Consider the following 114,965-nt stretch of genomic DNA (forward strand, 5'->3'; position numbering starts at 1 on the left):
CCAGGTCGAGGCTGGAGGTACACACCACCGCTTTCAGCGAGCCCTTCTTGAGCCCCAGTTCCACCCAGTCGCGCACTTCCTTGTCCAGCGAGCCGTGGTGCAGCGCGATCAGGCCGGCCCAGTCCGGCCGCGCTTCCAGCATGTTCTGGTACCACAGCTCGGCCTGCGAGCGGGTGTTGCAGAACACCAGCGTGGTGGCGTGCCGCTCGATCTCGCCGATCACCGGTCCGAGCATCTGGATGCCCAGGTGGCCGGCCCACGGAAAGCGCGATGGATTGGCCGGGATCAGCGTATCGATGACGATTTCCTTGCGCAGGCTGCCTTCGACGATCGTGCCGGCGGGTACGCCACTGCGGCCTGGCCCCAGCAGGACTTCCTGCGCCCGCTGCAGGTTGCCCAGCGTGGCGGACAGGCCCCACACCACCAGGCCGGGATTCCAGTGGCGCAGCCGCGCCAGCGCCAGTTGCGCCTGCACGCCCCGCTTGTTGCCCATCAGTTCGTGCCACTCGTCGACGATCACCATGTCCAGCATGGAAAACTGCTCTTGCGCGTCGGCCTTCGACAACATCAGCGACAGGCTTTCCGGCGTCGTCACCAGCGCCTCGGGCAAGCGCCTGGCCTGCCGCGCCCGGGCCGCCGACGATGTGTCGCCGGTGCGGGCATCGATGGTCCAGCCCGGCACCAGGTCGGCCGCCGAGTCGGTCAGGGCCCGCAGCGTGTCGGCCGCCAGCGCGCGCATCGGTGTCAGCCACAGCACGCGCAAGCCGGCCGCCTTTCTCTTGTCCTTCCGCGATGCCGCCGCCATCGCCCGCAGCAGCGCGGCGAACCATACGGCGTAGGTCTTGCCCGAGCCGGTGGTGGCATGCAGCATGCCCGATTCTCCGGCCAGCGCCGCTTCCCACACGGCGCGCTGGAACGGGAAGACCGTCCAGCCGCGCGCGGCGAACCAGTCGTCGACCGCCGTCATGCGCCGGACGCCCCCGCCAGCAAGCCTTTCAGCATGTCGAGCGTATCGGCTTCCTCCACGGCCTTGTCGTCGCGCCGGCGCAGGATGCGCGGGAAGCGCACGGCGATGCCGGACTTGTGCCGGGGCGAGGCCTGGATGCCTTCGAAGCCGATTTCGAACACCATGGTCGGCCGCACGCTGCGCACCGGACCGAAGCGCTCGACCGTGGTGCGGCGCACGGCGTTGTCCACCTGCGCGATCTCGGCATCGGTCAGGCCCGAATAGGCCTTGGCGAACGGCACCAGGTGGCGGCCGCCGTTGCCGTCGCTGTCCCATACGGCAAACGTGTAGTCGGTGTACAGCGAGGCGCGGCGGCCGTGGCCGGCCTGGGCGTAGATCAGCACCGCATCCACGCTGTAGGGATCGATCTTCCACTTCCACCACGTGCCCACGTCCTTGGTGCGGCCCACGCCGTATTGCGCATCCTTCGCTTTCAGCATCATGCCCTCCACGCCGCGCATGCGCGATTCCTCGCGGATGGTGGCCAGCGCTTCCCAGCTGTCGGCCTCGACCAGCGGCGAGATGCGCAGCTGCGGCGAAGCCACGTCCGCCACGAGCTGTTCGAGCAGGGTGCGGCGCTCGCATTGCGGCAGCTTGCGCAGGTCCACGCCGTCGCGTTCCAGCAGGTCGTAGGCCACCAGCACGGCCGGGTACTCGGCCAGGAACTTGGCCGACAGCGCCTTGCGGCCGATGCGCTTTTGCAGGTCGGCGAACGGTGCCGGCGCATCCGCTTCGCCTTCGCCGCCGCGCCAGACGAGGATTTCGCCGTCGACCACGGTGCCATCCGGCAGCGGGAGCGACGCCAGTTCGGGAAAGCGCTCGGTGATCAGGTCTTCGCCGCGCGACCATACCCAGCTGCCATCGCGGCGCACCACCTGGGCGCGCATGCCGTCGTACTTCCACTCGACTTGCCAGCGCTCCAGCTCGCCAAGCGTGGCGGGGTCCGCGTTGAGCTGGTGCGCCAGGAAGAACGGATAGGGCTGGCCGCCGCGCTGCGCATGTTCGTCCGGCGATTCCTGCGCGATCAGTTGCAGGAATCCCTTAGCCGTGGGGCTGACGCTGCCATCCGTCCAGCCCATCAGCCGCTGCGCGATCAGCTTGGCGTCCACGGCGGCGATGCCGGACAGCGCCCGCGTCACCAGCAGCCTGGACACGCCGACGCGGAAGCCGCCGCCGATCAGCTTCACCAGCAGGAAGCGCTCGCGTGTCTCCAGTTCGTCCCAGTACTGGAACAGCGCGGCGCGGATGGTTTCCGGCGCGGCGCCCCGCAGCGGCGCGATGCGCTGTTCGATCCACTCGGCCAGCCCCACGTCGCTGCGGTGCTTCGGTTCGGGGAGGATGTGCGCGATGGTTTCGGCCAGGTCGCCCACGGCGTTGTAGCACTCGTCGAACAGCCATTCGTCGAGCATCGCGTACTCCGTGGCATATTGCCGCAGCAGCTTCACGGGGATCGCCTGGCGCGGCTTGCCGCCGGCCAGGAAATACACGGCCCACGCGGCGTTTTCCGGTGCCGCGCTGCTGAAATACGCCTTCAGGGCCTCGAGCTTGCGGTTGGTGGCGGTGGTCTCGTCGAGCTCCGCGTAGAGGCCCGCGAATTCACGCATCGCCTTCCTCCTCGCCGCCCGCCGGGCGGTCGCCGGTGCCTGCCGCGCGGGCGGCCTCGGCCTTTTCGGGGGAGACCCAGCGTTTCGCATCCGGGTGCGGTTCCGGCGCGCCGGGCGCGTCTCCTTCCGCCGCGGCGGCTTCCTCGGCTTCGTCGTCGCCGTATTCCGTATCGAAGCCCTTGGCGTCGTAGCCGTTCTGGCACAGCCAGCGCACCATGATCGGGATCGACCCGTGCGTGACGACGACGCGTTCGGCGCCGGTGCCCTTGATGGCCGCCATCAGCCCCGGCCAATCCGCATGGTCGGACAGCACGAAGCCCCGGTCGACGCCGCGCCGCCGCCGCGCGCCGCGCAACAGCATCCAGCCACTGGCGAACGCATCGGAGAAATCGCCGAAGCGGCGCACCCATGGCGAGCCGCCCGCCGAGGGCGGTGCGATGATGATGGCGCTTTTCAGGTCGGCCTTGTCCACCTCGCTGACCATCCGGGTCGGCGGCAGCGCCACGCCGGCTGCCCGGTACACCCGGTTCAGCGGCTCGACGGCGCCATGGCAGACGATCGGCCCGATGCTGGGGTCGAGGCCGGACAGGATGCGCTGCGCCTTGCCGAAGGCATAGCTCAGCATCAGGCTGGCGCGGCCCTGTTCGGCGTTGCGGCGCCACCAGGCATTCATGTCGTCGAAGGTTTGCTGTTGCGGTTCCCAGCGGTAGATCGGCAAGCCGAAGGTGGATTCGGTGATGAAGGTATGGCAGCGCACCGGTTCGAACGGCGCGCAGGTCGCGTCGGCCTCGACCTTGTAGTCGCCGGAAGCCACCCACACTTCGCCGCCGCACTCCATGCGCACCTGCGCGGAACCCAGCACGTGCCCGGCCGGATGCAGCGAGATGCGCACGCCGTTGTGTTCGACGGTGTCGCCATACTCGAGCCCCTGCACGGTGATGTCGCCAAGGCGCGACTTCAGGATGCCGACACCGGGCGCGGCCGCCAGGTAGTGGCCGTGCCCCACGCGCGCGTGGTCGCCATGGCCATGCGTGATGACGGCGCGATCGACGGGCCGCCACGGATCGATGTAGAAATCTCCCGGCACGCAGTACAAGCCTTCCCTGCGCACCACGACCATGTCCCCGGCCATATGCATTCCTCCTTCAGGCCATTCTAGCCAGCCGGAGGCGGGTGCTCTGTCCGCCAGCGCACAAAGTCCGGCGGGCAAGGGTTTGGCTGGATACGTGGGCAGGTCAACAGCGGGTCAGCCCCGCTGGTCAGCGTTCTGTGTACCCCTCGCCGCTCACGCGGGTTGCACGAACTCCGCCATGAAGGTCTTGGTCGTGTTCTCGGGGAACTCGATGGTGATCTGGTCGCCGGCCACGGACAGCACGGTGCCGATGTCGAATTTCGGTACCTTGACCTGGCTGCCGACGGCGAACACGGGCAGCTGCGGCACCATCGGCCCGGGAACGTCCTCGAACAGCGGATCCTCATCCTCGACCGGCTGCACGGCCGGTGGCGATACGCAATTGTCGCAGCAGCCGCAGCCCCAGGAGCCGGGGGTACGCGCACCCGCCGCCGCGGCCAGGAGCCTGGAAGAAGACTTGGCCGATGCGCCCTCCGCCCCGCTCTCCGCCACGCTGGCCGAATCGTCGCCGAAGTAATCGAGCAGCAGCTTCCAGCGGCAATAGCCGCTCTGCGCATAGGCGACCATCTGTTCGAGCGCCTGCTGGTCGCGCTCCTGCTTTTCCTCGTAGATGGCGGCCAGTTGCGCGAAATCGGCGGCCTTCGCGTCACGGGTCGTCAGCAGCCAGTCGAGCTTGCGGTTTTGCCGCAGCAGCTTGCCATCCTTGAGCAATTTCAGGCAGACCTTCAACTGGCTGTCCGGAACATGCGCCACGGCCTCGCAGATCACGGCCGCCTGGCATGGCACGCGCGCCGCGGCGGCTTCGTACACGTCGCGCAGTTCCTGCGCCGTCGGGTAATGCTTGACGAGGAAGAATTGCTGCAGGCGCTTGTCGTCCTGGAAGTACAGCAGCGTGCAGTCGGCCGGTTCGCCATCGCGGCCGGCGCGGCCCGATTCCTGGTAATACGCTTCCAGGTTGGCCGGCACCTGCAGGTGGATCACGAAGCGCGTATCGCTCTTGTCGATGCCCATGCCGAAGGCGTTGGTGGCCACCATCACGCGCCGCTCGCCGGCCATGAACAGGTCCTGGTTTTCCTTGCGCTCCCTGGCGGGCAGCCGGCCGTGGTACAGCGCCACGCTTTCGCCGGCTTCTTCCAGCGCCGCGTGCATTTCCTCGGCGGCCTTCACGGTGGCCGCGTAGACGATGCCCACGCCGGCCGTCTCGCGCACGAGACGCAGCGCCTGCGCGGTTTTCTCGGCCGGATTGGTGACCTGGATCACCCGGTAGCGCAGGTTCGGCCGGTACACGCCCGTGTTGATCACGTTCATGCGGCGCGCGCCGAGCTGCTGCGAGATGTCCTTGATGACATCCTCGGTCGCGGTGGCCGTCAGCGCCAGCACGGGCGGCTGGCCCAGCGCGCGCAGCGCGGCGCCGATCTCCAGGTAGGCCGGGCGGAAATCGTGGCCCCATTGGGAGATGCAGTGGGCTTCGTCCACCACCATCAGCGAGATATGGGTTTCCTGCAGCACGGCCAGGAACTCGGGCGTGGCCAGCCGCTCGGGGGTACAGAAGACAATGCGGCTGAGGTTGTTGCGTATGCTGTCCAGCGCTTCGACTTCTTCCTGGCGCGACAGGCTGCTGTTCAGCTGGGCCGCGCCGATGCCGATCTCCTCGAGCTTTTCCAGCTGGTCCTTCATCAGCGAGATCAGCGGCGATACCACCACCGTGGTGCCCTTGAAGATCGAGGCGGGAATCTGGTAGCACAGGGACTTGCCGCCGCCGGTCGGCATGATGGCAAGCGTGTCGCGCCCTTCCAGCACGCTGTCGATGACGCGCTGCTGCCCGGCGCGCAGGTGATCGACGCCGAACACGTTGTGGAGCAGGTTGCGGATGCGCCGGGTCAGCGCCGCCCCTGCCCGTTGTGCGCCGCGCAGTTCGCCGGCGCTCAGGTTTCTGGTAACCATGTGGATGTGCGCCCGAGGCGCCCGTGGACTATCGTAATCAGTACGATAGGAGGCTTACGGTCCAGCCGCCATAGGACGCCGCCTACTCTGCATGTAGGAGTGCCCACTTGGCCAATTTCAGCTATTGCCGAGCAGCGCGTACAGCACCATGCCCAGCCCCACCATGGACACCAGCCACACCAGCGAACGCACCATCGGCACGCCGAACGCATACAGCGGCAGGTAGACGACGCGGCCGCCGAAATACAGCCAGCAGCCCCACCAGGTGAGCGTGCCTTGCACGCCGGCGAGGTGGGCGGCCAGCACGGCGCCGATGAACAGCGGCAGGGTTTCAAACAGGTTCAGCTTGGCGCGCTCGAGCCGCGCCGTGATCTTGCCCGGCGGCGGCGCCTCGCCGTCGCGCGCGCCGGTATTGAATTCCGGGCCCGTTTCACGAGAACGCAGCGTGGAGTGCAGCAGGATCTGTACGATCGCCAACACCAGGGTCCAGCCCAGCAATGCCAGTTCGGTCGTCATGTCGCTCCTTTCAGCCGGGGCGCGGAACGTTGTCCAGCGCCGCCTGCAGGTCCATCAAGTCGTAGGGTTTGCGCAGGCACGCGGCGGCGAATTCCAGGTGGTCCAGCGCTTCCTTGCCATAGCCGGTCGAGAAGATGATGCGCACCGGCTTTTCCTTCGCCACCTTGCGCGCCAGGTCGATGCCGGACATGCCGGGCAGGCTCACGTCGGTAAAGAGCACGTCGAATTCCTGGCTTTCCATCAGCTGCCAGGCCGACTCGCCATCGCCCACGCCGGACACCGTATGCCCCAGCATCCCCACCAGTTCGCACACCATCTGCAGCGAATCCTGGTTATCCTCCACCACCAGCACGCGCAGCGACGAATGGTGCAGATGCGCTTGCGCATGCTGCGGCTGCGGTTCCAGCAGGTGATGGCTGGCCGACTGCTGCCGCTCGCGCGCCTGGATCTGGTGCATGCGGTTGTTCAGCACATGGCGCAGCTTGCGCGCCAGGTCTTCGCGGCGGTAAGGCTTGCTCAGCAGTTCAAGCCCCGCGTCCAGCCGCCCGCCGTGCACGATGGCATCCTGCGGATACCCGGACGTGAACAGCACCGCCAGGTTCGGCAGCACCTGCTGGGCGATGCGCGCCAGCTCCGGGCTGCGCAGCGGGCCTGGCATCACCACGTCGGTAAACAGCAGGTCGACATGCTCGCCCGATTCGATGATGCGCAGCGCCTGTTCGCCGTTCTCGGCCGCCAGCACACGGTAGCCCAGCGCGGACAGCATGTCCAGCACCACGGTGCGCACGCCTTCGTCGTCTTCCACCGCCAGGATGGTTTCCGTGCCGCCCATGATCGAGCCATCGGCCGCGCCATCCTGCGCGGCCGGTTCGGCGCTCTCGGCCAGCATCGTGCGCGGCAGGTAGATCTTCACGCTGGTGCCCTGCCCCGGCTCGCTGTAGATGCGGATGTGGCCGCGGCTCTGCTTGACGAAGCCGTACGCCATCGACAGCCCCAGGCCGGTGCCCTCGCCTTCCGGCTTGGTGGTGAAGAATGGTTCGAAGGCGCGCTGCAGCACCTCGGGCGTCATGCCGCAGCCGGTATCGGTCACCGACAGCATCACGTACTGTCCGGCCGGCACGTCGGCCAGCTGGCTCACGTAATGCTCGTCGAGCACCGCGTTGCCCAGTTCGATCGTCAGGCGCCCGGCGCCCTGCATCGCATCGCGCGCATTGATCGCCAGGTTCAGGACCACGTTCTCGATCTGGCCGGGGTCGACCAGGGTATTCCACAGGCCGCTGCCGACCACCGTGACCAGGTCGACCGCCTCGCCCAGTGCGCGGCGCAGCAGCTCGTCCATGTTCGAGACCAGGCGGCCCAGGTCGGTGACGACGGGCTGCAGCGGCTGCCGGCGGGCGAACGCCAGCAACTGCGACGACAGCTTGGCGCCCCGCTCCACGGCGGCAATCGCCATGTCCAGCCGCCGGCGCACCGCCTCGTCGCCGCCGACCTGCTGGGCCAGCAGGTGCAGGTTGCCGGAAATGATCTGCAGCACGTTGTTGAAGTCGTGCGCCACGCCGCCGGTCAGCTGGCCCACCGCTTCCATCTTCTGCGCCTGGCGCAGCGCTTCCTCGGCCTTGTCGCGTTCGGCGATTTCACGGCTCACGCGCTGTTCCAGCGTATCGTTCAAGTCGCGCAGCGCCACCTCGATGCGGCGGCGCTCGGTGATGTCGGTCTTCACGGCGATCAGGGCCACCGGCTGGCCGGCCTCGTCGTCCAGCCGGCTCATGCTGCTGGCGATCCACACCCATTCGCCATCCGGCCGCGCATAGCGCTTCTCGAACGTGAACGGAACCCCGGTTTCCTTCAGCCGCGCCACCTGGGCGCGGTTTTCCGCCAGGTCGTCCGGATGGATCAGGTCTTCCATGTGCAGGCCCAGCAAGCCTTCCTCGGCGCGGCCCAGCATGTGGCATAGCGCGCCGTTGACGCGCGTGTAGCGCCCTTCCAGCGACAGTTCGGACAAGCCGACCGAGGCTTGCCCGAAGATCGCCGCCAGCCGGTCCTGGCTGGTGCGCAGCTGCTGCTCGATCCGCTTGCGCCCGGTGATGTCGAAGGCCACGCCCATGTAGCGGCGCTGCGCCGGCGTGGCGCCTTCGACCACTTCCCCCTGCCGGGCCAGCCAGCGCACTTCGCCGGTATCCGGGCGGCGGATGCGGTATTCGGTGTAGGCCAGAGGATTCGGGTCGCGGTCCAGCCGGTGCGGCCCCACGCGGTCGCGGTCGCGCGGATCGACCAGCGAGACCAGCAGCTGCTCGGTCACCTCGACATCCGGCCCCAGGCCCCACACGCGCCGGTATTCGGGCGAGACCACCAGCTTGCCGCTGGCGGGGAACCATTCGAAACTGCCGATGCCGCCGGCCTGCTGGGCCATGCGCAGCCGCTCCTCGGTGAGGATGTGTTCGGTGACGTCGACGCCTTCGACGAACACGCCTGTCACCGCGCCACCGGGCGCGCGCAGCGGCTGGTAGACGAAATCGAGGTAGCGCGGCTCGAGCAGGCCGTCGTCGCCCAGCAGGTCGATCTTCAGCTGGCGCCCCACGTAGGGTTCGCCGCTGGCATAGACCCGGTCGAGCAGGTCGACGATGCCCTGGCCGCGCACTTCCGGCAGTGCCTCGCCGACCGGCTTGCCAATGATGTCGCGCCCGCCCACCAGGCGCTGGTAGGGCCGGTTGGCCAGCTCGAACACGTGATCCGGCCCGCGCAGCACGGCCATGAAGCCGGGCGCCTGCTCGAACAGCTCGCGCAGCAGGCCGGTTTCCTCGCGCAGGCGGCGGTTCTGCTGGTCCAGCTGCGCGCGGTCCTGCTCGCGCGCCCGTTCCGCCTGCACCCGCTGCGTCACGTCGACCACCGTGCACAGCACGCCGCCCACCGTACCGCAGGTATCGTGGACGGGTGTGTAGAACAGGTCGAACCAGACGTCTTCCGGCACGCCGTTGCGCATCAGCGTCAGCAGCTTGCCGCTGTGTTGCTGGGTTTCGCCGCGCAGGCCCGCTTCCAGGATCGCCCGGTTCCAGTCCCAGATCTCCGGCCACGTTTCCGGCACCGTGCCGCCCAGCGCCGCGGGGTGGCGCGCGCCGGCGATCTCGATGTAGCCGTCGTTGTAGACCATCACGTGCCGCGGGCCCCACATCAGCACCATCGCGATCGGCGAGTTGAGGAGGATGTCGACGGTGGTGCGCAAGGCCGGGGACCACCCGGCGAGCGGGCCCAGCGCGGTGCCGGCCCAGTCAAACGCGCGTACCAGGTCGCCCATGGTGCCGCCGCCGCGCGGCTGGTAGCCGGGCGCGGGCGCCATCGCCACGCTGCCCGCGCTCATGCGGCGGCCCGCGCGGCCGCGCGCGGCAGCGTCACCGTGACCACGGTGGTGCCCATTGCTTCGTCCGAAGCGATGTCGATCTCGCCGCCATGCGCGTGCACGAAGGTGCTGGCGGTATACAGTCCCAGGCCGAGGCCCTGGCCAGCCTTGCGCGCGCCGTCGCGGTGCTGGTAGGGCTCGAAGATCCCGGCCAGCCGGGCGGCCGGGATCACGCCGCGGTTGCCGATCGTCAGGCGGAGCCGCTCCGGCGCCGTGCCGTCCACGTTCACCAGCACCGCGTGCTCCGGTTCGCCGTGCTGCAGCGCATTGCCCACCAGGTTGGCGATCACCTGGGCGAAGATGCCGGCATCGACCTGCGCCGCCGGATCGCCGCGCACTTCGACCTGCACGCGCGGCGCCTTGTCCGGCACCGCGAATTCCTCGGCGATCGCGCGGCACAGCTCTGCCACGTCGCGGCTGGCCTTCTTCAGCTGCATGTCACCGGAACGGATACGGGCCAGGTCGAGCAGCTGGTCGACCATCTGCGCCATCCGCTTCGCACTGCCGCCGATGCGCTGCGCGGTGACGGCCACTTTCGGGTGGTCCGTCATCATCGGCAGCAGCATGGCGCCGTTCATCACCACCGACAGCGGCGTGCGCAGGTCGTGCCCCAGCACGGCCATGAACATCTCGTTCATGTGCAGCGCGCGCTGCAGTTCGTCGAGCTGCTGGGACAGCTGCTTGCGCTGCTGGTACAGCTCGACGAACACATTGACCTTGCTGAGCAGGGCCTGCGCATCGATCGGCTTGAACATGAAGTCGACGGCGCCCGCCTCGTAGCCGCGGAAGCGGTAGTTGGTCTCGCGCGACGCGGCTGTCAGGAAGATCAGGGGAATGGCCCGGGTGCGTTCGCTGCCGCGCATCAGCTCGGCCAGCTCGAAGCCATCCATGCCGGGCATCTGCACGTCGACCAGCGCCAGCGCCACCTCGTGCACCAGCAGCAGTTCCAGCGCCTCGGCGCCGGATGCGGCCTTCAGCAGCGCGAGGCCGGGCCGCGCGAGCAGCGCCTCGAGGGCGATCAGGTTTTGCGGAATGTCGTCGACGACAAGGATGTTGATCGGTGCGGTCACTGCGGTGCGGTCATGTAGGGTCTGGGTCGGGCCGGAGTGCGGCATTCAATAGCCATAATGCTACAACGTTTGCCAAAATGACAGCGCATAGTTGAAACGACAACATCGGCGGACCGGCGGCCCGCCCCCCGGCGGCGGCGGGCCCGAACGGGTAAAATGCGCTCTTTGCCAGACAGGATCGCACGATGACTTTCTCCCTCTCCGACACCGCCTACCGTACCGACAGCCGCGAAGCCAAGGAAACCATGTACGCCGACCTGCGCTCGCAGCTGACCGGCCTGCTGCACGGCGAGACGGACTGGATCGCCAATACCGCCAATTTCAGCTCGCTCGTATTCAATACCATGCCGGACCTGAACTGGGCTGGCTTCTACTTCCTGCCGACGCCGGACGAACTTGTGCTGGGCCCGTTCCAGGGCAAGCCGGCGTGCATCCGCATCAAGCGCGGCCGCGGTGTGTGCGGCAGCACCGTCGAGAAAGGCGAGTCGATCGTGGTGGCGGACGTGCATGCGTTCCCGGGCCACATCGCCTGTGACGCCGCTTCCCGCTCGGAGCTGGTGGTGCCGGTCTTCGTCGGCGGCCAGGTCGCCGGGGTGTTCGACCTGGACAGCCCGCTGCCCAACCGTTTCGATGATGTCGATGCGCGCGGCATCGAGTCGCTGGTGAAGATCCTGGAACAGACGCGCGCCTGATGCGGTACGCCCGCCGCGGTTAGTCGACGCCCCTGTCCGGGCCGGTCGGGTTGCCGGCACGAATTGGCTAAGGGAGTTGACTACAGGAGTCGACTACGCGGCTAGCCTACACGAGCAGGGCCGCGCTCATCGACTTGGCCTGCTCGGCCGCCTCGTCCAGCAGCACGGCGATCTGCGGATGCTGTTCCAGGTAGCCGGACAGCGCCGCGGTGCGCGCCAGCACGTGGTCCTGCGCTTGCGGCAGCGGCGACGGCACCGGGCACAGGTAGCGCGCCACCAGCAGCGTATCGCGCAAGCCTTCCGGCGGAATGCCCACCGCGCCGCCGCGCAGCGACACAATGGCCAGCGCCACCGGTTCGGGCACCTGCAGCTTCTTCATGATTTCGCGGGCGATGATTTCCTGCGCCGCCCCCATCCATTCTTCCGGATCGTCCAGCAGGCCGGGAATCACATCGGCCCGGCCGAGCAGGTAGAAACCGCCCACCTCGTGCATGATGCCAGCGAACAGCGCGGTGTCCGGCTCCACGCGGGTGATCCGCCCGGCGATCACATACGCCAGCGCGGCGACATGCGCCGTATACTTCCATAACTGCTCGGCCCGCATTCGCAGCTGCGGATCGCGGATGCGGGCACCGAACTGGCGCACCACCATGGCCGCCGTGAGCGAATACAGGTTACGGTAACCCAGCCGCATCACCGCCGTGCGCACGCCCGTCGCCAGCGCCGCGCCGTTCGAGCGGAACACGGCCGAATTGGCCAGCGCCACCGCGCGCGCAGCCAGGATCGGCTCGGCCAGCAGCTTGCGGATCACGTCCTCGTCGTGACAATCCGGGTCAGCCAGCGTCATCTGCAGCGACAGGGCGGCATTGACGCTGGTGGGGAACACCAGTTCGCCACGCTGGGCTTCGGCGACGATCTGCGCGAAATCTTTGAGCTTTTCCATGACTGAACTATACCTGTTCCAGCCCCGGCACGGTGCGCACACTCTATCCACTCGGCAATATTTTGTGCTCTACGGATCAGTTCAGCGCCGTCGGGCCCACTTCCTCAGGCCAGCTTCGTCAGCTTCGCGATCTCGATGCTGGCCACGCCGCCGATCGCGGCCGCCAGCGTCTTGAAATGCGGCGTTGCCTCGTGTTCCTTGTGCGCCGCATCGCTGGTCCACTCTTCCAGCATCACGAACCGGTTCGGCGCGGCATTGTCGACGTGCAACTCATAACGGCGGCAATCCGCTTCCGCGCGGCTGGGCGGCACGACCTGCTCGAGCGCGCTGCGCACGGCGGCTTCGTGGCCCGCATGGGCGGTGATGGTGGCGACGACGATCAGGGCTTGGGTCACGTTCTGTCCTTTCTGGATGGGGGAAAGGCGTAGTGTAAGTGGGAACGGCTGATCGTGCAGGTGGCCAGGGCAGTGCTCAGCGGTGCGAACCTCCTGGCGTTCGTGCCGGAGCAATGACAATCCAAATTGAGCCTTAGCAGACACACCTATTTCGGAACGGACAACAATTCCAGTCCCACATCCACGATAGGCGAACGACATGGCACTCGATTCAGATCTTCAGATTGACGGCGTCAAAGGAGAACCCGTCGGGTCCAGGCACCCTGGATCGAGATCACGACTGCGCACTGGGATGAGAATGAAAAGGTCGATTGCCCTTCTTGCTTTCAGTACCAGTTTCGCACTTGCCTTAACCCCGCCCCTGGAGGCATGGCGGGCACTCGACGTTCGCTACACAATTTTCTCCGGTGAGACCTTGAGCGATCGCGACGCGCCAACCGCGACGGACCGGAAGCTCGCAATCCTCGTCGACGGCCCTGCTGCTAAGGAAATTTTCGACTCCATCGGGCCAGACATGCCGTCGAGCTGCAGTCAAAACAAAGGTGACCGGGACCGTCAGAAGCAAGGTGTGCAGTGCAATTACACAGCGCGGAGGGCGGCGAAGGGGTATCAATGCTGGATTGGGCTCGACCTTCGGACGGGCGAGAGCACTCCGACCGCTAGCTGTTGATGGCAATTGGCTCGACAAGGCGGAGCGCACCCGCCCTCTGCCGATTCGTTCAAGATTTCCACGGTTAGCCGCTCTGTCTACGCAGTCCCAACACTTAAGTTATGAGGAAGTCTAATTTTGTTGATCATCCATAAACTCGCTGTTATGTGTTGTCGCAACAATAAGGATCGTCTTAAGTTAACGGAGGCTCAACCTGGCAAGCGATGCGTATTTGCAGATTGAAGGCATTAAAGGCGAATCGGCCGACAGTACCCATCAAGGCTGGATCGAAATCACCACCGCTCATTGGGGCGTAACGCAACCAAGAGCCAGCACCTTGTCCACAGCAGGCGGCCACACAACAGGGACTGCGAATATCGGACCCTCTCCTTTTCGAAGTTCGTGGACCTTGCTTCGCCAAGCTTGATGCAGCACTGTTCCATGGGCAAGACAATAGCCAGGGCAAAATTCGAGTTCATGCGGGCTGACAGCGAGGGTCAGCGTGTTAAATATTATCAAGTCGAATTGGAGAACATACTCATTACCAATATGGATCAGCTAATGCGTGACGGCGATGTCGTACACGACGAGATCGGTAACGCTTCGCAAAGGTCAAGTGGACCTACACTCAGCAAAAAATTGGCGGTGGCGCAGGCGGATCCAGTGCAGGCGGCTGGGACTTGTGTGCCAAGAAATGCGTTTAGTTAGGAGGCCCATCATGCAACGCGGAGTTCCAATTCAACCTAAAGATTCACGCGGATACTTCATGCTGCCTCAAGCGCCAGAAGATGCCGGGTATTACGTGTATGGAAATCTGCATCACGTACCGGGGACCGGCCACTTGGCACAATACGCACACCCCAACTTACTCACGCTAATTTTCCAAATCGAACGAGAATGGCAGGCGATTTGCGACCGAAAATTTGGTATCGGCAATATAAGCATTGATGGGGGAAAAGCGTATGACAAGCACAGGTCGCACAAGAAGGGAATCGAGATGGATTGCCGACCAGTCCGCAAGGATAAGTTGACAGGCCCGGCCGCACGGGTGTCTCATAAAGATGACCCCGTCTATGACCAGGAAGCCACCATTTGCTTGATTCGACTCTTTGTGGAGCACCCCTGGATCAAGATCGTTTTCTTCAACGATGAAAAAGTGCAGGAAGCGCTAGGCGCTCGAGTTAAAACACTCAAAGGCCACAACGATCACTTCCATGCCGAATTATGGGGAAATTTCGCATGATAATCTTGCGTATTGCATTGTTTGCCGCTGCTCTGACGCTGCCTTTAACAGCCCACACCGCAGAAGGGAAGGCTACGGCCTGGAGTGCAAAACCGCGACCGCTCAGGGGCGACTACCAAGTTTATGGAGGTACTTTATCGGAGATGCTGCCACCGACGCATAGAGACAGAAAGATAGCAATGATGTTCAAGGGCCCGCTTGCGAAAGAATTATTCGAGCAGATCGGGCCAGATGAAAAAGCGTCATGTAGCGATGCTGCTGATTATCGTGAAAGGAACAGAGGTGATCTCTCCTGCACCTATACAAAAGAAGATGGACATGCCTGCTATTTTGGAATCGATGTGATATCTGGGAAAGCTATTATCGGCTCAATCTGCTGAGCCGCATTGAATCCGCTGGTCGGCCTGAGGGAAAGCTCAGCAGCAGATCGGAAATGTGCTCGGCGCTGGCAGTGGCAGCCGGCGCCGGTTACTGCGAGTCGATTACGCATTGATGGTTCCTTCTTCAATCTTAGTACTCCACGCCAACTGTTTCTCTGTCTGAATCTGCGAACAGTATGAAAGATTGCGCACACTCATCTTTATGGGAACAGCCGTTTGCGCTGACAGCCGATACACGGTTGTAATCATGGCTAGCACCGCAAGCTGATACGCACTCTATCGGGACCAATCCCGGCTGATCGCGATGCCTATTCAGTCAGATCAAAAGATTTTCACCGTGATCGATAGGCAAACACCAAGGGAACGTTCGACTCGATCGACTCGGATACACCGTCGAGTTGTAGTCAAGAATACCGCGACCGCCAACAATCGAGAGTCCAGCGCTCTAGCACGGCTCGAAGAACAGCGAAGGGTATGAATGCTGTAGTGGGCTCGATCTTCGGGCTGACAAAAGCATCCCGACAGTTAGCTCTTCATGGCAGCTGACTAGACCTGGCAGTTGGGGCCAGCAGCCCGCCAAATTCTTTTCGGTCTCGCACGCCGAGCCGCCTCGCTTGATCGCTGGCGATGTGCTACGCCAGCAAGCACATCACTTCGCTCGCCGGGCCGTACTCAGCGCGTATAAACGCAATTTTGCAGGATCATGTACTTGGCAACTCTGCCAACCCTAGCACTTAAACCGGGTAAAATGCACGCCCGACCGCAGCGCTTCTCAGCCGTACCGAACACATGAACGTCCCCGCAGAAATCAACGCCGCCGCCGTCAAGAACGGCCCCGCTGAAAAAGTCACGCCGATGATGCAGCAATACCTGCGCATCAAGGGCGAACACCCGACGATGCTGGTGTTCTACCGCATGGGCGACTTCTATGAACTGTTCCATGAGGATGCCGAGAAGGCGTCGCGCATCCTCGGCATCACGCTGACGGCGCGCGGCCATGCGAATGGCGTGCCGATCAAGATGGCCGGCGTGCCGTTCCATTCGCTGGACGGCTACCTGGCCAAGCTGGTGAAGCTGGGCGAGTCGTGCGCCATCTGCGAGCAGATCGGCGATCCGGCCACCAGCAAGGGCCCGGTGGAACGCAAGGTGGTGCGCATCGTTACCCCCGGCACGCTGACCGATTCGGACCTGCTGCCGGAAAAGTCGGAACGCCCGCTGCTGGCGCTGTCGATGCTGAACCAGCGCAAGAGCGTCACCTGCGGCCTGGCCTGGCTGTCGCTCGCCTCGGGCAACCTGAAGCTGATGGAGTTTTCCGGCGATGCGCGCGCAGTCAACGGCCGCCTGCAGCAGGAACTGGAGCGCATCGCGCCGGCCGAGATCCTGCGTGCCGATGGCGGCGACCTGTTCGACGCGATCACCATCTGCCATGTGAACGGCGTGCCTGAATGGCACTTCGACGTGGTGCACGGCCACAAGGCGTTGCTGGACCAGCTGGGCGTGGCCACGCTGACCGGCTTCGGCGCGGACGGCATGGGCCCCGCGTTCGGCGCCGCCGGTGCGCTGTTGCGCTATGCCCAGGCAACCCAGGGCCGCGGCCTGCAGCACGTGAAGAACCTGTCGTGCGAGACCGAGTCCGAGTTCATCGGGCTGGACGCGGCCACCCGGCGCAACCTGGAACTGACGGAAACCATCCGCGGCCAGGAAGCCCCCACGCTGTTCTCGCTGCTGGACGGCTGCCGCACCGCGATGGGCTCGCGGCTGCTGCGCCACTGGCTGCACCACCCGCGGCGCGACCAGGCCGTGGCACGCGGCCGCCATGACGCGATCGCCGCGCTGATGCAGGACGACGCCACCGGTTCGCTGGGCTTCCACCTGCAGCAGGTGCCGGACATCGAGCGCATCACCACGCGTATCGCCCTGCTGACGGCACGGCCGCGCGACCTGGCGGCGCTGCGCGACGGGCTGCAGCAACTGCCCAAGCTGCAAAAGTCGCTGGCCCGGGTGGCCGGCCCCGAGAGCGAAGCGGCGCTGCTGCGCTGCATCCACGAGCAGCTGGCCACGCCGGAAAGCTGCGTCGACCTGCTGGTCAGGGCGGTGATGCCGGAGCCGGCCACGATGGTGCGCGACGGCGGCGTGATCGCGCGCGGCTTCGATGCCGAGCTCGACGAACTGCGCGGCCTGTCGGAGAACGCCGGCCAGTTCCTGGTCGACCTGGAAGCGCGCGAACGGGCCCGCACCGGCATCGCCAACCTGCGCGTCGAGTACAACCGCGTGCATGGCTTCTACATCGAAGTCACCAACGGCCAGGCCGACAAGGTGCCGGAAGACTACCGCCGCCGCCAGACGCTGAAGAACTGCGAACGCTACATCACGCCGGAACTGAAGGCCTTCGAGGACAAGGCCTTGTCCGCGCAGGACCGCGCGCTGGCGCGTGAAAAAGTGCTGTACGACGTGCTGCTGGCCGACCTGGCGCCGCATATCGGCTGCCTGCAGAAGATCGCCCAGGGCATCGCCCAGCTGGACACGCTGACCGCGCTGGCGGAACACGCCATGCGCAACAACTGGTGCGCGCCCCGGCTGGTGGCCGAATCGTGCATCGATATCCACGAAGGCCGGCACCCGGTGGTGGAGAACCAGATCGAACGCTTCATCGCCAACGACTGCCGCCTGCTGGCCGAACGCCGGCTGCTGCTGATCACCGGCCCGAACATGGGCGGTAAATCCACCTTCATGCGCCAGGTCGCGCTGATCACGCTGCTGGCCTACGTGGGCAGCTACGTGCCGGCGGCCAGCGCCACGATCGGCCCGATCGACCGCATCTTCACGCGCATCGGCGCCACCGACGACCTGGCCGGCGGCCGCTCCACGTTCATGGTGGAGATGACGGAAGCGGCCACCATCCTGAACGGCGCCAGCGAGCAGTCGCTGGTGCTGATGGACGAGATCGGCCGCGGCACCTCGACCTTCGACGGCCTGGCGCTGGCCTGGGCGATCGCGCGCCACCTGATCGACACGAGCCGCAGCTTCACCCTGTTCGCCACCCACTATTTCGAGCTGACGCAGCTGCCGGAAAGCCATCCGACGGCGGCCAACGTGCACCTGTCGGCCGTCGAGCACAAGGACAGCATCGTGTTCCTGCATGCGGTGCAGGATGGCCCGGCATCGCAAAGCTACGGCCTGCAGGTGGCCCAGCTGGCCGGCGTGCCGCAGGGCGTGATCCGGGCGGCGCGCAAGCACCTGGCACGCCTGGAAGCCCAGGCCCTCGATGCCACGCCGCAGCTGGACCTGTTCGCCGCGCCGGCAACCGATGCCGACGACCAGCCCGCCATGGCCGCCGCTGGCGCTGCCGAGGCGGCGCAGGATCCGCAACTGGCGGCGCTGCTGGCCGCGCTGGACGAGCTGGATCCGGATGCGCTGTCGCCGCGCGAAGCACTGGACCGGCTGTACCAGCTCAAGCGTCTCGTGCCGGCATGACGCGGCGCGCCCGCCTGGCCTTGCTGGTGCTGGGCGCCGCCTTGCTGGCGGCGGCCCGGGCCGCGCCGGCGGACGAGCAGCCGTTCGACATCGCTGTCGTCGGCCACACTTTTCCCGACGAGCTGGGCGACGCCGACCTGAAGCGCACGATCGCCCGCGCCGACCGGGAAAAGCCGGCCTTCGTGATCGCCGTGGGCATCAAGTCGGCGGACGAACCGTGCAGCGACAAGCTGTACCTGCAGCGCAAGGCCCTGCTGAACAAATCCGACCAGCCGCTGGTGCTGGTACTGACGGGCGACGACTGGACCGGCTGCCGCAATTCGGCGGGCCGCTCCAATGCGATCGAGCGGCTGAACCGCATCCGCGAGATCTACTACGATGGGCAGGAAGCGCTGGGCCGCCGCGAGCTGGACCTGAACCGCCAGTCGACCATCACCAAGTTCCGCAGTTATTCCGAAAACGCGTACTGGGAAATGCACGGCGTGCTGTTCGCCACGATCAACCTCCCCGCCCGCAACAACCACTACCTGCTGGAAGCGGGCCGCAACAGCGAATACGAAGACCGGCTGGTCGCCAACCGTGCCTGGCTGCAGCGGCTGTTCGGCATGGCGAAACGGCGCCAGCTGGCCGGCCTCGTGCTGTTCTCGGACGGCGATGTGCGCATCCATGCCGAACCCGGCTTCTCGCTGCTGGCGGGATTTTCCACCAAACAGGATGGCTTCGCCGAAACACGCCGGCTGGTGCGCACGCTGGCCGAAAAGTACACCGGCAAGGTGCTGCTGGTCGATGCCAACCGCGAACCGCCGGTCAAGGGCGATCCCGCGCCGGGCACCGTGACTTGGCGCGGCAACCTGGGCCACGTGACCCTGCAGGGCGAGTGGAATGTGCTGCGCGTGGCGCCGGGCAGCGAAGCGCTGTTCGCGCTGCGCCATGAGGAAGGCGCCAAAGCAAACGGGCAGCCGAAGCTGCCCGTGCGCTAGTCGAGAAGGCACCAAAGCACACGGGCAGCCGAGGCTGCCCGTGTGCTGGCGACGCTTTCGCCAACGATGGCCGGTTGACGCACCGGTATTCCGGCACCGCCAGGTGGCGGGCCGGCAAGCCGGTCAGTGGATCGGCTGGGTGCGGAACTGGTCGCCCGCGTCGCCTTCGTCGTCCTCGTCGCCATGGTGGTGGCCATGCGCGCCATGCACGTGTTCGTGGGCGATTTCCTCGTCGGTGGCTTCGCGCACTTCCAGCACCTTCAGCTCGAAGCGCAGCGCCATGCCGGCCAGCGGGTGGTTACCGTCCAGCACGACCTTGTCTTCGGCGATATCGGTCACGGTGAAGATCATCGCTTCATCATCGCTGTCGCCATCCGGCATGCCTTCGAACTGCATGCCCACCTCGAGCGGCTCCGGCAGGCGCGAACGCGGCTCCACTTTCACCAGGTTCGGGTCGTAGTCGCCGAACGCGTCATCGGGTTCGATCTGGATCGTGTTCGCATAACCCACTTCCTTGCCGTCCAGTTCTTCCTCGATCTTCGGCAGGGTGTTCTCATACCCGCCATGCAGGTACACCATCGGCTGGCGGCCGTCCTCGATCAGGTTGTTCTGAGCGTCCGACAATTTGTATTGCACGGTGACGACGGTGTTCTTGGCGATCTTCATGTGACTTCCTTTCTGGTCTGATGGCGCCGATTATACCTCCACGCCGCGAGCGCCATCGCCATGCTGATGCCGGGCGCAGGAAACCGTGGACAGGCACAAATTAATGACTGACAATCGGTATCAAACAAGCTTTTCATTATGTTATCAACGCCGCCGCGCACGGAGGGAACACATGAAGAAAACAGCACAGGGTAAAACAGCACTGGGTAAAACAGCACTGCTCTTCGCAGCATCGCTGATGGCCGCCGGCACCGCCCGGGCCGCGCTTGTCACCGTCGACTACGCGGTACCGATTGCCGCGATCGCGGAGGAATACCTGGACCCGTATTCGTACGAAGAAGTCGGCACCACGTTCCTGGGCGGCATCCAGGCTTCGGTCGGCGATGTCCTCACGGGCCGCTTCACCTACGACGATGCGGCGCCCCTCGCAGCCGGCTTTGGCGGCTACTTCACGCAGGTCGTCTCGCATTCGGTCAGCTTCGACCTGATCGGCGCCACGATCACGCTGGACAACTCGCTGCTCATCACTTCGCGCACCGCCGCCGCCGATGGCCTTGGCCTGAATGGCAGCGGCAACATCGGCGGGGAAACCGACCCGCTGGCCGTGGTGGATTTCGCCTTCGCGGCACCAGCCGGCACGCACGCGCCGGAAACCTTGCCGTCAGCCGCGGACTGGCAGCACTATGGTGCCAGCTCTGCGAATCCGTTCCGGATGACGATCCATGGCCTCGGCTATAACGCCTACCTGACCGGCGGCGACATGCAGTTCAGCGTGTCGGCGGTTCCCGAGCCGGCCACGGCGGCAATGCTGCTCGCCGGCCTGGCCACCGTGGCCGCGGCGAGGCTGGGGTCGTCGTCGGCGATGCGGCGCCGCAAGGCGATCGGTGCCTGAGCGCGGCAGGCGCGAGGCGTGATGCCGCTTGTGCATGACGCCGGCGGCCGCTGCGGATGGCCTATAATCCGGGCATGAAAAAACCCGCACCGCTCCGCCTCCTGGGCGACATCACGCCCGCGCAGTTCATGCGCGATTACTGGCACAAGAAACCGCTGCTGATCCGCCAGGCCATTCCCGGCTTCCAGCCGCTGCTGCCCTTCGACCAGCTGGCCGAACTGGCCACCAGGGATTACGTCGAATCCCGGCTGGTCAGCCTGACCGATGGCGAATGGAACATGCGGCACGGCCCGCTGCATGACCTGCCGCCGCGCACGCAGCGCGAGTGGACCCTGCTGGTGCAGGGCGTCAACCTGCAGGACGATGCCGCCGACGCGCTGCTGCGCCAGTTCCGCTTCGTCCCCGACGCCCGGCTGGACGACCTGATGGTCAGCTTCGCCACCGATGGCGGCGGTGTCGGTCCCCACTTCGATTCCTACGACGTGTTCCTGCTGCAGGCCGAAGGCCAGCGGCGCTGGAAGATCGGCCCGCAAAAGGACCTGTCGCTGGTGGAAGGCTTGCCGCTGAAGATCCTCAGCAAGTTCAAGCCCACCGAGGAATTCGTGCTCGAGCCGGGCGACATGCTGTACCTGCCGCCGCACTATGCCCACGACGGCGTGGCGATCGGCGATTGCCAGACCTATTCGATCGGCTTCCGCTCGCCGTCCTACCAGGAACTCGGCGAAGCATTCCTGCAGTTCATGGCCGACTCCATCGACCTGCCCGGCCGCTATGCGGACCCCGAGCTGGAACCGTCCGCCAAGCCGGCGGAAATCCCGAAGGACATGCTGGGCCGGCTGGCGGACGAGCTGAACAAGATGCAGTTCACCGAAGACGACTTCGCCATCTTCCTCGGCGAATACCTGTCCGAACCCAAGCACAACGTGTTCTTCACGGGCCCTGAAAAGCCGCTGCCGGCCGGCCGCTTCGCGCAATCGGCGGCGAAGAAAGGTGTCAAGCTGTCGCGCAAGACACAGATGCTGTATCGCGGCAAGCATGTGTTCATCAATGGCGAGTCGTTCGCGATCGGCCGGGCCGACAAGGCGGCGCTGGAAGCACTGGCCAACAACCGCGTGCTCGAGGGTGCCCAGGTGGCGGCCGCGTCGGAAGACGTGATGGAAGCGCTGTACGCCTGGTATACCGACGGCTGGCTCGACCTGGATAAATAGGAGCGGGCGATGGACAGGCAGATCCCCAGGGAAGTGTTCGATACCCGCGCCGGGTTCCAGGCCCAGCTGGAAGCCTGCCTGTCCCGCTCCCGTGTCGCCCTGGCGATGTTCGATCCGGATTTCGGCTGGTGGGAACTGGGCAGCACCGGCAACGACGCGCTGCTGCGCACCTTCCTGCGCCATGGCGGCCGCCTGCGACTGGTTGCCCACGATAATGCACGGCTGGAGCGGGATGCACCGCGTTTCCTGCGCATCCTGCACGACTACGGCCACCTGGTGGAATGCCGGCTCACCAACGCCTCGATCCGGCACCTCACCGATTCCTTCTGCATCGGTGACGAGCATCACCTCGTGCGGCGCTTTCACAGCGCCCACTTCCGTGGCGAAGCAATTTTTCAGTCGCCGTCGTCAACCCAATCGTATCTCGAGCGTTATCAGTCTATCTGGGCCGAAACCCGGCCCGGCCTGCAAGCTGGCGTGACGGGTTTGTAACGGGTTCATAACGGATTCATGACCTCGTTCACGTAACGCGCTTCGCGGTGCCGACCGGGTTGCGGTTCAACTCTGCCGACGCTCTTGCGCAGGCTGTTTGGTTGCTCGCCTCCGGTAAGTATGGGTCAGGCGGCAAAAACTAGACTCAGTAGCAATATTGTACGTACGAAAAACTTGCGAAACTGTCTGGTGTTGCTATTGCGACTCATTTAAATTCGCTATAATATTCTGTTAGGAAGTTTCCGTTGTCTGGGGCACCATATGGTCCGAATGACCACGAAACGCCCTAGTGAGCGATAATTACCGGTAATTATTCATCGCAACTGTCATCAATTAGTGTATTAATAAAGGAAAACAAATGAAAAAGTCCCTGCTGATCGCCTCCCTGCTGGCTGTTGCCCTGGCTGCTTGCTCGAAGAAAGAAGAAGCGCCTGCTGCTCCTGCTGCTGAAGTCACCGCACCAGCTGCTGACGCAACCGCTCCTGCCGCTCCTGCTGCTGACGCAACCGCTGCTCCTGCTGCTGACGCAGCTGCTGCTCCGGCTGCTGACGCTGCTGCTGCCGCTTCGGACGCTGCTGCTGCCGCTTCGGCTGCCGCTTCGGCCGCTTCGGAAGCCGCTTCGGCCGCTGCTGCTGCCAAGTAATCGCTTCACGGCTGCCGTCTCCGGACGGCAACCTGCTCAACCGCCCCTTGTGGGCGGTTTTGTTTTATGGGGCACGTTTTCACTGGGCACGTTTTTCCTGGCCACGTTTTCCCTGGCCACGTTTTTCCTGATCACGTTTTTCCTGGCCACGTCGTTTGAAACCATCCTCTCGTGGCCAGGTGTTCCGGAGCCGCGTCCGGCCCCAGTCAAACGACGTTCCAGGCGGCCGGCTTCGCAGCCGCCCGTTTCCAACGTCTCCGCTTCGCCAGCCGCGTCAATACGCCACCGAGAAACGCCGCCGCGAGTGGGCCGGCTGCTCCAGCTCGTCGATCATCGCCACTGCGTAGTCTTCCAGCGAGATATGGCTGTTTCCGGAAGCATCCGTCAACAACTGGTCCGATCCCAGGCGGAAGACACCTGTACGGCTGCCCGGCTCGAGGTGTGCCGCCGGGCTCAGCATCGTCCAGTCCAGCGCCTCTTCCGCGCGCAGCAGCCGCAGCGCCTCGCGCGCCCCTTCCGCGGTAGCCTTCCACTGCACAGGGAATGCCGGGGTATCGACCAGCTGCACGCCGGGCGCCACTTCCAGGCTGCCAGCGCCGCCGACCACCAGCAAGCGCGGTACGCGCGCCGCCCTGGTTGCCGCGATGATCGCCTCGATACCCCGCACGTAATAACCCTGCACATCCTGCTGGGCATGGCCGCTGAAGGCGCTGACCACGGCATCGAGGCCAGCCAGTTGCGCCGCCAGTGTGTCGCGGTCGTGCACATCCACGCGCACGGCATGCACGCCCGGGCGCTCCGGTACGTTGGCGGGCCGCGAGACGATGGCTTTCACGTCGTGGCCACGGCTGGCGGCTTCGGCCAGCAATGCCGAGCCGACATAGCCGGTAGCGCCGATCAGTGCGATGTTCATATGATTCCTTTCAGTGGATGGGTACAGCGCCATCATGCGCTTCGGCATTGCCCTGATAAATCCCTAAGGTCATAATTCATTCATCAGGAATTCTAAATAATGCAATGGCCATCCCTGGACATGTGGACCTCAATGACCTGGTCGTGTTTGCCGCCGTGGTGGAAACGGGCGGCTTTTCCAAGGCCGCGCTGCGGCTCGGCGTTGCGCCGGCCAAGGTGAGCCTGGAAGTGGCCCGGCTGGAAGCGCGGCTCGGCACCGCGCTGCTGACACGCACCACCCGCCGCGTGCTGCCCACCGTCGCCGGCCAGGCCCTGCATGAAGAGTGCGCCCCGCTGCTGCGGCAATTGCGCTCCGCAGTCGACGAAGTCCACGCCACCGCCGCCACGCTGACGGGCAGCCTGCGCGTGACGGCGCCGACCGACTTCGGCGCCCATTTCGTCGCCCCGGCGCTGGCGCGCTTCGCCGCCCTGCATCCGGCGCTGGCGATCGAGTTGCAGACGGGCGACCGGATCGCCGACCTGGTGGGGGAAGGGATCGACATCGCGATCCGCATGGGCTGGCTGCGCGACTCGACGCTGCGGGCCGTCAAGCTGGCCGAGTTCGGCCAATACGCGGTCGCGGCGCCCTCCTACCTGGCGCGGGCGGGCGCACCGCGCACGCCGCAGGAGCTGGCCACGCTGGACTGGATCGCCCTGACGCGGCTGCCCGCGCCGCTGAAATGGACCTTCGCCGGCCCTGGCGGGGCGAGCGAGACGGTGCAGATGCGGGCGCGCATCCGCACCGATTCCGCCGGCGCCCTGCGCGCGCTGGTCCTGGATGGGGCCGGTGTATCAATCCTGGACGAGTACAGCGTGCGGCGCGATCTCGCCAGCGGCGCCCTGGTGCGGCTGCTGCCCGGGTGGACCCTGCCCCCCGGCGGCACGTTCGCCGTATTCCCGCCCGGGCGGCATGTCTCGCGCAGAGTGAGGGCCTTCGTCGAGCACTTCCAGGCGTGGCTGGCGGCTGGCGCCGAATGAAAAAAACCGGCCTCGCGGGCCGGTTCTCGGTGGCGTGAACGCCGGTTATTTCAGTTCGTCCTGCAGCAGCGTCAGGATCTTTTCCGCGGTCGGCGACGTATCCGCCTCGCCCTTGTTGTTCTGCACGCTGACCTGGCTGGTGTTGCCGGTCGGCGCCGCCTTGACGATGATGCGGTAGCGTTGCGCTTCCTTGTCGGCGTCCGACGAACCCCACGTGAACAGGCGCTTCAGGAAGCCGGGCTTCTCTACCTGGTCGGCCACGTAGCGCACGTAGTAGATGCCCTGCACGCGGTCGCGGTCTTCCACGGTGAAGCCGGCGCGGTCCAGCGCCAGGCCGACGCGGCGCCACGAGCGGTCGAAGCCTTCGTCCGTTTCCACGTGGCGGTTGGCGCCCTCGCCTTTCAGGAAGGCATGCAGCGGTTGCACGATCGCGTTGTCGACGGCGGTGCGGGCCGCCGTGGCTTCGGTGCCGCCCAGCTTGGTCAGCAGGCGCGCCAGGAATACCGCTTCCAGGTTAGGGTCGGAAGGCCGCGGCGTCCACGTCACGATTTCCTTTTCCGGCCCCTGGGCGATTTCCGCCGCGCCGCGGTGGCTGATGTAGATCTCGGTGGTGCCATCGGCGTTGCGCTCGACACGGGTGCGGTACTTGTCGCGTTCGCCGGTCGAATAGGCCGAATCGAACACCTTGCCGATGGTGCGGCGGATGATGTCCTGCGGGATCTTCGCGCGGTTCTCGTTCCACTCGGTTTCCATCACGCCGGCGGTCGCGTCGTCGAGCGACATCGTGAAGCCGGCGTCTTCCCAGAACGACTTCAGCTGCGGCCACAGCACGTCAGGAGAAGCTTTGACGACCAGCCAGCGCTGGTTGCCGGCCCGCTCCACGCGCACCTTGTCGTTTCCGGCGCTGGCCACTTCATTGCCGCCGGCGGCGGCTGCCGGCGCGGCCAGCGTTCCACCGCCGCCGCCTGCCATGCTGGCGCGCTGCGCCGCATAGCCGGAAGCGGTGGCGACACCGCTGCCGCTGTCCGGCAGCGCGTAGCGATTATCCTTCTGCAACTGGGTGAGGTCCGGCGGTACGTCCAGCGTGCTGGCTTTCTTGGCCGACTTGTAGTCCACCGTGGTCTTGCCGACCACGGATTCAACCATGCCGCAGCCAGTCAGGCTCAGCATCAGGACGCCAAGCGCGAGGCCGCTTTGCGGAGTAAGGGAAGCTTTCTTGATCATGTGGTGACAGAGATAAAAGCTGAAGGAACCAGCTGGGTGATCGTCGCGGCGGCGCCGGAACCGGCGCCGCCACACTCCGGCATTACGCCAGCACGCCGGCTTCGACCAGGGCGGTACGTACCGTCTGGTGGAATTCGGAGGCGAGCGGAACCAGCGGCAGGCGGATGCCGGCTGGCATCTTGCCCATTTCCGCCAATGCCCACTTGGCGGGCACCGGGTTCGGCTCGACGAACAGTTTCTGGTGCAGGGGGAAAACCTTGTCGTTGATCTCGATGGCGCGGGCGATTTCACCCGTCATGGCTGCGGCGCACATCTCGGCCATGGCGCGCGGCGCCACATTGGCGGTCACGGAAATATTGCCCTTGCCGCCAGCCAGCATCAGCGCCATCGCGGTCGGATCGTCGCCGGAATACACGGCGAACTCCTTCGGCACCGCGCGCAGCAGGCGCAGCAGGTCCAGGCCCCGGCCGATATTGCCGGTGGCATCCTTGATGCCGATGATGTTCTCGATGGCCGCCAGGCGCACCACGGTGTCGTTCGCCATGTCCGCCACGGTGCGGCCAGGCACGTTGTACAGGATGACCGGCAGGTCCACCGCTTCGGCGATCGCCTTGAAGTGCTGGTACATGCCTTCCTGGGTCGGCCGGTTATAGTAGGGCACTACTTGCAAGGTCGCATCGGCACCGGCTTCCTTGGCATAACGGGTCAGCACGATGGCTTCGGCGGTCGAGTTGCCACCGCTGCCGGCGATCACGGGAATACGGCCGGCAACCCGGTCCACGCAGGCCTTGATCAGTGCACAGTGCTCGGCCACCGTCACGGTAGCGGACTCACCCGTGGTGCCGACGATGACGATGCCATCCGTACCTTCGGCAATATGCCAATCGATCAGGCGGTTCAGGCTGTCATAGTCCAGACTGCCATCCGCGTGCATCGGCGTCACGATTGCAACAATGCTGCCCTTAATCATATATTGAACCAATTGCAAATAGATTGAAAACGTCGATTGTAGACGATCGCCTGCGCCCGTGGGGTATTTCGCGGCGGTATCAACTCCCGATACGGCCGAGCAGCGCGGCTTCCCGCGGGAACTCGGCCTTGACGGCGCACACCCGCTGGACCATGGCCCGGACGCTGCCCTGCTGGCCATCCTCATTAACGATGCCATCCTCGAAAGCGATGACACGCAAGCCCTGCTGGCGCGCAAGTTCCAGCAATTCGCCCGGCTTCAGCAGGAAGTCGGGATTGCTGGGCTTGCCGAACGCCGCATTGCCGTCGGCGAAGGTTTCATAGATCAGCACGCCATTCGGCGCCAGGCTGCCGATCATGTCGGCCAGCAGCGGCCGGTGCAGGTAATTGGTGACCACGATGCCGGCAAACCGGTTCGGCCCGAATGGCCACGGCGCTTCGTCCACCTCCAGGTCGATGTCGCTGGTCACGATGCCGGGCCCGGCCGTGGCGGCCAGCGCGTCCGGCCGCCGGTCGACGGCGATCACCGCATGTCCCAGCGTGACAAGGTGGCGCGAATGGCGGCCGTTGCCGCACGCGAGGTCGAGTACCTCGCCACCGGGAATCAATGGTGCAAAGCGTTGCACCCAGGGAGAAACCACGTCGCTCATCTGTTCCTTCACTCACAGTCAGGTATTACTCGATCCCATGGCCGCGCGCAGCCGCGCACCGGCCGGTCCATGCTTCATAAGCCGAGCAGCAGCTGCAGCGGCAGCACCAGCAAGCCCAGCACACCGATGAAGATGCCCACCATGCTCGTCAGCAGCGGCGTCAGCAGGTTGAAATACATCGCCACCAGCAAGCCGATGAAGATCCACGGGGTATACAACTCGATCCGGGCATAGCGCCGCGCCAGTTCGTTCGGCAGCAGCGCCGTCATGATACGGCCGCCGTCGAGCGGCGGCACCGGCAGCAGGTTGAACACGCACATGATCGCGTTCACATTTACGCCGGCAACGGCCATCTTGACCAGGAACGGTTCGGACACGCCCATGCCGGTCATCAGCTCCAGCCAGATCATCCAGGCCAGGCCCATCGCGAAATTGGCCATCGGGCCGGCCGCGGCCACGAAACCCATCTGCTTCTTGGGATTGCGCAGCCGGCTGTAATCGACCGGTACCGGCTTGGCATAGCCGAACGGCATGTGGATCGTCAGGTACAGGATCAGCGGCAGGATGATGGTGCCGAAGGGATCGATGTGCCGGGTGGGGTTGACCGACAGGCGCCCCTGCTCGTGCGCGGTCGGGTCGCCGAAATACCGGGCCACGTAGCCATGGGCCGCCTCGTGCAGCGAAATCGCGAACAGCACGGGGATCGCATACACCGCGATGGTCTGGATGGCTTGGCTGAATTCATTCATGGGCAAAATTTTACCAGACTGCAATGACAGCCCTGGCGGGTCGAAAGAGGGAGGAAGGTAAAGAAGGGAAAAGACGCCAGCGGAGGATGGCCGGCGCAGCTCTCATTGGCCGGCTTTCACAGGCCCGTTTTTCACAGCCCCCCTTTCACAGGCCCACCATGGCCGGATCGCCGCGGCCCAGGCGAACCAGCTCCGGCTCGGCACCCGTCAGGTCGACGACGGTCGTCATCTCCATGCTGCAAGCCCCGCCGTCGATGACCAGGTCCAGCTGCTTGCCGATGCGGGCATTGATCTCTTCGGGATCGTTCAGCGGTTCGGTCTCGTCCGGCAAGATCAGCGTGGACGAGATCAGCGGCTGGCCCAGCTCGGCCATCAGCGCCTCGACGATCGGCGTTTCCGGCACACGCAGGCCGATGGTCTTGCGCGACGGGTGCGACAGCCGGCGCGGCACTTCCCGCGTGGCTTCCAGGATGAACGTGAACGGCCCCGGGGTAGCCGCCTTCAGCAGCCGGAACTGCTTGTTGTCGACGCGGGCATACACGCCGATCTCGGACAGGTCGCGGCACAGCAGCGCCAGGTGGTGCTTTTCATCGATGCCGCGGATGCGGCGCAGGCGCTCGACGGCCGCCTTGTCGTCCAGGTGGCACACCAGCGCATAGCACGAGTCGGTGGGCACGGCGACGACGCCGCCGCCGTGGATGATCTGGGCCGCCTGCTTGATCAGGCGGCCTTGCGGATTGACGGGATGGATTTCAAAGAATTGGCTCATGCCTCGATTTTTCCGGTTGACCGGGCACCTTACCTCAGTGCCTGCAATGCCGCGATGCGTTCCTCGAACGGCGGGTGGGTGGAGAACAGCGCCGACCAGCCGCCGCCGCCCGAGATGCCGGAAGCGGCCATGTTCTGCGGCAGGCCGCCCGGCTCCATGCCGCCCAGGCGGGCCAGCGCGTTCTGCATCGGCGCGGTGCTGCCCAGCAGGCGGGCCGAGCCGGCATCGGCGCGGAACTCGCGCTTGCGCGAGAACCAGGCCACGATGATCGATGCCAGCAGGCCGAACACGATTTCGCAGACAAACACGGTGGCCATGTAGCCGATGCCGCGGCCGCCCTCGTTGCGCAGCAGTATCTTGTCGACGAAGAAGCCGACGATACGGGCGAAGAACACCACGAAGGTATTCACCACGCCCTGGATCAGGGTCAGCGTGACCATGTCGCCATTGGCGATGTGCGCCACCTCGTGGCCCAGCACCGCTTCCACTTCTTCGCGATTCATCGATTGCAGCAGGCCGGTGGACACGGCCACCAGCGCGGAATTCTTGAAGGCGCCGGTGGCGAAGGCATTCGGTTCGCCGTCATACACGGCCACTTCCGGCATGCCGATGCCGGCGCGCTGGGCCAGGCCCTGCACGGTGGACAGCAGCCACTGCTCGGTGGAATTCTGCGGCGCGTCGATCACGCGGGCGCCGGTGGTCCACTTCGCCATCGGCTTGGAAATCAGCAGGGAGATGATCGAGCCGGTAAAACCGACCACCAGCGAGAACGCCAGCAGCCCGCCCATCTCCAGTTGCCCGCCCGCGCCGGGCCGGCCGATGCCGAGCAGCGACAGTACGATGGACAACACCAACATCACGGCGAGGTTGGTGGCGATAAACAGGACGATGCGTTTCATGTAGAAGTCTCCGGATGTGATCCGAGGGGCCATATAAGGCTATAACCACAAAATTACAAGGGTATTTCCGGCCTGGCGCCAGCCACGGAGATGAACTGGCCGGGCTTTCCCCGCCCGGCGGGCCGTCAGGTCCAGTCGTGCCAGACCGGCGTGACGCTGGCCGGCAGCGGCGGCAGCGCGGCGAAATCCACCCGCGCCTCGCCCGGCGCATGGAAATCGGTGCCGCGCGAAGCCAGGAAGCCATAGGCGTTGGCCAGCTGCGCATACACCGGGTACTGGTCCGGCGTATGGCTGCCGGTCACCACTTCGATCGCGGTGCCGCCCAGCTCCTTGAACTCATCGAACAGTACGCCCTGCTGCAACTGCGTGAAGCGGTAGCGGCCCGGGTGGGCGATGACGGCCACCCCGCCGGCGCCCTGGATCCAGCCGACGGCCTGTTCCAGGCTGGCCCAGCGGTGCGGCACGTAGCCGGGCTTGCCTTCGGACAGGTACTTGCGGAACACTTCCGGCGTGTTGGCGCAATAGCCCTGCTGCACCAGGAAGCGGGCGAAGTGCGTGCGCGACATCAGCGCCGGGTTGTCGACGAATTCCAGCGCGCCTTCGTAGGCGCCGTGGATGCCGGCCTTGGCCAGCTGTTCGCCGATCTCGCGGCCGCGCGCATCGCGGCCCTCGCGGGTGGCGGCCAGCCCGCGCAGCAGCGCGGGATCGTTCTCGTCGATATTCAGGCCGACGATGTGCACCGTTTCGCCGCTCCACGTGATCGAGATTTCCACGCCGGCCACGAAACGCATGCCCAGCTCGAGCGCCGCGGCGCGCGCGGCGGCGATGCCGCCCACTTCATCGTGGTCGGTCAATGCCCACACGTCCACGCCGGCCTGGCGCGCGTACTTCGCCACGGCGGCAGGCGCGAGGACGCCGTCGGAAACATTGGAATGGCAGTGCAGGTCGACTTTCAGCATGGGCGGAGGGAAACGGTAACGAGCGGTCATTGTACCGCCGCCCGCCGCGCGGCGCCGCAAGCGGCCAATTATGCGCGGAATGAGTCCGTGCGTGGAATGAGTCCGTGCGCGGAACGAGACTATGCGGGCAACGACGTCCACACGCGGCGGGAACTCAGGCCAGGAAGTCCCGGATCATCTCCGCCAGCAGCGCCGGCTGATCATGGTGCAGCATGTGGCCGGCATCGGGCACCATCTTCGGCGTGATGTCGGCGATATGCGCCATCCTGCGGTCGACCTCGCGCCGGCCCTCTTCCGGTCCGCCCAGCCACAGCCACATATTGGTATCCGCCGCTTCCACCCACAGCACCGGGGCGGTGATGCGGCGCCAGCACGCCATGATGTCCTCGGCGTGATACGGCAGCGGGCTGGCCTGCTTGTGCACCGGGTCGCCGAGGATTTCCCATTCGCCGGCCGCATTGCGGGCGGACCAGTGCCGCGCCAGGAAGGCCGCCCGCTCGTCGCTCAGGCGCGGGTTGGTCTTTTGCAGGCGTGCCGCGACGGCTTCCTCGGTCGGGTAACCCTTCATCGCCGGTGGATCGAGCAGTTCGTCCAGCCACTTCGCATAGCGCTTCGGCGCGTCTTCCGGCTTCGCGCCCGTCAGGCCGAAGCCTTCCAGGTTGACGAAGCGGCGGATCCGTTCCGGCCGCACCCCCGCATAGATGCCGGCGATATTGCCGCCCATGCTGTGGCCGACCAGGTCGACCTGCCCTTCGGGCTGGTAGTGGCGCAGGATCGCATCCAGGTCGGCGAGGTAGTCGGGGAACCAGTAGGTGTCGGTACCGGACCGCTCGGTGAGGCCGAAACCGCGCCAGTCGGGTGCGATGACATGCCAGTCGCCACCCAGGTGGTCGACCACGAACTGGAACGAAGCGCCCACGTCCATCCAGCCGTGCAGCATGAAGATCTTCGGCGCGCCGTCGCGGCCCCAGTGGCGGACATGGGTGCGCAGGCCGCGCACGGTGAGGAAATCGGAACGGGAAGGTGTCATCGGGCTGGTCTTGAAATGGTCGGTGTCGTCGCAATATGCGGACTTTCGTTGAAGAAAGTCCTTGTCGAAGCGAGTTTAGCACGATCGTGCTTATTCGCCTTGCAAACGTTAACGGCACGGCTTCCGGGGCGCAAGAGCGTAAAATGTCGCCAATATTTTCCCCGGACAAGGCCAAGCCATGACGATCTACCAGTTGGGCACGGATGCGCCCGACATCGACGCCACCGCCTTCGTGGCCGACACCGCCACGGTGATCGGCAAGGTCACGCTGGAGGCGAACAGCTCGGTGTGGTTCGGTGCCACGCTGCGCGGCGACAACGAGCGCATCACCATCGGCGCGAACAGCAATGTGCAGGAAGGTACGGTGATGCATACCGACATGGGCTATCCGCTGACGATCGGCCGCAACGTCACGATCGGCCACCAGGCCATGCTGCATGGCTGCACCATCGGCGACGGCGCACTGGTCGGCATCCAGGCCGTGATCCTGAACGGCGCGAAGATCGGCAAGGGTTGCCTGGTCGGCGCGGGTGCCCTGGTCACCGAGGGCAAGGAATTCCCCGACAACGTGCTGATCATCGGTTCCCCGGCCAAGGCCGTGCGCGAGCTGGCGGCGGACGACGTGGCGCGGCTGCGAGGCAGCGCCGACAGCTACGTGGAACGCGCGCAGCTGTTCAAGACAAATTTGAAAAAGATTGGATAACGCATGACCCAGGATACCCTGCAAAAATTCATTTTCGAGAACGCCGCCGTGCGGGGCGAGCTGGTCGACATCTCGGCCACGTGGCGCGAGATCCAGGCGCGCCACCAGTATCCGGTGGCCGTCAAGCGGCTGCTGGGGCAGATGGTGTCCGCCGCGGCCCTGCTGTCGGCCAACCTGAAATTCAACGGCTCCATCGTGATGCAGATCCATGGCGACGGCCCGGTACGCCTGCTGGTGGTCGAATGCGATTCCCAGCTGCGCATGCGCGCCACCGCGAAGCTGAACGAGGACGCGGCCATCGCCGACGACGCCAACCTGACGGATTTGCTGAACCAGACGGGCCGCGGCCGCTTCGTGATCACGCTCGACCCGGCCGAGAAAGTGCCGGGCCAGCAGCCGTACCAGGGCGTCGTGCCGCTCGACGGCGAGGACGTCGCCACCGTGATCGAACACTACATGCTGCGTTCCGAGCAGCTGGACACGCAGCTGTGGCTGGCCGCCGACGACAACGTGGCGCGCGGCCTGCTGCTGCAAAAGCTGCCGCTGCATGGCGGCAAGGCCGAAGCGAATCCCGTCACGCCGGAAGAGGCGCTGGAAACCTGGAACCGCGCCGTCATGCTGGGGCGCACGCTGAAAGAAGAAGAACTGCTGTCCACCGAAATCGACGTGCTGCAAAAGCGCCTGTTCTGGGAAGAAACCATCCGCGTGTTCGACCCGGTGCACCCGTCGTTCCACTGCAGCTGCACGCGCGACAAGGTGGGCAACATGCTCAAGATGCTGGGCCAGGCCGAAGTGGAAGACGCGCTGGCCGAGCAGGGCAAGCTGGGCATCAACTGCGACTTCTGCGGCAAGCACTATGAATACGACGCCGTCGACTGCGCCCAGCTGTTCGCCACCGACGCCCCCGCCGAAGCGCTGATCCATCCTACCGAAGCCAAGCACTGACCAGCCTCCACACCCTGCCCAAGCCCGCCCTCCCCGGCGGGTTTTTTATTGCCTCAACGGCTGAGCTGGTCGCAAAACAACATCGAACACACTGGGGACAGTCCCCCTGGAGGGGACAGTCCCCAGGATTTTTACAACAGTCGTTTGGAAACATTGTTTCGGGCAGTCATCACGCCGTCACATCGTCTCGCTACGCTCCGCGTCGTTGCATTTTCAACCAACTTAACGACGAGCTAACGATGAAGAAACAGATCAAGGCCGCCATGGTGGCGAGCCTGGCGCTGGCGCCGCTGGCGATGGCACAGCAGGTGGCGACGGCGGTGGCGGCGATGGAAAGCGGCGCCGTGGATGCGGGCAGCGAAGCGGCGGCAGCGGCGGCCGGTCCGATGGCGACGGTGGAAGTGGCCACGCGCCGCACCCGCTCCTCGGTGGCGCTGAAGGGCGATGAGATCCAGAAAATCCTGCCCGGCACCAATCCGCTGAAGGCGCTGCAGACGCTGCCCGGCGTCAGCTTCCAGACCGCCGACCCATGGGGCAACAATGAGCAGAACCTGTCGCTGTTCGTGCACGGCTTCTCGGGCCAGCAGCTGGGCTACACGATGGATGGCGTGCCGCTGGGCGACCAGCAATACGGCAACTACAACGGCCTGTCGCCACAGCGCGCCGTGATCTCGGAAAACGTGCGCGGCGTGGTGCTGTCCTCCGGTGCCGGCGACCTGGCCACCGCGTCCACCAGCAATCTGGGCGGCACCATCGAAACGTTCTCGTCGGACCCGCTGGCCGAGCGCAACGTCGCCGTACAGCAGACCCTGGGCAGCCACAAGACGTCGCGCACCTTCCTCCGCTATGACTCGGGCAAGATCGGCGACGCCAGCGTGTACGTCTCCGCCATGCACCACGAAGCACGCGCCTGGGATTTCCACGGCCGCCAGGGCGGCGACCAGCTCAACGCCAAGTTCGTCAACGACAACGCCACCGGCCGCCTCACCGTTTTCTTCAACTACAGCGACAAGATCGAGCCGAACGAGGACAGCACGGTCCACTCGGCCACCGAGAAATACCAGCCGTACACGCGCCCGTTCCTGTACCCGGACTTCCAGGCCGCGCTGGACTACCTGTCGCCGGCCGGTGCCACGCCGCCCGCCGAAGGCAACAACTATCGCAACTACTACAGCGACGCACAGCGCGAGGATTACCTCGGCTATGTGAAATACGACTGGAACATCAACGACAGCACTACCTGGTCGAACCAGGTCTACTACCACTACGACGACGGCGTGGGCGTGGTCGCCGGCCCGATCGGCGTGGCCGGCCTGCCCGCGCTGTTCGCCGTCTACTACCCGAACCAGAACCTGAAGCAGGTGTTCGGCAATTCCGGCTATGCCACGCGCACCACGGAATACCGGATCAACCGCACCGGCTGGCTGTCGACCCTGCGCACCGAGATCGGCGACCACACGCTGCAGGGCGGCCTGTGGTTCGAGAAAAATGACTCGCAAGCGTATCGCCGCTGGTACGCGCTGGACGTCGACAACCCCAGCTCGCCCTACGACCGCCCGGAGAATCCGCTGATCACGCAGTACGGCAGCGAGATCGACAACAAGGTGGTCCAGCTGCACCTGCAGGACGAATGGCGCGTGCGCCCCGGCCTGGTGCTGCAGGGCGGCTTCAAGTCCAGCCTGCAGTTCGCCCGCGGCATGATGCCGGTGCAGCCGAAGGTGGGCGCCATCGCCGGCGGTTCCAGGGCACTGCCGGAAGGCGATATCGACACGAAGAAGTGGTTCCTGCCACAGCTGGGCGCGCGCTGGGACATCACGGCGAGCGACCAGGCCTTCGTCAACGTGCAGAAGAACATGCGCCAGTTCGTCACCTATGGCGGCGGTGGCGCATCGCCGTGGAGCCTGGCCAGCCAGTCGGCGTTCGACCTGTTCAAGTCCACCGCGAAGCCGGAAACCTCGGTCACGTTCGAAGGTGGCCTGCGCAGCAGCCGTTCGTTCAGCGCCGGCCCGCTGACCGGCTTCGATGGCCAGGTCAGCGTCTACCACGTGAACTTCAAGGACCGCCTGCTGACGATCAGCCCGACCCCGGTGATTTCCTCGATCATCGGCGGCAACCCCGTGCTGGCCAACGTGGGCAACGTGAAGATCGACGGCATCGACCTCTCCGGCACGTTCCACTTCGGCCGCACCTTCTCGTTCTACGACGCGGTCTCGTACAACCGCTCGAAGTACGAGGACAACTACCTGAATGGCGCGGCCACCGTGCCGACGGCCGGCAAGAACATCCCCGGCAGTCCGCAATGGATGAACAAGTTCGTCGCCTCGCTGAACCTGGGGGGCGTCGAGGTCCAGCTGACGGGGGACTACGTGGGCAAGCGTTATGCGACGTACACCAACGACCTGTCCGTGAGCAGCTACTTCCTGATGGGCCTTGGCGTCTCGGGCAAGCTGCCCTTCCTGGACGGCACCTGGGTGAAGAACGCGCGCTATCGCCTCAACGTGACGAACCTGGCCGATCGCCGCGGCGACCTGAACGTCGTCGTGGGCGCGGCCGACAAGACGTACAATACCTTCCCGATCGCCCCGCGGCAGGGGTTCCTCACCTTGATGGCGGATTTCAGATGACCGGACGATATCTCTCCCGCCGCGGCTTCATCGCGGCAGCCACGAAAACCGCGGCAGCCACCGCGGCGGGCCTGGCCGGTACGCTGCTGCCGGCCGCCGCGCCAGCGGGGCCGGCACGCCCGCTGGTGTTCGCGCACCGCGGCGCCTCGGCGCTGCGGCCCGAGCACACGCTGGCCGCCTATGCCAAGGCCATCGCGGACGGCGCCGATTTCGTCGAGCCGGACCTGGTGTCGACCAGGGATGGCGTGCTGGTGGCGCGCCACGAAGCGTTCCTCGCCGAGACGACCGACGTGGCGAAACGCCCGGAATTCGCCAGCCGCCGCGTGCGCAAGACGATCGATGGCGACACCCACGAAGGCTGGTTCGTCGACGATTTCACGCTGGCCGAGCTGAAGACGCTGCGCGCCATCGAGCGCATTCCCGCATCGCGCCCGGAAAGTGCCAGCTACGACGGCATGTTCCAGGTGGTGACGTTCGAGGAAGTGATCGACTTCGTGGCCGCGCAGTCGGCCACGATCGGCCGCGTGATCGGCCTGGTGCCGGAACTGAAGCATTCCACCTACTTCGCCCGCGCCGGGCTGCCGCTGGAAGAGCGCTTCATGGCCACCCTGGCCGCGCACGAATACACGCGCCGCGCGCCGGTCGAGATCCAGTCGTTCGAAGTGGCCAACCTGCGCATGCTGCGCGAGAAACTGGGCAAGCGCACCAACCTGCGCCTGATGCAGCTGGTCGGCGTCGGTCCCGTGAAGCCGAGCGACGTGGCCGCCACCGGCGGTTCGCTCACCTACGCGGAGATGGCGACGCCGGCCGGCCTGCGCGAGATCGCCCGGTACGCCGACGTGTTCTCGCCGCCGACGCGTGCCCTGATTCCGCTGGCGAAGGACGGCCGGCTCGCCGCGCCGACCTCGCTGGCAAGCGATGCCCGGGCCGCCGGCCTTCGTCTGGAAACGTGGACGTTCCGCCCCGAGAACCGCTTCATCGCGGCCGATTTCCGCGACGGCGGCGGCGAGCACGCGCGCAACGAAGCGGGCTCCATTGCCGAGATGCGGCGCTACCTGGAGCTGGGCCTGGACGGCTTCTTCACGGACGATCCGGCGCTGGGCGTGAAGGCGGTCGCCGGCTGATCGCCATGCCGTGGCGCACTGCGGCGCACCGCTCCTGCAGGCGCCGCCGATAACGGCTAGAGTCCTGCTTTGTCCAACAGGAGCAGAGCATGACCAACAAGGCACTCATCATCGGCAGCAGCGGCGTGGTCGGCAGCGCGCTGGCCGAACGGCTGCTGGCCGAAGGCTGGGCAGTGCATGGCGTATCGCGCGGCCGCACGCCGGGCGTGCCGGGCGTGCGCCAGATCAGCGCCGACCTGACCTCGCCCGACGTGGCGCAGGCGCTGGCCGGCGTCGACCCCAGCCACGTCTTCATCACCGCCTGGTCGCGGCAGGCCAACGAAGAGGAAAACATCCGCGTCAACGGCGCCATGGTGAAGAACGTGCTCGACGCGGTCGGCCCGGCCGGCAGCGTGCGCCACGTCGCGCTGGTGACGGGCCTCAAGCATTACCTCGGCCCGTTCGATGCCTACGGCAAGGGTGCGGTACCGATCACGCCGTTCCGCGAAGAACAGGGCCGGCAGGACGTGCCCAACTTTTACTATGAACAGGAAGACCGCCTGTTCGACGCGGCGCGGCAGTACGGTTTCACCTGGAGCGTGCACCGGCCGCACACGATCATCGGCTTCGCGGTCGGCAACGCGATGAACATGGGCCAGACGCTGGCGGTGTATGCCACGCTGTGCCGGCACACCGGCCAGCCGTTCGTCTTCCCCGGCAGCCGCCAGCAATGGGAAGGCCTGGTGGACATGACGGATGCGCGCCTGCTGGCGCGGCACCTGCAGTGGGCCTCGACCAGCCCGGCGGGTGCGAACGAGGATTTCAACGTGGTCAACGGCGACGTGTTCCGCTGGCAGTGGCTGTGGCCGAAGCTGGCCGACTACTTCGGCGTGGCGGCGGCGCCGCTCCCCGTGGAGATCAGCCCACTGGAATCGCGCATGCAGGACGCGCCCGCGCTGTGGAGCGAGATCGCCCGGCAGCACGGGCTGGCCGAACCGGACGTCACGCGCCTTGCCTCGTGGTGGCATACCGATGCAGACCTGGGCCGGCCGATGGAAGTCATCACCGACATGACGAAGAGCCGCAAGGCCGGCTTCCTCGACTACCAGGGCACGCCGGAGGCGTTCTTCGACCTGTTCGAGCGCTTGAAGCGGGAGAAGCTGATTCCTTGACGGTAGCGGGCGGCCAGGGCAGTCCCCGCGGCGGATCCCGGGGTCAGACCCGCAACCCCGGCCGGGACCGCCCCCGCGGCAGACGCCGGGGTCAGACCCGCAAGGCCGCTAACGTTTCCTTTGGCCGTTAGCGGTGTTGCGGGTCTGACCCCAGGTTTGCTTCCGGATTCGCTGGTGATCGTCAGGCCTTCGGCAGCGCGGCCGCCAAATCCAGCCACGGCTGCGGCTGCGGCTTGCCCCGCTCGCGCACGCCGAAGAACGTGACCACCAGTTCGCCCTTGTCGTCGTAGAACTCCACCGACGTCACGCCCGCGCGCTGCAGCACATAGCCGGCCTTGAGCGCCTTGTCGCGCAGGTGCAGGTTGAAGTCCGGGTCCAGCACATTGAAGTAGCCGGCCGACTCCTGCACCTTGTTCACCTTGCCGCTGTAGATCTGCGTGACGGCGCCATTGCCGACGAACGCCATGATCGGCACTCCCTTCGCCGCGGCCTGTTCCAGCAGCTGGCGCGCCGCCTGCGGCGCCACCTTCGTGACCACGCCGGCCGGCGCCAGGCGCAGCGCCTGCTCGCGCGACAGCTTGAATTCGGACACGATGCGGTTGAACTGGTGCACGTCCGACATGTCCTTCCACGCCTGCTGGAATTCCTTCACGTCCACCGCAGCATCCGGCTTATCGGCCGCCTTCGCCACGGCCGGCACGATCGCCAGCTTGCCGTCCTGCTGCGGGTGGCGGAAGTCGGCCACCAGCTTGTCGAACACGGCGACCTTGCCGTCATCCTTCAGGTACACCTTGTGCACGGCGGTGCCGTTCTCGTCGAAGAACTGCAGGCTGCGCGACACCGCGCCGTCCTTGCCCGGCTGGACCACGGCGAACGCGTGCTTCCACTTCGTGAAGTGGAAGCGCAGGTCGATCGGGCCGCCCAGGTAGCCGCCGGCGATGTTCAGTTCGCGCGCTTCACGTTCCGCATCCTTGGCCCCTTCGTCACCTTGCTTGGCGATGCGCGTTGCCTCGCCCGTGACTTCGATGACGCCGTTCTCGTTGCGCGTCAGCGCCATCACCTTGCCCAGGTCCAGCGCGCGGCGCATGATCTCGCGCGGTGCGTGGGGGGTGTCGGCCAGGCGCGTGACGGTCTTGCCGATGCCGGTGGCCAGCAGTTCGGCCTCCGATACGCTCAACTGCTTCGCGGCGTCGCGGATGCCCAGTTTCGGCTGCTCGGCGCGCAGCGTGCTCCAGCGCTCGGCGAGCGTGGCGGTGCTGGCGTGGCTCGAGGCCATGCCAAGGATCAAGGCGCCGGACAGCGCCAGCAGGCCGGTATAACGACGGTGGGTTTTCATGCTTTCTCTCCTCAGTAAACCACTTTGAGCGTGACGGCGGCATAGCGGCGCGGGCGTGCCTGGCGCTCGAAATCAGACAGAGTCGCGGCGGTGGTGCGGGCGGCGAGGGTGCGGGACGATGGGTGGTCCGAGGATTTCTTGTCGGTCAGGTTGTAGATGCAGGCAGTGATGGCCGCGTGCTTGCCGATGTTCCAGTACGCCGTCAGGTCCGCCACCGTGGCGCCGGGCACGTCGAAACGCGCGCCGGTGACGCTGGAGATCACGTCGGGCCCGGCCTGCTTGCCGCGCACGTTGAACACCGACAGCGCCGCGCCGCCGCGCTTGGCCGGGTCGTCCCAAGCGAGCGTGGCGCTGACCTTGCGCGGCAACGTGGACGCCAGCTCGCCTTCGGCACCGGTGTCGTGGTTGCGCGCCTTGCTGTGCTGGACGCCGGCGCCCAGGTTGATGCTCGCGCCGTTCAATGCGGGATACCATTCGCCCAGCGCGAAGCTGGTGGAGATTTCGGCGCCCCAGGTTTTCGCTTCGCCCACGTTTTCGGGCCGGTACAGGCCCTGCGTGATGGTCGGGAAGTTGACCGGATCCGGCGGCTGGGTCGCGTACTCGATGAAGTTCTCGTACTTCGTGTGGAACACCGATGCATCGAACGTCACGCCGCGCGCCGGGTGGCCGCTCAGCCCCAGCTCAAAGGCATTGCTGGTTTCCTTTTTCAGGCCGGCATTGCCGAGCACCGCGTAGCCGTTGCCGGCACCCGTGTAGCTGAACGAGTCGTAGGTGCCGGTCAGTTCGGCCGCGGTCGGCAGGCGCGTGCCGCGCGTGTAGGTCGCGTAGGCCATCAGCTTGGGGATGAATTTCCAGCTCAGCTTCAGGCTCGGCGTGAAGTAGTCGTCCTTCCGTTCGCGCAGCTCCTTTTGCGCGGCCGGCACAGCCACCACGTACTCGTCGATATTCTTCGGCTTCATTTCGCGCCAGTCGTAGCGCAGGCCCGGCGCCAGCGTCAGGCCCTCGGCCAGCACGATATCGGCGCTGGCGAAGGCCGCCAGCTTCGTCGTGTCGGTATCGACCATGCGGTTCTTGCTGGTGATCTGGTGTGCGCCGGTGGCCAGCACCGTGCGGTCCTCGCGCCACGGACGGCGCGTGTCGACGGTTTCCGCGCTGAAGCCATATGCCAGCTGGTGCGCGCCGAGCGCCTTCACGGCATGGCTGGCCAGGCCGTGGCTCTTGTTGAAGTAGCCCGTCTCGATGGACCGGTCATAGCGCTGGCCCTGGGAGACGTAAGGGCCGGTGGTGTGGTCGTCGACCTCGGCGTTCTGCACATAGATGCGCGACTCGAGCTTGTCGAACAGCGCGGCCTTGCCGGTGAAGTCATGGTCGAGCGAGAAGCGGCTGCGGCGCGTCTCCGATTGCTGGTCGACGCCGGCCGGGTACAGCGCGCTGGTCTTGTTGAGGTAGGCGCGCGTGTGGCTGGCCTGGTAGGCATCGACCGTGGCGGTCAGCTTGTGCCCCGCCAGCGGCGACCATGCCAGCTTGGCCAGCAGCGCATCGGAAGTCGAGTCGTCCGGATTGGCGACGGCGCTGCCTTCCGATTCGTATTCCTTGCCGTCGCGGTGCACGAACAGCGTGAGGATCTGCAGGTTGCCGGCCTGCGCGGCGCCGGTCAGCGCGTGCATCCGCATGTTGTTCGAGCCGTCGTAGCCGAACTTGTAGTCGGCGTGGACGGGCCGTTCGGCGTTCAGGTAATCCTCCGGCGCCCTGGTGGTGAACTGCACGGAGCCGCCCAGCCCCGGCGTGCCGGGACCGGCGCCGATATTGCTGGTGGTGCCGGAGACGATGTTCACTTCGCGGAATGTCTCCGGGTCGAAGTAATCGCGGCCGATGCCGAAGCTGTTCAGGGTGGAGCCGTCCGGCTTGGGTGCCGCATCCGGCAGCGCGATGCCGTCCAGGTCCATGCTGACGCGGTTGCCGTCGATGCCGCGGATATTGAAGCCCGTATTGCCGCTGCTGTCCCACACGCTGCCCGAGCCGCTTGCCGCATTCGGCACGCTGACCAGCGGCGCATAGCGGGCGATGTTCTGCATGTTCTGCGCAGCCTGGCGGGTCAGGTCGTCCGCCGTGACGGTGGTGGTGGTGCCGGCCTTGGCGGCTACGGCGTCGCGATCGGCGGTCACCGTGATTTCACCCAGGGCGGAGGGAGTTGGCGAAGCCGATTGCGCGTGGGCCAGCGGCGCCAGCGCGGACATCAACAGCGCCGGCAGCAGGCGCCGGCGCGCGGTAAGTGCATCCATGGTGTTCCAATCAGGGAGTCAGTCGAAAGCTGGCGCCTGAAATGGAACAGGTGGCTGGCGAAGGCCACCATCTTAATGCGAATGATTCTTATTTTCAAGAACTAAAATGTTGCAGTTTCGTATCAGCCATTTACTGTGCGGTACATTCAGAACGTACCGCGACAGCGTGGCCGATGTGCAACGTCACGCCGTCACCCGGCGATGGTTTCCCGCTCCGGCGTGGCGCTGATCTTGTGGATCGACAGGTCGGCGCCGTCGAATTCCTGTTCGGGATCGAGCCGCAGGCCGGCGGTCACTTTCAGCACGCCGTACACAAGCGCGCCGCCGACGGTGGCGACGCAGATGCCCAGCACGGTGCCGGCGACCTGCGACATCAGCGATACGCCACCCAGCCCGCCGAGCGCATGGCTGCCGAAGATGCCCGCCGCGATGCCGCCCCAGGCGCCGCACAGGCCATGCAGCGGCCACACGCCCAGCACGTCGTCGATCTTCCAGCGGTTTTGCGCCAGCGTGAACATCACGACAAAGATCGCCCCCGCCACCGCGCCCGTGGCCAGCGCGCCCAGCGGGTGCATCAGGTCGGAGCCGGCGCACACGGCCACCAGCCCGGCCAGCGGGCCGTTATGGACGAAGCCCGGGTCGTTCTTGCCCAGCACCAGCGCGGCCAGCGTGCCACCCACCAGTGCCATCAGCGAGTTCACCGCGACCAGGCCGTTGATCTTGTCGAGCGTCTGCGCGCTCATCACGTTGAAGCCGAACCAGCCTACCGCAAGGATCCACGCGCCCAGCGCCAGGAACGGGATGTTGGACGGCGGGTGCGCCGAGATGCGGCCATCCTTGCCGTAACGCCCGCGTCGCGCGCCGAGCAGCAGCACGGCCGGCAGCGCGGCCCAGCCGCCCACGGCATGCACGACGACCGAGCCGGCAAAGTCATGGAACGGTGCGCCGAAGGTGTGCTCCAGCGTAGCCTGGATGCCCAGGTTGCCGTTCCAGGCAATGCCTTCGAAGAAGGGATAGATGAAGCCGACCAGCAGCGCCGTCGCCACCATCTGCGGATAGAACTTGGCGCGCTCGGCGATGCCGCCGGAGATGATCGCCGGAATGGCGGCGGCAAACGTCAGCAGGAAGAAGAACTTGACCAGCGCGTAGCCGTTGTTGGCCACCAGCGTATCGGTCGGCCCGAAGAAATGCACGCCATAGGCGATGCCGTAGCCGACGGCGAAGTACGCGATCGCCGACACGCAGAAATCGACCAGGATCTTGACCAGCGCGTTGACCTGGTTTTTCTTGCGCACCGTGCCCAGTTCCAGGAACGCGAATCCCGCATGCATCGCCAGCACCATGATGCCTCCCAGCAGGACAAACAAGGCATCGCCACCGCTCTTGAACGACTCCATCGACCGCCACTCCCCAGTAAGTGCAAAAGCACGCAGGGAGTGCAAGAACTGTGCCGTCAAACAAGGAAATGCCCGTGACTGGTGCGGAATATCAAATAAAGATTCTTCGCACCGTTTTCGATAGCTGATCGGCACCGCCTTGGTGCGTGACGCGCCAAGTTGGGGCTCAACAATATTTCCTGGAAAATGGGGACGTACCCATTTTTCTGGGGCATTGAAAACGCATGCGTGCACCCCAACGGCGAAGGGCTGGGGTCAGACCCGGCGGGTGTATGGTCGGGGGACATAGGTAACACATGTCGGGAGACATGGGTTACACATCATGGACCTATGTTACGACGGATTCTGGAGGTCTATCTCCCGAACTTTATGTTTGCAGAAGAAGACCTCCAGTAGACCGTCGGTGCAAGTTGGACGGATCGCCACAGATTCAGCATGCAGGCCTTCGCCGACGAAGTAGCGGTGATGGCCGTAGGAGAGGTAGCCGTTCTTGTCGACCTTCCTGATCTGGTCATCGGGGAGGTATTCGACAGGTGGCAGGACCGATGGAAAGGACCTGCCGCTACACCGGTACCTGCTAATCGGTGGCTGCTGATTGAGCGATTGGTGAGGTCGTACAGCGTTATAGATCTCGCGCCAAGCATCGAACGCGCTCTGACACTGAGCAAGCGAGCCGTAGCCTCTTCGCCCTATTACCTCAAGTTTCAAGGTTCGATGGAAACGCTCATCCTTACCTTGAGTCTGCGGATGGTTTGGCCTGCTGTGGCCCACAGCAATACCCAGCCGTGCCAGCCATACCTCAAGCTTTGTCAGTCCGATGAGACCTGTGCTGCCCCATGGCGGGCCGTTGTCGGCGGTGAAGCGAGCAGGCATTCCGTAACGCTCAAATGTCGACTGCAATGCCGTGCGCACAGTGGCGTAGCGTTCGTTACCGCAAGCAGCGATACATAGGCTAAATCGCGAGTGGTCATCTAAAATTGTCAGCGGATGACACCGACCCGCAGCTGTGTCTGTCAGTGCAAAGTGTCCTTTGAAGTCCATCTGCCAAAGGTCATTGGGCAACTCATGCTCAAAGCGCTTGAACACGACGCTCTGACTAATCGGCACGCCAAGAACCTGGCACTCATGGCGCTGCAAGATCGCATGAACGGTGCTGTGATGGGGCCGCTTGACCGTATCCGGCAGTAGCGCGCAAAGCTTGCGAGCTCCCCAGTACGGGTACTCAAAATGCAACGCCAGAACTTGCATCTCAAGCTCACCGTCAGCGGTGCAGGGCGAACAATGCGGCTGCCGTGAGCGATCCTGCAGGCCCCCTTCGCCTTCAGCATGATAACGCTCCAACCACTTGTAAGCAGTCTTGCGGCTGATGCCAAATCGGCGGCAAAGCTCAGCGATGTTTGCCGAAGCGCTCAGTACGAGCAGCACGAATTCCAGTCGGGATGACATAGAGGTGGACTCCTTCCAAGGCATTGCACGCTCCCGTTAATGGATGTGCAATGATCATAAAAGGTGTTACCTATGTCTCCCGACAGATGTTACCCATGTGTCCCGACAAAACACCCGGCGGGTCTGACCCCGGAATTTGCACTTGGGGTGGGCTTATCTAGGCGGTATTGGGCCTGTCCCAATTTTTTCGCGGTTACCGTGCCGTCTTGGCTGGCTCGGGGGGGGGCGGCGGGGCCGGCGTGGCGCCGTCGCCGGGGATCTGGCCCTTGCGCAGGATTTGCACGTAGATTTCGTTTTGCTTGATCATCGACAGCTCGTAGCGCGCGCGTTCCTCGACGGCGCCGGTGCCGTCTTTCAGGTCACGTACTTCGGAATCGAGCTTGGCGTTGCGGCGCCGCAGTTCCTCGTTCTTCGCGTGGGCCGCGTCGACCTGCTGTTCGAGGTCCTGCACCTTGAGCCAACCGCCCTTCCCCAGCCACAACGGATACTGAATCAGCAGCAGCAGCGCCGCCAGGACGAGGGTAATCAGACGCATGGAAATAAAAGCACCGGCCGGGAAGCCCGGCCGGTGTCATAGTGGTGAAAGATGCTGTTGTTACTTCACGGGCATTTTACTTGAGACGCCGCACTTCAAACGCGTTTTCTTACAACGCGTCGACTTGAGGCGGCTACTTCAAACGCATTACTTCAGGTTGTAGAACGCGTCGCGGCCCGGATAGGAAGCGATGTCGCCCAGGTCTTCCTCGATGCGCAGCAGCTGGTTGTACTTGGCCATGCGGTCCGAGCGGGACATGGAGCCGGTCTTGATCTGCAGCGCGTTCAGGCCCACGGCGATGTCGGCGATCGTCGAATCTTCCGTTTCGCCCGAGCGGTGCGAGATCACGGCGGTGTAGCCGGCGCGCTTGGCCATCTCGATGGCGGCGAACGTTTCGGTCAGCGTGCCGATCTGGTTGATCTTGATGAGGATCGAGTTGGCGATGCCTTTCTGGATGCCTTCCTTCAGGATCTTGGTGTTGGTGACGAACAGGTCGTCGCCCACCAGCTGCACTTTCTTGCCCAGCGCTTCGGTCAGGATCGCCCAGCCTTCCCAGTCGCCTTCGTGCATCGCGTCCTCGATCGAGATGATCGGGTACTTGTCGCACCAGGTCGACAGCAGGTTGGTGAATTCGGTGGCCGTCAGCGACAGGCCTTCGCCTTCCAGCTGGTACTTGCCGTCCTTGTAGAACTCGGAGGCAGCGCAGTCCAGGCCGATGGCGATCTGCGTGCCCGGCTCGTAGCCGGCTTCCTCGATGGCCTGGATGATCAGCTTGATGGCTTCCTCATGGTTGGCCAGGGAAGGAGCAAAGCCGCCTTCGTCGCCGACCGCCGTGTTCAGGCCCTTCTTGTGCAGGATCTTCTTCAGCGTGTGGAACACTTCGGCGCCGTAGCGGATCGCTTCCTTGAAGGTCGGTGCGCCGACCGGGATGATCATGAATTCCTGGATGTCCAGGTTGTTGTCGGCGTGTGCGCCGCCGTTGATCACGTTCATCATCGGCACTGGCAGCTGCATCGAGCCCGAACCGCCGAAGTAGCGGTACAGCGGCAGGCCGGCTTCCTCGGCGGCGGCCTTGGCGACAGCCATCGACACGGCCAGCATCGCGTTGGCGCCCAGGCGCGACTTGTTCTCGGTGCCGTCCAGGTCGATCAGCGTGCGGTCCAGGAAAGCCTGTTCGTTCGCGTCCAGGCCCATGATGGCTTCGGAGATCTCGGTGTTGATGTTCTCGCAGGCCTGCAGCACGCCCTTGCCGAAGTAGCGCTTCGGATCGCCGTCACGCAGCTCGATCGCTTCGCGCGAACCGGTCGACGCGCCCGATGGCACGGCGGCACGGCCCATCACGCCCGACTCCAGCAGCACGTCGCATTCGACGGTCGGGTTGCCGCGCGAGTCAAGAATCTCGCGGCCGATGATATCTACGATTGCACTCATGTGTAGTCTCCAAAGTTGGGGGTAGCAGGCGGTGCGCGTTTCCCGGACATGGCTGCATGCATCGCCGCAGCACGCTGTCGCATTGTTCCGCGCGCAAAATTGCAGCAAGGGTAACAGAGGATGGCCATGTAGGGAAGCGCGGCGGCTTACTACAAAATGCTCCGGCATGCCCTGGTAAACGACAAAAACCCAACGGCCGATCCCGGGTCCGACCCGGTGGGGCCGGACTCCAGTTTCATGCCGTTGGGTTTTCAGCGAGCCTTGGCTCGCGGCCGCTTACTCGAAACTGTTTTCGAGGAAGCCCGACTTCTTGGTGATGCGATCGAGTTCGATCAGCGTGGACAGCAGTTCCTTCATGCGGCCCAGCGGCACGGCGTTCGGACCGTCCGACAGCGCGGTGGCCGGCGTGGGGTGCGTTTCCATGAACAGGCCGGCCACGCCCACGGCGACGGCCGCGCGCGACAGCACGGGCACCATGTCGCGCATGCCGCCCGACGAAGTGCCGTTACCGCCCGGCAGCTGCACCGAGTGCGTGGCATCGAACACCACCGGCGCGCCGGTTTCGCGCATGATCGCCAGCGAGCGCATGTCGGACACCAGGTTGTTGTAGCCGAACGAAGCGCCCCGCTCGCAGGCCATGAAGTTGTCTTCGTTCAGGCCCTTCGCCCTGGCGGCGGCACGGGCCTTGTCGATCACGTTCTTCATGTCGTGCGGCGCCAGGAACTGGCCCTTCTTGATGTTCACCGGCAGGCCGGACTGCGCGCAGGCGTTGATGAAATCGGTCTGGCGGCACAGGAAGGCCGGCGTCTGCAGTACGTCCACCACGGACGACACGATCTCGATTTCCTCGATCGAGTGCACGTCGGTGAGCACCGGCACGCCCAGCTCGCGCTTCACGTCGCCCAGGATCTCCAGGCCCTTTTCCATGCCCGGCCCGCGGTACGAGGTGCCCGAAGAGCGGTTGGCCTTGTCGAACGACGATTTATAGATGTAGGGGATGCCCAGTTCGGCGGTCATTTCCTTCATCGCGCCGGCGACGTCGAACGCCATCTGGCGCGATTCGATCACGCAGGTGCCGGCGATCAGGAAGAACGGCTGGTCGAGGCCGATCTCGAAGCCACAAAGCTTCATGCTGCGTCTCCTTTCGGTTCGCCCGCCGCCTTGTGGGCCAGCGCAGCCTTGATGAACGACGTGAACAGCGGGTGGCCGTCGCGCGGCGTCGACTTGAATTCAGGGTGGTACTGCACGCCCATGTACCACGGGTGCGCGTTGTCGCCCGTGCGCGGCAGTTCCATGATCTCGCACAGGTCTTCGGTCGGCGTGCGCGCCGCCACCACCAGGCCCGCTTCTTCCACGCGCGACAGGTAGTGATTGTTCGCTTCGTAGCGGTGGCGATGGCGCTCGGTGACCACGCCGCCGTAGATGTCGTGCGCCAGCGTGCCCGGCTTGACCGCGCAGGCTTGCGCGCCCAGGCGCATCGTGCCGCCCAGGTCGGAATTGATGTCGCGCTTTTCCACCTTGCCGTCCTGGTTCTGCCACTCGTCGATCAGCGCCACCACGGGCTGGTCGGTCTGCGGTTCGAACTCGGTGGAGTTGGCGTTCACCAGGCCGGCCTTGTGGCGCGCGTATTCGATCAGCGCCACCTGCATGCCCAGGCAGATGCCCAGGTACGGCACCTTGTTTTCGCGTGCGAACTGCGCCGCGCGGATCTTGCCTTCCACGCCGCGCTTGCCGAAGCCGCCCGGTACCAGGATCGCATCGTACTTGGCCAGCGTCTCGGTGCCCTTCGCTTCGATCTCTTCCGAATCGATGTATTCGATGTTGACCTTGCTCTCGGTGTGGATGCCGGCGTGGCGCAGCGCCTCGGTCAGCGACTTGTACGACTCGGTCAGTTCCACGTATTTGCCGACCATGCCGATCGACACTTCCTGCTTCGGATGCTCGAGCGTGTAGATCAGCTTGCTCCACACGGACAGGTCGGCCGGTGCCGGATCGATGTCCAGCGCTTCGCAGATGATCGCGTCGAGGCCCTGGTCGTGCAGCATCTGCGGCACTTTATAGATGGTGTCGACGTCCCATACGGAGATCACGGCGCGTTCCTCGATGTTCGAGAACAGCGAGATCTTGGCGCGCTCGTCTTCCGGGATCTTGCGGTCGGCACGGCACAGCAGCGCGTTCGGCGAAATGCCGATCTCGCGCAGCTTCTGCACCGAGTGCTGGGTGGGCTTGGTCTTCAGTTCGCCGGCGGAGGCGATGAACGGCACCAGCGTGAGGTGCACGAACGCACAGTTCTTGCGGCCGGCGCGCAGGCTCAGCTGGCGCGCCGCTTCCAGGAACGGCAACGATTCGATATCGCCCACGGTGCCGCCGATTTCGCACAGCGCGATATCGTAGCCTTCCGCGCCGCGGCGGATGTAATCCTGGATTTCATTGGTGATGTGCGGGATCACCTGGACCGTCTTGCCCAGGTATTCGCCGCGGCGTTCCTTGCGGATCACGGATTCGTAGATCTGCCCGGTGGTGAAGTTGTTCACCTTGCGCATGCGGGTGCTGATGAAACGCTCGTAGTGGCCGAGGTCCAGGTCGGTTTCGGCGCCATCGTCGGTAACGAAGACTTCACCGTGCTGCATGGGGCTCATCGTGCCGGGGTCCACGTTGATGTACGGGTCCAGCTTGAGCATGGTGACTTTGAGGCCGCGCGATTCGAGAATCGCGGCGAGGGAGGCGGCGGCAATCCCCTTACCAAGGGACGACACAACGCCACCAGTGACGAAGACAAATTTGGTCATTGCGAGATCGGGCGCCGGAAAGGCGCGATGCGGGAAATTGAAATTATAGCTTAATTCGCCAGCCGGATCATCCGCCGGCCCCGTCTCCTACCCCTGTCGAGGCGGCGTAATTGTGCGCGAACGAACAGACCGCAGGGCTGACCGGATGGAAAATATCTTTATTTCAACAGGAGGCGACCATGAGTTTCGAACGCGATGGATACGGCAACTATGTCGACCAGGGGCACCAGGGCCCGGGACCGCGCCTGATGGGCGCCGATACGCTGATCGGCGACCACGTGCACAACATGCAGGACGAGCACCTCGGCACCGTGAAGGAAATCATGCTCGACATGCAGAGCGGCCAGGTGGCCTACGTGGTGATGGCATCGGGCGGCGTGCTGACGATCGGCGAAAAGCTGTTTGCGATTCCGTGGGAAGCGCTGGCGCTCGATACGGCCAATCACCAGTTGCGCCTGAACATCGACAAGGAGCGCATCGAGAACGCCCCCGGCTTCGACAAGGACCGCTGGCCCGACATGGCCAACCGTGCGTGGGCCGATGAAATACACAGTTATTATGGTACCAGCGGCGGCACCAGCCGTGCCGCGACCAGTTCCACGAGTTCTGCAGGTTCCACCAGTTCGCCGCTCGGGCACGATTCGGGCCGCGTACTGTGATGGCATGACGGGCCGGCCGTACTGCCCCGTCATCTCCCTTGCCGGTTGCGTCCTGCGCGGGCCGCCGGCTTCGGCCATAACCCGGCCGCAACGCACCCTCTACGGAGGGTGCGTCTTTTTCAGCCACCGGTTCTGCCGTCCTGGCAGTCTGCCCTGCCCTGAGTCTGCCCTGCCCTGCGGCGGGTTTTCTTTTATTCTCCGTCTTTCTCCCACCGCATCGGCACGTCGACGATGCCATCGTGCTCGACCGGCCCGCCCGCCTGCACGAAGCCCAGGCGCTGGTACAGCCCGGTGGCGCGCCGCGCCGAGTTGACCGTGAAGCGGCCCGGGTTGCCCCTTGCCATGGCGTCGTCGCGTGCCAGTTCCCACAGGCGCCGGCCCAATCCCTTGCCGTGATGTGCTTCCCGGATGAACAGGTGGAACAGATGGGTATTGTCGCGCACGGCAACCACGCCCAGCAGCTGCTCGCCCTGCAGCGCGACGTGGTAGCGGAAATTGTCCTGGCCCAGGTAGCGCCGCTGGGCATCGATGCCGACATTGGCGACGAACTTTTCCGCGCCCAGCCCTTGCGGGTGCGCGGTCAGGTACGGCAGCAGGTCCAGGATGAGCGAGCCGATGGCGGACGCATCGGCAACGGTGGCGGGTCGTATTGTCAGATTGTCCATCGGCCTATTTTGCCAGCAAAGGCCGATGGCGGGAATACGCGGTTCAGTTCACCCAGACCAGGCGGCGCAGGAAGCGCATGGCCGCCTGGCCGTTGCCTTCCATGGCTTCACCGTATCGCGCGATGAAGTCGAACAGGCCCGATGACGGCCGGGCAGCGTCGATCTTCCGGCAGTAAACAGCGGTGCCGCGGCGATTGAACGATTCCAGTGGATATGTTGGCGGATGCTGGAAGAACCATTGCAGGTTGAATCCTTTACCGGCCGGGCACAGGTTGCCGATCGTTGCCAGCGGCCCGCTCGCCTGCTTCGTCGCTGTCAGGAGTGTTTTTCCCTGGAACAACGGAACCAGATGCCCCATCAGCTCGCCCCAGATATTGAAATCCGCATTGTCGAGCGGCACTGGAAATACCGTGCTGGCCTGGCGAGGATTGCCCAGCCATTCCATGTCGTCATCGGTTTCCGCCAGCGCCGACAGGCGCATCTGCTCCGACGTTTTCAGGCCAGCCACGATGAGTCCCTGGGCCCGCCGCATGTTTTCGGGATGCGCCAGCCGGATTGCCTGATCCGGCTTGCTGGTGCCGCGATCGAGTTGGTACGACAGAAGCACTTCCACCAGGGCTTCCGCATAGTAGTGATAACTGAGTCCCCACAGGATATCGGTCTGGTCGAGGCGGATCGTGGCTTTCAGGTTGTATTCATTGGCATAGTAAGCCTCGTCTTCGGATGGCATGCCGACCGTCAGCTTGCCATCGTTCCTTGCGGGGAGTGCAAAGAAATACCGTTCGGAGATGCCGATCTCGCCGTCGCCATTCAAGTCGCGCACCCATGTGGCGGGAACGATCGGCAAGCCTTCGCTTGCCGAGGTGATGCGAATTTTCTCCAGCATGGCGCGGCTCTTGCGCAATTGCCTGCGCATATAGGCCAGTTGCGTGCGGATCGCCAGGACCACGGCCGCTTCCGACGGCCGTTCCTGCTCCATCCGGCGCATTCCCTGCTCGATGAAGGTGCGGGTCTGCTGCACCAGGGCCACGTCATTGCAGATCACATAGGCCTGCTGTTCCTGCACGGTGGCGGGAGCGCGGGCCAGCACACTGGCGCAGGTACTGTCGAAAGCCGCGGTAGTGGTGAGATCGGGCTGGGCGGCCAGGGCCGGGCCGCCGAGAAGCATGGACGACAATAGTGAAGCAACTATCTTGCGCATGAAAAACCTCCGTGACGTTCAGGGTCTGCGGAGGTTAGCGAAATCGTCCCGCAGGGTTCTTGCGCATCCACAAGAACCCCGCCATCTGCATTCAGTCGGCGATCACCCAGTCGACCACGCCCTGCCCGGCTTCCTTCACTTCGCGCAGGCCGTCGACCAGCCGCGCCAGCGAAGCATCGGTGACGAGCGCGCGCCCGGTCACGGGCTGGTAGCCCCCCTCGGCGGACGGGTACGCGAACGTGCAGTAGAAATTGAAATGCGGCGTGACGTAGTCATCGAAACCGAGGATGACGCGTGTTTCGTCGGGGCCGCCGAACGGCAGCCCGCCGGCGGCCGGTGCGGCATGGGCGGCGATCTTGGCCAGCACATCGTGCAGGTTTTCCAGTTCGCCGTCGCGCAAGGTGACCGCCGCCGGCAGCGCTTCGCCGTTACTGTCCAGCATCGTGAACTGCACCGGCCAGGCATCGGCCGAAGACAGCTGGACTTCGATCCGCAGCGAGGTGGCGATGCGTTCATCCTGCAATGGCTGGTTCATGGCATTCTCCTTGATGATGAGTGAGGTTGGTAAGGGTTGGTGGGAGGTGGGGCTGGTGAGGCTGGTGAGGCTGGTGAGGTTGGTGAAGTTGGAACGCTGGTGATATCGGTCATCCCGCCATGCTACCCCGGATGCGCTCCGGATTGGCGCTCAGCAAAAATCCCGGCTCGAGGTAGGCAGGCTGCCCAGCATCGGCGACAGGTCGACCAGCCGCTTGGCGACCAGGTGCCGCACGATGCCTTCCTGCTGCCACACGCCATACACGCCCAGCAGCGAGGCGCCCAGCACCTCGCGCCGGAACCGGTCGACCAGGTCGGGCCAGACGATCACGTTGACGTTGCCCGTTTCATCTTCGATCGTGATGAACAGCACGCCCTTCGCGGTGCCGGGCCGCTGGCGCACGGTGACGATGCCGGCGCCGCGCGCCAGCTGGCCGTCGGCGAAGGTGTTCAGCACATCGGCCGGCAGGAAGCGCTTCTGCAGCAGTTGCGGGCGCAGCAGCGCCAGCGGATGCCGGCCCAGCGTCAGGCCGTGCGAACGGTAGTCGCCGACGATGTCGTCGCCTTCGCTGGGGGCGCGCAGGAACGGGGCTTCCTCGACCGGCTGGGTGGGGCGCAGCAAGTCCTTGTCCGGTACCGCGCCCACCGCTTCCCACAACGCCTGGCGGCGGTTGCCGGCCAGGCTGGCCAGCGCATTGGCGCCGGCCAGCACCTGCAGGTCGTGGCGGTCCAGCTGCGCGCGGCGTGCCAGGTCGGCCACGTCGGCGAACGGCCGCAGCGCGCGGGTCTGCTCGATCCGTTCGGCCGCCTCGAGCCGCATGCCGCGCAGCAGCGACATGCCCAACCGCACGGCAGGCTGCTCGCCGTGCGCTCTCCCATCATGCACGGCAGGCTGCTCGCCGTGCGCTCTCCCATCATGCACGGCAGGCTGCTCGCCGTGCGCTCTCCCATCATGGACCGCCGGCTGGCCACCGTCGTCCTTTTCTTCCAGCGCCGAATCCCAGCCGCTCACCGTGATGTCGACGGGGCGCACTTCCACGCCATGCCGCCTGGCATCCTGCACCAGCTGCGACGGGCCGTAGAACCCCATCGGCTGGCTGTTCAGCAGCGCGCACAGGAACGCGGCCGGCTCGTGGCACTTGATCCACGAGCTCACGTAGGTCAGCAAGGCAAAGCTGGCCGCGTGCGATTCGGGAAAGCCGTATTCGCCGAAGCCCTGGATCTGTTCGCAGATGCGGTGCGCGAACTCGATATCGTAGCCCTTCGCCGTCATGCCTTCGATGATGCGGCCCCGATATTTGTCCATGCCGCCCTTGCGCTTCCAGGCCGCCATCGCGCGGCGCAGCTGGTCCGCCTCGCCCTGCGAGAAACCGGCGGCGATCATGGCCACCTGCATCACCTGCTCCTGGAAGATCGGCACGCCCAGCGTGCGCTCCAGCGCCGGCTTCAGGCCTTCCGGGTAATCGATCAACGTGGGGTCGAGGCGGCGCTGCAGGTACGGGTGCACCATGCCGCCCTGGATCGGGCCGGGCCGCACCAGCGCCACCTCGATCACCAGGTCGTAGAAGCGGCGCGGGCGCAGCCGCGGCAGCATCGTCATCTGCGCGCGCGACTCGATCTGGAACACGCCCACCGTATCGGCTTCGCACATCATGTCGTAGGTGGCGGCATCGTCGCGCGGCACGTCCTGCATGCGGAACTCCTCGCCGCGGCGCACGCTGACCAGGTTCAACGCACGCCGCAGGGCCGACAGCATGCCCAGCGCCAGCACATCCACCTTCAGCAGGCCCAGTTCTTCCAGGTCGTCCTTGTCCCACTGGATCACGCTGCGGTCCTTCATCGTGGCGTTCTCGATCGGCACCAGGCGCGACAGCTTGTCCTGGGCGATGACGAAGCCGCCCACGTGCTGCGACAGGTGGCGCGGAAAGCCCAGCATCTTCTGCGCCAGGCTGGCCCACTGGTTGGCCAGCGGGGTTTCCGGATCGAGCCCGCATTCGGCGAAGCGGTTCAGCAGCTCGTGCTTGCTGTCGAACCAGTGGTGCGACTTGGCCACCTTTTCCACGATGGCCAGGTCCACGCCGAGCGCCTTGCCGGCATCGCGCAGCGCGCTTTTCGGCCGGTAGCAGATCACGGTGGCGGCCAGCGCGGCGCGGTGGCGCCCGTATTTCGCGTAGATGTACTGGATCACTTCCTCGCGCCGCTGGTGCTCGAAGTCGACGTCGATGTCGGGCGGTTCGTCGCGCTCGCGCGAAATGAAGCGCCCCATCAGCAGCGTGCTCTCGGCCGGATTGACCTCGGTGATGCCGAGGCAGTAGCACACGGCGGAGTTGGCTGCCGAACCGCGGCCCTGGCACAGGATTTCCTGCTGGCGGGCGAAGCGCACGATGTCGTACACGGTGAGGAAGAAGTATTCGTACTTCAGTTCGGCGACCAGTTCCAGTTCTTCCTCGACCTGCCGCTGGACCTTGGCGGGAATGCCGTCGGGGTAGCGCACCAGCGCGCCCGCATAGGTTTCCTGCCGCAGGTAGGAGGCCGGCGTGTGCCCCGCCGGTATCAGCTCGCTCGGGTATTCATAGCGCAGCTCGTCCAGCGAGAACGTGCACTGCGCGGCGATGCGCACGGTTTCCGCCAGCGCCTCGCGCGGGTAGACATTGGCGAGCCGCACGCGCGAGCGCAGGTGCTGCTCGGCGTTCTGCGCCAGCGCGTAGCCGCATTCGGCCACCGGCTTGCCGAGGCGGATCGCCGACAGCGTGTCGTGCAGCGGCTTGCGCGAGCGCACGTGCATGCAGACCTGCCCCGCCGCCACGACCGGCAGCTTGTGCTGGGCCGCCACTTCCTCGATGCTTTGCCGGTGGCCTTCGTCGAAGGCGCGCTGCAGCAGCGTGAGGCCGAGCCAGGCGCGCCCGCCGAAGGTGGCGGCCATCCACGCCGCCTGCGCATGCAGCCGGTCCACGTCCGCCGCTTCCCACACGGGATACGTGGGCAGCAGGACCAGCAGGCAGTCGGGCATGCCGCGCAAGTGCGCGCGCTCGGGCGGCGGGGCCGCGAAATCGGCGGGCTGCAGCAGGTATTCACCCTTGGCGGCGCGGGTGCGGCCCAGCGTGATCATTTCCGACAGGTTGCCGTAGCCATGGCGGTTCTTCGCAATGGCAAGCAGCGACAGGGCTTCGCCACCATCCGGCCTGGTCAGCCGGAACCAGCTGCCGATCAGCAGGCGCTGGTGATCCTCGCCATGCCACTTTGCCGCCTTCGCCTCGCCATGTGCCCGCACCACGCCGGCCAGCGAGCACTCATCGGTGATGGCCAGCGCCGTGTAGTCGAGCTGCATGGCGCGGGCCACCAGTTCCTCGGCATGCGAAGCGCCCTGCAGGAAGGAAAAATTCGTCATGCAGAACAGCTCCGCATAAGGCGGCAGGCTGAAGGGTGGCGTGGCGGCGGACATGATCGGATGGCAGTTGATACTGTATAAACATACAGCATTATACGCTCCGGCCTGCTCAACGCCGCGCGACGCCTGGGGCCGTGTTCCATACCAGAATTCGTCGGCGCATGTGGTTAAAGCGTGTGCCATTTGCAAAATAGTCACACTTGGGAAAGTGCTCATAGTTGATTCGCTGGCGGGCCGATAGAATCGCCGATTTACCTGTTCCGGAGAAGCCCTTGTCCACGCTACGCCTTGCCGTCCTGTCCGCCCTGTATGGATCTTCCGCCCTCGTCTTCGCCCCCGCGGTGCTGGCCCAGGAACAGCCAGCACAGGTGGCCGCGCCCCAGCAGCCGATGCAGTCGGTGAGCATCGTCGGTTCGCGCCGCGCCACCAGTTCCGCCACCGATACCGTGGTGCCGATCGACGTGATCCCGCTCACCGCCGCCGCCGAGAAAGGCGGCCAGTTCGACCTGTCGCAGACGCTGACCAATATCTCGCCCTCGTTCAACTCCACCCGCCAGTCGGGTGCGGACGGCGCCGACCTGGTCGACTCGGCCGCGCTGCGCGGCCTGGGCTCGGACCAGACCCTGGTGCTGGTGAACGGCAAGCGCCGCCACACGTCGTCGCTGGTGAACCTGTTCGGCGCGCGTAACCGGGGCAACACGGGCACCGACCTGAACGCGATCCCGATGCTGGCGATCCGCGACGTGCAGGTGCTGCGCGACGGCGCCGCGGCGCAATACGGCTCCGATGCGATCGCCGGCGTGATGGATATCGGCCTGAAGAAAAGCCTGGGCTGCGAAGCGGTCACCGGCTACGGCCAGTACTCGGCCGGCGACGGCGAGAACTGGCTGGCCTCGGCCTACTGCGGCATCGCGCTGGGCGGCGGCGTGGTCGGCATCACCGGCGAATACCTGGACCGCGGCCGCTCCGACCGTTCCGAGCCGGACAACCCGCGCATCATCGGCGACTCGAAGACCGAGAACCAGACGCTGTACGTGAACGGCGAAATCCCCACCGGCGTGGCCGGCGGCACGGGCAGGTTCTACTTCACCGGCGGCGTGCAGAAGCGCGACGCCTCGTCCGCCGCCTTCGGCCGCGGCGGCGTGGGCACCGACGATATCCCGAGCCGCAACTCGGCGGCCATGTATCCGGAAGGCTTCGTGCCCTTCATCAATGGCGACATGGATGACCGCACCGCCATCATCGGCCACCGCGCCCGGCTGGGCGAGTGGAATGCCGACCTGTCGCAGACCTACGGCTACAACCGCCTGATGTACGACATCAGCAACACGCTGAACGCGTCGATCGCCAATGCCGACCTGCTCGGTGGCGGCCAGGGCATCAGCCCCGACCACTTCGATGCGGGCGGCTTCTCGTTCGAGCAGTGGACCACCAATGCCGACTTCGCGCGCTACTTCGACGGCGCGATGGGCAAGGGCCTGAACGTGGCGTTCGGTGGCGAATACCGCGTCGAGAAATACAAGATCTTCGCCGGCGAGCAGGGCTCCTACGTGGATGCCGATGGCGTGGGCGAAGGCGGCAATGCCGGCAGCCAGGGCTTCCCCGGCTTCCAGCCCGGCGACGTGACGAATGCGCGCCGCCACAGCACTGCCCTGTACCTCGACCTGGAAGCGGACCTCACCGACGCGGCCAAGCTGCAGGGCGCGGTGCGCTGGGAAAAATACAGCGACTTCGGCTCCACCGTGACCGGCAAGCTGGCCGGCAGCTACCGCGTGGCGCCGGCCGCCCTGCTGCGCGCTTCGGCCAGCACCGGCTTCCGCGCGCCGTCGCTGCAGCAGGCGTTCTTCTCCTCGACCTTCACCGACTTCATCGGCGGCGTGCCGACCGACGTGGTGCTGGCCCCGAACGGCGGCGCCGTCGCCAGGCTGGCCGGCATCCCGAACCTGAAGGAAGAAAAGTCGACCAGCTTCACGCTGGGCACCACGTGGACGCCGACCGACACGATCTCCGTCACGGCCGACCTGTACCACATCAAGATCAAGGACCGCATCGTGCTGTCCGGCCGCTTCGATGCCGACAACTACCCGGAACTGGCCGCCCGCCTGTCGACGCTGGGCGTGGGCCAGGCACAGTTCTTCGTCAACTCGGTGGACACCAAGACGCAGGGCCTGGACCTGACCGCATCGCACCGCGGCACGCTGTTCGGCAACCGCCTGACGACCTTCCTGGCGGCCAATTTCTCGAAGACGACGGTGGAAGACATCCACGCGCCGGCTTCGCTGGCCGGCTTCGAAGACGTGCTGCTGTCCGAACGCGAACGCCTGTTCATCGAACAGGGCGGCCCGCGCCGCAAGGCCACGCTGGGCTTCAGCTACGTGACCGGCCCGCTGGACACGGACTTCAAGATCATCCACTTCGGCCCGCAGACGCTGGGCACCTTCAGCGGCACCGCCGCCGGCGTACCGAACCTGTACTACAAGGCCAAGACCTCGGCCGACCTGTCGCTGAGCTACAGCGTGAACCAGAACATCAAGTTCACGGCCGGCGCCAACAACATCTTCGGCGCCAAGCCGACCGCGCAGAATCCGGACGAAACCGACAACGGCTTCAAGTACGACAGCGTGCAGTTCGGCCTGAACGGCACGTCGTACTTCGCCCGGCTGCATGTGAAGTTCTGATGTAAGCGTTGCTCAGAAAATGGGGTATGGCGGGTCGCCGCACCGCCCCATTTTCAAAACCGGTGACAGGCTCCGATTTTCGAGAAACATTTCCAGAAAATCGGAGCCTGTCCCCATTTTTATGTGTCATCTTCGCGTCACATCGCGCCGCTACAGTCGCGTTTTATTTTTGCCGGGGACAATGAACATGAAAACGAATATGGCGATGCTGGCGGCACTGATCGCGGCTGGCGTGGTGGGTTGTGGCAGCGATAGCGACGACCCGGGCGGCGTGGCGGCGCCGGCGGCCGGCGGCATCCCGGAAGGCACCACCGTCACGTTCGCGCTGATGGAAACCACCGACCTGCACTCGAATGTCCTCGGCTACAACTACTATGCGCTGGCCGACGATGCGAGCCTGGGCATGGACCGCACCGCCACGCTGATCGCCGCCGCGCGCGCGGAAAATCCGAACAACGTGCTGCTCGACGATGGCGACGTAATCCAGGGCACGCTGCTGTCCGACCTGCAGGCGGTCACGAAACCGATCCCCTGCACCGCCACGCTGGCCGTGCACAAGGCCATGAACGCGCTGAAGTACGACGGCGGCGGCTTCGGCAACCATGAATTCAACTACGGCCTGCCGTTCCTGTCGCAGGTGACGAACACGGACCTGAACATTCCCGGCGTGACCAAACCCGCCGGCAACTGCGGCGCGCCCGCGTTCCCGCTGGTGCTGACCAACGTGACCGGCGTGGCCAGCGGCAAGCCGCTGTTCCAGCCCTACGCGGTACTGCCGCGCGCCTTTGTCGGCAAGGCGCCGGATGGCAGCGATATCAACGTCGTCATCAACATCGGCATCATGAGTTTCGTGCCGCCGCAGATCCTGGAATGGGACCAGAAGAACCTGGCCGGCAAGGTCGCCGTTTCCGGTTCGAAGGAAGCGGCGGCGCAGTACATTCCCGAGTTGCGCGGCAAGGGCGCACACGTGATCGTGGCGCTGTCGCACGGCGGCCTGGACGTGGGCGCTTACAGCCCGAAGATGGAAAACCAGAGCTACCACCTGGCCGGCACCGGCATCGATGCGCTGATGATCGGCCACTCGCACCTGATCTTCCCGAAGGGGAAGGAAAGCGGCGCCGCCGCGCTCGATCCTTCGCTGGCGGCGCTGCCGGCCAGCGCCAACGTCGATGCGGTCAACGGCTTCGTCAACGGCGTGCCGGCGGTGATGGCGCAGAGCTGGGGCCGGCGACTCGGCATCATCCGGATGACGATGGTGTACCAGGGCGGCAAATGGGTCACGCAGCCGGCCAAAACCACCGTCGAGTCGCGCGGCTTCAAGTACACCGACGGCGTGACCACGGTGAAGGCCGATCCCGCGATCGCCGCGCTGATCGCCGACGAGCATGCCGCCACCATCGCCTATGCCAAGGAACCGCTGGGTGTGACGACCGACTTCGAGATGTCGTCGTACTTCTCGCTGGTGGGCGACGTGACCGCGATCCAGCTGGTGAACCAGGCGCAGATCGCCTACGTGAAGAACTTCATCGCCACCAGCACCGATGCGACGCTGGCCAGCTACAGGAACATCCCCGTGATCTCGTGCAGCGCGCCCTTCAAGGCGGGCCGCAACGGCCCCTCGGACTTCACCGACGTGGCGCCGGGCGCCACCGCGGCCGCGCCGGTCGGCCTGCAGATCCGCAACCCGGGTGACCTTTACCTGTACGGCAACAACAACCTGCAAGCCGTGAAGATCAAGGGTTCGGACCTGAAGGCCTGGCTGGAAGCTTCCGCCAGGCAGTTCGGCCGCATCGACCCGGCCAGCACGGCCGAGCAGGACCTGGTGCCCAGCTACGGCACGATCTACAACTACGACGTGTTCTACGCCGAAGACAATGCGCTGACCTACCAGGATCGACGTGACGCAGCCGGCCGGCAGCCGCATCGTCAACCTCGTCTACCAGGGCAAGCCGGTGGCGGACGGCGACGACTTCATCGTGGCCACCAACGATTACCGTGCCGGCGGCGGTGGCGGCGTGCCCGGCATCGATGGCAGCAAGACGATCATCAAGTCGCCGGATGCGAACCAGGCGGTGGTTTCCAGCTACCTGCAAGGCATCGGCAAGGCGGGCGGCGGCAAGGTCACGCTGGCCGCCAACGGCAGTGCGCGCAGCTGGTCGTTCGCGAAGGTGAGGACGGCCGGGCCGGTGATCCTGCGTTCCGCGCCGGGCCACCTGGCCATCGCGCGCGCCAACGGCATCGCCGTCGTGACCGGCGAAAGCGGCCTCGATGCCAGCGGCTTCGGCAAGTACACCATCGACCTGTCGAAATGAGCCGCACCTTCCGGTCGATGCGGCAGCGGTTGCCAACAATGGTGCCAAAAGCGGTGCCGAAAACGGTGCCGCGGTCGATGCTGGCGGCGGTGCTGGTGGCCGTGCTGGCCGCTTGCAGCCACGAACCGCCGCCGGATGCGGCGCGGATCGAGGCGCTGTCGATGGCCGCGGCGCAGCGCAACGATGGCGCGGCCGAGCGCGAGCTGCACCGCCTGGCCGAACACGGCAATGCGGTGGCCGAGCGGGAACTGGGCATCCTGTACCGCTCGCGCCCGGAGCGGCGCGCCGAAGCGATGGCGCTGCTGCGCCGCGCCGCCCTGGCGAACGATGCCCAGGCCGCGTTCCACCTCGGCGAGCTGTATCGCACTGCCGAGGGAAATCCCGCCGGCCCGCCCGCCGCGTGGGAGTGGTACCGGCGCGCCGCCGAGGGTGGCCAGGCCAGGGCCGCGCTGAAGCTGGGCATGATGGCGCGCAACGGCGACGGCGTGCCGCGCGACGCGGCCACCGCCGCGCGCTGGCTGCAACTGGCCAGCGACCTGGGCAACGCGCATGCGATGTTCCTGCTGTCGTATGCCTACCGCAATGGCGACGGCGTGGCCGCCGACCCGCAGAAAGCCCGCTCCTTGCTGGAAGAAGCCGCCGAGCGGGAGTATCCGCCGGCCCTGCAGGAACTGGCGCTGACGGTCGACGACCCGCAGCGCGCCAGCCACCTGATGAAGGAAGCCACCGAACACCGGCGCAACAACTGGAACCGCTTCTAGCCTGCCACGCGGGTACCGGCAGCAGTGAAAAACGAAAAACGGTGACAGTCACCATTTATTGGGAAATATTTCCCGGAAATTGGAGCCTGTCACCGTTTTTCATTGCCGGTGCCGGCAGCAGTGAAAACGAAAACCGGTGACAGGCTCCGATTATTACAGGCTCCGATTATTTAGAAATATTTCCTGGAAAATGGAGCCTGTCACCGTTTTTTTGGAAAATGGAGCCTGTCACCGGTTTTCGGCATGCCCGACGATCAGCATCGTATCCACCGTGAAGCTGCCATCCTCCTCGATGGCGAAGTAGTCCCGCACCTCCGTCCCGGCGCGCCGCTGCAGCGAACGGATGGCCGCCACATGTGCTTCCGGCGTCTTCATCCGCTCCACCCATGACGCGAACTCCAGGCGCAGCCGGAAGGTCGTCACCTCGCCGACAGCGAAGCCGGCGGTGGCCAGCGCCGTGCGCCATTCATCCAGCGAGGCGTTGCGCACGTGCGAAGGGTCGCGCAGCAGTTCCAGGCTTTGCAGCCACGTGTCGAGCAGTGGCATGCCGGGCGTGACGACGTCCATGAAGATGGCCATGCCGCCCGGCTTCAGTACGCGGCGCATCTGCGCGAGGCCGGCGGGCACGTCGCGCCAGTGGTGCGCGCTGTACCGGGTGACGGCCACGTCGAAGGAAGCGGAAGGACATGGCAGCGACTCCGCGGCGCTGCGCTTGGTGACGACATTGCCGAAGCCGCGGCGGCCGGCCTCCCCGGCCACCACGCGCAGCATCGGCTCGGAGAGATCGCAGGCGACCACCTTGCCCACCAGCGGCGCCAGGTGGAACGTGGCATGGCCGCCGCCGCACCCCATGTCCAGCGCGACCGCTTCCGGACGCTGGCCCACCAGGCTGGCCATCCGTTCCAGGTCCGCGCCGCTGGCATGGACCGCACTGGCGAGATAGGCATGCGCCTGGGGGCTGAACTGGCTGTCGACGATATCGTTGTGGCTGGGGGCGTTCATGATGGACTCCTGGGTCAGTGGGAAGACCATTGTGTCCACGTCCTTTAACTGGTACAAGATGGCAATTTATCCTGGTATAAATGGTCCCATGCACCATGCTCCCGTTAACCACTCTCCCATTGACCACTCTCCCATTGACCACTCTCCGATTAACCACTCTCCGATTAACCACTCTCCGATTAACCACTCTCCGATTAACCACTCTCCCATTGACCACTCTCCCATTAACCACTCTCCGATTAACCACTCTCCCATTAACCGCTCTCCCATTGGCCATCCTTCCATGAACCATCCTCCCATGAACCAGCCCGCCACGCCCCCTTCCCCATGACCCAGCCCGATCCCCGCCACTTGCTCGGCACCTTCATCCGCGCCCACCGCGAGCGACTGCCCCCGCCGGCCAAGGCCTTCGGCCGGCGCCGCACGCCCGGCCTGCGGCGCGAGGAACTGGCCGACGCGGCCGGCGTCAGCGTTACCTGGATCACGTGGCTGGAACAGGGGCGCGATGTGGCGGCTTCCGCGGCCGCGCTGGCCCGCCTTGCCGATGCCTTGCGGCTTACCTCGGCCGAGCGGGCTTCGATGTTCGACCTGGCGCAGAAGCGCGATCCCGCCCCGGCCACCGCCCACGCCGACCTGCCCGGCAGCCTGCTGACGCTGCCATCGCTGATGACCGTCCCGGCCTACCTCCTCGACCGCACATGGACGGCCCGGGCCTGGAATGCCCCGGCCGCCGGGCTGTTCAGCGGCTGGCTGGATGACGGGACGGCTGACCGAAACCTGATGCGGTTCGTGTTTCTCTCGCCGCTCGCCCAGGACCTGATCGCGGACTGGCCGGAACGGTCCCGGCGGCTGGTCGCCGAGTTCCGTGCCGACTACAGCCGTTGTCCGCACGATGCGGCGTTCCTGGAATTGATCGACGAGCTGTCGATGAAAAGCGAGCTCTTCGCGCGCCATTGGAAGGAGCAGGCGGTGCTGCATCGGGAGGGCGGGCAGCGGGTATTCCACCACCCCGCGCGCGGCGTGCTGCGCTTCCTGCAGACCACGCTGCTGGTCGCGGCGCAGCAGGAGTGCAAGCTGGTGTGCCTGGAACCGGCATGAGCGGCCCGGGAAAGGTGGGGCCACCCAGGCGGTGCCTTACAGCTTGCTGTTCTGGCAGCCCGAGCTGACGCATTCGCGCACGCGGTCCTGCAGGAACTGGGCGCGTGAAATCGTGGTATCCGTGGCGCATTGCAGGTCGACGAAGAAGTGGCCGGGTTCCAGCTTGGAGCAGGATTCGTTGCGGGAACGGATCCATGCAAGCTGCCCTTTCTTCAGGGCCTTCTTGCCATCGGCATCGAGCTTGCCGGACAGCTTCTGGTAGTTGTCGTTCAGTTCGCGGTCGGCTTCCTGGTACACCTTGTTCAGGCAGTACAGGCCATCGAAATCGTTTTTCGGCTTGTCGCAGGCGGAATTGGCCAGGGCGGCGCCCGATGCGGACAGCAGGACAGCAAGTAATAAGCGTTTCATGTTTTCCTCGGCATGCGGCGGACCCTGCGCCGCCACCGGCGCTGCGGACCCGCGCAAGGGCGGGAAATTATCATAATGAAAACTGTTTGGCAAACCGGGAGCAGGAAGTCATCCGCGTCGATCTCTTCCGAAAGCAATAGTTTGAATGTAATAGTTTTACAATCACGGCTTTTCCAAAGAATTCCATGCGTACAGTCACCGCCATCACATTATTCCTGCTCGCCAGCACCGCTGTCCGGGCCGAAGAACCGGAAAGCCGGCCGGGGTCGCTGCAAATTACCGCCCAGAGCGACGCGCGCACGGTTATTCGCAGTATTCCCGAGGAAGCCGCCACCGAGCGTTTCGAAGTGCTGACCTCGAACGGCGGCACGGTCAGCTACGTGGGACTGACGGACGGGCCGACCGGCGGCGTGGTCTTCAAGGACGGCAAGCTGTACGGCACGCTGACCCGTGCGCAGGCGGAAGCGTTCTATTCCTGCCGGGGTTACGCCACGGCGCGGCATCATTACTGGGCCCAGGAAGCGGGCCGATGGGCCGATTCGCTGGTTCGGGCGGCGCAGCCCGCGCCGGAGGTCGCACTGCAGTTCAGTGGACAGTCCACGATGAAGAGCATCAAGGCCGTGCTGGAGAACCCGGCCATCGGCCAGGTCAAGGCACTGGTTGAAATGGGCACCAATCCGTTCAAGGTCGTCAAGGTATTGTCCAAGGCGCGCAGCGATCACCGGCAGCGCGAGTTCGACGAGGACATGCTCGAAGAGCTCGGTGAACTGGTGCCGGGCGATTCCGAACAGCGCCTGGCCGATGTATTGCGGCCGCAGGACCTGACGTTCCTGGAGCAAGGGATCGTCATGGCGTATCCCAGGTACTCGGTGGAATTCCTCGTCAATGACGGCAAGATCCAGGCGCTGCAGCAGCCCTCGTTCCTGCAGATCGCACGCGCGAAGCCGGCACTGTTCTATGCGCCCAACACGCTCTGGTCGAGCTGCACGCCGGAGAAATGGGTAGAGGCCGTGCGCGCCGTGCCGCGGGGGTAAGACCCGGCATCGCGCCAGCGCCGGCGGCCACGGCACGCGCCGGTGCGCTGGACAAGCCTCACGGCGCCGGCTGTGCAAGGTCATCTTTCCGCCGGCGCGAGGTGTTTCGCCACCCCGCCCAGCAGGCGGTGCCGGGCCGCGCGCACGCCATCCTCGACAGACATCCGGGCCGCGACCGCGCGCGCGTTGTCGCGCAGGCCGCCGGCCCGGTCCATCAGGCCGCGCAGCATGGCGCTGTCGAGCCTGCGCGGCGCCGGGCAGACGCCGGCGATGCCGAGGCGGGCCAGCCGGTCGGCCCAGAAGAACTGGTCGCCGGCAAACGGCACGACCACGGAAGGCACGCCGGAGCGCGCGGCGGCGTGGCTGGTACCGGCGCCGCCGTGGTGCACGATGACCGAGGTACGCGGGAACAGCCAGTCGTGCGGGGTATCGTCCAGCACGTGGAAATTGGCTGGCAATCCGGCCGCGTCGATGCCGCTCCAGCCAGGATAGAACAGCGCGCGGCGCCCGCCCACCGCCTCGACGATGGCGTGGCGCAGCGTGCGCGTGTCGAACCCCGCCATGCTGCCGAAGCCGATATAGGCCGGCGGCTCGCCCTGCTCCAGGAACGCGGCCAGCGCTGGCGGCGGGCGCCATGCGCGGTCGGCGGCATGCCAGGCGCCGCACACTTCCACTTCGCCCGGCCAGTCGGCCGGTTCGGGCAGCAGGGTCGGCGAGCAGCCGTACAAGACCGGATAACCGCTCCACATCCTCGTCACGGGCGGCTGGCCGAACACGGCGTGCCTGCCATGGTCGATATTGTCCCGGAACGATGTCCAGGCCAGTCCCGCGAACAGGCGGTGGGAAGCCCGGTTGGCCCAGCGTGGCCAGCGCCGCTGGCGCAGGAACACGGACGGGAAGTCGCCGGTGGGTGTCATCGGCCACAGCCCGGCGCCGACACAAGGCAGGTCGAGCCCTTCGGCCACGGCCAGGCCGGCATAACTGGCCAGGCCGGAAAATACCAGCGCATCGCTGCCTTCGGCGGCCTCGCGCGCGGCGCGCATCCATTCGACCGTATGGCCGCTGGCGATGGCGGCGAAGGCCCGCGTGATCTTGTCGAGATTGGCTCCCTGCCGCACCACGCGGCCCAGCGAGCCATGCGGCGCCAGGGCTTGCCGGATATCGCCCGCCAGGGGCGTGAAGCCGATGCCGCGGGCCTGGGCGCTGGCGGCCGCCGAGCGATCGGCCAGCAGGTGCACCTGGTGTCCGTGCGCGGCCAGCGCCTGCGCGAGCGCCAGCAGCGGCCGGGTGTCGCCCTCGGTGCCGTAAGTCAGGAAGGTGAATTTCATGCGTGGTCCTCATTGCTGTCTTCTGCCCGGTACGGGCGGACGACATCCTCCACGCTCCTGCTAGCCGGTGTCTTGAAGAAAAGCGACAGCATCGCCGTCCAGGCGATACACCCAGTAGTCGGGATCATGCGCGACCGCGGCGGCGAGGCGTGCCGGCGGCAGGCCGGTCAGGTCGCAGATGTCGCGGGTCAGGTGCGGCTGGTCGGCGAAACCCAGGTCGGCCGCCAGCCGTGCCAGCGGCAAGGGAGCGCCTTCGCCGCGCGGGCCGGCGAGCCTGCCCAGCGCTTGCTCCGCCCGTTGCAGGCGATGCACCCTGGCGGGCGGCAGGCCGATTGCCGCCAATGCCTGGCGCTGCAACTGGCGGTGGCTGACACCGATGGCGTGCGCCGCGTCCGCCGGCTTGCGCATGGCGGGCGCCCGCACCAGGGTGCCGATGTTCCTGTCCCAGCGCGGCCGCACCGGCAGCCAGCGGCGCAGCAGCCATTGTTCCATCCACGCGATCTGCGCATCCGGCTGGCTGGCCCGCGCCTGCAGCGCCGCCGGCCACTCGTTCCATTCGTCCGGCAGCCAGGCCTGGCCGGCATCGTTGCGGTCCTTCAGCCGCGCCGGCTCGCACCCCGTCAACAGCCGGAAGGCATCCGGATACAGGATGGCGGTGACGCAGCGCAGCGGCGCCAGGGTCAGCGATGCCACCGGGCGGGTGCGCGGGCCGAATACGGTCCAGTGCGGAGCGATCCGGCCAGGGCATCCGCCATCGTCCAGCAGCGCGACCTGGCCATCGGTGATCATCGTGACACCGCAGTAGACCATCGCCGGGAAACGGTTGATCGGCGCGCCGCGCGGCGGCCACGGCTGGTCCAGCATGGAGACGGCGACGAATCCGCGCACCGCTTCCGCCAGCGGCCCGGAGGCGGCCCGCAGCACGCTGAACATGGCGTCAGGCCAGCTGCGCCAGCTCGCGCGTCATGTTGACGATGGCCGGTTCGTTGTACTGCTCGGCAAACCATGGGTCGGCATACAGCGTGCCGGCATAAGCCTTGCCGCGCAGGTGTTCGAGCACGGCGGCGCGCTGGCTGCCGTAGCGTTCCTCGGGCACGTGGCCATATTCGGCGCGGATGCCGCGCGCGTAGTGGGCGTACACTTCCTCGTCCTGCCCCAGGATCGCCAGGTCCACGCCCAGCAGGATTTCCTTGAGCGGATGGGCCACGTGGCCGCCCTGCAGGTGGTCGGTGGCGCGGATCAGCGTCGCCACTTCGCCGGCCCGGCCGGCATCCGCTTCCAGGCCGCTGCCGAGCCACAACTGCGCGCTGGCTACCTCGTTCGACACGGCCCCCGGCCCGTGGCCGTAGTACGCGTCGTGGAACCAGAACGCGGCGCGCACCAGGTCCGCGTCGGCCGCGGTCGCGCCCGTGTTGGCGGCCCAGGCGCGGATCTCGGCCAGGCCGTGCACCAGGTGGTCGAGGTTGTGATAATGGCGCGTGGCGCCGCCGTAGGCGTCGGCGCCGGTCAGCCGGGCGAACCAGCCTGGCGCCGCGTCGCCCTGGAACAGCGCCTGCCATTCCTTGTGCAGCCAGCTGAGGATCCAGGCCCGGTAGGCCGGCGCCGGCACGAACTTCTTGGTCGTCCAGTTCCAGCCCACCGGGCCTTCCAGCGCCTTGACGAAGCTGGAGCTGACCGAGCCCAGGTCGCGCGGCGGCATCACGAACAGCGTCTTGGCGCCGCCGATCACTTCCACGTTGGTCTGCTGGATCAGGTTTTCGTAATCGAAATCGGCGGTGGTGCGGATGCCGCGGATCAGGTAGTCGACGCCATGCTTGCGTGCCACGCGCGCCGTGTAGTCGCTCTTCACGATCAGCACCTGCACGTTGTCCCACTGCCGTTCGGCGCAGCTTTCCAGCACGATCGCGCGTCGTTCCTCGGCCGAGAAACGGGGCTGCTTGGTGGAATTCTGCGACAGGAAGACGATCACCTCATCCGCGATCGAACGGGCTTCGCCGATCACCCACATGTGGCCATTGGTGATCGGGTCCAGCGTGCCCGAGAAACCGATTCTTTTCATGCGCCGCCCTGTTGGCTGTCTGTCAATACGGGCATTCTAGCCCAGCACCAGGGACAACCGCTTCAAAAAACCGGTGACAGGTCGATGCCGCCTGTATAAGCCCACCCCAAGTGCAAATTCGGGGGTCAGACCCGGCGGGTCTGACCCCAGCCCTTTGCCGTTGGGGTGAATGCATGCGCTTTCAACATGTCGTCAGGCGGCACTCTTGGCCAGGGGGACTTTGGTAGTGGCGGCCTTCGCGCCGGGGAACGTCACGCGCACCAGCAGGCCGCCGAGCCGTTCGGAAGCGTCCAGCGACAGCGTGGCGCCATGGCGCTCGGCGATCGCCTTGATGATGGCCAGGCCCAGGCCGCTGCCCGTCGCGGTCGTGCCGGGCACGCGGTAGAAGCGGCTGAAGACGCGCTCGCGCTCTTCCGGCGAGATGCCGGGACCGCTGTCCTCGACGACCAGCTCGGCGGCGCCGCTGCCATCCGCATGCCGCACCGACACGTCGACGGTGCCGCCGGAAGGCGTGTACTTGATGGCGTTGTCGACCAGGTTACGCAGCAGCACGCGCAGCGCGTCGGCCTGGCCCTGCACGGTGGCTTCGGCCACTTCGTGGATGCCCAGGTCGATCTCGCGTGCCTGCGCGGCGCCCACCATGTCGCCCAGCGTGCGCCGCGCCAGCTCGGCCAGGTTGACCGGGTCCATCTTCGGCTCGGCCGCCTCCTGCCGCGCCAGCACCAGCAATTGCTCGACCAGGCGAGTAGCCCGTTCGATGCCCGCCGTCAGCCGCGCGATGGCCAGCTTGCGGGCATCGGCATCCTCGGCGCGGTCCAGGCTCAGTACCTGCAGCTTGAGTGCCGCCAGCGGCGAGCGCAGCTCGTGGGCGGCATCGGCCACGAAGTGCTGCTGGGCGTCGAACGCGGTGCGCACGCGGCCGAACAGCAGGTTCAGTTCGTGCACCAGCGGCTTCACCTCGTCCGGCAGGTCGGCTTCGGACACGGGCGACAGGTCCTCCGCCTGGCGCGATGCCACCTGCCGCCGCACCCGCGCCACCGGTGCCAGCGAGCCGCTGACGACCCACCACACCACCAGCATCAGCATCGGCGCCATCAGCGCGATCGGCCCGACGGTGCGCAGCGCCAGCGCGCCGGCCATGCGCTTGCGCACCGACATGTCCTGGGCGATCTGCACCGTCTGGTTACTGGTCTGCACCGAGTACACCCGGTACACCGTGCCCTTGGCCTTCACGTTGGAAAAGCCGAGCACCGCGCGCTGCGGCAGCTCGGCGCGGGAAATCGAGCGGAATACCTGGATGCCGTCCGGCGTCCAGACCTGCACCACCATGTCGTCGTTGCCCGGGTCGGCGCTGGGGCCATGGTGGGCGTTCGCCAGCGGCGCGCCGGAACGCAGCGCCAGCGCCATCTGCTGCATGTGGTAGTCGAAGATCTGGTCCGCATCGTGCAGCGCGCTGCGGTAGGCGATCATCGCCTGCGCCAGCGCCGCCATGGTGATCGCCGCCAGCAGGAACCACAGCAGCCGGCCACGCAGCGAGTGCGTGTTGACCTTCATGCGGGAGACCCCCGGCACCTTCATGCTTTCGGCACCATGTAGCCGAGGCCGCGCACGTTCTGGATCAGTTCCGCGCCCAGCTTCTTGCGCAGGCCATGGATATACACTTCGACGGCATTGCTGTTCACTTCATCCTTCCAGCTGTACAGCTTTTCTTCCAGCTGGGCGCGCGACAGCACGATGCCGGGGCGCGCGATCAGCGCTTCCAGCACGGCCCATTCGCGCGCCGACAGGTTGACCTGCACGCCGTTGGCGATCACCTCGCGCGTTTGCGGGTTGATCGACACGCCCTTGTGCTCGAACACCGGTTCGGCGCGCCCCGCCGAGCGGCGCAGCAGCGCGCGGATGCGGGCCAGCATCTCATCCAGGTCGTACGGCTTGAGCACGTAGTCGTCGGCACCGGCATCGAGGCCGGCGATACGCTGCTCGACGGCGTCGCGTGCCGTGGCGACCAGCACCGGCGTCAGCTCCTTGCGCGCGCGCATCGAGCGCAATACTTCCAGGCCATCCTTGCGCGGCAGGCCCAGGTCGAGCAGCACCAGGTCGTAGGTCTGGGTCTGCAAGGCCGTGTCGGCCATCGCGCCATCCTTTACCCAGTCCACGGCATAGTGCTCGGCGCGCAACAGGTCGAGCACCACTTCACCGATCATCACATCATCTTCCACCAGCAGCAGCCGCATTTTTTATTGTCCTTTCATGTTCGCGGGCCGCCGCGGCGGCCCGTCTTCCAGCGGCGCAGTTTATCCCAATCGCACGGGAATAAAAATGCGTTCCTCGCCGCGCTGGATCAGCAGCGCCACCGATTTCGACGATTTCGACACCACGTCGCGCACCTGCTCGACCGAGTTGACGGGCCGGCCGTTTACCGACAGCAGCACGTCGCCCGGCTGCAGCCCGGCGCTGGCGGCCGCGCCACCGGCACGCTCGATGACGAGCCCGGAAGCCAGGCCGACCGCCTGTTTTTCCAGCGGGTCGAGCGGGCGCAGGGCCAGGCCCAGGCGCGACTTCGCGACCGGGCTGTCGTCGTCGCCGGCGGCATTGGCCAGCGTGCGCTCGGTGGCATTGCCCAGCTTGCCGGCCAGCGACACGGCCTTGCCCTGGCGCCAGACATCCAGCGTCACCTTGTCGCCCGGCTTGGCCAGCGCCACGTAGGAAGACAGGTCGCCAGAGGCGACGATCTTCTGGCCATTGATGGCGCGCACCACGTCGCCCGGCTTCAGGCCGCTCTGCTCGGCGGCACTGCCCTTTTCCACGTTGACGATCAGCGCGCCTTCCGGCGACGGCAGGTCGAACGAATCGGCAAAGCTCTGGTCCACTTCCTGCGCCAGCACGCCCAGCTTGGCGTGCACCACCTTGCCGGTGGCCACGATCTGGTCGCGGATGCGCTGCGCCACATCGATCGGGATCGCGAACGACAGGCCCTGGTAGCCGCCGGTCTGGCTGTAGATCTGCGAATTGATGCCGACCACTTCGCCCTTCGTGTTGAACAGCGGGCCGCCCGAGTTGCCGGGGTTGACCGCCACGTCGGTCTGGATGAACGGCACGCTGCCGTCGTCCAGCGCGCGGCCCTTGGCGCTGACCACGCCGGCCGTCACGGTGTTTTCCAGGCCGAACGGCGAACCGATGGCCAGCACCCATTCGCCGACTTTCACGTCCATCGAGCGGCCCAGCGGCACCACGGGCAGGTTCTTCGCATCGATCTTCAGCACGGCCACGTCGGTGCGCGGGTCGGAACCGAGCACCTTGGCGCGGAATTCGCGGCGGTCCGTCAGCTTCACGGTGACTTCGCTGGCATCGCGCACCACGTGGGCATTGGTCATGATCAGGCCATCGGCACTGACGATGAAGCCGGAACCGACGCCGTGGCTGGGTGCCTGGCCGCCCCGTTGCGGGCCTTGCGGGCCCTGGAAGCGGCGGAAGAATTCAAAGAACGGATCGTCCGCGAATGGCTCGCCGCGGTTGTCGTAGCTGGTCTTCACGCTGCCGGTGGTGCTGATGTTGACCACGGCGGGGCCATTGCGGGAGGCGACCACGGAAAAGTCCGGCAGCGCGATCATCGGCGCCGGCGTCGGCGCCGGGGCGCCCGCGGCGGCATTGGCCGGCACGCCGGGTGCCGGCGTGGCTGCGACCTGCGCACCGGCGGCCGGCGCATCGTGGGTTCCCTGCACGGCGATCGCCGCGCCTGCGCCCAGTACGCCCACCGCGCACAGGGCCAGGACCAGGCGTTTCATGTTCAAGACCTTGTCCTTGCTCATTTCTGTACTCCCCATTGGATCAAATTCGATGGTAGCAATATGAGGTCAACAGCTTATACGCTCCTTAACCATGCCACCAGGAGGGCAGGCCACCGGGAGGCGCTCATGGCTGCGTTGCGGCGTCTTGCCGTGCTGAAGCACTGTCTGCGACGCCACGCCTTGCCCTGAGCGCTCCTGATGGCCCGGCGACCATGGCCGTGGAAACTCCCTGGAACGCAAAAAGGCCGGGTTTCCCCGGCCTTTCGTGTTACCTCGACGCAGGCCGAAGCCTTCGGATTTTATGCGGCGTCGCGCTTCTGTTCCAGCGCGGTCACGTTGCTGGCGGCTTCATTGGTGACGCCGTCGATGGCGATCTTGCGCGGCCGGAACGCTTCGGGCACTTCGCGCACCAGGTCGATCGTCAGCATGCCGTTGTCGAACGCGGCGCCGGTGACCTTCACGTGGTCGGCCAGCTGGAAGCGCTGCTCGAAGTCGCGGGCGGCGATGCCGCGGTGCAGGAAGGTGCGTTCCACCGCGTCCTTCTGCTTGCGGCCGGTGATCACCAGCGAATCGCGCTCGGTGTTGATGTCCAGCTCGGAACGGTCGAAGCCGGCCAGTGCCATCACGATGCGGTATTTGTCTTCGGCCACCAGTTCCACGTTGTACGGCGGATAGGTGGGCGTCTCGGCGGCGTTCAGCTGGCTGGCCAGGCGGTCGATGCCGATGGCGGTACGGTACAGGGGAGTCAGGTCAAAAGTACGCATGATCATATCCTTTCATTAAGCGATATCGGGTGCGGCCCCCATGCGGGCAACCGCGGGTACAAGGTGGTTTCCAACGAATTTTTTCAGGGCGGGCACGCGGCCCGCCAGGCCCGCCGGAGTGGCGGGCTGCCTCGGCTTCAGGCTACGGCTCAGGCCGCGGCGCGCGATTGCTCGATCGCGGGAGCGCTGTCCGCGCTGCTGCCGATTTCGATCTTGCGGGGCTTCAGGGCCTCGGGCACTTCACGCACCAGGTCGATCGTCAGCATGCCGTTCTGGAACGAGGCGCCGGTGACCTTCACGTGGTTGGCCAGCTGGAAGCGCTGTTCGAAGTCGCGTGCCGCGATGCCGCGGTGCAGGAACGTGCGTTCCGTCGTGTCCTTCTGCTTGCGGCCGGTGATGTGCAGCGTATCGCGCTCGCTGGTGATGTCGATTTCCGAACGGTCGAAACCGGCCAGCGCCATCACGATGCGGTACTGGTCTTCGGAAACGAGTTCGATGTTGTACGGCGGATAGCTGGGCTGGGATTCGGCGCTGTTCAGCATCTGGGCCAGGCGGTCGAAGCCGATGGCGGTACGGTACAGCGGAGTCAGGTCAAAAGTACGCATGATGGATATCCTTTCAAAGTTAAGCGATATCGAGCCGTGGTTCTGCTTCGGCTCACTGTCGGCCCCCTGCTGGGCAACCGATGTACCCAATATACGGCGGGTCAATAAGGTTTCAAGGGGCACTTTTTGAAAATTTTTCGTTTTACTTTCTGAAACATTTCCGCGTTGCCTGCGTGCTACACTCGCCCGCTCGCATCTACCATGATCCCAACCCGACCCTATCGCCGATGACCCTGCCTTTGCCCCTGCGCGCAGCGATCCTGCCAGCGCTCGTAGCGACCACTTTTGCTTCCGCCATCCTCGTCAAGTCCGCCAGCGCCGACCCGCTGCCCCCTTCGGTGGACCAGCCCTATCCCGGCACGATCCAGATGAAGATCGATGCGTCCGATACGGCCCGCAACATCTTCCGCGTCCAGCAGTCGATCCCCGTGAAGGCGGGCAAGCTCACCCTGCTGTATCCGCAATGGGTCACGGCCCAGCACGGCCCGACGGGCGCGCTGCACCAGCTGGCCGGCCTGAAGGTGTCGGCGAACGGCAAGCCGGTGGCATGGAAGCGCGATCCGCTGAACGTGTTCGCGTTCCAGGTGGACGTGCCGCAGGGCGCGAAAACCCTCGAGGTGGAGTACCAGCACCTGTCGCCGAATGAAACCGGCCAGGGGCGCATCGCGATGACGCCGGACATCCTCGGCATCCAGTGGCAATCGATGACGATGTACCCGGCCGGCTACCACGTGCGCCGCATCCCGATCCAGACCACGCTGACCCTGCCCGCCGGCTGGCAATACGGCACCGCGCTGGAGACGGCGTCGCGCCAGGGCGATGAAGTGAAGTTCAAGACCACCGACCTGGAAACCTTCATCGATTCGCCGCTGTTCGCCGGGCGCCACTTCAAGCAGATCGACCTCGATCCGGGCGCGAAGCTGCCGGTGCGCCTGAACATCGTGGCCGACACGCCGGAAGCGCTGGAAGCGAAACCCGAGCAGATCGCGGCGCACCGCGAGATGGTGAATCAGGCCTACAAGCTGTTCGATTCGCAGCACTACGCGCACTACGATTTCCTGTTCGCGCTGTCCGATGAATTCGGCGGCGTGGGCCGCGAGCACCACCAGTCCAGCGAGAACGGCGTGAAGGCCAACTACTTCACCGAATGGAACAAGACGGAAGCCGTGCGCACCCTGCTGCCGCATGAATTCACGCACTCGTGGAACGGCAAGTTCCGCCGCCCGAAAGGCCAGGACGTGCCGAACTTCAACACCCCGCTGGACAACAACCTGCTGTGGGTCTACGAAGGCCAGACCCAGTACTGGGGCCAGGTGCTCACCGCCCGTTCCGGCCTGGCCCAGCAGGCCAGCGTGCGCGACATGATCGCCAACATGGCGGCCACGTATGCCAACGTGCAGGGCCGCACGTGGCGACCGGTGGTGGACACGACGAACGACCCGATCATCAGCCAGCGCCGCCCGCAGGTCTGGCCGAACTGGCAGCGCAGCGAAGATTACTACTCCGAGGGCGCGCTGATCTGGCTGGATGTCGACACGAAGATCCGCGAACTGTCGGGCGACAAGCGCTCGCTGGACGACTTCGCCCGCGTGTTCTTCGGCGTCGACAATGGCGTGATCCAGGCAAAACACTACACGTTCGACGACGTGGTGAAAGCCCTGAACGGCGTGCAGGCGTTCGACTGGGCGCCGTTCCTGAAAAAACGCGTCGAGGAAACCGGCCCGGCGCCGCTGGACGGCCTGGCGCGCGCCGGCTGGAAGCTGGTCTACGCCGACAAGCAGACCGACTTCCTGAAGGGCGTGGAAGACATGAGCAAGACCGCGAACTTCCAGTACTCGCTGGGCTTCTCGGTAGCCAGCGACGGCAAGATCGTCGCCATCGTGTGGGATGGCCCGGGCTTCAAGGCCGGCCTGTCCGGCAATACCACGCTGGTGGCCGTCAACGGGCGCGCCTACAAGCCGGAACTGCTGCGCGCCGCCGTGACCGCCGCCACGAAGGACAGCAAGCCGATCGAGCTGCTGGTCAAGCGCGGCAACGATTACCGCACCGTGCCGCTCGACTACCACGGCGGCCTGAAGTACCCGCGCCTGGAACGCATCGAAGGCACGCCGGACCGCCTGCAAGCGATTTTGCAGCCGCGCAAGTGATCTTAAAGTAAGCCTCTCGCCAGCTGGCCGGCGGGCGCACCTCCTTCGCGGGATGTGCGCCCGCTTTTTTTCGTTCACGCTAGAGTGTGCCGACCTGGAGACCACGATGATCACACTGCATACCTGGACCACCCCGAACGGCCGCAAGCCCATCATCCTGCTGGAAGAACTGGGCGTGCCTTATGAAACCGTGCCGGTCGACATCGGCAACGGCGAGCAGTTCCAGTCCGAATTCCTGAAGCTGTCGCCGAACAACAAGATCCCCGCGATGGTTGATGACAATGCGGACGACAATGCGGACGACGAAGCCGGTGGCGGCCCGCTGTCGCTGTTCGAGAGCGGCGCCATCCTCACCTACCTGGCGGACAAGCATGGCAAGTTCCTGGCGCCCTCCGGCGCGGCGCGCTGGCAGGCCATGCAGTGGCTGCACTGGCAGATCGGCGGGCTGGGCCCGATGCTGGGCCAGCTGGGCTTTTTCTCGAAGCAGGACGATGCGTTCGCGCTGGAGCGCTTCGTCACGGAAGGCGGGCGCCTGCTGACGGTACTCGACACGCAGCTGGGCAAGGCCCGCTACGTGGCCGGGGACGACTACACGATCGCCGACATCGCCTGCTATCCGTGGGTCATGGCAGCCAGCGAGCGCCTGCAGGAGCCGCTGGCCGACGCGCTGGGCAAGCCGAACATCCAGCGCTGGCTGGCGCTCGTCGGTGCCCGGCCGGCCGTGCAGAAAGGCATGCGCTGGAAGCCGCGCGGCTGATGCTCGATCAGTAACCGGCGGAGGATGCTTCAGTAGCGCTTGCGCCTTTGGTGTCGGACACCGGCTCTTTGGTGTCGGACACCGGTTTTCCGCAGCGATCGACGACGCCCGCGCAAAATGCTTTACCTTCCGATACGACACACCTCGTGAAGGTTCACTCTTTCAGATAACGTTCGCTCCACGCGGCGATCAGGTTCGCCACGTAGGTTGCATCATCGCGTTTCGCGAGCAGGTGATCGGCGGTATCGAGCGAGATGTAGCTCTTCGGGTGCTTGGCCGCGATGAAGATGTTCATCGCATTCTCGATGCCGACCGTTGTGTCGTTCGGCGCATGCATCACCAGCAAAGCCTTCCTCAGCGCGCCGATCCTTTCCTTCAGCTTCTGTTCGGCCACGTCGTCGAGGAATTGCTTGCGGATGCGGAACGGCCGCCCCGCCAGCTGTACCTCGGCCTCCCCTTCCGCGGTGATGGTGTCGATCTGGTCGCGGAACAGATGGATGACATGCGAGGGATCGCTGGGCGCCGCGATCGTCACCACGGCCTGCGCTTCCGGTACGAGCCCGGCCACCGCCAGCGTGGCGGCACCGCCCAGGCTGTGGCCGATCAGCAGGCGCGGCGCCGCGAAGTGCTCGCGCAGGTAGCCGGCCGCGGCCAGCAGGTCTTCCACGTTCGACGAGAAATTGGTGTTGGCGAATTCGCCTTCGCTGGCGCCCAGCCCCGTGAAGTCGAAGCGCAGCACGGCGATGCCATGGTCGGTCAGGGCCTGGGCGATGCGGCTGGCCGCAAACACATCCTTGCCGCACGTGAAGCAGTGGGCAAACAGGGCATACGCCCGCGCCGGGCCATCCGGCGCGTCGAGGCGCGCGGCCAGGCTGGTGCCGTGCGCGCCCATGAAGTCGAGTCGTTGTGCCCGCATGAGGGTCTCCGTTGACGGTTGATGTTGCGCCACTGTGCATCGAAAAGGTGGATGGAGACAGTGTACTTTTGGCAGAGCCGCGATGGCGGCGGCCGTGAGGGACACAGCTGGTGCGGCGGCTGCGGCGATGCGGTTGATACATCATGGAAGCCTGCTTCCGCAGCGATGGCGGAAGCAGGGAACCCGTGACCTGCCTACAAGCGATTCTCCGGATCGGTCCGTCGTTCAGGAGGATCGCCCTCCTCGAACCCCGCCACGAATAGCAGCAGCAAGTCGTTGGCAACTTTCTCGTGCCCTGCTTCCAGCAAGTCGTTTGCGATCTTCGTCAGCTCGATCGGCTGCTGGCTGACGCCCAGGCGATCGATTGCATGCCTTGTGACCTTGCCAAGCTCGAACACCAGCTCGGCAACCGTGGTTTTTTCTGTAGCACTCATTCACACTCTCCATTTCTGGGCGCGCGGTCGTCCACGCCAATGACTGTCGCAGGCCTGGCCTGCCCGGTTCGGCGCAGCATAGCAGGTCGCTGGCACGCCAGGCTTTTAGCCGTGCGTGGTCGGAACATGCGTTTTCAAGCCATGATCCCGCGGCGCGACTCGCTGGCATGACTGCCGCCCGGGACGATTCGACATTGCCGTATACACCGCTGCGGAAGTGCGTTGATTCAGCTCTGCCTTACAAGTGGTAACGAGTGATACAGGTCACGATGTAGCCTGTACCCGCCTCAGCCCTTAATCTACCTCTGCCGGCCAATCAATGGCCATGAGGAGAAAAGATCATGGAAAAAATCGCTACCGCAAGCCGTATCCACCCACTGTTTGCCGCCGCAGCCGTCTCGGTGATCGCCTTGAGCGCCACGGGTATCGCCGCCCTGACCGGTGTCCTGCCATCGAGCAAAGCCGAACCGGCCGCGCAAATCCTTCCGGCGGGCCTGGCGGCGCAGCAAGCCATCGGCGCTCCCCAAGCTGTCGGAACGCAGCAGCTGGCAGCGGCACAGCCGGCCGCGCAGCAGCTCGCGCCGCAAGCGCTGCAGCAGCCGGCACTCGCACCGGAGCCGGCCCCGGCTGTGCGCCAGCCGGCCGCGCCGGAACGCGTGGTCGTGCGGGAAATCGTGTACCGCGAACCCGCACCGCGCAAGGTCGTGCACAAGGCGCCGGTCCGCAGCGAGGCACCGCAGCAGCAGCAGCAGCCGGTCTACGCCGCTGCCCCGGTTGCGCTGGAAAGCAAGCCGAACTATGTGGCCATCGGTACCGGCGCCGTGGTCGGCGGCCTGATCGGCAACCAGATCGGCGACGGCAATGGCAAGAAACTGGCGACCCTGGCCGGTATCATCGGCGGCGGCTATGCCGGCAACGAGATTGCCAACCGCGGCAAATAAGCAGGCAAGCAGCAGAACCAGTGGCCGATAAAGCGAGCGGATGAAGTGTCGAGCCGGCCCCGCATGATCAGCAGGCGGGCGCCGGGCAATGCTCGCGCGGGCAGGCGGCAGTGCCCGGCAGGTCTTCCACGTTCGATGAGAAATGTGTATTGGCGAATTCGCCTTTTACCCTGGTGGAATGTCCAAGTTCCACACAGCACTTTGTTACAAAACAGTCATCAAACGTCTTTGACATGACGTAAGTCGCCGTCGAGAATGGCCGCGTATCCCTTAAGTAAAAATTAAGTGTCAGCGCCTTGCCCGAGCGCTGGCTGGCCCCGCTTACCCTGCGGCGGCGCGGCGATACGAGGTCATTCAACACACAAGGACGACTATGAAGAAGACTTTGACGATGTTGTTGTTGGCTACATTGCAGGCTACCGCCACTGCCGCCGGCAGCACGGTGACTTTCTCGAACGGCCAGGAAGGCTGGCATGGCCTGCAACCGCTGGACGGCAATGGCGGTTCCTCGATCGATCACTCGCTCGGCAACGATGCCCCGTCGCTGCGCACCCGGATGGAAAACTTCGGCGTGGCCTGGAGCACGCGCGACAACACGGACTTCGTGCGCGACTATACCCAGATGGGCGGTGTTACCTTCGGCATCGACGTATCGGCGCAGAGCGTCTTCTTCTTCAACCGGCAAGTCACGCGCGACCTGGTACTGGAGCTGCGCGACTACGACAACATGACCAACGGCCTGCCCTACACCAGCGTCTGGGTGAAGGTCGGCACGCTCGATGCCAGCAAGCCCGGCTGGCAGCACCTGTCGGTCACCATCGACGATACATCGGCCACCGCGCTGCCAGCCGGCTGGGGCGGCTACGGGGCGGAAGACAGCACCGGCATGCCCTACCTGCCGTCGAACCGTACTTTCGCCAGCGTGCTGGCCGGTGTCGACGAGGTGGCGTTCACTACCTATGTACCGGGCATGATGTTCGGCTACACCTATTTCGACGTCGCCGTCGACAACATCTCGATCAGCCCGGTACCCGAGCCGGCGCAAGGCGTGCTGCTGCTGACCGGCCTGGCCGGCATCGCCGCCCTGGCGCGCCGCCGGCGCCGCTGACGGTGGCGGTGACGACCCGGCCACGGATTCGGTAGCCGGTAAATGGCGCCTGTTGTACTGGGCGCTGTTTTTTCGCAAGACCAGGGATGCTACTGATCCGACCAGCGACACTTCTTCTGCGCCGGGATGTCTTATTCCGTTGCCAGCACATGCAGTTCGCCCTCCCGCACGATCACGGGCGCTTCCCGCTTTCTGATATTGCTGCGCAATGGCTCCAAGCCAGCTTTCGGGGGTCGTAGTGGAACAGATCCCGGCACCCACATGCGACGCCTGGCTCGTGGCAGGCATATCCTCGGCAGAACCTCCATCGCATGGAACGGAGCACATGACCATTCTTCGGCAACTGACAGTTTTGCCGCGTTACTTTTCGCGGCGAATATAGAGCATAGGATCTCCTTGTCTGCATCGCTACTGCGCACCGGAAGGAGTGGCCCTACAAATCTTCCAAGTTGTTTGACGGATCGCCCGGCATGTGACCCGGGCAAGGCAGTTCCGCCTCCCGTCCAGCAATGCATTCTGCAAAGCGGCCATGGGGACAGACCGTTGTATCAACTTGCAGATTTAAAAAATGGCGCCGAGGCCGATCACTACTATCACTATCAATCCGCTTACCGCCCCCAGCAGGCTGGGTGCCAGGGTTCGGGTCAGCCATCCGATCAGTAGCGCAGCGAACAGAATAACTGCAACGCCGATGATGGCAATGAAGGGCAAGAGGTACCCTGCATTGGCAGACATGTGCGACAGCTTGAAAAATACCCACCATGTGAACAGAGGCGCTGCAAAAGACCAGCAGAAAAAAGCTGCGGCTGGTACGTAATTTCGTATTGAATCTGATTCCGGGGCCGGCATGTTCATCAGCAGTGAAAGAAGGTCACACCGCATTATCCCGCAAGTAGCGCTCTGTTCGCGCTGCCAGCAGGTTTACCGTGTACACCACACCCTTGTGCCTGGTCAGCAGGTGGTTTGTGGTATTGAGAGAGGCATGGCTTTTCAGCGCTTTGCCGCGATGAGGATGTTCAGTGGTCTCGATGCGTACCGTAGTGTCGCCGCCATATGATTACCATCAGCGCCTTCGTCGGTCCTCGACTACCTTGCAAATTTCTTGTCGAATGCTTTTTCGCGCTCCTGGGCGATGGTCTTTTCCTGCCGGTCCATGGCAAGGAAGCCGGCAATTGCCGCAAGAAGAATGATTACAACAATGATTAAGGTTTTTTTCCCCACGATCTCCTCCTTTGCTCTGACTACCTTCCAGTTACGGGCGCCATCCGGCGAAGCTTTCTGACTCGAGTCTCTCGCCGGATTGCGCAATCAAGGTGAATGGCCGCCAGCCGCCAGGTGGATCCCATTCGCCTTCGCCCCCGATGCGGTCCAGCCCGGCATGGTGGAGAACCACGCCATCGATCCCGAGACCGGACTGCTTCCACAGCAGGTTTCCCGTGCGGTCGAATGCGAGCAGTTCCGATGCGGAAGCGGCAAGGACGGCGATGCGGTCATCGAGATGCTCCAGGTCACTGGTGTCATACAGATGTCCAAAGTAGCCGTCCAGTTCATGCCGGCGAATGTCGTTGCGGGAGATGTCGACGACGAATACGAAGCGGCCAAATCCGATATACGCGATGCCACCGACGCAACGCACGCTTCGGAAGCATGAGTTCCCTGCGCTCGCCAGGATGTTCACCTGGGTTATCCGCGCATCGTCGCCCGTTATGGAAACGCAGGCGGTCACGCTCCAGTCGTAGCCTTCACCACGGGCAATAAGGAGATGGTCATGCTCACCGTGCTGCGAGGTGACGAAATCTGCTTTCATGGGTAATTTTTCAGGCTTTATGCATGCGCCTTAGACTGACGCTCCGGCGGAATCGACCTGCGCGGTGAGAATAGCAGACGGATCGCCCTGAAAATCCGCGGATTGTCACGCAGGCCGCGCTCATCGCCAAATACCCCCGGCGAGAACAGGCGAGCGACAGCCTCACGTCACATCGACAGGGTCATGAAGCCCGCATCACCCGAACAACCCATGCAGATACCACCGCGGTTCGGCCTCCTCGTCCGCCCCCGGCAGCCGTTCGCGATACACCCAATAATGCGCGTTGTCCTCACCCTGGGCAATGAAGTAATCGCGCGTCTGCGTGTCGCTCCACCAGCCCGCCTCGATGCGTTCGGCGGCCGACACCATGCGCAGCGGCGAGCAGTAGAAAGGCCGGTGGTCGCGCACCAGCAGCGCGATCGGCTTCGGCAGCAGCCACGTGGGGCGCGGCAGGCCGCCGGGCGGCAGGCAGGCGGCCACGTCTTGCGGGCGGATCTTTTGCTGCACGGGCACCCACGCATTCGCGTGCTCGGGACGGTAATCGGCTTTCGGCGCCGCCTGCAGCACGTTGTCCGCTCCCAGCCGCGCCACCAGCACCTCGAACAGGCGCTGCCGGTCTTCGCTGCTGCCGCCCGGTTCGGGGAACAGCGAATCCGACAGCGGCGCCATCGGCTTGACATGCGGCGCTTCCAGCACCAGCCCGATCACGGGCGCTTCGAGTTCCAGCTTGGCGAGCCGTTCCTTCAGCAGGCGCACCAGGTGGTCGTCACGCCAGACCGCTTCGGCCAGCACAATCTCCACGGGCGTGGGCGGCCGCGCCACCTTGCCCCGCTCGTGCTCCAGCAGCAGCGTGATGCGCTCGACGGCCAGCTGGCGGGCGTTCAGCCAGCCCGTCATCTGCTGCAGCAGGCGGCAGGCGCCGGCCAGCAGCAGATCGGTGTTCTCGATCCGGCCAAACAGCTCCAGCTTGGCATGGAAGGTGGTGGGCGCCTCGATCCAGTGGAACATCTCGGCCGCGTGGCCCAGCGCCGCATCGAGCACGTCGAGCAGCGCACGCCCGCAGCGCCGCTGCAGGCCTGGCCGCGGCAGGCGCGCCACGTCGCCCACCGACAGGCAGCCGATACCTTCCAGCCATGTCATGTAGGGCCGCGCCGGCGGCAGCAGGCTGGCCGGCAGCCGGTGCAGCCGCGCCGTCATTTTCTCCAGCCGGATCGCCCGGCCACCGCCGCCGCGCGCCAGCAGCCAGGCGCCGCGCGCCGTGGGCGCCACGCCCAGCACGGCGGTAAAACCCAGCTTGCGCAGGCTGGCGCGCACCAAGGCGCACAGGCGGCGGATGCCGCCGAACAGGCGCAGGCTGGCGCCCACGTCCATCAGCAGCGTGGCTTCCTCGGCTTCGGCCACCTGCGGCGTGAACTGCAGCATCGCCATCGCCACCGCGTGCAGTGCTTCGCTTTCCCGCTCCGGCGCGCGTTCGTGCAACTGCGCTTCCGGCGCCATCATCAGCGCGCCGCCGCGGCGCATGCCCGGCACGATCCCGGCGCGGCGCGCATCGCCCGACACGGCCAGCACCGCGTCGTGGTCCAGCACCGCGGTGAGCGCGTCAGCCGACCAGCTCGGGCAAAATACTTCGAGCGGGAGCCGGGGCAGGTGCAGGCCGATCCAGAGGCGCATGTCGTTGCAGTAAAGAAGGGGTCAAGGGCAGGAACAATGGCGCATCGCGTTGCGGCCCCCGGCGTTTTACAAAATCGATCTGCAGCCCCCCGGCGGCGGGCCGCAATGCCAGCCGCAACGGCGCCGGCGACGCATCCTGCGCGGCCGCCAGCGGCCGCATCAGGCAGAACAGCGTTTCGCCGCTTTGCGCCGCCAGGTGCAGCCGGCGCAGCGCTTCGCTGCGCACGTGCTGCTGCCACAGCAGCAATGCGCCGCAGCAGCCGCTGCGCAGGATCTGTTCGGCGGCCCACAGCGCATCGGCGCTCTTGCCCGTGTTGCGGATCCACACCAGCTGGGTGGGGGAAATGCCCAGCGCATCGAGCGCCAGCGCCTGCGGGGCATACGGCGGCTGCACCAGCACGATGGGCCGTTTCAAGGCCCCCAGTGCCGGTTGCAGCAGGCGCATTTCGCCGATCCCCGGCTGCTGCAGCAGCAATTCCACCAGCGTTCCCGTCGGCCAGCCGCCGCCCGGCAACTGGGCCGACAGGACCGGGTGTCCGGTGTCGACGCAGCGATCGTGCGATTGCGCCAGTTGCGATGCAAGCCAGAGTGAGGGATGCAAGGCTTCCGGCGCCGCGAGCGGAGCAAGTTGGGCCATGGGTGATGATTCAAAGAAATACTGTATGCCTATACAGTACTATCGATGGGCCGTTTTGACAATGACATTCTGGCAATCGTGTGGCGCCAGCCCGGCTCGAGGGAGCGCCAAGGCACTATGCGACGATGGCTGTTACCGCCGGTGCTTGCCGAAAAACTCCAGCATCATCCGGCTGGCATCCGGCCCTTTGCCGTGGAAGGCGATCATCGTGTCGCCGCCGCTCCACGCATGGTCCAGCGTATCGACCCGCACCACCCGCAGCACCACCTTGCTGCCGACCTGGTAATCGCGGATCTCATGCCCGCTGCGGGTGCCGCGCCGCGTGACCTTGACCGGTGTATCGGCCGGCACGCCGTTCAACAGCAAACTCTGTCGCACGAGCTGCTGCTGGTTCACCGCATGCACCACGGTATCGGCATCGCCCTGGAACAGGATGGCGGGCATCAGCGGGAAATTGGCACGCCGCGCCAGCACTTCACGGATGGCCGGCTCGGTCCGCAAGCCACCGCCATGGCGCATCACGCCCAGCGCGCCGACGGTACCGTGGCCGGCGCCGAACACGGGCCCGGAATGCAGGCCGACCGCCGCGAACAGGTCGGGGAAATTGAGCGCCAGGATATTGGCCAGGCCGGCACCGGCCGAGATGCCGCACACGTAGATGCGGCGCCGGTCGATCGGATACTGCGCCAGCACCTTGCCGAGGATGGCCGCCACCGGCTGCACGTCGCCGCCGCCCTGCTGCGTGGCGCGGTCGAACCAGCGCCAGCAGCGCTGCGCATGCACGGTGACGGATTGCTGCGGATAGAGCACCGCATAGCCCTTCTTTTCCGCCACCGTGTTCATCCGCGTGCCCTGCGCGAACTGGGTGGCGGTCAGCTGGCAGCCATGCAGCATCAGCACCAGCGGCCAGCCATGGTTCCTGCCTTCCTGTGGCACTTCGCCCTGCGGCAGGTACAGCCAGTACTGCATCTGCTGGGCCCCCGCCAGGTGATGGCCGGCCAGCCAGCGCCCGGGCGCCACCGGCGTGGCCGGCGGCGTGCGCGCGCGGGGCCCCGCCACCGCGGCCTTCTTCGCGGGCCGCTTGCGCACGCTGCTCTTCGGCAACGCCAGCATGGACCCGACCATCTTCACCGCCGCCTTTTGCTGGGCGGTTCCCGCCTTCATCAACGAGCGCACCAGGCGCGCGCCGGCATTTCGCTTGACCATGATTCCTCCGTTCTGTCGGGCCTCCCTGCAACGGAGCCCGGCCACACTATTGAATTCCGGTAAGGACGCGAAAAATCCGCTTGCGCTATTCTGGCATGCGCACCGCCGGGCCACGCGCGGCGGCCTTTCCACAAACTGCATCACAGGAGACCAACATGAGCTATCTCGACCGAGACCCGTTTGGCATTTACCGTGACCGCGACAACGATGGCCCCGGCCCGCACCTGATGGGTGCCGACACGCTGATGGGCGAAGACGTGTACAACCGCCAGGAAGAAGACCTGGGCGACATCAAAGAAATCATGATCGACATGCAGTCCGGCAAAATCGCCTATGCCGTGCTGTCGTTCGGCGGCATCCTGGGCATGGGCGACAAGCTGTTCGCCGTGCCATGGCAGGCGCTGCAACTCGATACCGTCAACAAGCGCTTCATCCTGGACGTGGCGAAGGAACGCCTGGAAAACGCCCCCGGCTTCGACAAGGACCGCTGGCCCGACATGGCGAGCGCCGAATTCGGCAGCCAGATCAGCAGCTTCTGGGGCGGCGCCGCGCAGGCGATGCCTGGCCAGATGACCTCCACCGGCAGCGTGATGAGCAGCGGCAGCAGCACGATGCAGAGCGGCTCGAGCTTTGGCCAGAGCCAGTCGGGCAACCTGTCCGGCGGCTCGGGCAGCAGCATGGGCAGCGGCAGCATGGGCAGCAGCAGCGGCCTGTCCAGCCAGAGCGGCGGCCTGGGCAGCGGCACCGGCCTGGGCAGCGACGCGCTGGACCTGGGGCGCGGCGACTCCGACCTGACCGACAAGAACGTCAACCAGGCCGGCGGGCTGTCGAACCAGAACACCAGCATCGACCCGAACAAGAAGTACTGACAGGCCTGGCCGCCGTAATGCCGTTCAGTTAAGCGTAATCCGGCACATTGGAAGCGCATGCATCCACCCCAACAGCGAAGGGCTGGGGTCAGGAGGGAGTCCTGGCATGCATGCCAGGACCGTTGCGCAGGCGCGAAGCATGCTTCGCGAAACCCCTGCTTCACCCCGCCGGGGCGTAGCCGGGGTTTCAAGGAGCATCGCTCCTTGCCGGCGTAGCGGTACTGGCCTGCAGGCCAGTACTCCACTCTGACCCCGGAATTTGCACTTTGGGGTGGACTTAACAGAACGGCATTACCGCTCCGCGCGGCTTTTGACTACCGCTGCATCGACTCCCATACTTTAAACAAGCGCTTGACCGACACCGGCATCGGCGTGCGCAGCTCCTGCGCGAACAGCGAAACGCGCAATTCCTCCAGCATCCAGCGATACTCCACCAGTTTCGGATCGGTATTCTTGCCGGCCGATTTCTCGCGCATCACGCGCAGGTAAGGCTGCGCCGCCTGGTGCCAGTCGGCCATCGATTTCGCATCGCGTGCCGGATCGGTGCGCAGCTTTTCCAGCCGCACGTTCATCGCCTTCAGGTAGCGCGGGAAATGCGCCAGCTGCGCGAATTCGGTATCGAGCAGGAAGCGCTTGTGCACCAGCCCTTTCAGCTGTTCCTGCATGTCGGCCGCGGCCTGCGGGTTGATGCCCTGCAGCCGCTTCGGCAAGCCGTGGAACTCGGTCAGCACCTGCGACACCAGCCGGGCGATCTCGTTCACCAGCAGCACCAGCCGCGACTTGCCTTCGTCCTTGCGCTTGTTGAACGCGGCCGCGTCGAGCGGCAGCGGATCCTGCAGGCAGGCGATGTCGATCGCCTTGGCGATGATCTGGTCGCGCAATTCCTCCTGCGTGCCCATGCTCATGAACTGCATGCCCATCTGCTGCAGGTTCGGGATGCTTTTCTCGACGAACTTGATCTGGTCCTTCATCTGCAGCGCGAACAGGCGGCGCAGGCCGATGCGGTGCGTGCGCGCGGCCACGTTCGGATCGTCGAACACTTCCAGGTCGCAGTGCGTGCCCTTGTCCACCAGCGCCGGGAAGCCGATCAGGGTCAGCTTGCCCTGCACGATCTCCAGCAGTTCCGGCAGTTCGCCGAACGACCATGACGTGATGTTCGTATGCGCGGCGGCAGGTGCCGGCGCGGCGGCTGCCGGTGCCGGCACGGCCGCACCCGGCATGCCACCCGCTTTCACCTCGCCCGCGATACCGCCGTGCTTTGCGCCCCTGTCCTGACTCTTGTCCAGCCCCTTCTCCGCCCGTCCTCCGCCCAGCTGCGCCAGCGAAGCGGCGGATGCGGGCGGCGCGTTTTCCGCCATCCTCTGGAAACTCTGCCGCGCCTGGATGCCGTATTCCGCCTGCAGGGTGGCCAGGTTGCGGCCCATGTCCAGCTGGCGGCCATGCTCGTCGATCACCTTGAAGTTCATGAAGTGGTGCGCCGGCAGCTGTTCTGGCTTGAAGTCGGAGGTCAGCACCGTGATCGTGATCTGCTCGCGGATGTCGGCGATGATCGCGTCGACCAGGTCGCCGCGGCCGAACGCCTGCTTCTCGTGGATGCGGTCGCAGAACTTCTGCGCATACTCGGGCAGCGGCACCATGTGCCGGCGCAGTTTTTGCGGCAGCGATTTCAGCAGCAGGTGCACCTTTTCCTTCAGCATGCCCGGCACCAGCCATTCGCAGCGCTCGCGCGACAGCTGGTTCAGCGCATACAGCGGCACGTGCAGCGTGACGCCGTCGCGCACCGTGCCCGGCTCGAAGTGATACGTGAGCGCCATCTCCACGCCGGCGGCCAGCAGCTTCTTCGGAAACAGCTCGGTCGTCACGCCGGCCGCCTCGTGCCGCATCAGGTCTTCCTTGACGAGGTACAGGATCTTCGGCTCGGCCTGCGCGGCCTTCTTGTACCAGGCTTCGAAACCGGCGCCGTTGACCACGTCGTGCGGGATCAGCTTGTCGTAGAACGCCTCGATCAGCTGGTCGTCCACCAGCACGTCCTGCCGGCGCGACTTGTGTTCCAGGTTCTCGATTTCCTTCACCAGCCGGTGGTTGTGGGCGAAGAACGGCGCGCGCGTGTCGTAGTCGCCGGCCACCAGCGCATCGCGGATGAAGATCTCGCGCGCCTCGGCCGGATTGTGCAGCGCATAGTTGATGCGGCGCTGGCTGTAGATCGTCAGGCCGTACAGGGTGGCCTTCTCGGCCGCCGTCACCTGTGCCGGGCGCTTTTCCCAGCGCGGTTCGCCCCACGATTTCCTCAGCAGGTGCGCGCCGATCTTTTCCAGCCACTCAGGCTCGATCTTCGCAATGGTGCGCGCGTAGAGCCGCGTGGTCTCCACCAGTTCGGCCGCCATCACCCACTTGCCGGCCTTCTTGCCCAGCGAGGAACCGGGCCAGATATTGAACTTGATGCCGCGCGCGCCCAGGTAGCCGGGATCGTCCTCCATCTTGAAGCCGACGTTGCCCAGCAGGCCCGTGAGCAGCGCCATGTGCACCTGCTCGTAGGTGGCCGGCGTTTCGTTCATGCGCCAGCCCTGCTCCTTGACCAGCGTGAGCAGCTGGGAATGCACGTCGCGCCACTCGCGCAGCCGCACCTGCGACAGGAAGTTGGCACGGCAGTTGTCCTGCAACTGGCGATTGGTCTTCTTGTGCTCGATGGCTTCCTCGAACCAGCGCCAGATCCTGATGTAGGAAAGGAATTCGGACTTTTCATCGGCGAATTTCTGGTGCGCCTGGTCGGCCGCCTGCTGGTGCTCGATCGGCCGGTCGCGCGGGTCCTGCACCGACAGCGCGGCCGCCACGATCAGCACTTCGGTCAGGCAGGTGAAATCCTGCGCGGCCAGGATCATGCGCCCCACGCGCGGATCGAGCGGCAGCTTGGCCAGCTTGCGGCCCAGGTTCGTCAGCCGGTTGTCGTCATCGACGGCGCCCAGTTCCTGCAGCAGCTGGTAGCCGTCGGCGATCGCGCGCGCCAGCGGCGGTTCGATGAACGGGAACGTCTCCACGTCCGCCAGGTGCAGGGACTTCATCCGCAGGATGACCGACGCCAGCGACGAGCGCAGGATTTCCGGATCGGTAAACTTCGGCCGCTTGTTGTAATCCTCTTCGTCGTAGAGCCGGATGCACACGCCATCGGCCACGCGGCCGCAACGGCCGGCGCGCTGGTTGGCCGCGGACTGCGCCACCGGTTCGACCTGCAGCTGCTCGACCTTGTTGCGGTAGCTGTAGCGCTTCACGCGCGCCAGGCCGGCATCGACCACGTAGCGGATGCCCGGCACCGTCAGCGACGTCTCGGCCACGTTGGTGGCGAGGACGATCCTGCGCTGGTTCGTGGTGCGGAACACGCGGTCCTGCTCCTCCACCGACAGGCGGGCGAACAGCGGCAGGATTTCCACGTGCGGCGGATGGTGCTTGCGCAGCGCCTCGGCCGCATCGCGGATCTCCCGCTCGCCGGGCAGGAACACCAGCACATCGCCGGGACCGATGCGGCATACCTCGTCGACGCCATCGAGGATGGCATCGATCAGGTCGCGCTTTTCACGCGCGGCGGCGGCCGTGCGCAATTGCGGTTTCGCCGCATTCGCGCCTTCCGGCAGGGTGACCGGCTCGCGTTCCACCGGCCGGTAGCGCACTTCCACGGCATACAGGCGCCCGGAGACCTCGATCACCGGCACCGGCGGCTTGCCGTGCTGGCTGAAATGGCGGGCGAAACGCTCGGCATCGATGGTGGCGGACGTGATGATCACCTTCAGGTCCGGCCGGCGCGGCAGCAGCTGCTTCAGGTAGCCCAGCAGGAAATCGATGTTCAGGCTGCGTTCGTGCGCCTCGTCGATGATGATCGTGTCGTAGCCCTTGAGCAGCGGGTCGGTCTGGGTTTCGGCCAGCAGGATACCGTCCGTCATCAGCTTCACGTACGCGCCCTTGTGCAGGGTATCGTTGAAGCGCACCTTGTAGCCCACGTGCTCGCCCAGCGGCGAGCCCAGTTCCTGGGCGATCCGCTTGGCGGTCGAGGAAGCGGCGATGCGGCGCGGCTGGGTGTGGCCGATCAGGCCCTTTTGCCCGCGGCCCAGCTCCAGGCAGATCTTCGGCAGCTGCGTGGTCTTGCCGGAACCGGTCTCGCCCGAGACGATCACGACCTGGTGCTTCGACAATGCCTCGGCAATCTCGCCCCGCCGGCCCGACACCGGCAAGTCTTCCGGGAACGTGATGGGCGGCAGCGGATTGCGGAACAGGCGTTCGGCCTCGCGCGCGGCAACCTGCTCGGGCGTCGGTTTTTCGCGCGCGCCACCCTGCCTCGGCGCGCGCTTTTCGCCCGCGGCACCCTGCTCCGGCGTTGCTTTTTCCCGTGGCGCGCCGCCGCGGCGGCCGTCATCGCGGCGCGGGGTACGCGCTTCGTTCGTTTTCGGGGAAGAAGAGGAAGGGGACTGCTTGATGGCTTCAGACATTGTTTTTACGAGGTTTTGCTGCGAGTTTTACGACGAATGCCGCGCAGCGAATTATAATGCGGCGCATGGAAAATCCCGTCGAATTCGTCCAGTGGCTGCGTTCCGTCGCGCCTTATATCCACGCCTTCCGCGGCAAGACGTTCGTGGTGGCCTTCCCCGGTGAACTGGTGGCGGCCGGCGCCCTGCCGGTGCTGGCGCACGACCTGTCGCTGCTGCACGCGCTCGGCATCAAGGTCGTCGTCGTGTACGGCTCGCGGCCCCAGGTCGCCGAACAGCTGGCGCTGCGGAACGTCGAGGGCCGCTTCCACAACGGCATCCGCGTCACCGATACCGCGGCGATGGAATGCGCCAAGGAAGCCGCCGGCGAACTGCGCCTCGATATCGAAGCCGCGTTCAGCCAGGGCTTGCCGAACACGCCGATGTCGAACGCGGCGATCCGTGTCATTTCCGGCAACTTCGTCACGGCTCGCCCGCTCGGCGTCATCGACGGCGTGGACCTGGAACTGACCGGCGTGACCCGCAAGGTCGATGCCGAAACGATCCACTCGATCCTGGCCGCCGGCGGCGTGATCCTGCTGTCGCCGCTGGGCTTCTCGCCCACCGGCGAAGCGTTCAACCTGACGATGGAAGACGTGGCCGTCTCGGCCGCCGTGGCGCTGCATGCGGACAAGCTGATCTTCATCACCGAGACCGAGATGCTGCGCGACCTGGCCGGCACGGAAATCCGCGAACTGTCGTCGCACATGGCCGAAGCCGTGCTGCAGGCGAATTTCCTGTCGCCGGAAAGCGCGTTCTACCTGCGCCACTGCGTCAAGGCCTGCAACAGCGGCGTGGAACGTTCGCACATCGTGCCATTCGCGATGGACGGTTCGGCCATGCTGGAACTGTTCACGCACGATGGCGTGGGCACCATGATCAGCCATGAGAACCTGGAAAGCCTGCGCCCCGCCACAATTGAGGACGTCGGCGGGATTATCAAGCTGATCGAACCGCTGGAAGCGGACGGCACGCTGGTCAAGCGCGGCCGCGAGCTGATCGAACGGGAAATCAATTATTTTTCCGTCATCGAACACGATGGCGTGATCTTCGGCTGCGCCGCGCTGTACCCGTTCCCGGAAGAGAAGATGGCCGAAATGGCATGCCTGACGGTCAACCCCGAAGTGCAGGCCCAGGGCGATGGGGAGCGGATCCTGAAGCACATGGAAAACCGCGCGCGCGCTTCCGGCATCACCAGGCTGTTCGTGCTCACCACCCGCACCGCGCACTGGTTCATCAAGCGCGGCTTCGTGCCGGCCACCGTGGATGCGCTGCCGAAGGACCGCCAGCGCATGTACAACTACCAGCGCAAGTCGCAGGTGCTGGTCAAAACGCTGTAAGCGGCGTTTGCCCGAGAAGCTTTACAATGCACGTTTCTGCACACTGAGGAGCACCCGAGATGGCCCGTACCGTCCAATGCATCAAACTGAACAAGGAAGCCGAAGGCCTGGACTTCCCGCCGTATCCAGGCGAACTGGGCAAGAAGATCTATGAATCCGTGTCGAAAGAGGCCTGGGCGGCCTGGCTGAAGCACCAGACCATGCTGGTCAACGAAAACCGCCTGAACCTGGCCGACGTGCGCGCCCGCAAGTACCTGGCCGCGCAGATGGAAAAGCATTTCTTCGGCGAAGGCGCCGACGAAGCCCAGGGCTACGTGCCGCCGACGGCGTAAGCACTGCTCCCTCAGCAAAACGGCACCCGCGGGTGCCGTTTTTCATTTCAAGGCGCTGTCGGCCTCGTTTGAACCCAGGCGCAAACCCTGGGGTGAGACCCCCGTCACCGCAAACGACCGGGCTTGCCGCCAGCGGTATCGGGGGTCTGACCCCGGCAGTTGCCGCCGCTTGCCAGCTCAACAAACCCTGCGGGTCTCACCCCGGCAATTGCCGCTGGCTTACCAGCTCAGCGTCTTCACGCCCTCGGCGGTCCCCAGCAGGCACACATTGGCGCCGCGCGCGGCGAACAGGCCCACGGCGATCACGCCGGTCATCTGGTTGATGGTGTTTTCCAGCCCGACCGGATCGGTGATCGACAGGCCGGCCACGTCGATCAGGTGGCCGCCGTTGTCGGTGACGAACGGCTCATCGGTACCCGGCTTGACGCGCACCTTCGGCTGGCCGCCCAGCGCCGCCAGCTGGCGGAACACGGCATTGCGGGCCATCGGGATCACTTCGACCGGCAGCGCGAACTTGCCCAGCGTGCCGACCAGCTTCGAGCCGTCGGCGATGCAGACGAACGATTTCGACACCGATGCCACGATCTTCTCGCGCGTCAGCGCCGCGCCGCCGCCCTTGATCATCGCGCCGGAAGCGTCGATCTCGTCGGCACCGTCGATGTAGACGGCGATCGAGTCCACCTCGTTCAGGTCGAACACGGGAATGCCGTGGCCTTGCAGGCGCGCCGCGGTGGCTTCCGACGAGGCCACGGTGCCCTTGATGCGATGCTTGATGGCGGCCAGTTCGTCGATGAAGAAATTGGCGGTCGAGCCGGTGCCGACGCCGATGATTTCGCCGTCGACCACGTAGCCGATGGCGGCGCGCGCCACGGCCTGTTTCAGTTCGTCTTGAGTCATGATTGAGGATAGGGGATTACGGATTCGAGGGCCGCCATTTTAACAGCGCACCGGGCGGCCTTTGTGGGAAAATAGCCAATCTCCATAGGTCAGCCCAACAGAACATGACATCCACGCCCACCGCCCCCACCGACTCTTCCCCCGCCGCGCCCGCCACCGCGCCCACGGTCCTGATCGTCGACGACAGCCGCGTTTCCCGCCTGGTGGCGCGCCAATACATCCTCGCGCTGCACGCCGACTGGACCGTGGTGGAAGCGGCAACCGGCGAGGAAGCGCTTGCCAGGGCGCCGGAAGTGCGGCCGCAACTGGTGCTGATGGACGTGAACATGCCCGGCATGGGTGGCATCGCCTGCGCCGAGAAGCTGCGCGCGCTGCTGCCCGATGCGCATATCTCGCTGCTGACGGCCAATGTGCAGGACGCCACCCGCAACCGCGCCAGCGAAATCGGCGTCGGCTTCATGGAAAAGCCGATCACGCCGGAACGCATCGCCCGCCTGACCGCCCTGCTGGGGCATTGACATGGTCGCCGCCATGGTCGCGCTGACCGAGCTGGAACACGACGCGCTGGTCGAGATCTTCAACATCGGCGTGGGCCAGGCCGCCGCGGCGATGAGCGGCATCGTCGGCGAGGAAGTCACGATGTCCGTGCCGTCGATCACCTTCCTCAGCCGCAGCGAAGCTGCCCAGCTGCTCGAGGAGGCGCACCGGAACAACCAGGGTTCTCCCGATAACAGCGGCAACGAACGCATCTGCGGCGTCAGCCAGCATTACGAAGGCGCGTTCTCGACCGAAGCGCTGCTGATGTTTCCCGAGGACAAGAGCCTGGAAATCGTGCGCCTGATGGTGGGCGAGGCGGTGCCGCTGGCCGAGCTGTCCGGCATGGAACAGGAAGCGATGAGCGAGATCGGCAACATCATCCTCAATTCCTGCGTGGGCACGCTGGCCAACATCTTCCAGCAGGAACTGCACGGTTCGCTGCCGGTCTACCACGTGGGTTCCAGCGACGAGATCCTCGACGCCACCGGCACCCGCGCCGATACCGTGGTGATGATGCTGCACATCGACTTCATCCTGGAAAAGCACCAGATCCACGGCTACGTCGCCTTCATCCTCGACGTGACCGCCCTCACCGACCTGAAGGAACAGATCGACCGCTACCTGCAACGCGCGATGGGACTTCAATAAGGATGCACCCGTCCCGCCTGCCCTTGCTGGAAAGCGTGCTGGAAGCCGTCAGCGCCGGCATCGTCGTCGTCGACCAGGACCGCCGCATCGTGCTGTGGAATAAATGGATGAGCCGCCATACCGGCTGCGCCGCCCACAAGGCGCTCGGCATGGACTTGTTCGAGCTGATGCCCGAGCTGCGGGGCGGCCGCGTGGAAGCCGCCGTCACGCAGGCGCTGACGAACCATTTTTCGTCGCTGCTGTCGCCTACCCTGAACCGCGCACCGTTTCCGCTGTATTCGAACCCGGCCGCGATCGCGCGCAGCGACCGCATGCAGCAGGCCATCGCCGTCACGCCGCTGGCGTTCCCCGACGGCCAGGGCGGTTCCCACTGCCTGATCCAGCTGAACGACGTGAGCATGGCCGCCGCCCGCGAAAAGCTGCTGCGCGAACAGACCGAACTGCTGCGCATGCAGACCTTCTCGGACGGCCTGACCGGGGTTGCCAACCGCCGCGCATTCGATGCCGCGATCGACCGCGAAGTGCGGCGCGCCAAGCGCAACGGAGGCATGCTGTCGCTGCTGATGATCGACATCGACCATTTCAAGCCCTACAACGACCACTATGGCCACCAGAAAGGCGACTGGTGCCTGATCCAGGTGTCGGCCGCCCTGCAGGCGCTGCTGCAGCGCTCGGTGGACATGCTGGCCCGCTACGGCGGCGAGGAATTCGCCGTGATCCTGCCGGACAACGATCCGCGCCAGGCGCTGCGCATGGCCGAAACGCTGCACGAGCGCGTGCTGCAGCTGGCGATCCCGCATGAATACGGCGGGCCGGAACAGCAGGTCACCGTCAGCATCGGCGTGGCCACGCTGCAGGCGGGCCAGCCGGCCGTGCCGGCCGCCCTGATCGGCGCCGCCGACGGCGCGCTGTATGCCGCCAAGCGCCAGGGCCGCAACCGCATCGTCTCGGCCCTGCCCGAACAGGCGCCCGGCGGCCAGGCACCGTAAAGTACAGTAACGTGATGTGATGTGATGTGATGTGATGTGATGTGGCGTGATGTGATGCGCGCGCGACCGGCGCAGCCGGCCATCGCCACAACTACCGCTGCTGCAGGATCTCGCGGTCGATCGCCTTCAGCGGGACGGTCTTTTCCACGCCGCCGCGCTTCACGGCTTCCTTCGGCATGCCGTAGACCACGCAGCTTTCCTCGTCCTGCGCCACGGTGCGGGCGCCGGCCTTGCGCATTTCCAGCAGGCCGGCGGCGCCGTCGTCGCCCATGCCCGTCATGATGATGCCCAGCGCATTGGCGCCCGCGTGCCGGGCCACGGAGCGGAACAGCACGTCCACCGAGGGCCGGTGCCGGTTCACCAGCGGGCCGTCGATCACGTCGACGCAATAGCGCGCGCCATCGCGGCGCAGCAGCATGTGCTTGCCGCCCGGCGCGATCAGCGCGCGGCCCGGCAGCACGCGGTCATTGTGCCGCGCTTCGCGTACTTCGATCTGGCACAGCTTGTCCAGGCGGTCGGCAAAAGCAGCCGTGAACTTCTCCGGCATGTGCTGGACGATCACGATGCCCGGCGTCACGCGCGGCAGCGCCGTCAGCACTTCCTCGAGCGCCAGGGTGCCGCCGGTCGACGTGCCGATGGCCACCACCCGCTCGGTGGTCTGCAGCGGCGTGCGGGCCTCGGCCACCGGCGGCAGGATCGCATCGGCGGTCAGCTTGGCAGGCGCCTGGGCGGGCGCGGCCGCGCGCGCGGCGAGCCGGCGCACGTTGACCTGCGCGGCGGCGCGGACCGCGCTCACCAGCTCGGCGGAACTGTCGTTGAGGAAGTCCCGCAAGCCCAGTTTCGGCTTGGCGATCACGGCCACCGCGCCCGCGGCCATCGCCGCCATCGTGGTCTGGGCCCCCTTCTCCGTCAGCGTCGAGCAGATGATCACCGGCGTCGGGCGCTCGGCCATGATCTTCTTCAGGAAGGTGATGCCATCCATGCGCGGCATCTCCACGTCCAGCACGATCACGTCCGGCCATGCCTGCTTCATCCGCTCGATCGCCAGCAGCGGGTCCGACACGGCGTGCAGCAGGCGGATGCCGGGCGCCGCCGCCAGCATTTCACCGACGATCTTGCGCACCACGGCCGAATCGTCGACGACCATCACATTCACAGGCTTCATCAATTCCCACGACCCTTCCATGGATGCGGCAAGGCCCGCGCACGACGCGCCCGCATGGCGCCGGGCCGGCGTGGCCAGGCCACGCGCCGCGCTCCGTCATGGGGTTCGTCCAGGCGCACCTTGCCGATCATGCGCCTTGCCGCCCAGGTACCTTGCGGCCATGCACCTTGGCCGTCATGCGGCCTGGCGATCGCGCGCCTGCCCCGCCGCGGCCTTGCGGTACACCGACGGTACCACGGGCTGCACGGCGTTGCTGATGTCCTGCAGGCTTTCCGAATGGCCGATGAAGAACTGGCCCCCCGGCTTCAGGCGCGACGTCACGCGCGCCACCACCTGCCGCTTGGTCTCGGCATTAAAGTAGATCATCACGTTGCGCAGGAAAACTATGTCGAACATGCCGAGCTCATTGGGCAGCTGGGTGTTCAGGTTCACCTGCCGGAACTGCACGCGCTGGCGCAGCGCCCGGTCGACCAGCAGCGTGCCCTGCTGCTCGCCGATGCCTTTCAGGCAAAAGCGCTTCAGGTAGCCGGGCGGCACATGCGAGGCCCGCTCCATCGGATAGTGCGCGACGCGGGCGCGCTGCAGCACGCGCGTGCTGATGTCGGACGCCACCACTTCCCATGCCGCGTTACCCAGCACGTCGGCCAGCACCATCGCGATGCTGTACGGCTCCTCGCCGGACGAACAGGCGGCGCTCCACACGCGGAACGGCGTGGTGCCGCTCGTGCCGTGCGCCGTGGCCGCTTCGCGCAGCAGGTCGAAATGGCGCGCCTCGCGGAAGAAGTAGGTTTCGTTGGTGGTCAGCAGGTCGACCGCGACCTGGGCCTCCTCCGGATGCCGCCCGTCGGCCAGCAGCTCGAAATACGCGTCATAGCTGTCCAGCCCGAAGTGGTGCAGCCGCTTGGCAAGCCGGCCGCTGACCAGCGCCTTCTTGGCATCGGACATCGTGATGCCCGCGATGTCGAGGATGAAGCGCTGGAAGCGCGCGAATTCGCGCTCGTTGATCGCGATCGCGCTCATGCCGCCTGGGCTTCGCTGTCGACCAGCGTGGCCAGCCCGTCCAGCGCCAGCACATGCGCCACGTTCAGCAGGATCACGAACTTGCCGTTCACCTTGGCCATGCCGCCGATGAAGTCGCCGCGGATGCGCGTGCCGAACGACGGCGCCGGCTCGATCTCGGCCAGCGCGATGTCGAGCACCGCGCTGACGGCGTCGACCACCACGCCCGTCACCTGCCGTTCGCCATCGGCTTCCAGTTCGACGATGACGATGCAGGTGCGCTTGCCCGGCACCGCCAGCGGGCGGCCGAAGCGGGCCGCCAGGTCCATCACGGGCACCACGGCGCCGCGCAGGTTGATCACGCCGCGGATCGATTCCGGCATCATCGGCACTTCGGTGATGCCGGAAAACTCGATGATTTCCTTCACGGCCATGATGCCGATGCCGAACGCTTCGCCGCCCAGCATGAAGGTCAGGTATTGCGCGGATTCGCTTGCCGCCGCGCCGCTGTCTTGCTTGGTGTGTTTCATGATCGGTCCATCAGAAGTTGGTGAAGCTCTTTTCATCCAGCTCGCCGTGCGCGAAATCGTCGGCCGGGCGCAGGTTGACGCTACGCCGTGCCGGACGGGCGCTGCCGGTGCGCACCTTGGCCACCACCCGCGCGCCATGGTTGCCGGCCAGGTGGAAGAAGCTCATCGCCTGCTGCAGCTGCTCGGCCTGGCCGCTCATTTCCTCGGCGGTGGCGGCCAGCTCCTCGGAGCTCGACGCATTTTGCTGCGTGCCCTGGCTCATCTGGCCCACGGCCGAGTTGATCTGGCCCACGCCGGCCGACTGTTCCTCGGACGCGGCGGTGATTTCCTGCACCAGGTCGGAGGTCTTGCGGATGTTCGGCACCATCTGGTCCAGCAACGCACCGGCGCGTTCGGCCAGTTCCACGCTGGACGTGGCCACTTCGCCGATTTCCTGCGCCGCCACCTGGCTGCGCTCGGCCAGCTTGCGCACTTCGGCCGCCACCACGGCGAAACCCTTGCCATGTTCGCCGGCACGGGCCGCCTCGATGGCCGCGTTCAGCGCCAGCAGGTTGGTTTGATAAGCGATATCGTCGATGATGCCGATCTGCTTGGCGATCTGCTTCATCGCCGTCGCGGTGGCCTTGACGGCTTCGCCGCCTTCGGCCGCTTCGCGCGCCGCCTGGGTGGCCATGCCATCCGTGACGCGGGCATTCTCGGTATTCTGCGAGATCGACGCCGTCATCTGTTCCAGCGATGCCGAGGTTTCCTCGACGCTCGCGGCCTGCTCGGAAGCGGCCTGCGACAGCGACTGCGCCGTGGCCGATACTTCCTCGGAGGCCGAGGCCAGCGACTGCGCACTGGCGTTGACATCGCCGACCACCTGCGCCAGCTTGTCCATGGTGCCGTTCGAGTATTCTTTCAGCTTGCCGAACGCGCCGTGGTATTCCTTGTCGATGCGCGAGGTCAGGTCGCCTTCGGCCAGTGCCGACATCACGCGCACCACGTCGTCGATGCTGGCGCCGGTCGTCGCCACCAGCTGGTTCAGGCCATTGCCCATCTCCTTCTGGAAGCCCTGCATGCCCGCCGTGTCGACGCGCGCCTCGAAGTTGCCGCGGTTGGCGGCCTCGATCACGGCGCGCTGGCCGGCGATCACCTGGCGCAGCTTGTCCACCATCTGCGCCACGGCGAACAGCATGCTGTGGCTATCGCCCTTGCGGATGGCGACTTCGCCGGACAGGTCGCCGTCGGCGATGCGCGTCAGCAGTGCGGCCGCGTAGGCCGGTTCGCCGCCGAGCGTGCGCGTCAGGCTGAGCGTGTTCCAGACCGCCATGCCGATGCCCATCAGCACGGCCAGCACTCCGAGCAGCGTCATCAGGTCACGCGCGCTTACATATTCCGCCGCGGCTGCCTTGCCGGAGTCGTTCATCGACTCGTTCTGGTGCGAGATGAGTTTACGGATGTTGTCGAGATACGAAGCCTGCAGCGCCTGAAGCCTGTTGACCAGAACGTCGCGCGCCTCGGCACGCTTCCCCTGCCCCACCAGGGCAACGAATTCTTCCAGCACCACGCGGTATTTCTCACGGCTGTCCAGCACCTCCTGCAGCGACCGCCGGCCGCTCTCGGAAGCGACGAGCTTCTGCAGCTTGGCCAGGTTCTCGCGCGAGCTACGACGCGAGTTTTCGATGGCAGCCAGCTCGCGCTGTGCCACGGACTGGTCGTCGAAGATCACGATATTGCGCATCGACACTGCGACTTCGTTGGTGTAATCGATCAGGTCATAGGCCAGCACCACCTTCGGGTACTTGTCGGTGACCAGTTCGTCCACGTTGGCGCTGACGCTGGCCAGGCTGCGGATACCCAGCAGGATGGTGGCGACCAGCAGGATGCCGACAACGCCGAAGCCCAGGGCCAGGCGGGCGCTTACTTTCAGATTACGGAACAAGATTGTCTCCTTGCGGCCACCGGCCGCGGGTTGTTTGCGGGTTTAACGCGTTCAATGCGTATTGACAGATTGAAGAAGCGACGGCAAGTCTTCAAAAACGGGTGAAGCTGGCTTCGTCGGGACCTTGCGCCGCAAATGCCGGCACGTTCATGCCGAGGCTTTCCGGGCGACGCTTCGACGCGGCCGCGGTGCGCGATGGCGGGCGGCGCGTACTGTCCGTGCCCCCTTCCAGGCGGAAGAAGCCCATCGCAGCCTGCAGCTGCTCGGCCTGGCCGCTCATTTCCTCGGCGGTGGCGGCCAGCTCCTCGGAGCTCGACGCATTTTGCTGCGTGCCCTGGCTCATCTGGCCCACGGCCGAGTTGATCTGGCCCACGCCGGCCGACTGTTCCTCGGACGCGGCGGTGATTTCCTGTACCAGGTCGGAGGTCTTGCGGATATTCGGTACGATCTGGTCCAGCAGGCTGCCGGCCCGTTCGGCCAGTTCCACGCTCGACGTGGCGACTTCGCCGATTTCCTGCGCCGCCACCTGGCTGCGCTCGGCCAGCTTGCGCACTTCGGCCGCCACCACGGCGAAGCCCTTGCCATGCTCGCCGGCACGCGCCGCCTCGATGGCCGCGTTCAGTGCCAGCAGGTTGGTCTGGTAAGCGATGTCGTCGATGATGCCGATCTGTTTCGCGATCTGCTTCATTGCCGTCACCGTGGCCTTGACGGCCTCGCCGCCTTCGGCCGCTTCGCGCGCCGCCTGGGTGGCCATGCCATCCGTGACGCGGGCATTCTCGGTGTTCTGCGAAATCGATGCCGTCATCTGCTCCAGCGATGCCGAGGTTTCCTCGACGCTCGCGGCCTGCTCCGAAGCGGCCTGCGACAGCGACTGCGCCGTGGCCGACACCTCTTCGGAGGCCGAGGCCAGCGACTGCGCGCCGGCATTGACTTCCGATACCACGTGCGTCAGCTTGCCGATCATGTTCTTCATCGCCGCCAGCAGCTGGCCGGCTTCATCGCGCGACGTCTCGCCGATCGTCACCGTCAGGTCGCCCGAAGCCAGCCGGTCGGCCACACCCACGGCCTGGCGCAGCGGTCGGGTGACGGACAGCGTGATGAAGGCGGCGACCAGGATGGCCAGCAACAGCGCGCCCGCCGTCATGCCGATCACCAGTTTGCGGGTCTCTTCATAGGTCTGGCTGGCCTCGCCGGCCAGCGCATGCATCTTGTCGGACTGGTGCTTGACCAGTACGTTGAGCGCATCGGTCAGGTCGCGGATGGCCGGCACCACTTCCTTGCTGACGAATTCGGCGGCCTGCTGGCGGTCTTCGCGCACCAGCGTGTAGAAGCGGCCATACAGCGGTTCCAGGGCGGCATGACGGTCGGTAATGTCCTTCAACATCTTCTTGCCGCTTTCGCTGGCCACCACTTTCGCCAGTTCCCCCAGCCGCACGCCCACGTCGGCGCGGACCTTGTCGGTCTGTTTGCGGAAACGTTCGATTTCCGTTTCGCTGGTGGCCAGCAGCATGCCGCGCATCTGGCGCGGCAGGTCTACCGCGTCGCGGACCAGGTCCTTCGCCAGCACCACTTTGGGGTATGCATCCTCGGTGATTTCATCGGTTGACTTGTCCATGGCTTCCATGCGGCCGATGGCCAGCAGTGCGATGGCCAGCAGCAGCGCCAGGACGCCGCCGAAGCCCAGCGCCAGCCTGATACCGATTTTCAGATTCTTAAGCACGATGGCTCTCCAGATATTAAAGGTGAAATTTCAAGATTCATGCCGCATTGGCCGGGCGCTCGGACTCGACGCCGGACAGCAGCGCCGCCATGTCGAGGATCAGTGCCACGTCGCCATTGCCGAGGATCGACGAGCCGGACAGGAAGCGCGCGCCGGCGAACACCTTGCCGAGCGGCTTGATCACGGTCTGGAACTCGCCCAGCAGCGAATCGACGACGAGGCCGGCCCGGCTGCTGCCGTAGCGCACCACGACGATGCTCTGGCGCCGTGCCGGCGCGCCGGCCAGGGCGAAGCGTTCGCGCAGCCGCACGAACGGCATCGGCGAGCCGCGCAGGTCGATGTAGTCGGAAGCGTGCGCACCTTCCGCATCGTCGCGGAACTCCACGCATTCCTCGACCATGTCCATCGGGATCACGAACACGGACTTGCCGACGCCGACCTGGAAGCCGTTGATGATCGCCAGCGTCAGCGGCAGGCGCACGGTCACCGTGGTACCCGCCCCTTCCGTGCTGGCGATTTCCACGCTGCCGCGCAGCGCCACGATGTTGCGCTTGACGACATCCATGCCCACGCCGCGGCCGGACAGGTTGGTCACCTGCTCGGCGGTGGAGAAGCCCGGCTCGAAGATCAGGCCGAAGATTTCCTTGTCCGACAGCACGCGGCCCGGCTCCACCAGGCCCCGTTCGATGGCCTTCGCCAGGATGCGCTCGCGCTTGAGCCCACCGCCGTCGTCGGAGACTTCGATCACGATGCTGCCCGAGTCGTGGTAGGCGTTCAGCGCCACCGTGCCCTGGGCCGGCTTGCCGCGGGCGACGCGCACGTCGGCCGGTTCGATGCCGTGATCCATCGCGTTGCGCACCAGGTGCGTCAGCGGGTCGCCGATCTTCTCGACCACCGTCTTGTCCAGTTCCGCGTCCTCGCCGGAAACCTGCAGGCGGATATCCTTGCCGATCTCGCGCGACACGTCGTGCACCACGCGCTGGAAACGGTTGAAGGTGGCGCCGATCTTCACCATGCGCAGCTGCAGCGCGCTGTCGCGCACTTCCTCGACCAGGCCGGACAGCGTCGACGTGCATTCGAGCAGTTCGGGGATCTGCGTGCGCCGGGCAATCAGGTTGGCGCCCGCGCCGGCGATGATCAGTTCTCCAACCAGGTTGATCAGGCGGTCCAGCTTGTCGGCATCGACGCGCACCGAACGGTTTTCCGGCTGCGCCTTCGGTTCCGGCGCCTGGCGCTGTTTCGCCAGCGCGGCCTCGACGACGGTCGGCAGCACGGCCCCCTGGCCGACCAGGATTTCGCCGAGCGGCACGCTGCCGGTGCTGGCGGCCTGCACGGCCAGTGCCTGTTCCAGCTCATGCGCCGTCACGCTGCCACAGCGCACCAGCATTTCGCCCAGGCGCTCGCGCTCGTCCGGCACTTCGTCGAGCCAGGCCAGGTATTCGGTGATGCGGTTTTCCGGCGGCAGGATGCGGATCTCGCAATCGTCGCGCACGAAGTCGAACACGCCATCGATGGCGGCCTTGTCGGCGGTACTCTGGAAGCCGATCTCGAAGCCCAGGTAGCAGGCTTCGGGGTCGAATTCGGCGGCCGGCGGCAGCGCGTCGGCCAGCGTGGCGATGCCCGTGATGGTGCCCATCTGGCCCAGGTAGCGCACGAACGACAGCGGATCCATGCCATTGCGCAGCACATCGCGGCCGAAGCGCAGCGAGATGTGCCACTGCCCGGCAATGCCGGCTGCTGCTGCGGCGGCGGCCGTGGTCCGGGCGGGAGCCGATGCGTCGCCGCCATCCAGGTAGCCATGCAAGGCATCCAGCAGCGGCGCACCGGCCGCGACCAGTGCCGCGTCGCTGTCCAGCGTGCCGGCCTCGACCGCGTCGACCAGGTGGCCGATATGGTCGCAGCAGCCCAGCAGCAACGCCACCAGCCCGTCGTCGACCGGCACGGCGCCGTCACGCACCTTGTCCAGCACGCTTTCGGCCACGTGGGTGAAGTCGACCACCGCGTCCAGGCCGAACATGCCGGCCGAACCCTTGATCGTGTGGGCGGCGCGGAAGATTGCGTTGACCGCTTCCGGGCCATCGTGCGCCACGGCCAGCAGCGCGTTTTCCATCTGTTCGAGCAGCTCGCGGCTCTCGGCGATGAAGGTGTGCATCACCTGGTCGATATTCATGCGGCGCGTCCTTCCCGGCTTGCGCCGTCGATCCCTGCGAACGCCACACCGAGCAGCGCGAACACGTCGCGCACGGCAGCGCTGGCGCCCCGCACGTGCAGTGTCTTGCCCTGGGCCGCGGCTTCCTGCCGCGCCACCAGCAGCAGCTGCAGGCCGGCGCTGTCGAATTCGGTCACGGCCGACAGGTCGAACGCCGGCGCGGGGCGCTCGCGCACGGCGTCCAGCAGCACGTCCTTCAGCTCCGCCGCGCGATAGATCGTCAGCTCGCCTTCGACTGCCAGGGCCGCAGCGGGCCCTTGGCTCTCGCCAATACTCATGTGGTTCTCCGTGGGGAATCTGCCGCGGCCGGACGGCCGCGGGCAAGTGGCTTTAAGGCATGACCAGCTTCTGGACGGCCGCCAGCAGCGCTTCGGGCTTGAACGGCTTGACCATCCACGCGCGTGCGCCGGCCGCCTGGCCCTGCGCTTTCTTTTCCTGCTGCGATTCCGTGGTCAGCATCATCACCGGCGTGAACTTGTACGCGGGACGGGTCTTCAGCTCGCGCACGAAACTGATGCCATCCATGTTCGGCATGTTGACGTCGCTGATGATCAGGTTGACTTTCTGCCCGGTCAGCTTGGCCAGCGCATCGGCGCCGTCGCTGCCTTCGATGACGTCGTAGCCGGCCTGGCGCAATGCGATGCCGACAACCTGGCGGATCGATGCCGAGTCGTCCACGACCATGATGGTTTTTGCCATGTGAAGCTCCTAGAAAAAGGTGATTTCTTCTTCCTGCTGCGGCGCCGGCTTGGCGCCGCCCAGGTGAAGCGTGTGTTCTTCGGCCATCGCGTACGTGCTTTCCAGCTCGGCAAGCAGCGGGCGCGGATCGATCTCGAGTGCGCGTCCCGTGGCATCCTGTTCATCCAGGTACGACGGCAGGCGCGCGATGTTCTGCTGCACGTGCGCCAGGATCTGGCTGACACGGTCCTGGAACTGCAGCTGCACCAGCGCCTCGGCCACTTCGGACTTGATGCCGGTGCTCTCCGCCTGCAGCACGTCGGACGACTGCACCAGCGCATCGGTCACGCCGCGGAACGCGGTCAGCACGTTGCCGATCATCTGCTCGGAAGCCTGTACCGCCTGGCCTTCGGCGCGCATCGACTCGGTCGCCGCGCCACAGGTGGCATTGATCGCCGCGCTGATCTGGCCGACCTGCTGCGCGATATGCTTGCCGGCATCGGCCGAGCGGTTCGACAGCATGCGCACTTCGTTGGCGACGACGGCGAAGCCGCGCCCCGCCTCGCCGGCACGGGCCGCCTCGATGGCGGCGTTCAGGGCCAGCAGGTTGGTCTGCCAGGCGATGCTGGCGACGTCCGCCGCCATCGTCTGCAGCTGGGCGGTGATCTGCTGCAGGCCTTCGATCTTTTGCAGCATCTGGCCCTTGCTGGACGCGGCGCTGGCCAGCATGTCCAGCAGCGAGCGCAATTCCTTCTCGCTGGCGGCGAATACCTCGACGATGCTGCCGCCTTCATGGTTGCGCGCCGCGCCGGAGGTGGCCAGCGCCTGCTCCAGCTTGTACACGATGCCGGAAAAACGCTCGACCAGCGCGACCACGGCCTGCTCCATCTGCGTGCGCGACGCGTCGATGTGCGAGCTCCACACGCCCGACACCTGCTCGGCGAAGTCGCGCCGGCTGGACAGGTATTCGCGGGCCAGCCCGGAGTCCTGCGCTGCCGCGCCCGGGTGGAAGAAGAAGGCACAGGCACCGGCGGCCAGCAGCACGGCGGCGATGGCGAAACCATGCCATTGCCAGCCGGCCAGCGGCACGATGGCGCACGTGGCAGCGACGGCCAGGGCCAGGGGATAACAGGAATGCAGGGGGCGTTGGCGCATCACGCGTCGCTCGTCTCGTCGGCAAGGGTTGGAAATGGCAATTAACGATTGCCGCGCTGGTTTGATTCGGTGCCATGGAATGTGAAATCTGTGGCACCGACATATGATTGCAGGGTTTATTGCCGTAGCGCAAGCATGCGCCGAATAAATCGGCGGCCGCGGTCGCAAAAAACCGACACCGCTTGAAGAGAAGCTAACGTGTTGTCGCGATTGATATATTTTTGATGCCGGAAGTGCGTTGCCAATATATATAGCCGAAATAAACAGCAGACCTGCCCGCAAATAGTAGTATTGCCCGACTTTTACTACCAAAGCCTGGATTTTTGCCAACGGAGTGACTTGCCTTATGCATGCCGGATCACCACGGGAGCAATCGACGTTATTAAATTGAATATTTATTATTACAACATTAGAATTGGCATACCGCCCAGCTACCGGAGAAAAACGCCGTCGCAGGGCATCCCCCCTTCCAATAATCGCAAGAGGACCGCATGCCAACCAACCCGCCAGTATTTGATATTCCGCTCCCGCCCCCCAGCCGACGCCTGATTCCTCACCTGCTCCCTCTTGCCCTGGCGCTCGCGGTCAGCCAGGCCAATGCCGTGACCGTCGGCGGTCAATCCGGCACTCCGGGCAGGCACGCGACGACACCGGGCGCATCCGGCGGCCACGGTGGTGCCGGCAAGAGCGCCACCGCCGTGGCCGGTGCGGCCGACGATGCGGCGAGCGCCTACGGCGGCTACGGTGGCCGCGGCGGCGATGGCGCCGCGGGCGCACCTGGCCAGAATGGCGGCAACAGCGGCAACGGCGGCAATGGCGGGTCGGCCACCGCAAGTCACATCATCCGTTCGACCGCCGCGACCTTGACGGGCAGCGCATCGGCATCGGGCGGCGAAGGTGGCCGGTTCGGCCAGCCTGGCGAAGGAGGCGCCGGTGCATCCTACGGTACGCTCGGGACCGCTGGCGATGGCGGGTCCGCGCAAGCACTCGTCGATATCGCCGGGACCGGTACTATCAGCGGCACCGCGACCGCGAAAGGCGGTTCGTCGGACTCCGGGTACAGCGGCCAGGCTGGCAAAGCCACCGCGACAACGACCATCGATGGTGGCAACACGGGAGTTGTCCTCGCGCGCGCCAATGCTGTCGGTGGCTCCGGCACCCCCGCTGGTGGCGATGCAGCGTCCGCCATTACCGCCAGTGGCCACTCCCTCGACCTGGCCGCCACGGCCACGGGCGGTTCAGGTTTCGCCGGCAATGGCGGTACGGCCACTGGCGCGATCCGCGCAACTGCCGGAAGCGGCGGCATCAAGGCGAAACTGTCACTGCACGGAGGCACCAGCTATGGTGCGGAACATGGCACCGACGTCGTCAGCCGCAACGCTTTCGCCGCGCAGACCACCGGCGCCCTGGCGCTGACGCTCGAGGGCACTGCCGGTGGTTACGGCGCCGTGCAACATCCAGGCCATGGCGGTAACGCCGACCTGGCGCTGCTGCTCGACGACCAGGCCGCCACCAGCGTGACGTCGACCGTCCGCGCGACAGGAGGCTACGGCGGCAACCTGTACCACAACTTCGGCGGTGTCGACGGCGTCGCAGGCAATGGCGGGCAAGCCAGGGCCGACCTGCAGGTCCGGGCGAAGGCACCGGTGACATTGAACGCAGCGGCCACTGGCGGCAAGGGAGGCGGGGGCAGTATCGGCGTTGCCGGGATTGGCGGACTGGCGGTGGCCAGCGTCATCGGCCACGCGGACGGCAGCGCAGAGGCGTCCAGTACCGCTACCGCCACGGGTGGCGCAGGCGGGGGCATATCCAGCGAGGGGAGGCACGGCGGCACGGGCGGGGAGGCACTGGCCCGTGCCGCGGCACACAGCGGCACCGGCACGGCACGCGCCATCTCGACCACGATCGGTGGCGAAGGCGGTACCGGTGGTGCCAGCGCCAGAAGTGGCGACGGCGGCGTCGCCAGGGCAATCAATAGCGTGGCCGGCAGCACTGCCGGCAACCTGGTGCTGCAGCAGGTCGCACAAGGCGGCGCAGGCGGCAGGAATTCTTACGCCGGTGGCACGGGTGGTCAGGGCGGCAATGCGGTCTCGCGGCTGGCAATGATCGACAGCGCCGCGGCGCGCATCGATGCAAGGCTGGAAGCCCGCGGCGGCGCGGGCGGCTACAGCGCAGCGGGCGTTTCCGGCAATGGCGGCGGTGCCGAGGCGGTACTGGAGCTGACTTCGCGCAAAGCCGGCGCAGCCATTACCGCCAATGTGTACGCGGACGGCGGCACCGCTTCCCGCCAGACCGGCGGCAACTACGGCGACGCGGTCGCGCGCAGCACGGTCTCGGCCCTGGGATCGGTGCGGAACACAGCGGTGGTGGATGCACGGCGGGCCGACCTCCATGCCCCCTACGGAAACGGCAACGCCACCGCGTTTGCGCGCTCGGAATCGACCATGGACATCGAGACGAGAGCCTATGCGCGAACCACCATTATGGCCGGCACCGTGGCGCAGGCCCGCGCCGAATCGGTCAGCACGGGAGCCCACGGTCTGGCCATTGCCGAAGGCCGGGGCGGGAATGTTGACGTGGCCGCAATTGCGCAAGGTACCGGCGCCATCCGTAACTATGCAGTTGCAAGCGGTACCGGCCTGACTGGTACCATCCAGGCAACCAGCATCACGTCGGCAGACGGGGTGCGCGTCGAAACCACCGTCAGCACGCCCGTGTACCACGAGCATTCCATTGAAGTGAGGGCCACCGCCGGCATCCTCGACACCATGCAGTGGCACGGTAACGGCAACGCTTCCACTGCCAGCTACCGGCCATTCAATCCCGCCCTGTTCGACAGGGCACCGACGGTCGGGGCAGCGTTCGCGCAAACGGACCTGGTCGGCGCTGGTTCCATGAGCTTGACTGGCATCAATGCGGTGACCCCAGGCCTGTATCACCAGGTGACAACGGCCCGTTTCAATTTCGATACCACGGCCGCAGGCGACCTGACTCTCGGCCTGTTCAATTTCTACCCTTATGGCGCGGCGTTCGAGGAGCTGGAACTGACCGTGTCGAACCATGGCGTGGAAATCCTCACCTATACGTTCGACAGCCTGGCCGCGGCCAGTGCGTTCTTCCACGACAATGTGCTATCGCTCGGCACGTTCGGCGCCGGCGGCCAGGACATCTTCATCTCCGCCGATGTCGTCTATGGTGCCGAATACGGCCACACGAATTTCGACTATGCGCTGGGAGCGGACAACCTCGCGCCGGTACCGGAGCCCGGCACGTGGGCGATGTTGCTGCTGGGCTTGTCCGTGGTGGTGATCAAGCGGCGCCGCCGGGCTTGACCGGCGAACCAGGCGTCATGCAAGAGGCCGGGTAAATGCTGCGCAGTTCAGCCGCGTTCACCCGGCCTGAACCCGGCCAGCGCCGCACCGACGCCATACGCGGTGCTGTCCGTCCCCCATCGCGTGTCGGCCTGGCGGCCGCGGGAGCGCCCGAGCACGAACATGGCCAGCAAGGCCAGCACCCAGGCCGCGCCACCCCAGGCAAGGCCGATCGCCCGCGCGAGAAGTGGCAGCGCAATGCGCAGCAGGCGCCGGGAAGTACAGGGTAAGACCAGATCGTGCGGGGAACGCATGGCGGGACCTTTCATGGTTGCCGCAGGCCTGGCGCGGCATTGCTGCCGCCGCGCTAATGCCCTACGGAAATTTTTGGATCCCCGAGTGTACGAAGTGAAAACGCAGCGCGTTCTGATCGGGCGCAAGGAACGCGCTCATTGCCGCACGGTGACGTCATGGCGCAGGTGAAAAGACCCATCCCGGGAACAGGCATTGCGGCCTGCCTGCAACGGTCCGGAGCCAGCGCGCGGCCTTGCTGCTCGATCAGCCTGGCCAGCCGATCGAGCACCGCACCGCCTATACGGCGCCCACAATGCGCTCGGCGGGCTTAACGCCGCGTGGCTCTCGCGCGCACCAGCAACACCGTCAACCCCAGCAGCATCAGCATCCATACCTGCGGTTCCGGCACCGGTGCCAGGCCTTGGGCGCCGAGCACGTAGTCGAAGTCGAACCTGCCAGAGGCGTCGAAGGTGAAATCGGCGGCGATCAGGATGTCCTGGCTGCCGGCGCCGAGCATGCCCAGGTCGAGCACGTTGTCATCGAAGAAGGCCTGGGCGGCGGCCAGGCTGTCGAACGTCCACGAGAACAGCTCGCTGCCATGGTTGCTGACGATCAGCTCGAGTTCGGTGAACCCGATGCCGGCACTGCGGAAATCGAGCAGGCCCAGCGTGAGTGCGCCCGGTGCGAAGGTATCGAAGCGGAAGCTGGCCGTCGTCAGGTGATGCGCGCCCGGCACAGCGGAAGAAGTGCTGACGCCGAGCATGCGTCCGACCGCGGCGATCGGCTGCCCCTCCAGCGCAGCGGCAACGGTGGGCGCGCCGGCGGGAATCACGGCGCCGACCGGCAGCGCGTTGGCGAAGGAACCGGTGTGATAGGCCTGGCCAGCGACGGTGCTGCCGATGCTGGTCCTTGCCTCGAACCCGAAGTATCCGCCCGATGCGAACTTGGCACCGGCGCTGGTCTCCACCCGCATGCCGGACCCGGTCGAGGTACTGGTGGCCAGGGCAGTCGCGTCACCCCGGCTCCCTTCCACTGTCGCGCGGCTGGCGGCGCTGCCGCTTGCCTGCGAATGCGCAGAGATATCGAAGATGCGGCCGCGGCCTTTCGCGAACGCCGTGCTCGACCCGCCGGTGGAGATGGACTCGGCGCGCGCCCGCGCGATGCCGGGATTGCTTGGTTCCGTTACAGCATCGGCGTCGGCCAATGCCGTGGCGGCCCCGCCGGCTTCCGCGCGGGAGAATGCCGTCGCAGCCGACTGTGCGCCGGGGTTCCAGGTCTCCCCCGCCAACGCGTACGCCCTGCTCTCCGCCTGGCCCGCGGCACGCACGGTCGACCGTGCCAGCGCGTCTCCGGCCAGCGCCCGCATGCCCGCATCGCCGCCCTTTGCGTGCGTATTTCCCCGTACGGCCGCGCCGATGCTGGTCGATGCCAGTTCCAGGATGGCCTGGGCGCCGCCGCCGTTGCCGCCCGCGCCGTGGCCGCCGTGGCCCAGCACGTCCACGGTCAGGGCAGGCGTCACGGCATCGGCCAGCGTCAGTTGCGACAACGCGGCGCCGCCGCTGCCGCCGACACCCCCGCCCGTGTGGAGGCCGCCGGCGCCGCCGTACGCTTCCTGCCGTAACTCCAGCCTGCTGGCCGCGGAGCCGCCGACGCTGTCGAACAGGCTGACCGCACCGCCGTTGCCGGCGATGCCGCCAAGGGTCGTGGCCTTGCCTCCCTCACCGCCAGTCGCCAGCGCCTTCGCCTCGGTGAGGTCGAATTCGTAGACTGTCCTGGAATGCACCGAGGCGGATGCTTGCGCAGTGCCGCCGTCGCCGGCGCGCACGCCGTCGCTCCAAGAGATTCCGCCGGCGCCTCCCACCGCAACGGCCGACACAGCGCCCGGATATCTGCTGCCCCAACGCGGCGGAAGGTGCGTGGTGCCGGAAGCGGCAGCCAGTGCATCGCCACCGTGTCCGGCCGCGCCACTGCGTGAGGCACCGCCCGCGCCGCCGGTGGCGTTGGCCACCAGGTCGATTTCCCCCTTCGTCGTACCCTGCAGTTTTGCCGACGCGTGGCCGCCGCGTGTGGCCTGGCCGCTATCCGTCGTCGAAGCAAGGGAACCTGCGCCGCCCGTCGCGCGCACCCGCATGGCAAGCGACGAGGCGCTCGGGTCGTCGAGCACCAGTTCGAGGTCGGCATTGCCGGCTCGCCCGCCCGGCGCGCCGGGGTTGGACGAGCCGGCGTCGCCGCCTTTCCCGGAAAGAGACAGGCTCAGGCGGCCGGTGGTGGTCACGTCGAATGGATTGCGAGCCACGACATCGGCACCGTTGGCGCCGCTTCCCCCGGCGCCGCCTTCGAGTGTCAACAATGCCGAGGCGCCGCCCAGCCCCGCCGTTCCGCTGATCTTGCCGGTGGCACTGCCGCCATCGTTGCCGCCCAGGCCTGTCAGGCCATTGTGATAGGCACCGCTGCCGCCCGTCACCTTGCTGCCGAGACTGAGCCGATAGCCGGTCGCGTGCAGCGTTGCGGCCGCATTTCCACCACCGTGCGCCCCTGCTGTTGCGTCGGCATCAGCCGTCACGGTCGCGCTGCTGCCGCCATCGACCGTGGTACTGGCGATGGCCGAGCCAAAGCGCTCGCCGGCGCCGACGGGAACCAGATAGCCGCTGGTTCCGCCAGTGGCGGACGACGTGGCGGTGATCGTCCCTGTGCCCGTCGCGGTGACGCTGGCCGTGGCGTTGCCGCCGCGTCCGCCCGTTCCTTGCGGTCCCCAGGCGGCGCCGGCACCGTCTTTGCCGGGAATGCCCGGGTCGCCGCCCCGTCCCGCTGCCGCGACCGCCGACGCAAGCAGTTGCGCGGCCGACGATTGCACGGCATGGCTTGCCGTGGCATGGCCACCGTCGCCGCCGTTGCCGCCCCTCCCGCCGGCCTGGCCAGGAGCGCCCGCCGCACCATCACCGCCGCGCCCACCCTGCCCGCCCGTGGCGACAGCGCCGGGATCGCCCGCGCCGGCGGTGGCGGTGGCATCCTGGCCGTGGCCAGCGGCACTACCAGCCGTTCCCGGCAATGAAGCGTGCGTGCCATCGGCACCGGCGGCTCCCGTCACGGTGGGAGCGGCATAAGCCTGGCTGACGGCAAGCGCCAGCATGAGGGGAATGAGACGGGGAGGGACGCGCACGATGGGCCTTTCAGGGAAGTTTGTCCGCACGGCGGCCGCGCCATGGCGCGGGTTCGCCGCGACGGACACAGCGGCGACCGACGCCAGTCTACATTGCCTTTTTATATAGTCAATTGAATAATAAGACTTGCAAAACAGGAGCCACGTTGTGCTCCTGTTGCGGCATCAGCGCGCCGCCTTGTCCTGCTCGATCAACCTGGCCAGTTGATCGAGCACCGCACCGCTTCTATCCGGCGCCCAGAATGCGCTCGGCGGGCTTAACGCCGCGTGGCTCTGGGGCGCACCAGCAACACCGTCAACCCCAGCAGCATCAGCATCCATACCTGCGGTTCCGGCACGGGTGCCAGGCCCTCGGCGCCGAGCACGTAGTCGAAGTCGAACTTGCTGTAGGTATTGCCGAAGGAGAAATCGGCAGCGATCAGGATGTCCTGGCTGCCGGCGCCGAGCATGCCCAGCTCGAGCACGTTGTCATCGAAGAAGGCCTGGGCGGCGGCAAGACTGTCGAACGTCCATGAGAACAGCTCGCTGCCATGGTTGCTGACGATCAGTTCGAGCTCCGCGAAGCTGCCGAAATTGCGGAAATCGAGCAGGCCAAGCGTGAGTGCGCCCGGTGCGACGGTATCGAAGCGGAAGCTGGCCGTGGTCAGGAAATGCGCGCCCGGCGCGGCGGGATAAGTGCTGACGCCGAGCATGCGTCCGACCGCGGCGATCCGCTGCCCCTCCAGCGCAGCGGCAACGGTGGGCGCGCCGGCGGGAATCACGGCACCGACCGGCAGCGCATTGGCATAGGACCCGGTGTTGGAGCCCTGGCCAGGGACGGCCCTGCCGATGCTGGTTCCCGTCTCGAACTGGAAGAACCCGGTCGCTGCGAACGTGGCGCCGGCCGTGGTCTTCACCCGCATGCCGGGCCCGGTGGAGGTACTGGTGGCCAGCGCCGTCGCGTCACCCCGGTCTCCGTCCACGGTCGCGTGGCTGGCGGCGCTGCCGGTTGCCTGCGAATGCGCAGAGATATCGAAGGCGCGGCCGCGGCCTTTCGCGAACGCCGTGCTCGCTCCGCCGGTGGAGATGGATTCTGCACGCGCTCGCGCGATGCCGGTGCCCGTGGTGCCCACGCTTGCCGCAACCGACGCCGACGCTGCCCCGCCAGCTTCGGCGCGGGAGTAGGCCGTCGCATCCTGCGCTGCGCTGTAGTATGCAGAATCGCCGGACACGGCGCCCGCGCCGCTGGTGGCATTGCCCGCGGCGCGTACGATCGAACGTGCCTGGGCCCCCCGGGCAGCGGCAATCCAGCCCCGCCGCCGCCCTGACCGCCCACTGCGACGACACGTCCCCGCACATCCGCTCCAGCCCGCGTGGAGGCCAGCTCCAGATTGGCCTGGGCAGCGCCGCCATTGCCGCCGCGCCCGCCGGCGGTATAGCCGCCCGTGCCGCCCTCGCCGCCGTATGCAGCGATTTCCACTGTCAGGACGCGCGTGCCGGCGTCGGCCAGCGTCAGTTGCGACAACGCGGCGCCGCCATTGCCGCC

Annotated in this window: 95 protein-coding genes and 2 pseudogenes (2 of these 97 running past the window's edge); 33 read left to right on the plus strand and 64 right to left on the minus strand. The window is 65.8% G+C overall.

The window, feature by feature from the left end; genetic code table 11:
* From OU994_RS25745 to OU994_RS25775, 7 genes are all read right to left on the minus strand, one after another.
* On the minus strand, positions 1–967 hold the beginning of the coding sequence (locus tag OU994_RS25745) for a ligase-associated DNA damage response DEXH box helicase (protein WP_281608237.1). Its footprint begins 1,505 nt before the window's first position; the window shows 967 of its 2,472 coding nt (coding positions 1–967); the start codon lies at positions 965–967; the stop codon falls past the left edge of the window.
* Positions 964–2,610, minus strand: a complete 1,647-nt coding sequence (locus tag OU994_RS25750) for an ATP-dependent DNA ligase (protein ID WP_281608238.1) — start codon at positions 2,608–2,610, stop codon at positions 964–966. The genes OU994_RS25745 and OU994_RS25750 overlap by 4 nt, the downstream gene beginning before the upstream one ends.
* On the minus strand, positions 2,603–3,742 hold the full coding sequence (locus OU994_RS25755) for a ligase-associated DNA damage response exonuclease (protein ID WP_281608239.1): 1,140 nt from the start codon (positions 3,740–3,742) through the stop codon (positions 2,603–2,605). The genes OU994_RS25750 and OU994_RS25755 overlap by 8 nt, the downstream gene beginning before the upstream one ends.
* 153 nt (positions 3,743–3,895) lie before the next feature.
* On the minus strand, positions 3,896–5,686 hold the full coding sequence (locus tag OU994_RS25760) for an ATP-dependent DNA helicase RecQ (RefSeq protein WP_281608240.1): 1,791 nt from the start codon (positions 5,684–5,686) through the stop codon (positions 3,896–3,898).
* A 117-nt stretch (positions 5,687–5,803) separates the two neighbouring features.
* Positions 5,804–6,202, minus strand: coding sequence for an MAPEG family protein (locus tag OU994_RS25765; RefSeq protein ID WP_281608241.1), 399 nt, complete (start codon positions 6,200–6,202; stop codon positions 5,804–5,806).
* Positions 6,203–6,212: 10 nt separating this feature from the next.
* A complete protein-coding gene (locus tag OU994_RS25770) occupies positions 6,213–9,557 on the minus strand; it encodes a PAS domain S-box protein (protein WP_281608242.1) in 3,345 nt (1,114 codons plus the stop codon).
* Positions 9,554–10,666, minus strand: a complete 1,113-nt coding sequence (locus tag OU994_RS25775) for a hybrid sensor histidine kinase/response regulator (RefSeq protein ID WP_281608243.1) — start codon at positions 10,664–10,666, stop codon at positions 9,554–9,556. Before OU994_RS25775 ends, OU994_RS25770 begins: the two co-directional genes overlap by 4 nt.
* A 185-nt stretch (positions 10,667–10,851) precedes the next feature.
* On the opposite strand from OU994_RS25775, the gene OU994_RS25780 reads away from it, so the two are divergent.
* Positions 10,852–11,358: a GAF domain-containing protein gene (locus OU994_RS25780; RefSeq protein WP_131144453.1), complete on the plus strand. Its 507-nt coding sequence runs from the start codon at positions 10,852–10,854 to the stop codon at positions 11,356–11,358.
* Positions 11,359–11,464: 106 nt separating this feature from the next.
* Here OU994_RS25780 and OU994_RS25785 read toward each other — a convergent pair whose 3' ends face one another.
* Positions 11,465–12,301 (minus strand): HDOD domain-containing protein, encoded by an 837-nt coding sequence (locus OU994_RS25785; protein ID WP_281608244.1) that lies wholly within the window; start codon positions 12,299–12,301, stop codon positions 11,465–11,467.
* Positions 12,302–12,405: 104 nt separating this feature from the next.
* Positions 12,406–12,696, minus strand: a complete 291-nt coding sequence (locus OU994_RS25790; protein ID WP_281608245.1) for a putative quinol monooxygenase — start codon at positions 12,694–12,696, stop codon at positions 12,406–12,408.
* 863 nt (positions 12,697–13,559) lie between these two features.
* On the opposite strand from OU994_RS25790, the pseudogene OU994_RS25795 reads away from it, so the two are divergent.
* The 5 genes and pseudogenes from OU994_RS25795 to OU994_RS25815 all read left to right on the plus strand — a co-directional run bounded on the left by OU994_RS25795 (position 13,560) and on the right by OU994_RS25815 (position 19,422).
* Positions 13,560–14,049 (plus strand): annotated as a pseudogene (locus tag OU994_RS25795) (Hcp family type VI secretion system effector).
* A gap of 14 nt (positions 14,050–14,063) precedes the next feature.
* The gene (locus tag OU994_RS25800; protein WP_281608246.1) at positions 14,064–14,588 is read left to right on the plus strand and encodes a penicillin-insensitive murein endopeptidase; all 525 of its coding nucleotides are present in this window, start codon (positions 14,064–14,066) and stop codon (positions 14,586–14,588) included.
* Positions 14,585–14,968, plus strand: coding sequence for a hypothetical protein (locus OU994_RS25805; protein WP_281608247.1), 384 nt, complete (start codon positions 14,585–14,587; stop codon positions 14,966–14,968). The genes OU994_RS25800 and OU994_RS25805 overlap by 4 nt, the downstream gene beginning before the upstream one ends.
* A 789-nt stretch (positions 14,969–15,757) precedes the next feature.
* Positions 15,758–18,442: a DNA mismatch repair protein MutS gene (gene mutS, locus OU994_RS25810; RefSeq protein WP_281608248.1), complete on the plus strand. Its 2,685-nt coding sequence runs from the start codon at positions 15,758–15,760 to the stop codon at positions 18,440–18,442.
* Entirely contained in the window at positions 18,439–19,422 is a 984-nt protein-coding gene (locus OU994_RS25815) for a hypothetical protein (protein ID WP_281608249.1), read from the plus strand. The genes mutS and OU994_RS25815 overlap by 4 nt, the downstream gene beginning before the upstream one ends.
* A 123-nt stretch (positions 19,423–19,545) precedes the next feature.
* Here OU994_RS25815 and OU994_RS25820 read toward each other — a convergent pair whose 3' ends face one another.
* On the minus strand, positions 19,546–20,088 hold the full coding sequence (locus tag OU994_RS25820; protein ID WP_131144449.1) for a peptidylprolyl isomerase: 543 nt from the start codon (positions 20,086–20,088) through the stop codon (positions 19,546–19,548).
* Between the two features lie 172 nt (positions 20,089–20,260).
* Here OU994_RS25820 and OU994_RS25825 point away from each other — a divergent pair, with 172 nt between their 5' ends.
* The 4 genes from OU994_RS25825 (at position 20,261) to OU994_RS25840 (ending at position 23,323) form a co-directional block, all read left to right on the plus strand.
* A complete protein-coding gene (locus tag OU994_RS25825) occupies positions 20,261–20,980 on the plus strand; it encodes a PEP-CTERM sorting domain-containing protein (protein ID WP_281608250.1) in 720 nt (239 codons plus the stop codon).
* Positions 20,981–21,054: 74 nt separating this feature from the next.
* Positions 21,055–22,188, plus strand: a complete 1,134-nt coding sequence (locus tag OU994_RS25830; protein ID WP_281608251.1) for a cupin domain-containing protein — start codon at positions 21,055–21,057, stop codon at positions 22,186–22,188.
* 9 nt (positions 22,189–22,197) lie between these two features.
* The gene (locus OU994_RS25835) at positions 22,198–22,680 is read left to right on the plus strand and encodes a hypothetical protein (RefSeq protein WP_281608252.1); all 483 of its coding nucleotides are present in this window, start codon (positions 22,198–22,200) and stop codon (positions 22,678–22,680) included.
* 358 nt (positions 22,681–23,038) lie between these two features.
* Positions 23,039–23,323 carry a hypothetical protein gene (locus OU994_RS25840; protein WP_131144445.1) on the plus strand — a complete coding sequence of 95 codons (285 nt, stop codon included), beginning with the start codon at positions 23,039–23,041 and terminating at the stop codon, positions 23,321–23,323.
* A 274-nt stretch (positions 23,324–23,597) separates the two neighbouring features.
* On the opposite strand, the gene OU994_RS25845 is transcribed toward OU994_RS25840, so the two are convergent.
* On the minus strand, positions 23,598–24,236 hold the full coding sequence (locus tag OU994_RS25845; RefSeq protein WP_281608253.1) for an NAD(P)-dependent oxidoreductase: 639 nt from the start codon (positions 24,234–24,236) through the stop codon (positions 23,598–23,600).
* Positions 24,237–24,340: 104 nt separating this feature from the next.
* Between OU994_RS25845 and OU994_RS25850 the strand changes: the two genes are divergently transcribed.
* Complete coding sequence (locus tag OU994_RS25850; RefSeq protein WP_281608254.1) at positions 24,341–25,252, plus strand: LysR family transcriptional regulator; 912 nt, start codon at positions 24,341–24,343, stop codon at positions 25,250–25,252.
* A 45-nt stretch (positions 25,253–25,297) separates the two neighbouring features.
* On the opposite strand, the gene bamC is transcribed toward OU994_RS25850, so the two are convergent.
* The 8 genes from bamC to OU994_RS25890 all read right to left on the minus strand — a co-directional run bounded on the left by bamC (position 25,298) and on the right by OU994_RS25890 (position 32,501).
* Positions 25,298–26,422 (minus strand): outer membrane protein assembly factor BamC, encoded by a 1,125-nt coding sequence (gene bamC / locus OU994_RS25855; RefSeq protein WP_281608255.1) that lies wholly within the window; start codon positions 26,420–26,422, stop codon positions 25,298–25,300.
* Between the two features lie 136 nt (positions 26,423–26,558).
* Entirely contained in the window at positions 26,559–27,446 is an 888-nt protein-coding gene (gene dapA, locus OU994_RS25860; RefSeq protein ID WP_281608256.1) for a 4-hydroxy-tetrahydrodipicolinate synthase, read from the minus strand.
* A 79-nt stretch (positions 27,447–27,525) separates the two neighbouring features.
* A complete protein-coding gene (locus tag OU994_RS25865; protein WP_281608257.1) occupies positions 27,526–28,095 on the minus strand; it encodes a bifunctional 2-polyprenyl-6-hydroxyphenol methylase/3-demethylubiquinol 3-O-methyltransferase UbiG in 570 nt (189 codons plus the stop codon).
* Positions 28,096–28,169: 74 nt separating this feature from the next.
* Positions 28,170–28,844, minus strand: a complete 675-nt coding sequence (locus OU994_RS25870; RefSeq protein ID WP_131144439.1) for a site-2 protease family protein — start codon at positions 28,842–28,844, stop codon at positions 28,170–28,172.
* A 145-nt stretch (positions 28,845–28,989) separates the two neighbouring features.
* Positions 28,990–29,613: an L-threonylcarbamoyladenylate synthase gene (locus OU994_RS25875; RefSeq protein ID WP_281608258.1), complete on the minus strand. Its 624-nt coding sequence runs from the start codon at positions 29,611–29,613 to the stop codon at positions 28,990–28,992.
* A gap of 29 nt (positions 29,614–29,642) precedes the next feature.
* A complete protein-coding gene (gene htpX / locus OU994_RS25880; protein WP_281608259.1) occupies positions 29,643–30,512 on the minus strand; it encodes a protease HtpX in 870 nt (289 codons plus the stop codon).
* Between the two features lie 125 nt (positions 30,513–30,637).
* A complete protein-coding gene (locus tag OU994_RS25885) occupies positions 30,638–31,471 on the minus strand; it encodes a 3',5'-nucleoside bisphosphate phosphatase (protein ID WP_281611723.1) in 834 nt (277 codons plus the stop codon).
* Between the two features lie 154 nt (positions 31,472–31,625).
* A complete protein-coding gene (locus OU994_RS25890; RefSeq protein WP_281608260.1) occupies positions 31,626–32,501 on the minus strand; it encodes an alpha/beta fold hydrolase in 876 nt (291 codons plus the stop codon).
* Between the two features lie 178 nt (positions 32,502–32,679).
* On the opposite strand from OU994_RS25890, the gene OU994_RS25895 reads away from it, so the two are divergent.
* From OU994_RS25895 to OU994_RS25915, 5 genes are all read left to right on the plus strand, one after another.
* Positions 32,680–33,204, plus strand: coding sequence for a gamma carbonic anhydrase family protein (locus tag OU994_RS25895; RefSeq protein ID WP_281608261.1), 525 nt, complete (start codon positions 32,680–32,682; stop codon positions 33,202–33,204).
* Between the two features lie 3 nt (positions 33,205–33,207).
* The gene (gene hslO / locus OU994_RS25900) at positions 33,208–34,149 is read left to right on the plus strand and encodes an Hsp33 family molecular chaperone HslO (protein ID WP_281608262.1); all 942 of its coding nucleotides are present in this window, start codon (positions 33,208–33,210) and stop codon (positions 34,147–34,149) included.
* Positions 34,150–34,388: 239 nt separating this feature from the next.
* On the plus strand, positions 34,389–36,773 hold the full coding sequence (locus OU994_RS25905; RefSeq protein WP_281608263.1) for a TonB-dependent receptor: 2,385 nt from the start codon (positions 34,389–34,391) through the stop codon (positions 36,771–36,773).
* Positions 36,770–37,897 carry a glycerophosphodiester phosphodiesterase gene (locus OU994_RS25910; protein ID WP_281608264.1) on the plus strand — a complete coding sequence of 376 codons (1,128 nt, stop codon included), beginning with the start codon at positions 36,770–36,772 and terminating at the stop codon, positions 37,895–37,897. The genes OU994_RS25905 and OU994_RS25910 overlap by 4 nt, the downstream gene beginning before the upstream one ends.
* Before the next feature lie 89 nt (positions 37,898–37,986).
* Positions 37,987–39,048, plus strand: a complete 1,062-nt coding sequence (locus OU994_RS25915) for an SDR family oxidoreductase (RefSeq protein WP_281608265.1) — start codon at positions 37,987–37,989, stop codon at positions 39,046–39,048.
* Between the two features lie 181 nt (positions 39,049–39,229).
* Here OU994_RS25915 and OU994_RS25920 read toward each other — a convergent pair whose 3' ends face one another.
* From OU994_RS25920 to OU994_RS25955, 8 genes are all read right to left on the minus strand, one after another.
* A complete protein-coding gene (locus OU994_RS25920) occupies positions 39,230–40,384 on the minus strand; it encodes a hemin-degrading factor (RefSeq protein WP_281608266.1) in 1,155 nt (384 codons plus the stop codon).
* A gap of 11 nt (positions 40,385–40,395) precedes the next feature.
* Positions 40,396–42,666, minus strand: coding sequence for a TonB-dependent receptor domain-containing protein (locus OU994_RS25925; protein WP_281608267.1), 2,271 nt, complete (start codon positions 42,664–42,666; stop codon positions 40,396–40,398).
* Positions 42,667–42,857: 191 nt separating this feature from the next.
* Positions 42,858–44,063: an ammonium transporter gene (locus OU994_RS25930; RefSeq protein WP_281608268.1), complete on the minus strand. Its 1,206-nt coding sequence runs from the start codon at positions 44,061–44,063 to the stop codon at positions 42,858–42,860.
* A 333-nt stretch (positions 44,064–44,396) separates the two neighbouring features.
* Positions 44,397–45,533, minus strand: coding sequence for an IS481 family transposase (locus tag OU994_RS25935; RefSeq protein WP_281608087.1), 1,137 nt, complete (start codon positions 45,531–45,533; stop codon positions 44,397–44,399).
* Positions 45,534–45,702: 169 nt separating this feature from the next.
* Entirely contained in the window at positions 45,703–46,044 is a 342-nt protein-coding gene (gene ftsB / locus OU994_RS25940) for a cell division protein FtsB (RefSeq protein WP_281608269.1), read from the minus strand.
* A 147-nt stretch (positions 46,045–46,191) separates the two neighbouring features.
* Complete coding sequence (eno, locus tag OU994_RS25945; RefSeq protein WP_281608270.1) at positions 46,192–47,475, minus strand: phosphopyruvate hydratase; 1,284 nt, start codon at positions 47,473–47,475, stop codon at positions 46,192–46,194.
* A gap of 276 nt (positions 47,476–47,751) precedes the next feature.
* Positions 47,752–48,606 (minus strand): 3-deoxy-8-phosphooctulonate synthase, encoded by an 855-nt coding sequence (gene kdsA, locus OU994_RS25950; protein WP_131144425.1) that lies wholly within the window; start codon positions 48,604–48,606, stop codon positions 47,752–47,754.
* Complete coding sequence (locus OU994_RS25955) at positions 48,603–50,264, minus strand: CTP synthase (protein WP_281608271.1); 1,662 nt, start codon at positions 50,262–50,264, stop codon at positions 48,603–48,605. The genes kdsA and OU994_RS25955 overlap by 4 nt, the downstream gene beginning before the upstream one ends.
* Before the next feature lie 179 nt (positions 50,265–50,443).
* On the opposite strand from OU994_RS25955, the gene OU994_RS25960 reads away from it, so the two are divergent.
* Positions 50,444–50,923 (plus strand): PRC-barrel domain-containing protein, encoded by a 480-nt coding sequence (locus OU994_RS25960; protein ID WP_131144423.1) that lies wholly within the window; start codon positions 50,444–50,446, stop codon positions 50,921–50,923.
* A 191-nt stretch (positions 50,924–51,114) separates the two neighbouring features.
* On the opposite strand, the gene OU994_RS25965 is transcribed toward OU994_RS25960, so the two are convergent.
* The 4 genes from OU994_RS25965 to OU994_RS25980 form a co-directional block, all read right to left on the minus strand.
* The gene (locus tag OU994_RS25965) at positions 51,115–51,588 is read right to left on the minus strand and encodes a GNAT family N-acetyltransferase (protein WP_281608272.1); all 474 of its coding nucleotides are present in this window, start codon (positions 51,586–51,588) and stop codon (positions 51,115–51,117) included.
* Between the two features lie 43 nt (positions 51,589–51,631).
* Entirely contained in the window at positions 51,632–52,609 is a 978-nt protein-coding gene (locus OU994_RS25970; RefSeq protein WP_281608273.1) for a hypothetical protein, read from the minus strand.
* A 271-nt stretch (positions 52,610–52,880) separates the two neighbouring features.
* Entirely contained in the window at positions 52,881–53,324 is a 444-nt protein-coding gene (locus tag OU994_RS25975) for a hypothetical protein (protein ID WP_281608274.1), read from the minus strand.
* A 150-nt stretch (positions 53,325–53,474) separates the two neighbouring features.
* Positions 53,475–56,765, minus strand: a complete 3,291-nt coding sequence (locus tag OU994_RS25980; protein ID WP_281608275.1) for an error-prone DNA polymerase — start codon at positions 56,763–56,765, stop codon at positions 53,475–53,477.
* A gap of 218 nt (positions 56,766–56,983) precedes the next feature.
* On the opposite strand from OU994_RS25980, the gene OU994_RS25985 reads away from it, so the two are divergent.
* From OU994_RS25985 to OU994_RS25995, 3 genes and pseudogenes are all read left to right on the plus strand, one after another.
* Complete coding sequence (locus OU994_RS25985) at positions 56,984–59,389, plus strand: TonB-dependent siderophore receptor (protein WP_281608276.1); 2,406 nt, start codon at positions 56,984–56,986, stop codon at positions 59,387–59,389.
* Between the two features lie 187 nt (positions 59,390–59,576).
* Positions 59,577–61,701, plus strand: a pseudogene (locus OU994_RS31800) (bifunctional 2',3'-cyclic-nucleotide 2'-phosphodiesterase/3'-nucleotidase).
* Between the two features lie 293 nt (positions 61,702–61,994).
* Positions 61,995–62,462: a tetratricopeptide repeat protein gene (locus OU994_RS25995; protein WP_281611724.1), complete on the plus strand. Its 468-nt coding sequence runs from the start codon at positions 61,995–61,997 to the stop codon at positions 62,460–62,462.
* 228 nt (positions 62,463–62,690) lie between these two features.
* Here the strand turns inward: OU994_RS25995 and OU994_RS26000 are convergent, their stop codons facing one another.
* Positions 62,691–63,464, minus strand: coding sequence for a class I SAM-dependent methyltransferase (locus OU994_RS26000; protein WP_281608277.1), 774 nt, complete (start codon positions 63,462–63,464; stop codon positions 62,691–62,693).
* Between the two features lie 327 nt (positions 63,465–63,791).
* Between OU994_RS26000 and OU994_RS26005 the strand changes: the two genes are divergently transcribed.
* A complete protein-coding gene (locus tag OU994_RS26005) occupies positions 63,792–64,562 on the plus strand; it encodes a helix-turn-helix domain-containing protein (protein WP_281608278.1) in 771 nt (256 codons plus the stop codon).
* 36 nt (positions 64,563–64,598) lie between these two features.
* Here the strand turns inward: OU994_RS26005 and OU994_RS26010 are convergent, their stop codons facing one another.
* The gene (locus OU994_RS26010) at positions 64,599–64,970 is read right to left on the minus strand and encodes a lysozyme inhibitor LprI family protein (protein ID WP_131144416.1); all 372 of its coding nucleotides are present in this window, start codon (positions 64,968–64,970) and stop codon (positions 64,599–64,601) included.
* A gap of 185 nt (positions 64,971–65,155) precedes the next feature.
* Here OU994_RS26010 and OU994_RS26015 point away from each other — a divergent pair, with 185 nt between their 5' ends.
* Positions 65,156–66,004, plus strand: a complete 849-nt coding sequence (locus OU994_RS26015) for a hypothetical protein (protein WP_281608279.1) — start codon at positions 65,156–65,158, stop codon at positions 66,002–66,004.
* Positions 66,005–66,084: 80 nt separating this feature from the next.
* Here the strand turns inward: OU994_RS26015 and OU994_RS26020 are convergent, their stop codons facing one another.
* From OU994_RS26020 to OU994_RS26055, 8 genes are all read right to left on the minus strand, one after another.
* Positions 66,085–67,332, minus strand: coding sequence for a glycosyltransferase (locus tag OU994_RS26020; RefSeq protein WP_281608280.1), 1,248 nt, complete (start codon positions 67,330–67,332; stop codon positions 66,085–66,087).
* Between the two features lie 60 nt (positions 67,333–67,392).
* The gene (locus OU994_RS26025; protein WP_281608281.1) at positions 67,393–68,265 is read right to left on the minus strand and encodes a helix-turn-helix domain-containing protein; all 873 of its coding nucleotides are present in this window, start codon (positions 68,263–68,265) and stop codon (positions 67,393–67,395) included.
* 4 nt (positions 68,266–68,269) lie between these two features.
* Complete coding sequence (gene coaD / locus OU994_RS26030; RefSeq protein WP_281608282.1) at positions 68,270–69,391, minus strand: pantetheine-phosphate adenylyltransferase; 1,122 nt, start codon at positions 69,389–69,391, stop codon at positions 68,270–68,272.
* A gap of 192 nt (positions 69,392–69,583) precedes the next feature.
* Positions 69,584–70,945 (minus strand): ATP-binding protein, encoded by a 1,362-nt coding sequence (locus OU994_RS26035; RefSeq protein WP_281608283.1) that lies wholly within the window; start codon positions 70,943–70,945, stop codon positions 69,584–69,586.
* Between the two features lie 20 nt (positions 70,946–70,965).
* On the minus strand, positions 70,966–71,625 hold the full coding sequence (locus tag OU994_RS26040) for a response regulator transcription factor (protein ID WP_131144411.1): 660 nt from the start codon (positions 71,623–71,625) through the stop codon (positions 70,966–70,968).
* Positions 71,626–71,685: 60 nt separating this feature from the next.
* On the minus strand, positions 71,686–73,176 hold the full coding sequence (locus OU994_RS26045) for a Do family serine endopeptidase (RefSeq protein WP_281608284.1): 1,491 nt from the start codon (positions 73,174–73,176) through the stop codon (positions 71,686–71,688).
* Between the two features lie 302 nt (positions 73,177–73,478).
* Complete coding sequence (locus tag OU994_RS26050; protein WP_281608285.1) at positions 73,479–73,943, minus strand: Hsp20 family protein; 465 nt, start codon at positions 73,941–73,943, stop codon at positions 73,479–73,481.
* A gap of 149 nt (positions 73,944–74,092) precedes the next feature.
* On the minus strand, positions 74,093–74,548 hold the full coding sequence (locus tag OU994_RS26055) for an Hsp20 family protein (protein ID WP_131144408.1): 456 nt from the start codon (positions 74,546–74,548) through the stop codon (positions 74,093–74,095).
* 227 nt (positions 74,549–74,775) lie between these two features.
* Here OU994_RS26055 and OU994_RS26060 point away from each other — a divergent pair, with 227 nt between their 5' ends.
* Both OU994_RS26060 and OU994_RS26065 read left to right on the plus strand, forming a co-directional pair.
* Complete coding sequence (locus OU994_RS26060; RefSeq protein ID WP_281608286.1) at positions 74,776–76,695, plus strand: M61 family metallopeptidase; 1,920 nt, start codon at positions 74,776–74,778, stop codon at positions 76,693–76,695.
* 106 nt (positions 76,696–76,801) lie between these two features.
* Positions 76,802–77,452 carry a glutathione S-transferase family protein gene (locus OU994_RS26065; RefSeq protein ID WP_281608287.1) on the plus strand — a complete coding sequence of 217 codons (651 nt, stop codon included), beginning with the start codon at positions 76,802–76,804 and terminating at the stop codon, positions 77,450–77,452.
* A gap of 154 nt (positions 77,453–77,606) precedes the next feature.
* Here OU994_RS26065 and OU994_RS26070 read toward each other — a convergent pair whose 3' ends face one another.
* Together OU994_RS26070 and OU994_RS26075 are read right to left on the minus strand one after the other, a co-directional pair.
* Positions 77,607–78,368 carry a S9 family peptidase gene (locus tag OU994_RS26070; RefSeq protein WP_281608288.1) on the minus strand — a complete coding sequence of 254 codons (762 nt, stop codon included), beginning with the start codon at positions 78,366–78,368 and terminating at the stop codon, positions 77,607–77,609.
* A gap of 194 nt (positions 78,369–78,562) precedes the next feature.
* On the minus strand, positions 78,563–78,802 hold the full coding sequence (locus OU994_RS26075; protein ID WP_281608289.1) for a hypothetical protein: 240 nt from the start codon (positions 78,800–78,802) through the stop codon (positions 78,563–78,565).
* A 341-nt stretch (positions 78,803–79,143) separates the two neighbouring features.
* On the opposite strand from OU994_RS26075, the gene OU994_RS26080 reads away from it, so the two are divergent.
* Positions 79,144–79,743 (plus strand): glycine zipper 2TM domain-containing protein, encoded by a 600-nt coding sequence (locus OU994_RS26080; RefSeq protein WP_281608290.1) that lies wholly within the window; start codon positions 79,144–79,146, stop codon positions 79,741–79,743.
* Between the two features lie 391 nt (positions 79,744–80,134).
* Positions 80,135–80,851, plus strand: a complete 717-nt coding sequence (locus OU994_RS26085; RefSeq protein WP_281608291.1) for a PEP-CTERM sorting domain-containing protein — start codon at positions 80,135–80,137, stop codon at positions 80,849–80,851.
* Positions 80,852–81,412: 561 nt separating this feature from the next.
* Here the strand turns inward: OU994_RS26085 and OU994_RS26090 are convergent.
* The 6 genes from OU994_RS26090 to OU994_RS26115 form a co-directional block, all read right to left on the minus strand.
* Complete coding sequence (locus OU994_RS26090; RefSeq protein ID WP_281608292.1) at positions 81,413–81,700, minus strand: hypothetical protein; 288 nt, start codon at positions 81,698–81,700, stop codon at positions 81,413–81,415.
* Positions 81,701–81,937: 237 nt separating this feature from the next.
* The gene (locus OU994_RS26095) at positions 81,938–82,072 is read right to left on the minus strand and encodes a hypothetical protein (RefSeq protein WP_281608293.1); all 135 of its coding nucleotides are present in this window, start codon (positions 82,070–82,072) and stop codon (positions 81,938–81,940) included.
* A gap of 31 nt (positions 82,073–82,103) precedes the next feature.
* Entirely contained in the window at positions 82,104–82,658 is a 555-nt protein-coding gene (locus tag OU994_RS26100) for a hypothetical protein (RefSeq protein WP_281608294.1), read from the minus strand.
* Positions 82,659–82,853: 195 nt separating this feature from the next.
* Positions 82,854–84,329: a DNA polymerase Y family protein gene (locus OU994_RS26105; protein ID WP_281608295.1), complete on the minus strand. Its 1,476-nt coding sequence runs from the start codon at positions 84,327–84,329 to the stop codon at positions 82,854–82,856.
* Positions 84,259–84,966 carry a translesion DNA synthesis-associated protein ImuA gene (imuA, locus tag OU994_RS26110; RefSeq protein WP_131144400.1) on the minus strand — a complete coding sequence of 236 codons (708 nt, stop codon included), beginning with the start codon at positions 84,964–84,966 and terminating at the stop codon, positions 84,259–84,261. The genes OU994_RS26105 and imuA overlap by 71 nt, the downstream gene beginning before the upstream one ends.
* 132 nt (positions 84,967–85,098) lie before the next feature.
* A complete protein-coding gene (locus OU994_RS26115) occupies positions 85,099–86,172 on the minus strand; it encodes a PHB depolymerase family esterase (protein ID WP_281608296.1) in 1,074 nt (357 codons plus the stop codon).
* Positions 86,173–86,327: 155 nt separating this feature from the next.
* Between OU994_RS26115 and OU994_RS26120 the strand changes: the two genes are divergently transcribed.
* On the plus strand, positions 86,328–87,041 hold the full coding sequence (locus OU994_RS26120) for a PRC-barrel domain-containing protein (protein WP_281608297.1): 714 nt from the start codon (positions 86,328–86,330) through the stop codon (positions 87,039–87,041).
* 314 nt (positions 87,042–87,355) lie between these two features.
* Here the strand turns inward: OU994_RS26120 and hrpA are convergent, their stop codons facing one another.
* The gene (gene hrpA / locus OU994_RS26125; RefSeq protein WP_281608298.1) at positions 87,356–91,516 is read right to left on the minus strand and encodes an ATP-dependent RNA helicase HrpA; all 4,161 of its coding nucleotides are present in this window, start codon (positions 91,514–91,516) and stop codon (positions 87,356–87,358) included.
* 65 nt (positions 91,517–91,581) lie between these two features.
* On the opposite strand from hrpA, the gene argA reads away from it, so the two are divergent.
* Complete coding sequence (gene argA / locus OU994_RS26130; protein ID WP_131144396.1) at positions 91,582–92,892, plus strand: amino-acid N-acetyltransferase; 1,311 nt, start codon at positions 91,582–91,584, stop codon at positions 92,890–92,892.
* Between the two features lie 59 nt (positions 92,893–92,951).
* Entirely contained in the window at positions 92,952–93,224 is a 273-nt protein-coding gene (locus OU994_RS26135) for an oxidative damage protection protein (protein ID WP_131144395.1), read from the plus strand.
* Between the two features lie 219 nt (positions 93,225–93,443).
* On the opposite strand, the gene rpiA is transcribed toward OU994_RS26135, so the two are convergent.
* Positions 93,444–94,121, minus strand: a complete 678-nt coding sequence (rpiA, locus tag OU994_RS26140; protein WP_281608299.1) for a ribose-5-phosphate isomerase RpiA — start codon at positions 94,119–94,121, stop codon at positions 93,444–93,446.
* 104 nt (positions 94,122–94,225) lie between these two features.
* Between rpiA and OU994_RS26145 the strand changes: the two genes are divergently transcribed.
* From OU994_RS26145 to OU994_RS26155, 3 genes are read left to right on the plus strand one after another with little or no spacing between them, the layout of a single operon-like run.
* A complete protein-coding gene (locus tag OU994_RS26145; RefSeq protein WP_281608300.1) occupies positions 94,226–94,639 on the plus strand; it encodes a response regulator in 414 nt (137 codons plus the stop codon).
* A 13-nt stretch (positions 94,640–94,652) separates the two neighbouring features.
* Positions 94,653–95,306 (plus strand): chemotaxis protein CheC, encoded by a 654-nt coding sequence (locus OU994_RS26150; RefSeq protein ID WP_281611725.1) that lies wholly within the window; start codon positions 94,653–94,655, stop codon positions 95,304–95,306.
* Between the two features lie 2 nt (positions 95,307–95,308).
* A complete protein-coding gene (locus tag OU994_RS26155) occupies positions 95,309–96,295 on the plus strand; it encodes a sensor domain-containing diguanylate cyclase (RefSeq protein ID WP_281608301.1) in 987 nt (328 codons plus the stop codon).
* Positions 96,296–96,386: 91 nt separating this feature from the next.
* Here the strand turns inward: OU994_RS26155 and OU994_RS26160 are convergent, their stop codons facing one another.
* From OU994_RS26160 to OU994_RS26200, 9 genes are all read right to left on the minus strand, one after another.
* Complete coding sequence (locus OU994_RS26160) at positions 96,387–97,460, minus strand: chemotaxis response regulator protein-glutamate methylesterase (RefSeq protein WP_281608302.1); 1,074 nt, start codon at positions 97,458–97,460, stop codon at positions 96,387–96,389.
* 174 nt (positions 97,461–97,634) lie between these two features.
* Positions 97,635–98,480, minus strand: coding sequence for a protein-glutamate O-methyltransferase CheR (locus OU994_RS26165; protein WP_281608303.1), 846 nt, complete (start codon positions 98,478–98,480; stop codon positions 97,635–97,637).
* On the minus strand, positions 98,477–98,989 hold the full coding sequence (locus OU994_RS26170; RefSeq protein WP_218943752.1) for a chemotaxis protein CheW: 513 nt from the start codon (positions 98,987–98,989) through the stop codon (positions 98,477–98,479). Before OU994_RS26170 ends, OU994_RS26165 begins: the two co-directional genes overlap by 4 nt.
* A 10-nt stretch (positions 98,990–98,999) precedes the next feature.
* Positions 99,000–100,913 carry a methyl-accepting chemotaxis protein gene (locus OU994_RS26175; protein ID WP_281608304.1) on the minus strand — a complete coding sequence of 638 codons (1,914 nt, stop codon included), beginning with the start codon at positions 100,911–100,913 and terminating at the stop codon, positions 99,000–99,002.
* A 91-nt stretch (positions 100,914–101,004) separates the two neighbouring features.
* The gene (locus OU994_RS26180) at positions 101,005–102,633 is read right to left on the minus strand and encodes a methyl-accepting chemotaxis protein (protein WP_281608305.1); all 1,629 of its coding nucleotides are present in this window, start codon (positions 102,631–102,633) and stop codon (positions 101,005–101,007) included.
* Positions 102,634–102,670: 37 nt separating this feature from the next.
* Positions 102,671–104,803, minus strand: coding sequence for a chemotaxis protein CheA (locus OU994_RS26185; protein WP_281608306.1), 2,133 nt, complete (start codon positions 104,801–104,803; stop codon positions 102,671–102,673).
* The gene (locus OU994_RS26190; protein ID WP_281608307.1) at positions 104,800–105,120 is read right to left on the minus strand and encodes a lipid asymmetry maintenance protein MlaB; all 321 of its coding nucleotides are present in this window, start codon (positions 105,118–105,120) and stop codon (positions 104,800–104,802) included. Before OU994_RS26190 ends, OU994_RS26185 begins: the two co-directional genes overlap by 4 nt.
* A gap of 52 nt (positions 105,121–105,172) precedes the next feature.
* Entirely contained in the window at positions 105,173–105,541 is a 369-nt protein-coding gene (locus OU994_RS26195) for a response regulator (RefSeq protein ID WP_281608308.1), read from the minus strand.
* A 9-nt stretch (positions 105,542–105,550) separates the two neighbouring features.
* Positions 105,551–106,675, minus strand: a complete 1,125-nt coding sequence (locus OU994_RS26200) for a methyl-accepting chemotaxis protein (RefSeq protein ID WP_281608309.1) — start codon at positions 106,673–106,675, stop codon at positions 105,551–105,553.
* Between the two features lie 602 nt (positions 106,676–107,277).
* Between OU994_RS26200 and OU994_RS26205 the strand changes: the two genes are divergently transcribed.
* Entirely contained in the window at positions 107,278–110,007 is a 2,730-nt protein-coding gene (locus OU994_RS26205) for a PEP-CTERM sorting domain-containing protein (RefSeq protein WP_281608310.1), read from the plus strand.
* Between the two features lie 47 nt (positions 110,008–110,054).
* On the opposite strand, the gene OU994_RS26210 is transcribed toward OU994_RS26205, so the two are convergent.
* The 4 genes from OU994_RS26210 to OU994_RS26225 all read right to left on the minus strand — a co-directional run.
* Complete coding sequence (locus OU994_RS26210; protein WP_281608311.1) at positions 110,055–110,300, minus strand: hypothetical protein; 246 nt, start codon at positions 110,298–110,300, stop codon at positions 110,055–110,057.
* A gap of 308 nt (positions 110,301–110,608) precedes the next feature.
* The gene (locus OU994_RS26215) at positions 110,609–113,440 is read right to left on the minus strand and encodes a hypothetical protein (protein ID WP_281608312.1); all 2,832 of its coding nucleotides are present in this window, start codon (positions 113,438–113,440) and stop codon (positions 110,609–110,611) included.
* Positions 113,441–113,697: 257 nt separating this feature from the next.
* Entirely contained in the window at positions 113,698–114,402 is a 705-nt protein-coding gene (locus OU994_RS26220; protein ID WP_281608313.1) for a hypothetical protein, read from the minus strand.
* Positions 114,333–114,965: the 3' end of a hypothetical protein gene (locus tag OU994_RS26225; protein WP_281608314.1), read on the minus strand. The gene runs 1,290 nt beyond the window's last position; 633 of the gene's 1,923 nt are visible here — the last part of the coding sequence; its start codon lies beyond the right edge, outside the window; it ends in the stop codon at positions 114,333–114,335. The genes OU994_RS26220 and OU994_RS26225 overlap by 70 nt, the downstream gene beginning before the upstream one ends.

Origin of the sequence: Pseudoduganella sp. SL102, from assembly GCF_027856995.1 — a bacterium.
Lineage (GTDB): Bacteria > Pseudomonadota > Gammaproteobacteria > Burkholderiales > Burkholderiaceae_D > Rugamonas > Rugamonas albidiflava.

Excerpts from the sequence above, each read along its gene's own strand:
- OU994_RS25750 (WP_281608238.1), bottom strand. The coding sequence starts at position 2,610 with ATGCGTGAATTCGCGGGCCTCTACGCGGAGCTCGACGAGACCACCGCC.
- OU994_RS25755 (WP_281608239.1), bottom strand. The coding sequence starts at position 3,742 with ATGGCCGGGGACATGGTCGTGGTGCGCAGGGAAGGCTTGTACTGCGTG.
- OU994_RS25760 (WP_281608240.1), bottom strand. The coding sequence starts at position 5,686 with ATGGTTACCAGAAACCTGAGCGCCGGCGAACTGCGCGGCGCACAACGG.
- OU994_RS25765 (WP_281608241.1), bottom strand. The coding sequence starts at position 6,202 with ATGACGACCGAACTGGCATTGCTGGGCTGGACCCTGGTGTTGGCGATC.
- OU994_RS25770 (WP_281608242.1), bottom strand. The coding sequence starts at position 9,557 with ATGAGCGCGGGCAGCGTGGCGATGGCGCCCGCGCCCGGCTACCAGCCG.
- OU994_RS25780 (WP_131144453.1), top strand. The coding sequence starts at position 10,852 with ATGACTTTCTCCCTCTCCGACACCGCCTACCGTACCGACAGCCGCGAA.
- OU994_RS25785 (WP_281608244.1), bottom strand. The coding sequence starts at position 12,301 with ATGGAAAAGCTCAAAGATTTCGCGCAGATCGTCGCCGAAGCCCAGCGT.
- OU994_RS25800 (WP_281608246.1), top strand. The coding sequence starts at position 14,064 with ATGCAACGCGGAGTTCCAATTCAACCTAAAGATTCACGCGGATACTTC.
- OU994_RS25805 (WP_281608247.1), top strand. The coding sequence starts at position 14,585 with ATGATAATCTTGCGTATTGCATTGTTTGCCGCTGCTCTGACGCTGCCT.
- mutS (WP_281608248.1), top strand. The coding sequence starts at position 15,758 with ATGAACGTCCCCGCAGAAATCAACGCCGCCGCCGTCAAGAACGGCCCC.
- OU994_RS25815 (WP_281608249.1), top strand. The coding sequence starts at position 18,439 with ATGACGCGGCGCGCCCGCCTGGCCTTGCTGGTGCTGGGCGCCGCCTTG.
- OU994_RS25820 (WP_131144449.1), bottom strand. The coding sequence starts at position 20,088 with ATGAAGATCGCCAAGAACACCGTCGTCACCGTGCAATACAAATTGTCG.
- OU994_RS25825 (WP_281608250.1), top strand. The coding sequence starts at position 20,261 with ATGAAGAAAACAGCACAGGGTAAAACAGCACTGGGTAAAACAGCACTG.
- OU994_RS25830 (WP_281608251.1), top strand. The coding sequence starts at position 21,055 with ATGAAAAAACCCGCACCGCTCCGCCTCCTGGGCGACATCACGCCCGCG.
- OU994_RS25835 (WP_281608252.1), top strand. The coding sequence starts at position 22,198 with ATGGACAGGCAGATCCCCAGGGAAGTGTTCGATACCCGCGCCGGGTTC.
- OU994_RS25840 (WP_131144445.1), top strand. The coding sequence starts at position 23,039 with ATGAAAAAGTCCCTGCTGATCGCCTCCCTGCTGGCTGTTGCCCTGGCT.
- OU994_RS25845 (WP_281608253.1), bottom strand. The coding sequence starts at position 24,236 with ATGAACATCGCACTGATCGGCGCTACCGGCTATGTCGGCTCGGCATTG.
- OU994_RS25850 (WP_281608254.1), top strand. The coding sequence starts at position 24,341 with ATGGCCATCCCTGGACATGTGGACCTCAATGACCTGGTCGTGTTTGCC.
- bamC (WP_281608255.1), bottom strand. The coding sequence starts at position 26,422 with ATGCTGAGCCTGACTGGCTGCGGCATGGTTGAATCCGTGGTCGGCAAG.
- dapA (WP_281608256.1), bottom strand. The coding sequence starts at position 27,446 with ATGATTAAGGGCAGCATTGTTGCAATCGTGACGCCGATGCACGCGGAT.
- OU994_RS25865 (WP_281608257.1), bottom strand. The coding sequence starts at position 28,095 with ATGAGCGACGTGGTTTCTCCCTGGGTGCAACGCTTTGCACCATTGATT.
- OU994_RS25870 (WP_131144439.1), bottom strand. The coding sequence starts at position 28,844 with ATGAATGAATTCAGCCAAGCCATCCAGACCATCGCGGTGTATGCGATC.
- OU994_RS25875 (WP_281608258.1), bottom strand. The coding sequence starts at position 29,613 with ATGAGCCAATTCTTTGAAATCCATCCCGTCAATCCGCAAGGCCGCCTG.
- htpX (WP_281608259.1), bottom strand. The coding sequence starts at position 30,512 with ATGAAACGCATCGTCCTGTTTATCGCCACCAACCTCGCCGTGATGTTG.
- OU994_RS25885 (WP_281611723.1), bottom strand. The coding sequence starts at position 31,471 with ATGCTGAAAGTCGACCTGCACTGCCATTCCAATGTTTCCGACGGCGTC.
- OU994_RS25890 (WP_281608260.1), bottom strand. The coding sequence starts at position 32,501 with ATGACACCTTCCCGTTCCGATTTCCTCACCGTGCGCGGCCTGCGCACC.
- OU994_RS25895 (WP_281608261.1), top strand. The coding sequence starts at position 32,680 with ATGACGATCTACCAGTTGGGCACGGATGCGCCCGACATCGACGCCACC.
- hslO (WP_281608262.1), top strand. The coding sequence starts at position 33,208 with ATGACCCAGGATACCCTGCAAAAATTCATTTTCGAGAACGCCGCCGTG.
- OU994_RS25905 (WP_281608263.1), top strand. The coding sequence starts at position 34,389 with ATGAAGAAACAGATCAAGGCCGCCATGGTGGCGAGCCTGGCGCTGGCG.
- OU994_RS25910 (WP_281608264.1), top strand. The coding sequence starts at position 36,770 with ATGACCGGACGATATCTCTCCCGCCGCGGCTTCATCGCGGCAGCCACG.
- OU994_RS25915 (WP_281608265.1), top strand. The coding sequence starts at position 37,987 with ATGACCAACAAGGCACTCATCATCGGCAGCAGCGGCGTGGTCGGCAGC.
- OU994_RS25920 (WP_281608266.1), bottom strand. The coding sequence starts at position 40,384 with ATGAAAACCCACCGTCGTTATACCGGCCTGCTGGCGCTGTCCGGCGCC.
- OU994_RS25925 (WP_281608267.1), bottom strand. The coding sequence starts at position 42,666 with ATGGATGCACTTACCGCGCGCCGGCGCCTGCTGCCGGCGCTGTTGATG.
- OU994_RS25930 (WP_281608268.1), bottom strand. The coding sequence starts at position 44,063 with ATGGAGTCGTTCAAGAGCGGTGGCGATGCCTTGTTTGTCCTGCTGGGA.
- OU994_RS25935 (WP_281608087.1), bottom strand. The coding sequence starts at position 45,533 with ATGCCTTGGAAGGAGTCCACCTCTATGTCATCCCGACTGGAATTCGTG.
- ftsB (WP_281608269.1), bottom strand. The coding sequence starts at position 46,044 with ATGCGTCTGATTACCCTCGTCCTGGCGGCGCTGCTGCTGCTGATTCAG.
- eno (WP_281608270.1), bottom strand. The coding sequence starts at position 47,475 with ATGAGTGCAATCGTAGATATCATCGGCCGCGAGATTCTTGACTCGCGC.
- kdsA (WP_131144425.1), bottom strand. The coding sequence starts at position 48,606 with ATGAAGCTTTGTGGCTTCGAGATCGGCCTCGACCAGCCGTTCTTCCTG.
- OU994_RS25955 (WP_281608271.1), bottom strand. The coding sequence starts at position 50,264 with ATGACCAAATTTGTCTTCGTCACTGGTGGCGTTGTGTCGTCCCTTGGT.
- OU994_RS25960 (WP_131144423.1), top strand. The coding sequence starts at position 50,444 with ATGAGTTTCGAACGCGATGGATACGGCAACTATGTCGACCAGGGGCAC.
- OU994_RS25965 (WP_281608272.1), bottom strand. The coding sequence starts at position 51,588 with ATGGACAATCTGACAATACGACCCGCCACCGTTGCCGATGCGTCCGCC.
- OU994_RS25975 (WP_281608274.1), bottom strand. The coding sequence starts at position 53,324 with ATGAACCAGCCATTGCAGGATGAACGCATCGCCACCTCGCTGCGGATC.
- OU994_RS25980 (WP_281608275.1), bottom strand. The coding sequence starts at position 56,765 with ATGTCCGCCGCCACGCCACCCTTCAGCCTGCCGCCTTATGCGGAGCTG.
- OU994_RS25995 (WP_281611724.1), top strand. The coding sequence starts at position 61,995 with ATGGCGCTGCTGCGCCGCGCCGCCCTGGCGAACGATGCCCAGGCCGCG.
- OU994_RS26000 (WP_281608277.1), bottom strand. The coding sequence starts at position 63,464 with ATGAACGCCCCCAGCCACAACGATATCGTCGACAGCCAGTTCAGCCCC.
- OU994_RS26005 (WP_281608278.1), top strand. The coding sequence starts at position 63,792 with ATGACCCAGCCCGATCCCCGCCACTTGCTCGGCACCTTCATCCGCGCC.
- OU994_RS26010 (WP_131144416.1), bottom strand. The coding sequence starts at position 64,970 with ATGAAACGCTTATTACTTGCTGTCCTGCTGTCCGCATCGGGCGCCGCC.
- OU994_RS26015 (WP_281608279.1), top strand. The coding sequence starts at position 65,156 with ATGCGTACAGTCACCGCCATCACATTATTCCTGCTCGCCAGCACCGCT.
- OU994_RS26020 (WP_281608280.1), bottom strand. The coding sequence starts at position 67,332 with ATGAAATTCACCTTCCTGACTTACGGCACCGAGGGCGACACCCGGCCG.
- OU994_RS26025 (WP_281608281.1), bottom strand. The coding sequence starts at position 68,265 with ATGTTCAGCGTGCTGCGGGCCGCCTCCGGGCCGCTGGCGGAAGCGGTG.
- coaD (WP_281608282.1), bottom strand. The coding sequence starts at position 69,391 with ATGAAAAGAATCGGTTTCTCGGGCACGCTGGACCCGATCACCAATGGC.
- OU994_RS26035 (WP_281608283.1), bottom strand. The coding sequence starts at position 70,945 with ATGAAGGTCAACACGCACTCGCTGCGTGGCCGGCTGCTGTGGTTCCTG.
- OU994_RS26040 (WP_131144411.1), bottom strand. The coding sequence starts at position 71,625 with ATGCGGCTGCTGCTGGTGGAAGATGATGTGATGATCGGTGAAGTGGTG.
- OU994_RS26045 (WP_281608284.1), bottom strand. The coding sequence starts at position 73,176 with ATGAAACGCCTGGTCCTGGCCCTGTGCGCGGTGGGCGTACTGGGCGCA.
- OU994_RS26050 (WP_281608285.1), bottom strand. The coding sequence starts at position 73,943 with ATGCGTACTTTTGACCTGACTCCCCTGTACCGTACCGCCATCGGCATC.
- OU994_RS26055 (WP_131144408.1), bottom strand. The coding sequence starts at position 74,548 with ATGCGTACTTTTGACCTGACTCCGCTGTACCGTACCGCCATCGGCTTC.
- OU994_RS26060 (WP_281608286.1), top strand. The coding sequence starts at position 74,776 with ATGACCCTGCCTTTGCCCCTGCGCGCAGCGATCCTGCCAGCGCTCGTA.
- OU994_RS26065 (WP_281608287.1), top strand. The coding sequence starts at position 76,802 with ATGATCACACTGCATACCTGGACCACCCCGAACGGCCGCAAGCCCATC.
- OU994_RS26070 (WP_281608288.1), bottom strand. The coding sequence starts at position 78,368 with ATGCGGGCACAACGACTCGACTTCATGGGCGCGCACGGCACCAGCCTG.
- OU994_RS26075 (WP_281608289.1), bottom strand. The coding sequence starts at position 78,802 with ATGAGTGCTACAGAAAAAACCACGGTTGCCGAGCTGGTGTTCGAGCTT.
- OU994_RS26080 (WP_281608290.1), top strand. The coding sequence starts at position 79,144 with ATGGAAAAAATCGCTACCGCAAGCCGTATCCACCCACTGTTTGCCGCC.
- OU994_RS26085 (WP_281608291.1), top strand. The coding sequence starts at position 80,135 with ATGTTGTTGTTGGCTACATTGCAGGCTACCGCCACTGCCGCCGGCAGC.
- OU994_RS26090 (WP_281608292.1), bottom strand. The coding sequence starts at position 81,700 with ATGCCGGCCCCGGAATCAGATTCAATACGAAATTACGTACCAGCCGCA.
- OU994_RS26100 (WP_281608294.1), bottom strand. The coding sequence starts at position 82,658 with ATGAAAGCAGATTTCGTCACCTCGCAGCACGGTGAGCATGACCATCTC.
- OU994_RS26105 (WP_281608295.1), bottom strand. The coding sequence starts at position 84,329 with ATGCGCCTCTGGATCGGCCTGCACCTGCCCCGGCTCCCGCTCGAAGTA.
- imuA (WP_131144400.1), bottom strand. The coding sequence starts at position 84,966 with ATGGCCCAACTTGCTCCGCTCGCGGCGCCGGAAGCCTTGCATCCCTCA.
- OU994_RS26115 (WP_281608296.1), bottom strand. The coding sequence starts at position 86,172 with ATGGTCAAGCGAAATGCCGGCGCGCGCCTGGTGCGCTCGTTGATGAAG.
- OU994_RS26120 (WP_281608297.1), top strand. The coding sequence starts at position 86,328 with ATGAGCTATCTCGACCGAGACCCGTTTGGCATTTACCGTGACCGCGAC.
- hrpA (WP_281608298.1), bottom strand. The coding sequence starts at position 91,516 with ATGTCTGAAGCCATCAAGCAGTCCCCTTCCTCTTCTTCCCCGAAAACG.
- argA (WP_131144396.1), top strand. The coding sequence starts at position 91,582 with ATGGAAAATCCCGTCGAATTCGTCCAGTGGCTGCGTTCCGTCGCGCCT.
- OU994_RS26135 (WP_131144395.1), top strand. The coding sequence starts at position 92,952 with ATGGCCCGTACCGTCCAATGCATCAAACTGAACAAGGAAGCCGAAGGC.
- rpiA (WP_281608299.1), bottom strand. The coding sequence starts at position 94,121 with ATGACTCAAGACGAACTGAAACAGGCCGTGGCGCGCGCCGCCATCGGC.
- OU994_RS26145 (WP_281608300.1), top strand. The coding sequence starts at position 94,226 with ATGACATCCACGCCCACCGCCCCCACCGACTCTTCCCCCGCCGCGCCC.
- OU994_RS26150 (WP_281611725.1), top strand. The coding sequence starts at position 94,653 with ATGGTCGCGCTGACCGAGCTGGAACACGACGCGCTGGTCGAGATCTTC.
- OU994_RS26155 (WP_281608301.1), top strand. The coding sequence starts at position 95,309 with ATGCACCCGTCCCGCCTGCCCTTGCTGGAAAGCGTGCTGGAAGCCGTC.
- OU994_RS26160 (WP_281608302.1), bottom strand. The coding sequence starts at position 97,460 with ATGAAGCCTGTGAATGTGATGGTCGTCGACGATTCGGCCGTGGTGCGC.
- OU994_RS26165 (WP_281608303.1), bottom strand. The coding sequence starts at position 98,480 with ATGAGCGCGATCGCGATCAACGAGCGCGAATTCGCGCGCTTCCAGCGC.
- OU994_RS26170 (WP_218943752.1), bottom strand. The coding sequence starts at position 98,989 with ATGAAACACACCAAGCAAGACAGCGGCGCGGCGGCAAGCGAATCCGCG.
- OU994_RS26185 (WP_281608306.1), bottom strand. The coding sequence starts at position 104,803 with ATGAATATCGACCAGGTGATGCACACCTTCATCGCCGAGAGCCGCGAG.
- OU994_RS26190 (WP_281608307.1), bottom strand. The coding sequence starts at position 105,120 with ATGAGTATTGGCGAGAGCCAAGGGCCCGCTGCGGCCCTGGCAGTCGAA.
- OU994_RS26195 (WP_281608308.1), bottom strand. The coding sequence starts at position 105,541 with ATGGCAAAAACCATCATGGTCGTGGACGACTCGGCATCGATCCGCCAG.
- OU994_RS26200 (WP_281608309.1), bottom strand. The coding sequence starts at position 106,675 with ATGCGCCAACGCCCCCTGCATTCCTGTTATCCCCTGGCCCTGGCCGTC.
- OU994_RS26210 (WP_281608311.1), bottom strand. The coding sequence starts at position 110,300 with ATGCGTTCCCCGCACGATCTGGTCTTACCCTGTACTTCCCGGCGCCTG.